This window comes from Methanolobus bombayensis, from assembly GCF_017873415.1.
GTDB classification, from domain to species: domain Archaea; phylum Halobacteriota; class Methanosarcinia; order Methanosarcinales; family Methanosarcinaceae; genus Methanolobus; species Methanolobus bombayensis.
The window spans coordinates 1-115343 of record NZ_JAGGKD010000006.1 but is presented as its reverse complement, the minus strand read 5'-3'; the positions used below and the strand labels follow the sequence as shown (position 1 = coordinate 115343).

At 41.0% G+C, this 115343-nt stretch carries 94 protein-coding genes, 1 tRNA gene and 5 pseudogenes (1 of these 100 running past the window's edge); 37 read left to right on the top strand and 63 right to left on the bottom strand.

The annotated features are described in order from the left end of the window. Nucleotides 1-85, top strand: partial view of a monomethylamine:corrinoid methyltransferase gene (locus J2746_RS08915; protein WP_209619378.1) — the final stretch only. Its footprint begins 1289 nt before the window's first position; only the last 85 of its 1374 coding nucleotides appear in the window; the start codon falls outside the window, past its left edge; it ends in the stop codon at nt 83-85. 250 nt (nt 86-335) lie between these two features. Here J2746_RS08915 and J2746_RS08910 read toward each other — a convergent pair. From J2746_RS08910 to mttB, 9 genes and pseudogenes are all read right to left on the bottom strand, one after another. After that, nucleotides 336-1712, bottom strand: a pseudogene (locus J2746_RS08910) (monomethylamine:corrinoid methyltransferase). Between the two features lie 13 nt (nt 1713-1725). Then, nucleotides 1726-2382 (bottom strand): methyltransferase cognate corrinoid protein, encoded by a 657-nt coding sequence (locus J2746_RS08905; protein ID WP_209619375.1) that lies wholly within the window; start codon nt 2380-2382, stop codon nt 1726-1728. 112 nt (nt 2383-2494) lie between these two features. Further along, nucleotides 2495-3895: pseudogene (gene mtbB / locus J2746_RS08900) on the bottom strand ([dimethylamine--corrinoid protein] Co-methyltransferase). 13 nt (nt 3896-3908) lie between these two features. Continuing rightward, nucleotides 3909-4553 carry a dimethylamine corrinoid protein MtbC gene (gene mtbC, locus J2746_RS08895; RefSeq protein WP_209619372.1) on the bottom strand — a complete coding sequence of 215 codons (645 nt, stop codon included), beginning with the start codon at nt 4551-4553 and terminating at the stop codon, nt 3909-3911. A gap of 327 nt (nt 4554-4880) precedes the next feature. Continuing rightward, entirely contained in the window at nt 4881-5030 is a 150-nt protein-coding gene (locus J2746_RS08890; RefSeq protein WP_209619369.1) for a hypothetical protein, read from the bottom strand. Between the two features lie 12 nt (nt 5031-5042). Continuing rightward, complete coding sequence (locus tag J2746_RS08885) at nt 5043-5333, bottom strand: hypothetical protein (protein WP_209619366.1); 291 nt, start codon at nt 5331-5333, stop codon at nt 5043-5045. Between the two features lies 1 nt (nt 5334). Next, nucleotides 5335-6381: an EamA family transporter gene (locus tag J2746_RS08880; RefSeq protein ID WP_209619364.1), complete on the bottom strand. Its 1047-nt coding sequence runs from the start codon at nt 6379-6381 to the stop codon at nt 5335-5337. A 279-nt stretch (nt 6382-6660) separates the two neighbouring features. Then, nucleotides 6661-7308, bottom strand: a complete 648-nt coding sequence (locus tag J2746_RS08875; protein ID WP_209619361.1) for a cobalamin B12-binding domain-containing protein — start codon at nt 7306-7308, stop codon at nt 6661-6663. 16 nt (nt 7309-7324) lie between these two features. Further along, nucleotides 7325-8815: pseudogene (mttB, locus tag J2746_RS08870) on the bottom strand ([trimethylamine--corrinoid protein] Co-methyltransferase). A 618-nt stretch (nt 8816-9433) separates the two neighbouring features. Here mttB and J2746_RS08865 point away from each other — a divergent pair. After that, the gene (locus tag J2746_RS08865) at nt 9434-11368 is read left to right on the top strand and encodes a hydantoinase/oxoprolinase family protein (RefSeq protein ID WP_209619358.1); all 1935 of its coding nucleotides are present in this window, start codon (nt 9434-9436) and stop codon (nt 11366-11368) included. Here J2746_RS08865 and J2746_RS08860 read toward each other — a convergent pair. Beyond that, the gene (locus tag J2746_RS08860) at nt 11365-13941 is read right to left on the bottom strand and encodes a PAS domain-containing protein (RefSeq protein ID WP_342451827.1); all 2577 of its coding nucleotides are present in this window, start codon (nt 13939-13941) and stop codon (nt 11365-11367) included. The genes J2746_RS08865 and J2746_RS08860 overlap by 4 nt on opposite strands. Nucleotides 13942-14755: 814 nt before the next feature. Between J2746_RS08860 and J2746_RS08855 the strand changes: the two genes are divergently transcribed. Further along, nucleotides 14756-16690, top strand: a complete 1935-nt coding sequence (locus tag J2746_RS08855) for a hydantoinase/oxoprolinase family protein (RefSeq protein WP_342451829.1) — start codon at nt 14756-14758, stop codon at nt 16688-16690. Then, nucleotides 16690-18615: a hydantoinase/oxoprolinase family protein gene (locus J2746_RS08850; protein WP_209619355.1), complete on the top strand. Its 1926-nt coding sequence runs from the start codon at nt 16690-16692 to the stop codon at nt 18613-18615. The genes J2746_RS08855 and J2746_RS08850 overlap by 1 nt, the downstream gene beginning before the upstream one ends. Before the next feature lie 406 nt (nt 18616-19021). Here J2746_RS08850 and J2746_RS08845 read toward each other — a convergent pair whose 3' ends face one another. The 4 genes and pseudogenes from J2746_RS08845 to J2746_RS08830 all read right to left on the bottom strand — a co-directional run bounded on the left by J2746_RS08845 (nt 19022) and on the right by J2746_RS08830 (nt 23127). Further along, a complete protein-coding gene (locus tag J2746_RS08845) occupies nt 19022-19231 on the bottom strand; it encodes a winged helix-turn-helix domain-containing protein (RefSeq protein ID WP_245250073.1) in 210 nt (69 codons plus the stop codon). Between the two features lie 298 nt (nt 19232-19529). After that, the gene (locus J2746_RS08840; RefSeq protein ID WP_209619352.1) at nt 19530-20825 is read right to left on the bottom strand and encodes a M18 family aminopeptidase; all 1296 of its coding nucleotides are present in this window, start codon (nt 20823-20825) and stop codon (nt 19530-19532) included. A gap of 255 nt (nt 20826-21080) precedes the next feature. After that, nucleotides 21081-22457 (bottom strand): annotated as a pseudogene (locus J2746_RS08835) (monomethylamine:corrinoid methyltransferase). Nucleotides 22458-22470: 13 nt separating this feature from the next. Then, a complete protein-coding gene (locus tag J2746_RS08830) occupies nt 22471-23127 on the bottom strand; it encodes a methyltransferase cognate corrinoid protein (protein ID WP_209619349.1) in 657 nt (218 codons plus the stop codon). A 299-nt stretch (nt 23128-23426) separates the two neighbouring features. Here J2746_RS08830 and J2746_RS08825 point away from each other — a divergent pair, with 299 nt between their 5' ends. The 3 genes from J2746_RS08825 (at nt 23427) to J2746_RS08815 (ending at nt 26728) form a co-directional block, all read left to right on the top strand. Next, entirely contained in the window at nt 23427-25469 is a 2043-nt protein-coding gene (locus J2746_RS08825) for a histidine kinase dimerization/phosphoacceptor domain -containing protein (RefSeq protein WP_209619345.1), read from the top strand. Between the two features lie 17 nt (nt 25470-25486). Then, nucleotides 25487-25879, top strand: a complete 393-nt coding sequence (locus J2746_RS08820) for a response regulator (protein WP_209619343.1) — start codon at nt 25487-25489, stop codon at nt 25877-25879. A gap of 69 nt (nt 25880-25948) precedes the next feature. Continuing rightward, a complete protein-coding gene (locus J2746_RS08815) occupies nt 25949-26728 on the top strand; it encodes a helix-turn-helix transcriptional regulator (protein WP_209619339.1) in 780 nt (259 codons plus the stop codon). Nucleotides 26729-26749: 21 nt separating this feature from the next. On the opposite strand, the gene J2746_RS08810 is transcribed toward J2746_RS08815, so the two are convergent. The 4 genes and pseudogenes from J2746_RS08810 to mtbC (J2746_RS08795) all read right to left on the bottom strand — a co-directional run bounded on the left by J2746_RS08810 (nt 26750) and on the right by mtbC (J2746_RS08795) (nt 31472). Further along, a complete protein-coding gene (locus J2746_RS08810) occupies nt 26750-27565 on the bottom strand; it encodes a DUF1638 domain-containing protein (RefSeq protein ID WP_209619334.1) in 816 nt (271 codons plus the stop codon). Nucleotides 27566-27803: 238 nt separating this feature from the next. Then, a complete protein-coding gene (locus J2746_RS08805; protein ID WP_209619331.1) occupies nt 27804-29291 on the bottom strand; it encodes an APC family permease in 1488 nt (495 codons plus the stop codon). A 119-nt stretch (nt 29292-29410) separates the two neighbouring features. Continuing rightward, a pseudogene (mtbB, locus tag J2746_RS08800) lies at nt 29411-30814 on the bottom strand ([dimethylamine--corrinoid protein] Co-methyltransferase). Nucleotides 30815-30827: 13 nt separating this feature from the next. Further along, entirely contained in the window at nt 30828-31472 is a 645-nt protein-coding gene (mtbC, locus tag J2746_RS08795) for a dimethylamine corrinoid protein MtbC (RefSeq protein ID WP_209619780.1), read from the bottom strand. A gap of 790 nt (nt 31473-32262) precedes the next feature. Between mtbC (J2746_RS08795) and pylS the strand changes: the two genes are divergently transcribed. Genes pylS through J2746_RS08770 form a run of 5 tightly spaced genes read left to right on the top strand, consistent with a single transcriptional unit; the run spans nt 32263 to nt 38251 of the window. Beyond that, a complete protein-coding gene (pylS, locus tag J2746_RS08790; RefSeq protein WP_209619327.1) occupies nt 32263-33594 on the top strand; it encodes a pyrrolysine--tRNA(Pyl) ligase in 1332 nt (443 codons plus the stop codon). A 9-nt stretch (nt 33595-33603) separates the two neighbouring features. Beyond that, the gene (gene pylB, locus J2746_RS08785) at nt 33604-34695 is read left to right on the top strand and encodes a methylornithine synthase PylB (RefSeq protein WP_209619324.1); all 1092 of its coding nucleotides are present in this window, start codon (nt 33604-33606) and stop codon (nt 34693-34695) included. Further along, complete coding sequence (pylC, locus tag J2746_RS08780) at nt 34692-35795, top strand: 3-methylornithine--L-lysine ligase PylC (RefSeq protein WP_209619321.1); 1104 nt, start codon at nt 34692-34694, stop codon at nt 35793-35795. Before pylB ends, pylC begins: the two co-directional genes overlap by 4 nt. 2 nt (nt 35796-35797) lie before the next feature. Continuing rightward, the gene (pylD, locus tag J2746_RS08775) at nt 35798-36583 is read left to right on the top strand and encodes a 3-methylornithyl-N6-L-lysine dehydrogenase PylD (RefSeq protein ID WP_209619318.1); all 786 of its coding nucleotides are present in this window, start codon (nt 35798-35800) and stop codon (nt 36581-36583) included. 42 nt (nt 36584-36625) lie between these two features. Then, nucleotides 36626-38251 carry a methylamine methyltransferase corrinoid protein reductive activase gene (locus J2746_RS08770; RefSeq protein WP_209619316.1) on the top strand — a complete coding sequence of 542 codons (1626 nt, stop codon included), beginning with the start codon at nt 36626-36628 and terminating at the stop codon, nt 38249-38251. Nucleotides 38252-38309: 58 nt separating this feature from the next. On the opposite strand, the gene J2746_RS08765 is transcribed toward J2746_RS08770, so the two are convergent. Continuing rightward, nucleotides 38310-39869, bottom strand: a complete 1560-nt coding sequence (locus tag J2746_RS08765) for a DNA-directed DNA polymerase II small subunit (RefSeq protein ID WP_209619312.1) — start codon at nt 39867-39869, stop codon at nt 38310-38312. A gap of 152 nt (nt 39870-40021) precedes the next feature. Between J2746_RS08765 and J2746_RS08760 the strand changes: the two genes are divergently transcribed. Continuing rightward, a complete protein-coding gene (locus J2746_RS08760) occupies nt 40022-40588 on the top strand; it encodes a signal peptidase I (RefSeq protein WP_209619776.1) in 567 nt (188 codons plus the stop codon). Nucleotides 40589-40636: 48 nt separating this feature from the next. Here J2746_RS08760 and J2746_RS08755 read toward each other — a convergent pair whose 3' ends face one another. Further along, nucleotides 40637-41872, bottom strand: coding sequence for an ORC1-type DNA replication protein (locus tag J2746_RS08755; protein WP_209619310.1), 1236 nt, complete (start codon nt 41870-41872; stop codon nt 40637-40639). A 913-nt stretch (nt 41873-42785) separates the two neighbouring features. Between J2746_RS08755 and mfnA the strand changes: the two genes are divergently transcribed. The 3 genes from mfnA (at nt 42786) to J2746_RS08740 (ending at nt 46729) form a co-directional block, all read left to right on the top strand. Further along, entirely contained in the window at nt 42786-43964 is a 1179-nt protein-coding gene (mfnA, locus tag J2746_RS08750; protein ID WP_209619308.1) for a tyrosine decarboxylase MfnA, read from the top strand. Nucleotides 43965-44189: 225 nt separating this feature from the next. Further along, nucleotides 44190-45281: a CBS domain-containing protein gene (locus J2746_RS08745; protein WP_209619306.1), complete on the top strand. Its 1092-nt coding sequence runs from the start codon at nt 44190-44192 to the stop codon at nt 45279-45281. Between the two features lie 29 nt (nt 45282-45310). Further along, entirely contained in the window at nt 45311-46729 is a 1419-nt protein-coding gene (locus J2746_RS08740; RefSeq protein WP_342451826.1) for a TraB/GumN family protein, read from the top strand. Between the two features lie 42 nt (nt 46730-46771). On the opposite strand, the gene J2746_RS08735 is transcribed toward J2746_RS08740, so the two are convergent. From J2746_RS08735 to cooS, 6 genes are all read right to left on the bottom strand, one after another. After that, complete coding sequence (locus J2746_RS08735; RefSeq protein ID WP_209619303.1) at nt 46772-48079, bottom strand: DUF2238 domain-containing protein; 1308 nt, start codon at nt 48077-48079, stop codon at nt 46772-46774. Between the two features lie 306 nt (nt 48080-48385). Continuing rightward, nucleotides 48386-48769, bottom strand: coding sequence for a hypothetical protein (locus J2746_RS08730; RefSeq protein ID WP_209619300.1), 384 nt, complete (start codon nt 48767-48769; stop codon nt 48386-48388). 287 nt (nt 48770-49056) lie between these two features. Continuing rightward, entirely contained in the window at nt 49057-49950 is an 894-nt protein-coding gene (gene fhcD / locus J2746_RS08725; protein ID WP_209619298.1) for a formylmethanofuran--tetrahydromethanopterin N-formyltransferase, read from the bottom strand. A 117-nt stretch (nt 49951-50067) separates the two neighbouring features. Continuing rightward, entirely contained in the window at nt 50068-51744 is a 1677-nt protein-coding gene (locus J2746_RS08720) for a hypothetical protein (protein ID WP_209619295.1), read from the bottom strand. A 45-nt stretch (nt 51745-51789) separates the two neighbouring features. Continuing rightward, nucleotides 51790-53916 (bottom strand): copper-translocating P-type ATPase, encoded by a 2127-nt coding sequence (locus tag J2746_RS08715; RefSeq protein WP_425342644.1) that lies wholly within the window; start codon nt 53914-53916, stop codon nt 51790-51792. A gap of 24 nt (nt 53917-53940) precedes the next feature. Beyond that, complete coding sequence (gene cooS, locus J2746_RS08710; protein WP_209619293.1) at nt 53941-55845, bottom strand: anaerobic carbon-monoxide dehydrogenase catalytic subunit; 1905 nt, start codon at nt 55843-55845, stop codon at nt 53941-53943. A 246-nt stretch (nt 55846-56091) separates the two neighbouring features. On the opposite strand from cooS, the gene J2746_RS08705 reads away from it, so the two are divergent. The 3 genes from J2746_RS08705 to J2746_RS08695 all read left to right on the top strand — a co-directional run bounded on the left by J2746_RS08705 (nt 56092) and on the right by J2746_RS08695 (nt 58803). Continuing rightward, nucleotides 56092-57048 carry a CAP domain-containing protein gene (locus J2746_RS08705; protein WP_209619290.1) on the top strand — a complete coding sequence of 319 codons (957 nt, stop codon included), beginning with the start codon at nt 56092-56094 and terminating at the stop codon, nt 57046-57048. 260 nt (nt 57049-57308) lie between these two features. Next, a complete protein-coding gene (locus J2746_RS08700; protein ID WP_209619287.1) occupies nt 57309-57938 on the top strand; it encodes a 4Fe-4S binding protein in 630 nt (209 codons plus the stop codon). A gap of 70 nt (nt 57939-58008) precedes the next feature. Next, nucleotides 58009-58803, top strand: a complete 795-nt coding sequence (locus tag J2746_RS08695; protein ID WP_209619284.1) for a ribonuclease HI family protein — start codon at nt 58009-58011, stop codon at nt 58801-58803. Between the two features lie 39 nt (nt 58804-58842). Here J2746_RS08695 and J2746_RS08690 read toward each other — a convergent pair whose 3' ends face one another. The 6 genes from J2746_RS08690 to epsC all read right to left on the bottom strand — a co-directional run bounded on the left by J2746_RS08690 (nt 58843) and on the right by epsC (nt 65974). After that, on the bottom strand, nt 58843-60399 hold the full coding sequence (locus J2746_RS08690) for an ATP-binding protein (protein WP_209619282.1): 1557 nt from the start codon (nt 60397-60399) through the stop codon (nt 58843-58845). Between the two features lie 360 nt (nt 60400-60759). Next, a complete protein-coding gene (locus J2746_RS08685) occupies nt 60760-61614 on the bottom strand; it encodes an ion transporter (protein ID WP_209619279.1) in 855 nt (284 codons plus the stop codon). 8 nt (nt 61615-61622) lie between these two features. Beyond that, a complete protein-coding gene (gene dinB / locus J2746_RS08680; RefSeq protein WP_209619275.1) occupies nt 61623-62711 on the bottom strand; it encodes a DNA polymerase IV in 1089 nt (362 codons plus the stop codon). Nucleotides 62712-62787: 76 nt separating this feature from the next. Then, a complete protein-coding gene (locus J2746_RS08675) occupies nt 62788-63846 on the bottom strand; it encodes a GNAT family N-acetyltransferase (RefSeq protein WP_209619262.1) in 1059 nt (352 codons plus the stop codon). 213 nt (nt 63847-64059) lie between these two features. Beyond that, nucleotides 64060-64989 (bottom strand): cysteine synthase A, encoded by a 930-nt coding sequence (gene cysK, locus J2746_RS08670; protein WP_209619767.1) that lies wholly within the window; start codon nt 64987-64989, stop codon nt 64060-64062. Nucleotides 64990-65011: 22 nt separating this feature from the next. After that, complete coding sequence (gene epsC / locus J2746_RS08665; protein ID WP_209619260.1) at nt 65012-65974, bottom strand: serine O-acetyltransferase EpsC; 963 nt, start codon at nt 65972-65974, stop codon at nt 65012-65014. 430 nt (nt 65975-66404) lie between these two features. Between epsC and J2746_RS08660 the strand changes: the two genes are divergently transcribed. Continuing rightward, nucleotides 66405-67562: a baeRF10 domain-containing protein gene (locus tag J2746_RS08660; RefSeq protein ID WP_209619258.1), complete on the top strand. Its 1158-nt coding sequence runs from the start codon at nt 66405-66407 to the stop codon at nt 67560-67562. A 112-nt stretch (nt 67563-67674) separates the two neighbouring features. After that, nucleotides 67675-68130: a phosphate-starvation-inducible PsiE family protein gene (locus tag J2746_RS08655; protein ID WP_245250072.1), complete on the top strand. Its 456-nt coding sequence runs from the start codon at nt 67675-67677 to the stop codon at nt 68128-68130. A gap of 15 nt (nt 68131-68145) precedes the next feature. Here J2746_RS08655 and J2746_RS08650 read toward each other — a convergent pair whose 3' ends face one another. Next, on the bottom strand, nt 68146-68847 hold the full coding sequence (locus tag J2746_RS08650) for a class I SAM-dependent methyltransferase (RefSeq protein ID WP_209619256.1): 702 nt from the start codon (nt 68845-68847) through the stop codon (nt 68146-68148). 120 nt (nt 68848-68967) lie between these two features. Between J2746_RS08650 and J2746_RS08645 the strand changes: the two genes are divergently transcribed. The 3 genes from J2746_RS08645 to J2746_RS08635 all read left to right on the top strand — a co-directional run bounded on the left by J2746_RS08645 (nt 68968) and on the right by J2746_RS08635 (nt 71554). Further along, nucleotides 68968-70173, top strand: a complete 1206-nt coding sequence (locus J2746_RS08645; protein WP_209619254.1) for an aldo/keto reductase — start codon at nt 68968-68970, stop codon at nt 70171-70173. A gap of 379 nt (nt 70174-70552) precedes the next feature. Further along, complete coding sequence (locus tag J2746_RS08640; protein WP_209619252.1) at nt 70553-70717, top strand: hypothetical protein; 165 nt, start codon at nt 70553-70555, stop codon at nt 70715-70717. 129 nt (nt 70718-70846) lie between these two features. After that, a complete protein-coding gene (locus J2746_RS08635; RefSeq protein WP_209619250.1) occupies nt 70847-71554 on the top strand; it encodes a DNA alkylation repair protein in 708 nt (235 codons plus the stop codon). Nucleotides 71555-71647: 93 nt separating this feature from the next. Here J2746_RS08635 and J2746_RS08630 read toward each other — a convergent pair whose 3' ends face one another. The 7 genes from J2746_RS08630 to dusB form a co-directional block, all read right to left on the bottom strand. Further along, nucleotides 71648-71932, bottom strand: a complete 285-nt coding sequence (locus J2746_RS08630; protein WP_209619247.1) for a DUF3303 domain-containing protein — start codon at nt 71930-71932, stop codon at nt 71648-71650. A gap of 158 nt (nt 71933-72090) precedes the next feature. Further along, nucleotides 72091-72744 (bottom strand): endonuclease III, encoded by a 654-nt coding sequence (gene nth / locus J2746_RS08625; RefSeq protein WP_209619245.1) that lies wholly within the window; start codon nt 72742-72744, stop codon nt 72091-72093. A 255-nt stretch (nt 72745-72999) separates the two neighbouring features. Continuing rightward, nucleotides 73000-73872, bottom strand: coding sequence for a pyruvate synthase subunit PorB (porB, locus tag J2746_RS08620; RefSeq protein WP_209619243.1), 873 nt, complete (start codon nt 73870-73872; stop codon nt 73000-73002). After that, on the bottom strand, nt 73869-75083 hold the full coding sequence (porA, locus tag J2746_RS08615; RefSeq protein WP_209619241.1) for a pyruvate synthase subunit PorA: 1215 nt from the start codon (nt 75081-75083) through the stop codon (nt 73869-73871). The genes porB and porA overlap by 4 nt, the downstream gene beginning before the upstream one ends. Further along, entirely contained in the window at nt 75084-75344 is a 261-nt protein-coding gene (gene porD / locus J2746_RS08610; RefSeq protein WP_209619227.1) for a pyruvate synthase subunit PorD, read from the bottom strand. Next, complete coding sequence (locus tag J2746_RS08605; RefSeq protein ID WP_209619224.1) at nt 75341-75889, bottom strand: pyruvate ferredoxin oxidoreductase subunit gamma; 549 nt, start codon at nt 75887-75889, stop codon at nt 75341-75343. Before J2746_RS08605 ends, porD begins: the two co-directional genes overlap by 4 nt. A gap of 264 nt (nt 75890-76153) precedes the next feature. Beyond that, a complete protein-coding gene (dusB, locus tag J2746_RS08600; protein WP_209619222.1) occupies nt 76154-77110 on the bottom strand; it encodes a tRNA dihydrouridine synthase DusB in 957 nt (318 codons plus the stop codon). A 120-nt stretch (nt 77111-77230) separates the two neighbouring features. Here dusB and J2746_RS08595 point away from each other — a divergent pair, with 120 nt between their 5' ends. From J2746_RS08595 to J2746_RS08585, 3 genes are read left to right on the top strand one after another with little or no spacing between them, the layout of a single operon-like run. Continuing rightward, complete coding sequence (locus tag J2746_RS08595) at nt 77231-77767, top strand: AAA family ATPase (protein WP_209619219.1); 537 nt, start codon at nt 77231-77233, stop codon at nt 77765-77767. 51 nt (nt 77768-77818) lie between these two features. Continuing rightward, a complete protein-coding gene (locus tag J2746_RS08590) occupies nt 77819-78262 on the top strand; it encodes an RNA-binding domain-containing protein (RefSeq protein ID WP_209619216.1) in 444 nt (147 codons plus the stop codon). Between the two features lies 1 nt (nt 78263). Further along, nucleotides 78264-79037, top strand: coding sequence for a sugar phosphate isomerase/epimerase family protein (locus J2746_RS08585; protein ID WP_209619213.1), 774 nt, complete (start codon nt 78264-78266; stop codon nt 79035-79037). 54 nt (nt 79038-79091) lie between these two features. On the opposite strand, the gene J2746_RS08580 is transcribed toward J2746_RS08585, so the two are convergent. The 5 genes from J2746_RS08580 to J2746_RS08560 all read right to left on the bottom strand — a co-directional run bounded on the left by J2746_RS08580 (nt 79092) and on the right by J2746_RS08560 (nt 83685). Next, nucleotides 79092-79262 carry a ribbon-helix-helix domain-containing protein gene (locus J2746_RS08580; RefSeq protein WP_209619211.1) on the bottom strand — a complete coding sequence of 57 codons (171 nt, stop codon included), beginning with the start codon at nt 79260-79262 and terminating at the stop codon, nt 79092-79094. 93 nt (nt 79263-79355) lie between these two features. Continuing rightward, nucleotides 79356-79429: transfer RNA gene (locus J2746_RS08575), tRNA-Lys, on the bottom strand. A gap of 96 nt (nt 79430-79525) precedes the next feature. Continuing rightward, on the bottom strand, nt 79526-80401 hold the full coding sequence (locus J2746_RS08570) for a hypothetical protein (RefSeq protein WP_209619208.1): 876 nt from the start codon (nt 80399-80401) through the stop codon (nt 79526-79528). Nucleotides 80402-80582: 181 nt separating this feature from the next. Beyond that, nucleotides 80583-82421, bottom strand: a complete 1839-nt coding sequence (locus J2746_RS08565; protein WP_425342643.1) for an ATP-binding protein — start codon at nt 82419-82421, stop codon at nt 80583-80585. Beyond that, a complete protein-coding gene (locus J2746_RS08560; protein ID WP_209619205.1) occupies nt 82402-83685 on the bottom strand; it encodes a DNA double-strand break repair nuclease NurA in 1284 nt (427 codons plus the stop codon). Before J2746_RS08560 ends, J2746_RS08565 begins: the two co-directional genes overlap by 20 nt. A 298-nt stretch (nt 83686-83983) precedes the next feature. Between J2746_RS08560 and J2746_RS08555 the strand changes: the two genes are divergently transcribed. The 3 genes from J2746_RS08555 to J2746_RS08545 all read left to right on the top strand — a co-directional run bounded on the left by J2746_RS08555 (nt 83984) and on the right by J2746_RS08545 (nt 87616). Beyond that, a complete protein-coding gene (locus J2746_RS08555) occupies nt 83984-85915 on the top strand; it encodes a sodium:solute symporter family protein (protein WP_209619202.1) in 1932 nt (643 codons plus the stop codon). 233 nt (nt 85916-86148) lie between these two features. Continuing rightward, nucleotides 86149-86454, top strand: coding sequence for a hypothetical protein (locus J2746_RS08550; protein WP_209619200.1), 306 nt, complete (start codon nt 86149-86151; stop codon nt 86452-86454). 124 nt (nt 86455-86578) lie between these two features. Continuing rightward, nucleotides 86579-87616, top strand: coding sequence for a methionine synthase (locus J2746_RS08545; RefSeq protein WP_209619197.1), 1038 nt, complete (start codon nt 86579-86581; stop codon nt 87614-87616). Nucleotides 87617-87650: 34 nt separating this feature from the next. On the opposite strand, the gene J2746_RS08540 is transcribed toward J2746_RS08545, so the two are convergent. Then, nucleotides 87651-88685 (bottom strand): stage II sporulation protein M, encoded by a 1035-nt coding sequence (locus tag J2746_RS08540; RefSeq protein WP_209619194.1) that lies wholly within the window; start codon nt 88683-88685, stop codon nt 87651-87653. A 121-nt stretch (nt 88686-88806) separates the two neighbouring features. Between J2746_RS08540 and J2746_RS08535 the strand changes: the two genes are divergently transcribed. Further along, on the top strand, nt 88807-89550 hold the full coding sequence (locus J2746_RS08535) for an RAD55 family ATPase (RefSeq protein ID WP_209619190.1): 744 nt from the start codon (nt 88807-88809) through the stop codon (nt 89548-89550). 10 nt (nt 89551-89560) lie between these two features. Next, nucleotides 89561-90070, top strand: coding sequence for a hypothetical protein (locus tag J2746_RS08530; RefSeq protein ID WP_209619187.1), 510 nt, complete (start codon nt 89561-89563; stop codon nt 90068-90070). Nucleotides 90071-90099: 29 nt separating this feature from the next. On the opposite strand, the gene J2746_RS08525 is transcribed toward J2746_RS08530, so the two are convergent. The 7 genes from J2746_RS08525 to J2746_RS08495 form a co-directional block, all read right to left on the bottom strand. Continuing rightward, nucleotides 90100-91137 carry an EF-Tu/IF-2/RF-3 family GTPase gene (locus J2746_RS08525; RefSeq protein WP_209619185.1) on the bottom strand — a complete coding sequence of 346 codons (1038 nt, stop codon included), beginning with the start codon at nt 91135-91137 and terminating at the stop codon, nt 90100-90102. 51 nt (nt 91138-91188) lie between these two features. Next, complete coding sequence (locus J2746_RS08520) at nt 91189-92355, bottom strand: RNA ligase (protein ID WP_209619183.1); 1167 nt, start codon at nt 92353-92355, stop codon at nt 91189-91191. Nucleotides 92356-92371: 16 nt separating this feature from the next. Then, complete coding sequence (locus J2746_RS08515; RefSeq protein ID WP_209619181.1) at nt 92372-93148, bottom strand: CBS domain-containing protein; 777 nt, start codon at nt 93146-93148, stop codon at nt 92372-92374. Between the two features lie 36 nt (nt 93149-93184). Then, on the bottom strand, nt 93185-94030 hold the full coding sequence (locus tag J2746_RS08510) for a CBS domain-containing protein (RefSeq protein WP_209619179.1): 846 nt from the start codon (nt 94028-94030) through the stop codon (nt 93185-93187). A gap of 519 nt (nt 94031-94549) precedes the next feature. Next, nucleotides 94550-94756, bottom strand: a complete 207-nt coding sequence (locus J2746_RS08505) for a hypothetical protein (protein WP_209619176.1) — start codon at nt 94754-94756, stop codon at nt 94550-94552. Continuing rightward, nucleotides 94749-95357, bottom strand: coding sequence for a CBS domain-containing protein (locus J2746_RS08500; protein ID WP_209619175.1), 609 nt, complete (start codon nt 95355-95357; stop codon nt 94749-94751). Before J2746_RS08500 ends, J2746_RS08505 begins: the two co-directional genes overlap by 8 nt. A gap of 218 nt (nt 95358-95575) precedes the next feature. Continuing rightward, the gene (locus J2746_RS08495; RefSeq protein WP_209619172.1) at nt 95576-96706 is read right to left on the bottom strand and encodes an OB-fold nucleic acid binding domain-containing protein; all 1131 of its coding nucleotides are present in this window, start codon (nt 96704-96706) and stop codon (nt 95576-95578) included. Between the two features lie 269 nt (nt 96707-96975). On the opposite strand from J2746_RS08495, the gene J2746_RS08490 reads away from it, so the two are divergent. Further along, entirely contained in the window at nt 96976-97611 is a 636-nt protein-coding gene (locus J2746_RS08490; RefSeq protein ID WP_209619169.1) for an RNA 2'-phosphotransferase, read from the top strand. A gap of 2 nt (nt 97612-97613) precedes the next feature. Here the strand turns inward: J2746_RS08490 and rtcA are convergent, their stop codons facing one another. Further along, nucleotides 97614-98633, bottom strand: coding sequence for an RNA 3'-terminal phosphate cyclase (gene rtcA, locus J2746_RS08485; RefSeq protein ID WP_209619166.1), 1020 nt, complete (start codon nt 98631-98633; stop codon nt 97614-97616). Then, nucleotides 98630-99997, bottom strand: coding sequence for an NAD(P)/FAD-dependent oxidoreductase (locus tag J2746_RS08480; RefSeq protein WP_209619163.1), 1368 nt, complete (start codon nt 99995-99997; stop codon nt 98630-98632). The genes rtcA and J2746_RS08480 overlap by 4 nt, the downstream gene beginning before the upstream one ends. A gap of 616 nt (nt 99998-100613) precedes the next feature. On the opposite strand from J2746_RS08480, the gene dnaG reads away from it, so the two are divergent. Both dnaG and J2746_RS08470 read left to right on the top strand, forming a co-directional pair. Next, on the top strand, nt 100614-101972 hold the full coding sequence (gene dnaG / locus J2746_RS08475) for a DNA primase DnaG (RefSeq protein WP_209619160.1): 1359 nt from the start codon (nt 100614-100616) through the stop codon (nt 101970-101972). 270 nt (nt 101973-102242) lie between these two features. Beyond that, nucleotides 102243-102527: a UPF0058 family protein gene (locus tag J2746_RS08470; RefSeq protein ID WP_209619157.1), complete on the top strand. Its 285-nt coding sequence runs from the start codon at nt 102243-102245 to the stop codon at nt 102525-102527. Between the two features lie 57 nt (nt 102528-102584). Here J2746_RS08470 and rimI read toward each other — a convergent pair whose 3' ends face one another. Beyond that, complete coding sequence (rimI, locus tag J2746_RS08465) at nt 102585-103043, bottom strand: ribosomal protein S18-alanine N-acetyltransferase (RefSeq protein ID WP_245250070.1); 459 nt, start codon at nt 103041-103043, stop codon at nt 102585-102587. A gap of 9 nt (nt 103044-103052) precedes the next feature. Continuing rightward, a complete protein-coding gene (gene arcS, locus J2746_RS08460) occupies nt 103053-104897 on the bottom strand; it encodes an archaeosine synthase subunit alpha (RefSeq protein ID WP_209619154.1) in 1845 nt (614 codons plus the stop codon). A gap of 85 nt (nt 104898-104982) precedes the next feature. On the opposite strand from arcS, the gene J2746_RS08455 reads away from it, so the two are divergent. Together J2746_RS08455 and J2746_RS08450 are read left to right on the top strand one after the other, a co-directional pair. Beyond that, nucleotides 104983-106365: an FAD-binding oxidoreductase gene (locus tag J2746_RS08455; protein ID WP_209619151.1), complete on the top strand. Its 1383-nt coding sequence runs from the start codon at nt 104983-104985 to the stop codon at nt 106363-106365. Between the two features lie 2 nt (nt 106366-106367). Then, entirely contained in the window at nt 106368-107426 is a 1059-nt protein-coding gene (locus J2746_RS08450; RefSeq protein ID WP_209619148.1) for a (Fe-S)-binding protein, read from the top strand. 66 nt (nt 107427-107492) lie between these two features. Here J2746_RS08450 and J2746_RS08445 read toward each other — a convergent pair whose 3' ends face one another. The 6 genes from J2746_RS08445 to J2746_RS08420 form a co-directional block, all read right to left on the bottom strand. Next, nucleotides 107493-108338, bottom strand: a complete 846-nt coding sequence (locus J2746_RS08445; RefSeq protein WP_209619145.1) for a hypothetical protein — start codon at nt 108336-108338, stop codon at nt 107493-107495. Between the two features lie 104 nt (nt 108339-108442). Then, entirely contained in the window at nt 108443-110245 is a 1803-nt protein-coding gene (locus tag J2746_RS08440) for a YgiQ family radical SAM protein (protein ID WP_209619756.1), read from the bottom strand. 75 nt (nt 110246-110320) lie between these two features. Continuing rightward, the gene (locus J2746_RS08435; protein ID WP_209619142.1) at nt 110321-110959 is read right to left on the bottom strand and encodes an MBL fold metallo-hydrolase; all 639 of its coding nucleotides are present in this window, start codon (nt 110957-110959) and stop codon (nt 110321-110323) included. A gap of 29 nt (nt 110960-110988) precedes the next feature. After that, the gene (locus J2746_RS08430) at nt 110989-111747 is read right to left on the bottom strand and encodes a TatD family hydrolase (RefSeq protein WP_209619139.1); all 759 of its coding nucleotides are present in this window, start codon (nt 111745-111747) and stop codon (nt 110989-110991) included. Between the two features lie 128 nt (nt 111748-111875). Next, nucleotides 111876-113264, bottom strand: a complete 1389-nt coding sequence (locus tag J2746_RS08425; RefSeq protein WP_209619136.1) for a methyl-accepting chemotaxis protein — start codon at nt 113262-113264, stop codon at nt 111876-111878. A gap of 320 nt (nt 113265-113584) precedes the next feature. Beyond that, complete coding sequence (locus J2746_RS08420) at nt 113585-115096, bottom strand: 2-isopropylmalate synthase (RefSeq protein ID WP_209619751.1); 1512 nt, start codon at nt 115094-115096, stop codon at nt 113585-113587. Between the last annotated feature and the right edge of the window lie 247 nt (nt 115097-115343).

Genomic DNA, 115343 nt, shown 5'->3' with positions numbered 1-115343 from the left:
CATGGAACCTACTGAGGAATACCTGTCACTATACAGGAAGATCTCTTATGAGATCATGGGCGATATGCCTGGAGAGCCTGTTTAAAGAAAATATTAGTTATTTCTAAATCTACTCAATTATTTCATGCAAAATCATTCATATGTATTATATATCGTATGAAGAAAAATGTACATTTGCTCTTTTTGAGATTTATTTAAAAATGAGTGATAACTCAGCCTTTAATACTAAAAACAGACTGATTCTATCAAAAAAACAAAGTGAGCCAGCGGTGATAAATCGCTGGCTCGGTTGGTTGGGAAGTGATAAACTACGTTATCACAGGGATTCATTCATCTTAGAAAGTAAGACCGAAGTCTTCGAGCTTCTTGCGTGCACCTTCGTAGACCTTGACATACTCGTCAGTTGGTGTTACGGTTGCGACATCGTAACATTCCTGGAATGTCTTACCTTCTGGTGCATTTGCATAGTCGCCTTCATAAGAGCTGACAAGAGCATCAAGGACCTTGTTTACCTCGGAAATATCCATTCCTGCGGTTGCCCTTGCGACCTCTCCCATCATTCTTGCTTCCATACCTGTTGTCTTGTCCTGTACAACACCCTTTGCAGCTGCAACACCGGAGAGTATCTCACGGCCGGATGCAGTGTCAGTGATTGACTGAGCGGATGCTTCAAGCAGGCACATCTCTGTACATGGTCCTGCACATGGGTAGTACTGGTTACCTGAGAGCATGTCTGTGAACTCTGAGATGGTTGCACATGTCCATCCTGCGATCATGAGGGTCTCACGGGTGTTTGTGGAACCCCAGCGGATGTGGACCGGACCGTCAAGGTGCCAGCTTGCATTGCTCATTACGAATGCATTGATGTGGGTTGCGATATCAACGATAGCAGTCTCTTCTACGCCACCGGCATAGCCACCAAAGATAGGCATCTGCTCATCCATGATGATGTCACTGTTACCCTGATAGTGAGCCATTACTGAAATTGCGTCAAGGTCGATCTTAAGCTCATTGAGCTGGGAGACCTCGTGGCTGTCACTGCAGATCTGGCCACCGGCACAGTCTGAAGCGATATTTCCCTGAGCGGACAGGGAAGTCTCTGGTCCCTATATGCCCATGCCTGGCCTTCCGGCCATTGCTGCTGCATTCTTGATGAGCCTTGTTTCGGTCTTGGCTGCAAGAACTTCATACGGACTCTTTGGAATTGGTGGTTTGCCACGGACTGTCATCATGACACCGTTGACAATTGTATCGACCTCTTTCTCAAGAGCATAGCTCATGTGAACAGGCATGAACATGTTCTCGGAAATCGGGGAACCGGTAGGACCACCCTGAACTATTGGCTTTTTCTTGTCGCCAACGTTTCTCTTCCTGACGTTTACGGCGTCTCTGCCGGTTCCCAGAACGAATTCCTTCTGGACGTTGTTGATAGCGTCCAGGATCTCGTCCTCGGTGTATTTTACCACACGGCCTGTGTCGGTACAGAATATACCGCACTCAAGGAGCATCTCAAAACCTGCCTTGTACAGGTTTTCCATCATGTCCTTGTCGGTTGGTACGAATTCATTCTTAAAGTCAAGGTTGTATTTCTGCTTGAGCTCCATTGCTTTCATAGGGATTGTCATAAGGTCCCAGTCATCCTGGGTCATCTTCTCTCCCTTCTTTGCACGCTCAAAGAACTCAAAACAATCAAGTGATCTTGAAAATGTCATATTTGAACACCTCTTATTTCATGATCTCAAGGGCTACACGGGCTGCATCTGCTGCATTCTCTGCTGTTGCATCTGCTCCGATCTCTGCAATCCATGCATCGGATACTGGTGCTCCACCGAACATGATCTTGACAGAGTCTCTAAGACCTTCTTCTGCAAGCATTTCTACGGTGTCTTTCTGACCGAGCATTGATGTTGTCATAAGTGCTGAACCTACGAGCAATACCTTCTTACCCTTGTGTTTTTCAATTTCTTCAACGATATTGTCATTTGGTACATCTACGCCCATGTCAACGATCCTGAAGCCGTTTGCTTCAAGCATGGTTGTTACGAGTCGGTGGCCGATATCGTGAATATCTCCTTCCTGCACGTAAGTGACAGCAAGACCCACACCTTCGTCGTCTGCTCCTTTTTCTTCTGCAAGTACAGGTACAAGAATTTCCATTGCTGCATTCATTGCCTTGGCAGACATCATGATCTGTGGGAGATAGACCTCTGCTGCCTCGAATTTGTCTCCGATGATCTTCATTCCTGGTGAAAGACCATCGTTGATGATCTCAACTGCACTGAGTCCTGAATCCAGGGCTTCCTGGGTGGCTTCAGCACAGCCATTGATGTTCTGAGTGACAATTGTGTCTCTGAGTTTGTCTAACATTTCCTGATTGGACATATTTAGCCTCCTAAATTTACTACTTTTAGCTAATGTTTTTGTTTTAGCTGAGGTAATCAAAAAGGTATGAGTCTCACTAACAGTGAAACTCAAACCTGATTACCTGATATATTTACTTCAACTGCCCTCTGAATTTCTCACAGCTGTTGATCTTTAAATCGAGAAGCTTCTCGATATTCATCTTTGCTGCAATTCCCTTTGGAGCACCTGCTACTGAAGTGATGACACCTATACCAAGTTCTTCTCTCAGTTCTCTCATTACATATTCATCACTGAGGTCAGCTGTGGTTACGTCAAGTTTCTTTGCAACGTAATCCTTTGCTTCTCCAATTCTCATTCCTTTTGCAAATTCCATTCTTGCAACAAGGTCACCTGCTGCTCTGATTCCGCTCATTCCGGAGGTCATTATGTGGGAGATCGGCATACCCATCGGGTCGCCGACCCCTATCTATATACCGTCCACGCCAGCAATTTCAACCATCGCCTTGCTAGCTCTTGATACAGCATCAATCGTCGGAGTCTCAAGCATTGGGATACCACCTACACCCATTCCCATGTTAACATGGCATGGCAGTGGAGAATCCTTTACAGCCTGCTTAATAAAGGTAACAGCTCTTCCAAGGTTCCAGGCTGAGCTTTTGCTGGTGTTGGTGTTTACTACAGGTCCGAAAACGTTTGCACCGGCCTTTGCAACAAGTGGAGCCTGCTGGTGTGGCCAGAGACCTGCAAGGGTAACACCATCATATTCGAGCTCACCATGCATTCCAAGAAGGAGTTCTCCTGCCATACCTGCTTCAATGTATATGTCAGGGAACTGCTTTCTCAGGGCTTCAATTGCATGAAGTGATGCATACATGTCACCGTCACCGGCAGCACCGATAGTATCGAAGTTGACACCATCGGAACCTGATGCCATCATTCTCTGCATGATCCAGACAATGTCCCTTGTAAGGTGCTCTGCAGAGTGTTCCATGGATTCCCTTGCTTCATCGATCTTGAATGCCTTCATAAGGTCACCTGGGTTCTCGAATGGTCCGTCAGGTGTGTAGTAAAGACCCATGTTAGGCATTGCACCGTAGAGAAGAGGAACTATCATGTTCTGCTGGCAGACTTCCATTGTCTGCATCTCCTGTGCGATTACAGGCTTTGCAGGCTTGTAACTGTAGTCAATGTGACCGAGTTCCATTGTGTCAGCACCAAATGCTCTCTCATGCATCATTGCACCAACAAGTCTGCTGGATGGAATACCTACACCACTGTTACCCTGATCACCATCAATTCTGATAGTACCGATATCGTGGGTTACAGGAACTTCCATACCCTGCTCAACACCTACCATCCTTGAAGGCATGGTGAGAATATCCACGAGCTTGTCTATCTCGTCTTCACTAAGATCTGGAATGTCTCCAAGGTCTGCAGCATCTGCCATACCTTCCTTAAGGTCAGCAATGATCTGCTCCTTTGTCATGGAAATGCGCTTTCCATCTCCCATTCTCAATTTATATTCTGTCATGATGATGCCTCACTTAAAGCAGAAGTTCCTTTGCCTTTACAACGGCTTCACTTGCATTTTCTGCGTAGCAGTCTGCGCCAATTTTCTCAGCCCATGCCTGCGTTGCAGGAGCACCGCCGACCATGACCTTGATACCATCTCTCATGCCTTGTTCTTTGAGCATCTCGATGACATCCTTCTGTCCCTGGAGGGTGGTTGTCATAAGTGCTGAAAGACCAACCATGTCTGCATCTGTTTCTTTTATCTTGTCGATGAAATCCTGCAGTGGAACGTCCCTGCCTATGTCATGGACCTCAAAACCTGCTGACTGGAGCATGGTTGATACAATAGATTTACCGATGTCGTGTACGTCACCTTCAACGGTACCGTTCACGATTACACCGAGTTTCTTGCTTACAGCATCCTTTGGAAGATCTGCTTCAAGAAGCTTGACACCTTCTTCCATTGCGCCTGCTGCCATCATTACGTGAGGAAGGAATAACTTACCTCTCTCAAAAAGGACACCTACTTCGTTCATTCCGGCTGCAAGACCTTTTTCGATGATCTCTGCAGGTGGAATGCCCTCTCCCTTTGCTTTCTCAACCGCTGCTGTAACAACATCTTTTTTGCATGTGACAACAGCATCTGAGAGTTCTTTGAACATTTCTTCATTGCTCATTTGTACACCTCATTGATTTTTGATAATTTTAGATAGTTCTTTTTTTGTTCTGGTTTGAATTGGGGTATAGCCCGAAGGCAAATCTGCATAGCCAGTCGATAGATATATATGTTACCTTTCAAGACACTATTTAAGTGTTACTCCTAAATTCACAGAATGTCTCGTATTTATATTTTTCTACTATATTGACATACAGAACCTTTGGGCAGTAGACTAAAATAAATATGAACAGATACAGATCCACTACAGGCATGACCATGGGATAATACCCTGTAGCTTCACTGCATCCATCTACTCAACTAACTCAAAGATTTTTCAAGTTCCTCCTCAGAACTGTGAAACGAATGTTCTCGCCTGCCAGAGTGCCAGTATTGCTACTATCAGGATGACTACCATCCATAAGATATCAGCAGCCGGCAGAGGAGAATTAGCCCAATATGCATTGTATGCTTCCATTGCAGCTTGTGTTTGTACCATTTACATCACTCCTTATACGTACATCAGACAGGCATCTGAAGCCCTTATCCTTCCAAAGTCAGTAAGCACGTATTTGTGCAGAAGGAATCCTTTTTTGTAGATACCTTCTTCATCGACCTTGGCCTCAACATCTTCGAGCATTCCACCGGATGCAAGTTCTATAATATCGAAGTTGATAGAATCCCTGTGGAAATTTCCTTTGAGGTCAGGGTACTCCTTCTGGATCTGTTCTACGATCTCATAGTTCCATTTACCACTGTTACACAATTCAAGTATCCTGAATTTAACCGGACGATTTGCCATTTTAATCACCTCTCAAAGATTCCATTTCTCCAGTATCCTCAGAGAACATTATCGTACTACCTGCAAGACACAGGAAACCTCCTACAAGAATTGTCCAGGAAGGAACATCTCCGAAGAAGAGGAAAATGAATATTACAGCAAATAGACCGTACAGATTTCCGATACCTTGTCCTCTTCCTACACCGATAAGTGGGAAGGACTTGTACCAGGCAACATAACAGAAACCAAATGTTATACCTGCAAATACCAGTACAAGCATTGTAAGTGGCTCAAATGCGAGAAGTGCGTACTTAATCATTGGGAATCCGATAATAGCAAGTAGCGGGATAGCAATGATCCACCAGATAACACCTTCACCGATGAACCTGAGTGTAAGACCAACGTCAGGCTCTGCGATATCCAGACCTTTACCTGCTATGGCACCTTCGATACCCCAGCCGGTAGCTGCCATAAGTCCGCCAAGATAACCAATCCAGAGAACGTTACCACTGCCGATCTCGGAGAGAACTCCGCCACCGAATATAGTGATACCTCCAAGGATGATAACAATAATACCAATAAAAGCACGCTTTGTTACCTTTTCACCATACCATTTAGAAGCAAGCACTGCACCTACAACAGGATACATAAGAGCTGCTACAGCTGCAAAAGCGCCTCCTACAAAACCCATGGCGATAAAAGAACCCAGAATAGCCATTGGGCCACCGAAAATAGACGCAAGGAAGAACCATTTGGAACAGGGGTGGAATTCTTTTAATGTTCTCTTCATTTCTCCGAACTTACCAAGCACACCGTTCCAGACTCCAAGAGCCAGAATAACCGTTGCCGCATTGAATGCGGTTATCAGCACAGCGACAATAACAAGTGCTACACCATCGCCATTTGATGCAGCTACTTCACCATACATCTGATCAAAAGGGTTAAGTACCCATACTGCAGTACCCGGGAGATACCACAAACCCCAGAGAACTGCACAGAAGAAAGCCCACATGAAACCATATTTGATTCTCCTCTGATGTTCTTGCTTTTTTAAAGATTGCAAATCCATATTTATACCTCCAATTTCAAACCTTCTTAACTATAATATGCCAATAGATGGCATTTTGATGATTCCGGATTTCCCGGAAGTTATACACAAAAAAAGATAGAAAACTGACAGCGCCGATCAGGCAGACAGTTGACATCTTCTTTTGAGGGTGCTATTTAACGGAACAGTCATATTCCTTAAGCACCAATTAGAGGAAGACAATAACTCCAAAAATATTGTCTTCCGGTTGTGAGGATGCCTGAAACATCCTCTCAACTCAAGTTTCTACTCTCTTCTGTCTTAGAAGAGTGCATTTATCTTTGTTACAACGTCAGTTGCGTTTTCTCCATAGATGTCTGCACCGATCTTTGTTGCCCAGTCCTGGGTTACAGGTGCACCGCCGACCATTGTCTTAACGGAATCGCGAACTCCTGCTTCCTTGAGCTGTTCTTCGATCTGTATCTGGCTGACCATTGTTGTGGTCATAAGAGCAGATGAAGCAACTACATCAGCGCTGTTTGCTTTCACAGCCTCGACATACTTGCCGATAGCTACATCCCTTCCAAGGTCTACAACCTTGAAACCAGCGATCTTGAGCATTGTTGCAACAATGTCCTTACCGATTGAGTGAATATCTCCCTCGATGGTGCCAATAACGATTGTTCCCTTGCTTGCTGTTTCTGAGCCCTTTGCTTCAAGAGCTGGTGTAAGTACAGCTACTCCTGCACTCATTGCTTCTGATGCTGCAATGACATGTGGAAGGAATACAGTACCTGCTTCGAATTGGTCACCAACTTCATTCATACCTGCAGTGAAGCCGTCCTGGATAAGATCTACTGGATCTACATCTGCATCAAGACCTTCCTGGGCTGCTTCTGATGCTGCATCTTCATCAAAGTCTAAAATTGCTGCTTTTGCTTTTGCAATAATCTCTTCTTTTGTTGCCATTTTTAAACCTCCTGTTTTACATGCTGTCCCTGAAAGCCTTGTCAGCCTTTTCTACAACTGCCTTCATATCCTTGAGCAGATCAGCATCTATTGGTTCTACTTCGTGGTTCTTCATGATGTCAACGACTTTTTCATGAGCCACTGTAGCGATGTCCTTTGAACCTGCCATTTCCCAGTCTCCGAACATAAGCCTGTCAATGAGCATTGGGCTGGATGGGAGGTCGATGTTCTGTCTTGTTGTCTTGTGTGCAAGGAAGTTGTTTCCAATACCAACCTGGTCAATGGATTCAACTGCCATGGTCTCCTCATTTACAGGGATTCCCTGCATTGCCTTCTTTGTCATGGAGATCATGTCATTATCAAGAACGAGCTGTTCAAGTGAGAATGTCATACCGAGCTCAAGCATACCTGCTCCGTACAGGGTGTTTGCACCTGCAAAGGATGGAAGAATTGTTGTCATTGTCTTCTCATGACCAGCCTGGCCATCAGGTATCTTGGCATCTGCCTACGAACCAGCAACGAATGTTGGCAGACCATAGTACTGACCGAGTTTTGCTACAGCTGCACTGATAAGACCAAGTTCAGGGGAACCTACAGGAGCAGTACCCTTCTTCAGGTCGAATGTTGTGGTAGAACTACCATACCATACTGGTGCACCTGGCTGTACCAGCTGTGCCAGAACGATACCGGAAAGTACCTCAGCGTTGTGTGTTACAAGTGTACCTGCAAGGTGTACTGGTGATGAACCGCCAGCCATTGCCATACTGAGTACGTTAACAGGTGTACCGAATTTTGCACCCTTGATGATAACCTGACATGCGTTCTCACTGAGTTCCAGTGGGCTTGTAGGACAGAGCAATGTTGAGAAGATAGGCTTCTTACGTGCTTCTTCGTCGTCTCCACCGTAGTATGCTACAGCAAGTTCCTGATAGTAGTCTACGTTCTCGCCCACAGGGTCGATGTGGTGGAAGTGCTTTGTTGTGTTCATAAGTGGTGTCAGTGTCTCGTGGACATCCTGTGCACCCTTACCTGCCCAGTCCCTTGCGGAAACTGCAAGTGAATAATAGTTGATGTTCTCTGCCCAGTCACAGATCTTTGCTGTATCTGCTACGTCCTTCTCTGTAGAGTCGACAGTAACATACTTACCTGGTCCTTCATAGTTGCACATCTTGACACCGGTACCGAAACAGGTCCAGTGTACCTTTCCTTTGTGTTCCTGCTTGGTGTTGTGCTTCTTGTCACGTCCCCAGAGGACGAATTTGGAAGGACAGTCACGAAGTGCCCTGTTGACTACAAACTCAGGAATCTTAACGATCTGTGTTTTTTCGTCGACTAAACAGCCACCTTCTTTAAAGATAGCTCTTGCTTCGGCATCAGATACCTGAATACCAGTGTTGATGAAGACATCCATTGTAGCGTAGTGAAGAGCTCTGAGATCATCTTCTGAAAAAAGCTCCAGAGTTACGCCGTCTAATGGGCTTCTACCTGGGAAATATTGTTTTACCATTTCTTAACCTCCAATTTAAATTTTAATCCGGAATACATCTAAAACATTCCGAAGGAGTGAACATGCTTAGAGCATTGTTGTTCCTGTAGAATAGGTATCATATTCATATATATAAAGTTTGCCTAATAATCTAGTATTTATATTTTGCTATTGTTGCAGATTAATAAGTAGTATATAAAGATAATCCACCCAGAGAATATAGAGAATAGTATAACAAGATTATTGATTGCTTTTTTTAACATCCAATAAAAAAATTATTGAAATACCAAATATTAGTGGTGATTGCATCATATATATAGTTTACTATGCAAGGAGCGTTGCGTATCACATATAAACATGACGGGTAAAGCACATATTGCATATAAACAAACAAAAACAACGTAAATTATGACAGATACTTTCAATTCATTGGCCTGAATTTTACAGCAAGAGTAAAGAAGATATTCACACATATAAATGTTACTCATCATCATTTTCATTTGTTATTCCATCATACAAAAAAAAGTCTTTAGATACTGTTTTTGCAATTAACGGCGTGAATGTTTTTTGCAAAAAATATATATACTTTAATTTTTGAACATTCAGCCAACTAACCAGATAATAATGGAGTTCAAGAAAATGAGTTACAGCTTAGGAATTGATGCAGGAGGAACGTATACAGATGCGGTTCTTTTAAAAGATGAAGATAACACAATAACCCAGTCAAACAAAGCCCTGACAAGCTACCCCGACCCACTGGAAGGAATAACAAAAGCTATGGACGGACTGGATCCCGTTTGTCTGAAGGATGTTAAAGTAGTTTCAGTATCCACAACACTTTCGACTAACAGTATACTCGAGGGAACCGGTTCCCCGGTAGCCCTGATACTCATAGGAAATTACGATATAAAGCAGGAACTACCTACACAACATTTCCTGAAAGTGAAAGGAGGACATGACCATAACGGGATAGAAACTGATACCCTTGAAGAAGAAGCTATAAGGAAATTTGCTCTCAGTGTCAAAGATAAAGTTTCAGCCTTTGCAATTTCATCATATTTTAGTGTCAGAAACCATGACCATGAACTCCGCGCAAAAGATATTATAATGGAAAACACCGGCCTTCCAGTTATCTGCAGCTATGAACTTTCCCAGGATCTTGGTGCATTTGAAAGAGCAGTTACAGCTTTTCTGAACGCACAGTTAATACCTGTAACTGAGAGATTCATGACAACAGTAGAAGCCGAAATAAAATCCAGAGGAATTGATGCAAAAGTATTCATGCTCAAATGTGATGGTTCGGTCATTGGCATACAGAGTGCCCTTAAAAAACCAATAGAATCCATATTTTCAGGACCAGCAGGAAGTCTTGTAGGTGCCTCTTTCCTCGCAGATGAAGAGACATGTGCCGTTATAGACGTTGGAGGTACGAGCACCGATATTTCAGTGATCTACAATGGAGTTCCTGAAATGAGTGATTCAGGTGCAGTTGTAGGAGGATGGAAAACAAGGGTTAAAGCCATAAAAATGGAAACCTCTGCAATGGGAGGCGATAGTCATGTATGGGTCAAAGGAGCAAATATCAATATAGGTCCAAGAAGGGTTATTCCTCTATGCAGGGCTGCTGTACTTTATCCTGATTTCCTTGAGCAGCTCAGAGCAAATCCGATGCCATCAAAAATGAAGATTGGGGTCAACTACCAGCCAACTAAATTCTATTTAAGGACAGACTATGAAGCATTTGAAGCAAGCCCGGAGGAACAAGAAGTTCTTGAAGCTGTTAAAAAGGAACCAACATCCACAACAGAGATATTTAATCGCATTAAAAAATTTCCTGCAAGCAAGATATTTGACAGTCTCATACAAAAAAGATTACTGCAACCAATTGGTTTCACACTGACGGATGCCCTTCATGTACTTGGAGAATACACTGAAAGGAATGTTGAAGCTGCAAATGTCGGTGCAAACATGCTTGGGTCACTGGTTGGAATGGAAAAGTATGAATTTGCCCGGCATATCAAGAGAGAATTTGCAAAGAACATGGCATGTGACCTCGTATCATTCTTCTTTGATGGGGTTGAAAAATCGGAGATCAGGAAAATGTTCGATATCCAGTCACCTGCAAAGTTTAAGATAGAAGTACCTGTAGTGCTGATAGGCGGTCCTGTTTCTGCGTTTGTTGAAGAAATGCAGGAAATACTGGATGCCAGAATAATCCTGCCTGAATATTCAAGTGTTGGAAATGCTGCCGGTGCATTGGCTGCTAAGGGAATTCGCAGATTCGAGGTTCTCATCAGACCTGCATCCATGGCTGCTCCTGACTGGGAATTCCTTGTGTTCTCTGAACATGGAAAGAACAATTTCTATGAATACCAGGAAGCTCTGGACTATGCTGTGAACCTTGGCGAAAGTACTGTGCTTAGTTATATGAAAGAAGCAGGACTTGACCCGAGCCATATAAAGATCGATATCAAAAAAGAAGAGGTCATCCCAATGGGATGGAAAACACCTATGGAAACAAAACTTGTAGTCCTTGGTGTTGGTAACAGGGATGACAGCCTGGATTGCTGTTAATTCCCGGGCTCTTTTACAGGGGTGGATATGGAAATAAGGACATCCTGTCCTCCCCAGTCACCAATAGTGAATTTAGATTTTACAGGTACAACAATATCTTCTTTGCTTATCAGTGGAATGTCACATGTAGATAACTTTCCTGCCATAATCTCATCCAACGTAGACAGGACTTCATTTTCCCAGTCTTGCGGATAAAGCATAAGGAAATCTTTCATTTCAAGGTCCCGTGGGGAATATTTCAGGATATCAATTAATGTTTCATTAATATGGAGAATCCGCCCTTCCAGATCCATAATAAAAACGATCTCATCAAGAGCATCCAGCAGGGAATTCATATTGTTCTTGCTTTTTTGGGCACCTGAATCCTTTTTCATCCTGGAGATAATGATACCAACCTGATTGGCTATGGTTTCAACAAGATTTCGTGAATTTGCAGGGATCTCAAGCTCAGAATGGGATCCCAGTACAATAGCTGCAACCAGTCTCTCATTGAACTTGACTGGTATGAATGCCATCGCCTGCAGACCTTCAAAATCAAGGTTTACAGAGGGCATCATCATATTGATCTCTGAAAAATACTTGTACACAGGAAAACCTGTGGTAAAAAGGCGTGCCATAAGTGTATTCGGACCAAAATGTGCCAGAGAATCTACAAAATCTTCCGAGAGGCCTCTGTAAGAGATAGCTTCAAAATCCCCTGTCACTTCGTCCACAACATACATTATACCAGAATCAATAGCCTTGGCCTCAAGAGTGAAATCAAGTAACTTCTCAAAAGTCTCCTCGAGTCCTCCTGTATCACCAAGTACGTTATCCAGATCACATTCTATGCGTATGAAATTATTGGCCTGTTTACGTTCCGTTATATCAACAATTATACCCTGAAGATAATCCACAATCCCTCTTTCATCATAATGAAGCATTGTCCTTTCATCCACCCACCTCACATCTCCTGATTTGGTAAGTATCCTGTACTCCTGGCTGAAATCTGAAAAACCTTCTGTTGATGCCCTTTCTACTTCATTCCTTACCCTCTGTAGATCTGATGGATGGATTATGTCACCATAGATTATTTTTCCTGAGATAAAATCATTAACAGTATAGCCAAACTGTTCAATATTCTCGGATACGAATTCAACAGGCCAGTCCTGTTCAGGCTTCCACAGGAAAACAATAGCAGGACTTGAACTCATAATAGATTCAAGCACCCTGCGCATCCTTAATGCTTCATACAGAACCTCATTTGTGTTCTTGTACTGCACAAGTTTCCACATTCCTTCCATAAGAAGTGTCAGCTGACGGACATCGGACTCATCATAGTCCTTTGACTTGTTGGCAACACTGGCAACTGCCACTATCTGCTCATTCTCGAACACAGGAACCGTGATATGCCTGACCATACGCTCTTTTCTGCCAGGATAGATCTCATCAACATTGTCAGAATTATACTGGGTATTTACTATTACAGGTCTCCTTTCACGTATAGCTTCGCCCCAGAAACCTGTTGACTTTACAGGATGAACAAAAGGTTCTTCATTCCCTGACAAACCTGTCTCAATATAACTGGGCCAGTGGTAAGTTTCCAGTACATTCTCATCCTCGTTCAGGAATTCAAGATAACCTGTAGTGCTGTTGGTAAGCTCGGCAGCTTTCTGAATTGCATATTCTGCAATTTCATTCATGGGATAATCCTGCATCTGATATAGTTTCAACAAGGCCTCAAGTCGCATCTCATTAAGAGCCAGCAGTTCTTTTGCCTCCTTATTGGTGGCCATATCTTCAAGTATACCTATACCACCAAGCAAAGAACCATCATCATCCATCACAGGAGCGAAACTTGCCTTTAAAGTCATCTCCTTCCCGCTTATACTGGAAACATATGTACCTTCATAAAAACCGGGGTTACCAAGGAAAACAACATCAACAGCACTTTTAAGCCTGTCATCATTGAGAGATGAAAGTACGCTGAAACCGACTATTTTCTTCACAGGGGCACCGATAATGTTGGAAAAGCTTTTGTTACAATGAGTGATTATCCCGTTCTCATCAAAGTAAATAATCCCTACCGGGGACCTTTCAAATATTATCTGGTATTTTTTACCGGTTTCCAGAAGAGCACGTTCCGTTTTTTCAAGTTCAGTATTATCAATTATGATACCCTGGAAATGGGTTATATTCCCTTCTTCATCCCTTTTAATAAAGGATCTTTCAGTAACCCAGCGTATTTCATCTGAACTTGTCAGAAGACGGTAGTTAAGAGAAAAATAAGATGTGTTCTTTTTTTCAGAATGCTTTTTTACCTCAAGATGTATCCTGTCAAGATCATCAGGGTGAACAATGTCACCATATACCATTTTTCCTGAAAGGAATTCATCAGGTGAATATCCAAGCTGGGTAATATTCCCGGAAACATACTCTACAGGCCAGTAACCTTCTGCTTTCCAGATAAAAGAAATGACAGGACTGCTGTTGTAAACTGCTTCAAGCCTTTTGTCTGTTAAAACAGTATCGTGAACACTTATATTCTGAACTTTACTATCCCCGGATTCTTTTTTGTCTGATATATGTATCACGCCCAAACTTGCATTTATTCACTTTCATGCTGCTTCGATGGAGAGGAGCTCAAAATTAAAGTGTATTTATGAGTCAAATATGATCCAAATTAGCTCTGACATTGGAAGTAGCTTGTAGTATATAATGTTACCGATAGAAGAGTACGGGCCATGATATATAAACTTTGTGTAAAGATATAAAGGCATAGCAATAGATAACAGTCAACAGGCAACATATTAACAAAAAAGAAAACACCTACACACAAAATATATATAGTCCATCCCAGGCAGTTGATTTTTTTCTCAAAAGCAGAAAACAGCCAAAAACGAAAGTAAGATTTTAATAATACCTCATTTCCCTCAAATTTACAAAAAACGAAATATCAAGTACATATATCTTTCCCTCACTAATTACAAAAGCATTATTATTTATGAATATAAAAAAACGAGTTCAATAGGCCCATTATAAAATAAATTCTAAAGAATAAATCGATAAAAGATGGAGAAAAATATAAGTAATAGGAAATTCATAATTATATATTGGGATTACACAAGTCGCCTTGATTTGTGATGGGTCTACACCACAGTATTAATCCCTGTGGAAATTCTACCTCCTTCAATTGCTCCTTGGTTTTAACTCCACTAAAACTATAAGGAGCAGGAATTTCCTATAAATTTTAGTTGATTTTTGAGGTAGACATATGCTAAAAAGAATGATTAGTGATAGACTTTGTTTCCCTGTCCTTCCTTTCCAGAGCCTGAATATTCTTTTTGAAAAGAAGATATTTTATTATAACATCACCTGGGAGATATTCTGATGTAGTATAGCCTTGGAATAGATGCCGGAGGCACCTATACTGATGCTGTTATGATAAGGGACTCTGATGGCAGCATAATAGATTCGAATAAATCCCTGACCACATATCCTGATCTCATGAAAGGTATAAGAAATACCCTTGACGGACTGGACCAGCATCTGCTTGAAAAAGTCTGTTATGTATCTGTTTCTACAACCCTTGCGACTAACAGCGTACTTGAAAAAACAGGCTACCCTGTGGCTCTGATCCTTGCAAATAACACGGACATACCCAACAGATCAAAAATTGAGCATTTCATACTTGTAAAAGGAGGGCATAACAGTGCCGGAAACGAAGTCTGTCCTCTTGACTTAGATTCTGTACGGGATTTTGTACTCAGGGTCAAAGAAAAAGTTTCAGCTTTTGCAATATCATCATACTTCAGCGTCCGGAATCCTGAACATGAACTGAGAATCAAGGAACTTATAGCAGAACTCAGCGGACTTCCAGTTGTTTGTAGTCACGAACTTTCACAGGATCTTGGGGCATACGAAAGAGGAGTCACTGCATACCTGAATGCAAGACTCATACCTATATCAAGTCATTTTATGGAAGCAGTCAGTTCCGAGATAAAAAGAAGGAATATTGATGCAAAACTCATGATGCTCAAATGTGATGGCTCTGTGGTAGGAATAAGTGAAGCCCTGAAAAAACCCATTGAATCCGTATTCTCAGGACCTGCTGCAAGTTTAGTGGGAGCAGCATATCTCTCAGGAACTGAGAATTGCGTTGTCATAGATGTTGGGGGGACCAGTACCGATGTATCACTAATACACAGAGGAGTCCCTGAACTAACTGAAACCGGTGCCGTAGTGGGTGGATGGCAGACAAAGGTCAAAGCCATACGTATGGAAACATCTGCAATGGGAGGAGATAGTCATGTATGGGTCAGAAATCATGTAGTCCATATCGGTCCTCGCAGGGTAATTCCACTCTGTCTTGCAGCTGTCGAGCATCCGGAGATAATCGAAAAACTGCAACAGAATCAGGTTATTCTCCGTAACCAGATAGGAGAGAATCTACAGCCTACAAAGTTCTTTGTAAGATCAGGACTGGAATTATCGGATATCAGCGCTGCGGAAGAGGAATTACTCTTAAGGATAGGAGACAGACCCCTTACTGTTAGTGAGATTTACTGGAACGAGAACAGACTTCCGAGTCCAGGTACATTAGACCTGCTCATACAGAAAAGACTTATCAAGGCAATTGGATTCACACCCACAGATGCTCTTCATGTTCTTGGAGAATACACCCAATGGAACAGAAAAGCCTCAGTTCTTGGAGCTGGCATACTGGCAGCACTTTCAGGGACAGATGAAGATGAATTTTGCCTGCAGATTAAAAAGGATGTGGCTAGGAACATGGCACTGAACCTTGTCTCATTTTTGCTTGAAGATGTCAGCACGGAAGAGATAGAAAAAATCCTCAGAGGAAAATTCTTTGCAGGATTCAAGATTGAGCTTCCGGTTGTCCTGCTGGGAGGTCCTGTTAAAGCCTATGAAAAGGAACTTGCAGAATTCATAGACGCAGAAATAATAGTACCAGATTATTGTAGCGTTGGAAATGCCGTTGGGGCAGTTGCAGGAAAAGGTGCAAAGAAACTTGAGGTTCTGATCAAAGCCAACTATACAGAATCGAAATACAATCTGAAAACATCATCTTTTGTTACTTTCTTCCCGGGAGGCAGGGAAGAATTCACATCATATAACGAAGCCCTTGAATTCGGAGAAGAGATAGGCAGCAAGCTCATAATGAATTATATGAGCGATGCGGGTCTGGATACAACGGAGGTTAGCATCGATATGCATCGCAATGATATCATTACGCACGAAGGGGGGCTTCCTGTGGAAACACGGCTCACGTTCTCCGGAATAGGTGAGGCAGGAAAGAACAGGAAAATGGAGGTAGAATAATGCAGTACAGTCTTGGAATAGATGCCGGTGGGACATACACCGATGCAGTCATTGTCAGAGATTCAGACAGGAAGGTTGTTGATTCAAACAAAGCACTCACAACCTATCCAGACCTACTGACAGGCATAGAGAATGCAATTGACGGACTTGACAGCAAGTACATGCCTGATGTCAAACTTGTTTCAGTATCAACAACATTGGCAACCAATACAATACTTGAGAAAACAGGTTATCCGGTTGCTCTCATTCTGATAGGTAAACATACACTTCCCGCAAATATACCAATTGATACTTTCACCGTGGTAAAAGGTGGACACAACGTAGCCGGGCTGGAAGATGATATCCTGGATATTGAAGCTGTCAGGGAATATGCCCTGAAAATCAAGGACAAAGTCTCAGCTTTTGCAGTTTCCTCATATTTCAGTATACGTAATCCTGAACATGAAACAAAAGTGAGAGATATGCTAACAGAGTTGACCGGACTCCCTATAGTCTGCGGACACGAACTTTCACAGGACCTAGGTGCATACGAAAGAGGTGTCACCGCATACCTGAACGCACAACTGCTTCCGATAGCAGACCAGTTCATACATGCAATACTGACTGATATCAAAAAGCGTGGCATTAATGCAAAACTCATGATGCTCAAATGTGATGGTTCTGTAATAGGTATCCATGAAGCCATGGAAAGACCTATAGAATCAATTTTTTCAGGGCCTGCTGCAAGTCTTATGGGTGCTTCCTTCCTTTCAGGCAATGATACATGTGCAGTCATCGATGTTGGAGGAACAAGTACTGATGTTTCACTAAATTACAATGGTTTTCCTGAACTTGTGGATACAGGAGCAGTTGTAGGCGGATGGCAGACAAAGGTAAAAGCCATACGTATGGAAACATCTGCAATGGGTGGCGATAGCCACGTCTGGATCAAGAACCGTAATGCCAACATAGGGCCTCGAAGGGTAGTTCCGCTCTGCCTTGCTGCTCTCAAGTACCCAGGGTTCATTGACCAGTTGAAATCAGGTAGAACACCTTCGAGGGTGCAGCTTGCAGAAAATGTCCAGCCAACCAAGTTCTTTGTAAAGACCGGGAAAGAAAACCCAAATCTGAGTTCATTTGAGAAAGAATTAATGAAAATAATAGGTGAGGAACCTGTTTCCCTGAACGATATATTCTGGAAGATAGGAAAACCAATATCCCCGGATAGTGTAGATTCACTGATACAGAAAAGGCTTGTGCAGGCTATTGGATTCACTCCTACTGATGTTCTTCATGTTCTGGGAGAATATACAAAGTGGGACCGTGAAGCATCACTTATTGGTGCAAAGATACTTGCAAGGCTTACGCCAATGGATGAAACTGAACTTTGCAGGCATATCAAGAAAGAAGTTGCTATCAATATGGCACTGGATCTTATGAGCTTTATGTACAGAGGAGTGTCAAAACCTGAGATTGAGAAGATGATACGCGGAGATTTCCTATCCCAGTTCAAGGTGAATGTTCCTGTGATACTACTCGGAGGGCCTGTGCATTCCTATGTTGAAGAACTCAACAAGATCCTTGCTGCCGATATCATAGTGCCTGAGCATGCAGAGGTTGGAAATGCTGTGGGAGCTCTTGTAGGAAAAGGTGTCAAAAGCATAGAGATACTTATAAAAGCATTTTACAAGAAGACAGAAAGAAGCATTCTGATGTTTTCTCCAGTGGAAAGAAGGGAGTTTATGAGCCATTCAGAAGCTCTTGAATACGCAGAGGAACATGGGAAAGAACTGATACTTGAGTACATGGAAAACGCAGGCATGAAGGCAGAAAACGTGAATATTGATATTAAAAAAGAGGAAGTAACAATGGCTGAAGAAGGAGGAGCACCCATAGAAACTAAACTCATTTTCCTGGGTACCGGGAGACCAGATACAGAAAAATGAAGACACATGTGTCTTCTTTTTATTTCCAATATAAGTATATTGTGCATTGCAAAAACAATATTATTTTTGAAAGCCATATCAATCGACCTAATTAATATTATACACAACAACACCAGCATTAAATATAAATAGGATAAAACCTAACTAAAAGTTAGGTTCAACCAATAATTGTGGAAATCAGATCAGGTTGATCGAATGGACTCTAAATCCGTTCAGTCGGGTTAAATTCCCGAGGTTTCCGCCATATGTGTTTCATTGTGTGAGAAATCACATAATGACAAACTCATTTTTCATTTTGTTTTAGTTTTAACATATGTATGAATACGGTTTATTTTACTGATCAATTTCGCATTCCAAAAAAAAGAGAGATATTGGGCTCTGTCAAAAGACTCTATTTGAACATAGATCAAGTTAATAGTCCACTGGCAGTTTTCTCATACATTCGCCCTTTATCAGTTGTTGTGAAAATATTTTCTTTACGCTCGATGAGCTTTTTCTCTTCCAGCGTAGAAAGATACTTGTTTGCTATTGTAGAATTCAGATTCGCTTTATAGACAATCTGAGTCTTCTTTGCACCATGCATGGCTATCTTTAAGATAGCTATAGAAATATCCAACCTACTGCGCCTTATAATAATGCACCCCCTGCATTTTACAAATTGTACCACTAATTCAATGATGTTATTCTAACCAATGAACATCATTTTTTCCTACTTCTATTTATGTAACTATCTATTTAACATTATCTATTTTACCATTATGCAATAAACATATTATTAATTGCGCAAATATGAAAAGTAGATAAATACGCACTACACTGATAACAGACAGACTTGTAATTCTTCTGTAATTGTAGTTCTATAGAAAAACTATCAAACCAATACCAACAGTTTTTCTACAGAGCCAAATTTTGTATTATCCCTCTAACTGGAAGAATGTCCTGAATATCGTAATAGAATCCAGAAAATCCTGTTTGCCCATCAATTCTCTGGTTGAATGCATTGCAAGCATAGGCACTCCTACATCCACAACATGAACAGGCATGTACTTACTAAGCAAAGGACCCAATGTTGTTCCACCCGGCTGGTCTGAATGATTCACAAATTTTTGATAGTTCACACCGGCTTTATCACATAATTGCTGAAAAGCTGCAATAGTCTCAACTTCTGATGCATAAGAACGGCTGCCACTGATCTTAATGGTCACGCCTTTGTTCATCACAGGCTTGTTAGTTATATCATTCTTTTCAGCATAATTCGGATGCAAGGCATGAGCACCATCTGCCGAAATAACAAAATAGTCTTTTATCTGACCTTCGGACTGTTGCTCTGTTCCTGCATGGACCTTTTCTAAGATCCTGCTCAACAATACAGAATCAGCACCCTGTTTTGTCATGGAACCGATCTCTTCATTGTCCATGAATGCAGCTATGTTTATCCCATCCTTATGCTCTAAGGCTACCAGAGCTTCCGCAGCAGCATACACCATGGACAGGTCATCAATTCTCGGGCAGGAGATGAACTCTTCTTTTGAGCCAACCAGCATGCCTTCTTCACAGCAATAAACATTCAGATCCATGTCTAGTATATCCTCACTATTAACACCAACTTCTGCTGCAACAAGATCCAGAAGATAGTTTTCCCTGACCTCATCTTCAATAAGCTGAGTCAAAAGAGGCTGCATTTCTTTCTGAACCTTGATTTCAGCATCTTTATTAGCATCACGGTTCATATGGATGGCCAGGTTCGGAATTGTAAGTATCGGCCTCTGGAAATCCAGGTGAATCACTTTAGGTTGCAGCACCTCATCAGACTTCACAGCTATTCTTCCTGCTACGGATAAAGGACGATCGAACCATGTATTGAAAATAGGACCACCGTAACGTTCCACATTAAGTGTCAGCATCCCTTCACTGCTCACTTCCGGATTTGGTTTTATTCTGAACGCAGGATTATCCGTGTGAGCAGCAATGATCCTCATTCCTTTTTTGAGTGATTCATTGCTTCCCACGGTAAAAACTACCAACATGGAAGGATAGGGTGAAAGATAGTATTTCCCTGCTGCTGAAAAGTTCCACGGCTCATTCAGATCCAGTTTTGAAAAGCCTTCAGAATTAAGACGTTCTATTAGAGTATCTACAGTCTGAACAGGTGTTGTTGCCTTTTTTATAAACTTAAAAAAATCACTGATATAATCCTTTAAATTGTCCATACTTACCACATTATAACAAGATATTTTATTTCTATAGTTATACAATAGTAAATAATAGATTTTCAGGATACTTAATGATGTAACCTTAGAAAAAAGTCTTCGGGAAATGAGGTTCAATTTATCAGATGGATGAGGACGATGAGTGCTCTTATAAATTTTTAGCAGCAGCACTTAAATAAAAAAAAGTGCCAGCGAGAAAAGATCGCTGGCTTTTTGGGAAGTGATAAACTACGTTATCACAGTGATTCATTCATCTTAAAATGTAAGTCCGAACTCTTCGAGCTTCTTGCGCGCACCGTCGTAGACCTTGACATACTCGTCAGTTGGTGTTACGGTTGTAATGTTATAACATTCCTGGAAGGTCTTGCCCTGTGGTGCATCTGCATAGTTGCCCTCGTAGGAACTTACAAGAGTATCAAGAACCTTGTTGACATCCTCGATGTCCATTCCTGCTGTTGCCCTTGCTGCTTCTCCCATCATCCTCGCTTCCATACCGGTTGTCTTATCCTGTACAACACCCTTTGCGGATGCTACACCGGAGAGGATCTCGCGTCCGGATGCTGTATCAGTGATGGACTGCGCAGCTGCTTCAAGAAGACACATCTCGGTACATGGACCTGCACATGGGTAATACTGGTTACCGGAAAGCATGTCAGTGAATTCTGAGATGGTTGCACATGCCCAGCCGGCTATCATGAGAGTTTCTCTTGTATTGGTTGATCCCCAGCGGATGTGAACCGGACCGTCAAGGTGCCAGCTTGCATTGCTCATTACAAAAGCGTTGATGTGGGTTGCGATGTTGACTATTGTGGTTTCTTCTATGCCACCGGCATATCCACCAAAAATAGGCATCTGTTCATCCATAATGATGTCACTGTTTGCGTTGTAGTGTGCAATCACACTCAGTGCATCAAGGTCGATCTTAAGCTCATTCAGTTGTGAAACTTCATGGCTGTCACTGCAGACCATGCCACCGGCACAGTCAGCAGAGATATTTCCCTGAGCAGACAGGGAAGTCTCTGGTCCCTATATGCCCATTCCAGGCCTGCCAGCCATGGCACATGCATTCTTGATGAGCCTTGTTTCGGTCTTTGCTGCAAGGACCTCGTACGGACTCTTTGGAATTGGTGGCTTACCACGGACTGTCATCATGACACCGTTGACAATTGTGTCGACTTCCTTCTCAAGAGCATAGCTCATATGAACAGGCATAAATACATCTTCGGAAATTGGTGAACCTGTTGGGCCACCCTGAACTATTGGCTTTCTCTTGTCGCCAACACTTCTCTTCTGGACCCTTACAGAATCCCTGCCTGTTCCCAGAACAAATTCTTTCTGGACGTTATTGATAGCGTCCCAGATCTCATCTTCAGTATATTTTACCACACGACTTGTATCGGTACAGAAAATACCGCAGTCAAGGAGCATCTCAAAACCTGCATTGAAAAGTTTCTGCATCATATCCTTGTCTGTTGGGACGAATTCACCCTTGAAATCAAGGCCGTACTTCTGTTTGAGTTCCATTGCCTTCATTGGAATGGTCATGAGATCCCAGTCATCCTGAGTTGTCTTCTCTCCCTTCTTTGCTCTCTCATAGAACTCGTAAACATCTAATGATCTTGAAAATGTCATTTTGTATGCCTCCTTATTGCATAAGACTGAGTGCAACTCTTGCTGCATCTGCTGCATTCTCTGCTGTTGCATCTGCTCCGATCTCTGCAATCCATGCATCGGATACTGGTGCTCCACCGAACATGATCTTGACAGAGTCTCTAAGACCTTCTTCTGCAAGCATTTCTACGGTGTCTTTCTGACCGAGCATTGATGTTGTCATAAGTGCTGAACCTACGAGCAATACCTTCTTACCCTTGTGTTTTTCAATTTCTTCAACGATATTGTCATTTGGTACATCTACGCCCATGTCAACGATCCTGAAGCCGTTTGCTTCAAGCATGGTTGTTACGAGTCGGTGGCCGATATCGTGAATATCTCCTTCCTGCACGTAAGTGACAGCAAGACCCACACCTTCGTCGTCTGCTCCTTTTTCTTCTGCAAGTACAGGTACAAGAATTTCCATTGCTGCATTCATTGCCTTGGCAGACATCATGATCTGTGGGAGATAGACCTCTGCTGCCTCGAATTTGTCTCCGATGATCTTCATTCCTGGTGAAAGACCATCGTTGATGATCTCAACTGCACTGAGTCCTGAATCCAGGGCTTCCTGGGTGGCTTCAGCACAGCCATTGATGTTCTGAGTGACAATTGTGTCTCTGAGTTTGTCTAACATTTCCTGATTGGACATATTTAGCCTCCTGATTAATCTTTACTCACTTTTTTTAAAAATCGAGAGAATAAAGAATATATGTACCTGATAGGAAAAATGATATAAATCATAAACTCAGTAAAACATGTCTATTGATAGTGAATTTGATAAATACAGAGAAAGATTGACTGCAAATTTAATGATTGCAATGGTATTATAGTATTTTAACAGCGTTGTAATTTTAACTTGCGTGTATTATAAACTGGAATGATTTTATCTATTATTATAACTGAAAAAATGTCGGACAAATTTAACGTAGAAATATTCCAGGTTCTAAAATGAAATTGGGAGAAACGTCACTCAAATTTAAACTTATTCTGTACATAGTTGCAGGAACTTTACTTGTGCTTGCAGTAAGTACTGCAATGACCATTTCCACTGTAACTACACAGGAAGAGGAACTTGCCTACAAACAGTCCATAGAAATGGCAAGAAATTATGCCAATGACTTCAATGGTGATATGGAAGCAAATCGTGCTATCGCCGAAACCATAGCTGTGAGCATGGGTAGCTACGATTCTATGAGCAGGGATGAAGCAAACAAAATGCTTTACAACCTGCTGGTAGAACATCCTCATTTACTAGGAACCTATGTAGCTTATGAACCAAATGCCTTTGACGGAAATGATGAGTTATATGTTAATTCCCAGGGACATGATGCCACTGGAAGGTTCATTCCCTACTGGAACAAGATCGACGGACCTATCATGCTACACCCTCTTTTGAATTATGATATACTGGATTACTACCAGTTGCCCAAAAAAACAGAAAAAGAAGTAATAACTGAGCCTTATTACTACGAAGGAGTATTCATTGTGAGCTATGTTACTCCTATCATGAAGGATGGGGAATTTATCGGTATTGGAGGAGTGGATGTTTCCCTTAATTACCTTGATGAGGAGATAAGTGAAGTAAAGGCATTCGATACAGGTTATGCATTTATGACCGGCAATACCGGTATCTTTGTTTCGCATCCAACCAACAAGGACTGGATAGGGGAAAATACACTTTATGATCTTGAAATTGAAGAAGTATCAAAAGCAGCTGATGAGATAAAAGAAGGGAAAAGTGGTCATGTGGAAATCATTGACCCGGACACTGGCGAAGAAGCAGTAATGTTCTATGAACCTATAAGGACAGGTAATTATTCTTTCGTTCTGGTAATTCCAAAGGATGAGATGCTTGCAGGTGTTTATACCCTTAGTAACAAACTTCTGCAGATATCCTTTGTAGCCATATTTTTTATGGCCGGTATCTCATATCTGATAGCACTGTCCTTTACAAGACCTATTAAGGAAATAGTTAGTGATTTTAAGAGTATATCAAAGGATGCGGTCAGAGGAAAACTTGATTCAAGAGCTGAAACAGATGTTGAGATCGATTTTAAGGAAATACCAATGGGTCTCAATGAGATCCTGGATGCCGTTATAACACCAATACGTGATACCATAAGGCTTACAAATGCACTTGCTATGGGTAAACTCAGTGAAAGATCCCATCTGAATGTTAAGGGAGAGTTCAAACAACTTGCAAACACATTAGATAGCTTTGCTGAGATGCTTGAAACTATAATCAAGGACTTGAGCCAGGTGCTTACTGCGGTACAAAAGAATGATTTCTCAAGAAAAGTACAGGTTTATGGAGAAGGTGATTTCCTTATACTTACCGAAGGGATTGAAAAAACAAGAGAAACACTGTCCAGGATGATAGATGAGCGTGAAAAGATAGAAGAGATACGTAAAAAGGAGATACACCATCGTATAAAAAATAATCTCCAGGTAATTTCAAGCCTGCTGGATCTTGAATCTGATAAATTTGAGAGTGAAGAAGTTGTTGAAGCTTTCAAGGAAAGCCAGAATCGTGTGATATCCATGGCCCTTGTCCATGAGGAACTCTACAGGTCAAAGGACATGGAAAGTATCGATTTTTCTGATTATCTTATGAAGCTTGTCAACGAGCTGTTATATTCATATGCGATAAACAAAGATCAAATTAAAATTAAAATGAATGTTGATCAAATTTTCCTTGATATGGATACGGCTATTCCTCTTGGAATGATAGTAAATGAAATTGTTTCTAATTCATTCAAACATGCATTTGAACCAGGTGAAGAAGGGGAAATATATGTGAACCTAAGTCTTGAAGACAGAAAGTTGAAATTGCTTGTCGGAGACAATGGTGCCGGTTTCCCTGAAAACATCAATTTCCGGGAAACAGAATCTCTGGGACTACAGTTAGTCACCACCCTTACAGACCAGATAGATGGTACTATTGAACTTGATAGAAGTAAAGGAACCAAATTCAAGATAATTTTACAATGAAATTTTCAGGTGAACTCATGGACGATACAAAAATATTAGTTGTTGAAGACGAAAGTATTATTGGTCTCAATATAAAAAAGAAATTAAAGAGTTTTGGATATACTGTACCTGCTATAGTTGCAACCGGGAAAGAAGCTATTAAAATGGCAGATATTACCTTCCCGGACCTCGTATTAATGGATGTAAGGCTTAAAGGGGACATGGATGGGGTTGATACCGCTGAGAAGATCAGAGAGAATTATGACATTCCTATTATTTATCTTACAGCATATTCCGATGACGAAGTCCTTGAAAAAGCAAAGAAAACAAAACCTTACGGATATATTGTTAAGCCTTTCAAAGCAGATGACCTTCACAGCAATATAGAAATGGCACTTTACAGACATAAAATGGAGAAAGATCTGCAATAGAAGCCCATAATCGGATAATAGATGTAGTAAAGTCATAATATTAATAATAAAATCAAACAGTTGATATGAATGAAAGCTTCTTTAGTAGATATAATTCTCAACTCTGAAAAAAGAAAAAATGTTCTACTACTTCTGATGGAAGGGGAAAAAAGTCGTGATGAGATAAAAACCAGTCTCAACGTTACTTCCACTGCCCTTATACCCCAGATCAAGAAACTAAAGGAACATGGTCTTGTTATCCAGAATGGAGATTACTATATCCTGACCAATATGGGGAAAGTATTGGTGGCTAACATGATACCTCTTCTGAATGCTGTAGAGGTCTTTGAAGAGAATAGAAAGTACTGGTTGAATCGTGACCTCAACGGTATTCCTGAATTCATAATGAAGAGATTCGGTGAACTGGGAAACTGTGTTATTATTGAACCCGATCTCAATTACCTGTTTGAATTCCCCAAGGAGTTCACAGAAAACATACACAAATCAAATTACGTTATGGCTTTTAATGCTTATTTCCATCCTGAATATCCTGCTATTTATTCCAACCTTGCAGAAAAGGGAATTCATGTATCTCTTGTTACAACCAATCCGGTCCATGAAAGAATGCAGGCAGATTATGCTGAAGAGATGAAAAAGTTCATTGATTATGAAAATACAGAACTGTTCGTTTCAGATGAAATGACAGGTCTTGCAACATTGGTTACTACAGATAGGTTCCTTTTCCTTTGTTTCTTTAATAACCAGGAACAATATGACCATACCATCCTTATGAGCTTTGACAGCAAAGCACTCCAATGGAGTGAAGAACTGTTCGCCCATTTTAAGGAAAGAGCAGAGAAAATTGAATGAATGTATTTGAAATAAACATCATTAAATGTTATCCTGACCATTTTGAATGATTTTTTTCTTAATAGAAGCATACGAGCTATCCGTTACTTTTGTAGAACCTGCAAATGACAGTTTTTCAAAACCAAAAAGAGAGGCAAATTCATCTACAGTTCTATCAAAATCTTTTTCATAACATAGTCCTGTATTCACTTTTGCCACATTTTTATAGCCTGAGTATTCAAAAACAAGTTTTATCATTTCGTTATCATTGGGATCCGGGGTTAATTTAGCAAGCACAAGCATCTCCCTCCAGTTCGCTGCCTGCATTGGTGTAAGGAAATATGTACCTTCACCTCTTTTTTCACCTTTTACAGCCTCAACATAAGCACCCCTGTTCTCAAAGGCCGCACAGATACAATCGTCTACTATCTCGCCATTTGCATCCTTTAGTATGTTCACCGGAATTTCCAGATAGGCAAAATCCTTTTCCAGTGAACCTAAAACATTTCCACAGAGACCATAAAAGACGAGTATGCCATCAAATAATTCACCATTCTTTTCGATGGATTTATAGACTTTCTCTTTAAGAAGTTGAGGTTCTCCATCCAGCGCAAACTCAAGAAGATGAAGAATAACTACAAAGTTCCCGGAATTTTCAACATTACGGACAACAGTTGAAGGCAGATCCTCAATAGATGTTTTTTCATATTCAATGGATACTTCATTCAGTTTCTTTTCAATCCCTTCGGTATTCTCATTCTCGATTAATACAAAGCGGGTATTTTCATCTTCTTCCTCGAATATATGAACGAGTTCATCTTCGAACATGCGACAGGATATCAAATACAAAAATGGCATTTTTCAACTCCATTCCAATTTTAAAGCAATAAATTCTATTTAAACTTACAACTCTTCATATGAGTTATACTGCAATATAGAATGATCGTCACAACCAAAAAAGTCTCCGGTAGCTGGCAGTATTTTCTTACAAACTACCGGATAAAAGGTTTCCTGCATAATTGGAGGTTATGCGGTAAAGAAAAATAATTGTTACAATGAGCATTGTCTTTCAATACTCATTGCAGCATTTTTTATTTCAGGTTATTTGCGGTTCGGCTCTTTTTGCAACATGGTTCTCATGCTGTGAGTAATACCACATTGGTATATACAGACCCAATACAAGTATTCCGACACCTGTGGAGAACCAGCTGCCTTCGATACTGTTGAGGTAGATTATACCTATCAGACAGAGAGGAATGTTAAAAAGACCAAACATGAGTGCAACATTCTTCCAGCCGGTTGGTGCCTTAAAAGGCCTGTCAAGACCTGCAAGATGTGGATCAGCTTTTGCCTTTACATATGCAAAGAGACTGATACCGTTTGCACAGACATATCCTATAGCTGATGCTGCAAGGATAGCTGTCGGGGTACCCATTGAGATGAGTGCCAGGTTGAAAATACCTATAACTACCATTGCAAGTACTGGTGTTCCATGTGAATTTACCTTACCGAAGGCCCTTGGAAGATTTCCTTCAACAGCCATTGAATGCATTGCCCTTGCAGAACCAAGGTAAGCTGTCTGAATGATAAGGACCATTGCAGCAATGAGCATAACAATAGCAATTGTGGAACCGATGTCACCAAGAGATGCCTGTGCAACAGGAAGCATAGGATCTATCGGTGCATTGGCAATGCCATCAATACCAAGTACACCTGTAACTGTTGTTTGTACAATCACATATGCCAGAAGACAGATAGCACCACATGTGAAAAGTGCCTTTGGAACATCACTTCCGGGGTTCTTGTATTCAGGTCCATAGATAGCTGCAGTTTCCCATGCACAGGCACTCCATTGTGCCATTGCGAAAATACCCAGCAATATGAGAATACTGTTCAGATCCCATACCCATTCTGTCGGTAGCCAGCTGCTTGTGATATTTGCAAGCACGAAATCACCTGTTACATATGGTGCAAGTGCAATTATGATCAACGGTACAAATGCAAGTGCTGCAAGTATGTAACCTACAAGCGCACCACTTGATACACCGCGGTAGTTAATAAGTATAAGACCTCCGAATATAACAATACCTGCAGCCAGTGAAAGCTGATATTCACTGAAAGTAGCTGCAAGCGAAGGGAACAGGCTATGCAGATAAAAACCTACAAGAATTGCAAAGATAGCAAGTACCGGATTCCAGGCAAACCAGTAACTCCATGCACTGAATCCACCTATAAGCTTACTTTTGTCATATTTTCCCTTATAATCACGCGTTTTGAAAACATTCTGTGCGAATCCAGGTAGCCCGGATGCCTTCGGGAAAGTTGTTGCTAGTTCACCATATGCCAGATTCTGCATGAATCCCTGGAATACGGAAAGACCCCATACAATTATAGCAGCCGACCACAGCCAGCCTGCAAAGTATCCAATTGACGGCAGGATCAACAAAGGTACACCCACAGCAATCGCAAGACCCTGTTTCCAGTCGATGGAACGCTCAAGTCCACTCTCCTCACCGGTCTCACATACAACTTTGGAACATTGTTCTGCATGATGCCAGTCTATTCCTTCTCCTTTTTCTTCCATTTCTTAATCACCCCTAATTTAAATATTACCTGACATCTCTGATTTCCCAAAAAGGAAACAGAGATGTCATTGTCACTTCAGGAACCCACCAATGGTCAGGTCACTATGAAAGTGATTTTTTACTCAACCTGATCCCTGAATTTCTCACAGCAGTTGATCTTAATGTCCAGAAGTTTTTCGATATTCATCTTAGCTGCAATTCCTTTTGGAGCACCTGCAACTGAAGTTATAACACCGATACCGAGTTCTTCTCTCAGTTCCCTCATCACATATTCATCGCTGAGGTCAGGGGTTGAAACTCCCAGTTTCTTTGCAACATAGTCCTTTGCATCAGCAATGCGCATGTTCTTTGAAAGCTGCATCCTGGCAACAAGGTCACCGGCAGCTCTTATTCCGCTCATTCCGGAGGTCATTATGTGGGAGATCGGCATACCCATCGGGTCGCCGACCCCTATCTATATACCATCCACGCCAGCAATCTCAACCATCGCCTTACTGGCCCTTGAAACGGCATCAATAGTTGGGGTCTCGAACATCGGGATACCGCCTACACCCATTCCCATATTAACGTGACAGGGAATTGGTGAATCCTTAACAGCTGCTTTTACGAAGGTTACAGCTCTTCCCAGATTCCATGGTGATGTCTTGCTGGTGTTTGTGTTAACAACAGGTCCGAAAACGTTTGCACCGGCCTTTGCTGCAAGTGGAGCCTGCTGGTGTGGCCACAGACCTGCAAGTACCGTGCCGTCATATTCCATTTCACCATGAAGTCCAAGCAAAAGCTCTCCTGCCATACCTGCCTCGATATAGATATCAGGGAACTGCTTTCTCAGAGCTTCTATGGCATGTAGTGATGCAAACATATCACCATCACCGGCAGCACCGATAGTATCAAAGTTGACACCGTCAGCTCCTGATGCCATCAGTCTCTGCATGATCCATACAGTATCCCTGGTAAGATGGTCAGCTGCGTGTTCCATGGATTCCTGAGCTTCCTTGATCTTGAAAGCTTTCATGAGGTCACCCGGATTCTCAAAAGGACCATCAGGTGTGTAGTAAAGACCCATATTTGGCATTGCACCGTAAAGAAGTGGAACTATCATATTCTGCTGGCAGACCTCCATTGTCTGCATTTCCTGTGCAATGACAGGTTTCACGGGCTTGAAACTGTAGTCTATATGACCAAGTTCCATTGTATCCGCACCGAATGCTCTTTCGTGCATCATTGAGCCTATCAGCCTGCTGGATGGTATACCAACACCACTGTTACCCTGGTCACCATCTATTCTGATGGTTCCGATATCATGGGTTACAGGGACTTCCTTACCTGGTTCCACTCCCACCATTCTGGAAGGTGTCATTAATATCTCTGCCAGTTTGTCAATTTCATCTCCGCTAAGCGCAGGGATTCCTCCAAGATCAGCTGCATCTGCACTACCTTCCTCAAGATCAGCCATAATCTGTTCTTTTGTCAGGAAAACTCTCTTTCCGTCTCCCATTCTCAATGCATATTCTGTTGTCATAATGATACCTCACTTAAAGCAGGAGTTCCTTTGCTTTTGACACTGCTTCACTTGCGTTCTCTGCATAGCAGTCAGCACCGATCTTCTCGGCCCATGCCTGTGTTGCAGGAGCACCGCCTACCATGACCTTTATGCCATCCCTCATGCCCTGTTCCTTGAGCATCTCAATGACCTCTTTCTGACCAGGTAATGTGGTTGTCATTAAAGCTGACATTCCAACCATGTTTGCATTTGTTTCCTTGATCTTGTCAATGAAATCCTGAAGTGGAACATCTCTTCCAATATCGTGAACTTCAAAACCGGAAGATTGCAGCATTGTTGAAACTATGGATTTACCGATATCATGGACATCTCCTTCAACTGTACCGTTGACTATGACACCGAGTTTCTTGCTTGCAGCGTCTTTTGGAAGGTCTGCTTCAAGAAGTGCCACACCAGCTTCCATTGCACCGGCCGCCATCATTACATGTGGCAAGAAGAGTTTACCTCTTTCAAAAAGAATACCAACCTCATTCATACCTGCAGCAAGACCTTTTTCGATGATCTCTGCAGGTGCTATGCCCCCGTCTCTTGCTTTTTCTACAGCTGCCTCAACAACGTCTTTTTTGCATGAGACAATGGCATCTGAAAGTTCCTTGAACGTTTCTTCGTTGCTAATAAAAATACCTCCTCAACCTTTTGCCTCAAGTTAATCATTGATAGTTTGAAACTTGAAGAGCAATCAGTTATAATTAAGCATAAGAAGAAAATGTATATATCATAAACTCAATAGAATGAGCCTATTGCTTCTGAATTTATTAGTGTTGAATGAATGTTTAAGTGCGATTTTATTATTACAACGGCGTTGTAATGTTAATTCATGAATGAGATTGTTAATTATGAAAAATTGATGTTATAGAAAAAATATAGCCAATGTTAACAGTTTTTGACAGTTTTGTTAGGACCCTTTTTTTATTTTTATACCAAACAAGGATATCCTAAAGATTCAGTTTTTTGAAGATTCAACAGGATATTAAACATTACCATGCCCTTTGACAATTCATGTATCATTGTAAAAATAGCCCGGAATCATGCTATATATCATTCTATCCTAGTGATTTTTAACCCTGGTTTCAGGGGGTCTATATCTATATGACAGGGATGCTGAACACATCCCTTTCACTTCCCAAAGTTCAGATTAGTTATTAATAGAAAAGTATATATATCATCTCTAATTCGTTCAATACGAAAAATACATATACCAGCAAATATGGACAATATATATATATGTCGACATCAAAAATATGCTTGTTACTCTATCTGATACAAGACCAGCAGAGATATTCCAAAAACAGAAACAATGGAAGCAAAAATATGACACACAACAACAAGGACCACAACTGGATACTGACATTTCTGGGATTCTAGGAATTGATCGGAAAAAAGGTTAGACTCCAGGAGCTGTTAGCATGGAAAGAAAACCACTTGATACACTTATTAGCAAAAATGGATTATGGGTGTCGCGCAACGGACGCCTTCACGGAGTGAAGAAGTGCGAGACATCACAGAAATACATCAGAATAGAAATGGATTGCGGGGATATTGTTACTGTACGCAATTCCAAAAACAGCAGGTCTGCAAGGGCCCTGAGGAACCATAAGTTCCAGAAACCCTGTAAACGCTGTCGTCTGTCAGATGACAGGATAAACGAATTTTCAAGGAAGATCTCAAGAAAAGATGAAACTGAGATCAAAATTGTTCGCTCTTTCAGGTTGGAGCCTGAAAAACCACCTGAATCTGTTACAGCAAAAATCACACAGGGAATTGAAAATATTAATTCCCCAACTCAAATTAACAATGAACCACGGGCTGGAATTACTGCCAACAGTGCTACCAACCACAGATCAACTCCAAAAACCGCTAAAAGCAGTTCCAGTCCTTCTAAACCTAATAAAAAGAAAACTTTCCAGCCTCAGAAGACAAAATCAATGAAAACGGAATTTACTTCCCTGCAAAAGAACAGGATACTCTCTCTTTTAGGACCTGGGGAGATGATCTCATTCTCAAAAGAAAAGAGGTCTTTTGCCGAGCTGGAATCCACCCTGACCTTGCAAAGAAAGAAAGATATCAGGGAAATGTATGAGAACAGCCGTGAAAACAATCTTGGGAAACTAGAAAGAACGATTACCGAATTCTTCGTTGACATGGGATTCCTCGAGGTTAAGTCACCAATTCTGATACCATTCGAATACATGGAAAGAATGGGAGTAGGTGAGGATAAGAAATTATCCGAGCAAATTTTCAGGGTCGGTGACAGCATGTGCCTGCGTCCCATGCTTGCCCCGGGACTTTACAACCACCTGAGAAAGTTTGATAATGTGCTCCCGGATCCTGTCAGGATATTTGAGATCGGACCATGCTATCGTAAAGAATCCGATGGTAACAGCCATCTTGAAGAGTTCACCATGCTCAATTTCTGCCAGATGGGATCAAACTGCAACAGGGAAGAACTGGAATACCTTATCAGCGAACTTCTGGATTTCCTTGAGATCGAATACAAAATTGAGGCAGACAGCTGCATGGTCTATGGTGACACCATTGATGTGATGCACAAGAAGATGGAACTCTCATCTGCAGTAGTAGGTCCTGTACCCATGGATATGGACTGGGGAGTGAACAAACCCTGGATTGGTGCCGGTTTTGGTCTTGAGAGACTTCTCAAGGCAAAACACGATCTGAAAAACATAAAGCGTGCCGGCAGATCTGAATCCTACTACAACGGAATAAGTATCAATCTGTGAGGTGTAATTATGATAAAGAATGCTGATTACCAGGCACTTGATACAGTTGCTGAAAAGATAATAAATGGTCTTGAACTCACAGATGATAACCTTAGAGAATTTCTTTCCCTGAATGAAGAAGAGGATATCCAGAAATTGCACTATGTTGCAAGAAAAGTGAGGGACCACTTCTTTGGAAACAGAGTTTTCCTCTACAGTTTTGTGTATTTTTCTACCTACTGCAAGAATAACTGCGCCTTCTGTTACTACAACAGATGCAATAAGATCCAGCGTTATCGTCTGGACCTGGATGAGATCCGTAGACTTGCACAGGCAATTAAAAAAGAAAGCATCCACATGGTTGACCTTACCATGGGAGAGGATCCGTACTTCCACAATTATCCTGAAAGATTCATTGATGTTGTAAAAACAGTAAAGGAAGAAACGGGACTTCCAATAATGATATCCCCTGGAGTCATGGATGACAATACTCTCAACAGACTCCATGAGAGCGGAGCAAATTTCCTTGCTCTCTATCAGGAAACACACGATAAGGAACTTTATCGGAAACTGAGGGTAGGACAATCATTTGAAGAAAGAAAGCATGCCAGGGAATTTGCCAGGAACAACGGTTATTGTGTTGAAGATGGTATTCTTACCGGTGTTGGAAATGACATTGATTCAACCATAATCTCACTTCGCGGAATGCAAAAAGGAAATCCTGACATGGTGCGTGTGATGACCTTTGTTCCACAGGAGGGAACACCTCTTGAACTGGTGTCACAGGAATCCAGCCTTTCGGAACTGAAGATAATCTCAGTGCTCAGGCTGATGTTCCCTGACAAACTCATACCTGCATCCCTTGACCTTGAAGGGATAGATGGTATGGTCCACCGCCTGAATGCAGGTGCAAATGTGGTCACATCTATTATTTCCTCAGATTCCTCACTTGAAGGTGTTGTCAACTATGACAGGGAACTTGAAGAAAGGGACAGGGACTCAAGGAGCGTTATCAAACGCCTTAGAAGCATGGGTATGGAACCTGCAAGCCAGGATGATTTTAACAGGATCATTGAAAAGCAGCAGGTAACTCCAATACTAGTCCCGGTGGCCGCACTATGACAACAATATGCATGGTCGGTGGCAAACTACAGGGTTTTGAAGTCAATTATTTAGCACACAAAGCCGGAATGAATGTCGTGCTTGTTGACCGCAGGGAAAAACCTCTGATACGTAATGCAGTTGACAGTTTTCACTGCTTTGATGTGGTCAAAGAACCTGGAAAGCTCATCAAACTCTCAGAAAATGTGGATGCCATCATCCCTGTGAACGAGAACCTTGAGACAATAGAGTTCCTCAGGAGCATAAAAGACGAGCTTGCATGCCCCTTACTCTTTGATTTCGATGCCTATCATATCAGCATGGACAAGAAACGTTCCAAGGACTACTTCAAGTCAATTGATATTCCGACTCCTACGAACAAGCCAACAAGCCCTCCATATTTTGTGAAGCCACCATGTGATAGCAGCAGCATCGGGACATCTATAATATATGATGACGAGGGTCTGGAAGGACTTGACCCCTCAATGCTCATCGAGGAATATGTTGAGGGCGATGTGATTTCCCTTGAAGTGATAGGTGATGGAACTCATTTTTCAGTTGTAAAGGAAACGAAGATACACATCGATGATACCCACGACTGCCACATGGTCACACCCATCGATAACTATCCTGAGTTCAGGAAGATCACTTATGAGCTTGCTAAGAACCTCAACCTCCGGGGAATAATGGATGTCGAGGCAATAGACAGTTCCAGAGGACTCAAAGTACTGGAAATAGATGCGAGATTCCCGAGCCAGACACCTACAGCCGTGTATCATTCGACCGGGATTAACCTTGTGGAGATGCTCATGCAGGCATTTTCGGGAGAGATTCAGGAAACGGATATTGTTCCTGAAACTAATTATTGTATTTACGAGCACCTTTTACTTGAAAATGGAAAACTGAGACCTGTTGGTGAGCATGTGCTGTCACAGGGAGATGAATACGTACAGTTCCAGGTTTCAGAAGGACTTGAGATATACGAATCCAGAGGAATGAACATGAGCAGTATTTTTACTCTCATAAGCTATGGAACTGACAGAGAAAAAACTGAAAAAATAAGAAGAAGCGGAATGGAAATGATTCTCGGTCATTTCATTAGAAGAGAACAGGAGGAATGAAAATGGCACTTTTAACACCTGAAGACCTTGAAAACCTTTCAATGCAACTTGAAGAGAATGATGAGATTGCAAAAAGGGTTACAGGTCTTGATATCAGAGGAATATGCGAAGCACTTTACGGAACACAGCCGGGTTCTGAGAAGGTGGGTATTATCCCTATCACATCCGGCAATGGTATCATCAGCAATTTTACCTCATCGCTCCTGTTCATAGTCCAGTATTTCGGATTTGAAGGATTCATAACAGAACACCCTGATGTTACTGGTTATTACGAAGCTGTTTCAAGTGGTGCTGATATCATAATGATGGCTGATGACCATATTTTTACAGCCCACAATCTCAGGAATGAGAAGATAGTGAGCAACCACGTTGCTACCGGTGTTATCTATGCGGATATCGCTTCCAGGTACAAGGAAGCAAAATCAAAGGACATACTGGTCATCGGACTTGGAAGAGTAGGTTATGCCGGAGCCTGCCATTTAGTGGAAAAAGGATTTAACGTCTATGCATGTGATCCTAACAGGGAATTCCTGCAAAGGGCTGTGGATGAACTCGGAATCAAATCCTACTGCAGTGATGACAGGAAGAAATTCTCAATGGTCTTTGAGGCAACACCAAATGCAAATACCATATCCGAAGGTATGATCGAAGAAAGATGCCTTGTTTCTACCCCTGGTATTCCCTGCGGATTGCCTCCTGAGATAGGGCAGAAATATCATGTTGATCTTGTGATGGAGCCTCTTGTGATTGGAGTGGCTTCAATGCTTTATTCTGTTATTCAGAATTAAAGCAGGAAATATAAATATAAATGGAAAAGGAGTGCTGAGAAAATGTATGTGATTTCCCTTGATCTTGGAACAAGTGGTTTCAGGTCGCAACTCATTGACCTTGAGAAGAACGAGACCGTTAAGACGGTAATAACAATGGGACATCCGCTTCCTGGTGGAAATGTAATGGACCACCTTGATTTTGCGATTAGTACCGGAACGGATGTAGCCCACGGGCTTATCATTGAAACTGTGAAAGAGATACTGGACAAATTCGATGTTGAACCTGAAAAGATCCAGAGGATAGCTGTCTGTGGAAATCCAATACAACTCTCACTTTTCCAGAACATGGAGATAAGGGATCTTGCATATGCAGGGGAAAATAAACAGGCATCCCTTGGTGTTAAGGATGTAAAAAGGGATGCAACGATATTCCCTGCAAACGAACTTTTCGGGGATATCTATCCAATGGACAACTGCGAAATAGTAATCCCGCCTGCCATCAAGCATGAGATTGGTGCCGATGCACTTGCCATGATGCTGGAAACCGATTTTATTCACCAGACAGAGCCCTGTCTTGTGACCGATTACGGTACCAATGCTGAGATGGCGCTGAAGATCGGTGAAAAAATAATAACCGCAAGTGCAGCCGCAGGTCCTGCAATCGAAGGACAGGGAATTGCATGCGGAATGCTTGCAGGTCCGGGAGCTATCAGCGATGTGAATGTTGAGAACGGTCACTGGAGACTTACTGTACTTGACAGCACAATGAATCCCGGGAAAGGGCCTCTTGTTGAACCAGTAAGCGGGAAGACTATTGAAGAAGGCGAAATTGTTCCGAAAGGAATCACAGGTACTGGCGTTATTTCCACAATGGCGCTTGCGATCAAAGAGGGAATCATCGAAAAACTTCCACAACTACCCAATGGAAAAATTATACTCTGGGATGGTATTGTCATTACCGATAATGATGTCGAGGAAGTTGGTAAGGCAATCGGAGCTATCCGTGCGGCTCACATGACACTCATGGTCGAGTCGGGGCTGGAATATAAGGACCTGAGATACTCTTACATGTCCGGAGCAACCGGCACCTATGTTGATGCTGATAAGGCAAGGCACATAGGTTCAGTTCCTGGTTTTTCAAAGGGTATTATCCAGTTCGGTAATACTTCCATCGGACTTGCAAGAAAACTAGCTGTCGATGTTTCAAAGCTTGAAGATGTCATTGCAGTTGCAAAAAGAATACATGCAGACCACCTTATGATGGCAACCAGCGAAACTTTCAAGGACATCTATGTCTGCGAACTCTCAACATGGCAACAGGGAATGCCATCTGAGATGTATGCTGAAATGCTGGAAATGTATGGCATTCCTGCGTTCCCTGAGGACCTTGAAAAAGTCGAAATTGAAAGGAGAGTTTCAAGGGATATTGATGATGTTGGATACATGGGACTTGATATTGTAAAAGATATTGGCATTACACTTGAAGCCCCGGTGGAAAAATGTACGCTTTGCCATCAGTGCGAGGAAGAGTGTCCTGAAGATGCATTGGAAATAATTGAGGAAAACGGAGCAAGGTTTGTCAATATTGACAGTCAGCACTGTCTCGGTACCAGTTGCAGGCGTTGTGTAACTATCTGTCCTGAGCAGACAATGAACCATACGCTGCTAAAAATAAAAGAAGAATGATCAAAACAAAGTTATTCGAATTAATTTGAAGTTCCACTGGAAATAAAGGGATTCTGAATCATTCATTGAACTTCAGAATTGTTGTTTTCAGGGTTTCCAGATCAACCACCGGCACCTGTGCAGGTGTCGGAACCACATTTACCCTTTTCTGGAATTCTGTCTGGTCCTGCCAGGTACCTGAATTTATCAGCAGGACGTTCTTGTACCATTCCACGCCAATTGTATGCACGTGACCACAATGCAATATGTCAGGTACATTTCCAATAACGAAATAATCCTTTTTCTCAGGGGCAATGGAAACACGACTTCCGTAGATTGGTGAAAGGTGTCTGAACTTCATCATCTCCACCATTGCCTTTGTGGGGTCAGTATATGATACCCCGGGAACCGCAGCCACCAGGTCATCGATGGAACGCCCATGATACAGCATTACTTTAACACCATCAAGATCTACAATTGATGGATTTCCCACAAATGTAACATTTTCAGGGAAATATTCTCTGATGCATTCAGGAAGTTTGGGCTGGGGTTCGGCCTGGCGCACTGCATCGTGATTTCCAGGAGAAATGATTATCTTGATATGTTTTGGAATCATTTGGAAATACTCACCGGCTTTTTTGTACTGGTCGTAAACATCCATGATGGAAAGTTCGTTTTCCTGTCCCGGATAGATTCCAACACCATCTACCAGGTCTCCTGCAACCAGAAGGTAACGTATTTCCTTTGAAATGGCTAAAAGAGCTTCATTATCGGTGTCACCATTGAGAAAATCAAGGAATCTGTTCCAAGGTTCATCAAGAAAAGTGTTACTTCCTATGTGGACATCCGAAGTGAGAACTGCTTTTCCAAAACTTCCGGTCTTTTTGGGGTTTACAGCCGGAAGGTCAGGAAGCGTAATTTTTTGAGCTATCATGAGGTTCCCGTCATTTGTGAGAGTTCCCGTGAATCCCACAACTTCATCAAGTACGAAATGGCTGGCTTGTTCAAAAAGGTCTTTGTCAGCCGAGCGTATGAGAACAGAGAATGAACCTGTCGGATCTTCCACTTCAACGATCTTGTGCCCATTGCTGGTACTTTTCATATCAGAGATCATTCCGATAATGGAAACTTCTCCTGCTTCACGGCTGCCTCTGAAATTGGTACCTTTTCCTTTTTTCAGACTCTCAATAGGACGTGATGTGATTCTTCCCCGTATTATGTCACTGAGCCTTGTGTAACGATTTCTGAAGAACTGCACAAATTCCATATATTCTCCAACGCAGGTTGAATTGTCGGTGATATCGGAAAGTATGGAAATTGGAGTTTCAACATTGCAGTAATTACTCTGAAAACCCAAAGGCATTGATGCTACATTATAAGAAGATGTATCTGAGTTTTCAGAGTTGTCTGCAAGTTCTTCTGAAAGCCTGAAACTTTCTTCCTTCACATGATTTAAGTCACTGAAATTTTCCAGGTCGATATGCTCTACATCAATCACAAGAACCGACAAATCGATATTTTCAAGTATGTAAGTCACCAGTTCCCTGGGGGAACAATGAGAACATATAAGGTCCACTGCTTCTGGACTTATCTGGTAACCCTCTTCTATGAAGGCTGTTAGAACATCAGTCTCGTTCATGTTAATAGTTAAATTTAGTTTATATATATTATTTCACAATAAAATAACTTGCAAAATGTTTTTAAAACGGAAACACTTTATTTTTTGTAATTATATTCCATAACTCATTAATAGATTCTTTCATTGATTTGGACGGAAGACAGGTAAAAACAATGGACATAAAAGAAACTTATCGTGCTTTCAAAGAAAGTGACAATTTCTTTGTTTCACTTGCCCGGGACATTCTAACTGTCCTGATAGCCGTATTGCTATTTGCAACTTTCTCCCAGATCGTGTTCGGTATGTGGACACCCATGGTTGCAGTTGAATCCGGCAGCATGGAACCTCATATGAATATCGGTGACATCATATTTATCCAGAGTATTGACAGAACTGAAATTGTTACTTATGAAGAAGGCATGAGTAATAGCAATTACACTACTTTTGAAAATTACGGCAATGTGATACTTTACAAACCTTACGGACAGGAAGGAGTTACTCCTATAATCCACAGGGCAATGTATTATGTTGAAAAAGGAGAGCCAATGTGGGATGGAGGACCTGCTGCTCCATATGCAGGTTATATTACAAAGGGTGACAACCAGATAACCAACAAATACTATGATCAACAGGGACAGGTCAGTTATCTTATGCCTGTAAAGGAAGAATGGGTAATAGGAGTCGCACGTTACAGAATACCATACATTGGATACGCAAGACTATTGATACCCAGTTTCTAATCAGAGAGTTTAAAAAAAAAAGGTTTGAAAATTCAAACCTGAATCTTTTTAAAGATGTAATTGAGTAGTAAGAACAGGTTTGAAGAATTCCAGAGGTTTAAGCCTGTAATCCTCGAACAATACTTTTTTCGTACTATTTATCGGGACGCTTAATACTATTTCTTTAGTCCTGCCATATCGTCCTTTGCTGACAACAACAGCATTTACAATGCCAAGCATATCCAGTTCTGACATTAGATCCGTTACCCTGCGCTGTGTGAGAATATCCATATCAACCTGAAGACAGAGTTGGCGGTATACATTGTACACCTCACCGGTAGTGACATTCTTGTACCCGTTATTCCTTAAGAGCATTACACTGTACAATGCAAGTTTTGATTGAGTAGGAAGAGTACGCACAACTTCAATAACACGATCGATCTCAATCTTTTCCTGAGCACCTTTGACATGTTGTTCCTCAACATGGGATTGGTTCTCTCTTTCCGCTATTTCTCCTGCAACCCTTAATAAATCAAGTGCACGTCTTGCATCACCATGTTCCTGAGCTGCAAAAGCAGCACATAAAGGAATAACCATTTCATCAAGGGCATCAGGCTTGTAAGCGATCTGAGCTCTTTCATGAAGAATATCACTTATCTGGTCAGCATCATATGGTGGGAAAATTATTTCTTCTTCTCCAAGGGAACTTTTTACTCTTGGATCAAGGAATTCTGTGAACTTAAGATCATTTGAAACTCCAATCATGCTTACTTTTGCTTTTTCAAGATCAGTGTTAATCCTTGAAAGGTTGTAAAGTACATCATCGCCTTTCTTGATCAGCTTGTCAATTTCATCAAGAATTATTATTACTACCTGTCTTTCGTTGTCAATCGTTTCCTTAAATTTAAAAAAGACCTGATCTGTAGGCCATCCGGTCATAGGAACATCCTCACCGAATTGGCGGGTGAGATTGGCAAGAAGTCTGTATTGTGTGTCAATTACTTCACAATTAAGATAGACAACTTTACAGGAAATACCCAATGATTCTCCTTTTCTTTCAAGTTCTATTCCAACATGTCTTGTAACAGCTGTTTTACCGGTACCCGTCTTTCCATATATTAGTATGTTAGAAGGTGTATCACCCCTAAGTGCTGAAACAAGAATTGACGCAAGACTGTTGATCTGATCGTCACGGTGGACAAGTGAGTCAGGAGTGTATGAATGTCTTAAAACCTCTTTGTTTTTGAAAATAGGTTCACTTTCCAGAAGTTCCTGGAACAAGCCATCTAATGATTTATTTTGCATTTACTTATTTCACCCTATCCTTAAAATTACAAACCATTTTTCGTCCTTTGTTTGTCAGGGATAAGAATTACCAATCAAAAACAATCAAATCTAGCAGTATCTGATTTTTTTTAAATAGGCATATTTTGATTGTATGTAAAGGATTGGATTTAACCTCTCTATTCCATTGGTTACAATGGAAGTGGGGGTTATTAATGTTTATGGTTTAGACCCCACTGTTTCAACTGGAGATTTTTATAAAAATATGATAATGGACCTAAAAAAGCATCGGTTTAACTATTAAATCAATATAGCCAAGATTTGAATATAAATGATTATGTTTCCTATGGAGTTAGACCCCATTATTTCAACTGGAAGGTATATAAAAAACAGAGACCCTATGATTTCGTTTGGAACCAGAAAAAAAGATTTAACTATCTTTTTTTTAAAAATCTAAAAAAAGATGGCAGTGTATGTATAAGTATATTACTATATAAGTTTTTCTTTTGTTTAAGTTGAATTATGCTAGGATAAAATAATTTAATTTTAGTAATTAGTTTAAAAATCAATATAGTTGAGTGGTTTTTTTCAGATTTAACACAATTTAACATTTCCAGTTGAAATAATGGGGTAGCAGATATCTATAAATTTTTTAAATAAAAAGTAAAACAAAACATAATAGTTTATTTTAAAACTAGAAATAACTGAAAATATGTTTTCTTCAAAACTTCCAGTTGAAACAATGGGGTTAGTCTAATACAATTAATCATCTCATTCAAATAAACTAAAATCAAATTTACCACAAATCTTAAATTTAGACAATCATTCAAATTTTATCCATCTTATGATTTTTCAGGGGACTAAAAAATAAATCTTTCTATAATCTAAATCACAACACAATTGTTTTAAGCATCTTCTTTTATTCATATAGCAAATGAACGAAACTGGCCTATCTGAAGAGGAAATACGTAGCATCTTAAATGATTCAAAGGCACAGGACCTGACATATGAGCGTGTACTTAGTTCTATGTGCACTTATCCGCACAAAATAGCTGTTGAAGCGCATATGCAGTTCATAGAATCAAATATGGGTGATTTTGGCCTTTTCAGAGGGACGTATGATCTTGAAAAAAAGGTTCTTTCCGCTCTTGGCGAGCTTCTTCATGAAACAAATATTGTTGGCTATATGACAACAGGCGGCACAGAGTCTAATATTCAAGCCATTCGTTCTATGAGAAATATTTTTTTACAGCAACATAAGTCTCAGGATTCTTTATTGGAAGATCAAAATTTTGAAAGACCAAATCTGGTAGTTCCGGATTCGGCTCATTTTTCCTTTGACAAAGTTTCAGACATACTCGATGTTGAGCTGAGAAAAGCAAGTCTGGATAAAGATCTTAAAGTTTCGGTGGAATCTGTAGGCTCTCTAATTGATCAAAACACAATTGGTCTTGTTGCAATTGCGGGTTCTACGGAATTCGGTCAGGTTGATCCGATAAAAGAACTCTCGGATATTGCTCTTGAAAATAACATTTTCCTGCATGTTGACGCGGCATTCGGAGGCTTTGTTCTTCCTTTCATGGAAAAAAGCTATGATTTTGACTTTAAATTACCTGGAGTAACATCAATCGCTATTGATCCACATAAAATGGGCTTGAGCACAATTCCTTCAGGAGCTCTGCTTTTCCGCGATTCTCATCAGTTTGAGAGTCTCCGAGCTGACACTCCCTATCTTACTGTTTCCACGCAGTATACATTGACTGGAACAAGAAGCGGTGCTGCGGTGGCAGCAACATATGCGGTTATGAACTTCCTTGGAAAAGAAGGGTACCGGGAAACAGTATCCAGATGCATGGAGCTCACTGACTATCTTCTGGACAAACTTGCAGAGATGGATGTATATCCGCTTATCGAGCCGGTCATGAATGTAATTGCTCTTGAAGTCCCGGAATGTGACCTTGTAAGAAGTAGGCTTGCAAAAGAATTCAACTGGCAGGTTTCAATAACCCAGAACCCACACGGACTTCGTCTTGTTATTATGCCTCATGTTAGTTTTGAAATGATAGATTCTTTTGTTGTCGATCTGAAAAAAGTCCTTGATTCCCTTGAATAGTCTCTAAAAAATAAAAGTTGAGGGGATGAGGCTTGATGACACCTAGCCTTGAAACGTGTAAGGCGTGTGTTCATCTTGCCTGTTATAATTACCATTATGTGTTAGGTACATATACTCCTGAGCCAAGCGGGGTGAAAGTATTCAGAAATGAATTTCAGTATGAGAATTTATCCCTGTTTACAGAAATAAGATAAAGATAAATAATACCCCATCTAAAATACTGTCATGAATTCTTCATACAAGATCGGGAGCATCATGGGAATACCCATTAAAGTGCATATTACTTTTCTGTTGATCCTTCCTATTTTTGCGCTTGTGTTCGCAACGAATCCACAACCTTATGGTTTTGCGGATATTGGTTCTCCTGTAATGACATATGGTCTGTCGCTTTTAACAACAATATTGCTGTTTGTCTGTGTATTGCTCCATGAACTTGGTCATTCTTACATAGCTAAAGGTTACGGTGTTGAAATAAAAGATATAACACTGATGCTGCTGGGTGGAGTTTCATCCATGGAAGAAATTCCAAGGGAGCCGTCACATGAATTCAAAATGGCATTTGCAGGACCACTTGTGAGTCTTATAATTGGTTTTGTCCTTCTGGGAATAAACATAGCAATTGCTTCTTCAGTGCCTTCCTATAATACTACATGGGTATATCTGATGGTAAACATTCTGGCAACCATCAACATAGTACTGGCGATTTTCAATTTAATTCCAGCTTTCCCTATGGATGGAGGAAGAATTCTAAGATCTATTTTTGCAAGAAAAATGAGTTACATAAAGGCAACTCACTATGCTGCATCTGTTGGGAAGATGTTTGCTTTCCTTATGGCTCTTGTAGGTGTTGTTTCAAATTTATGGTTACTCTTGATAGCCTTTTTTGTTTATATGGGTGCTTCTGAAGAAGACAAGTCAACCACTGTTACAGTCAGTCTTGAAAAATACATGGTTTCAGATATCATGTCAGAAGATGTGATATCAGTCCAACCGGAAATGACAGTAGAGGAACTTTCTCATTTTATGTTCGAGAACAAACATCTGGGATATCCTGTAATAAAAGGCAATTCTTTAAAAGGGATTGTAACCTTTACAGACATACGAAATGTGTTGCCACATGAGCGCTATGCAGTTCTTGTATCCGATGTTATGACCACGGATGTTGTAACACTTCCATCAAGCGCCAGTGCGGCAGAAGCATTCAGAATAATGACAATCAATAATATAGGGCGTATTCTTGTAATGGATAACGATAATGTAAAAGGCATCCTTTCGAGGACTGATCTTATGAGATCGCTGATGTTATTGAACGAGTAGTAGTTCTACAGTCTTAAAGAGGATCTACATTGAAAGATGATAATTTAAGTGATTCCCAGGAAAACACTTCGGATTACAGTTACACATCAACAAATGATGATATGTATTCTGAAGAATATTCAGGGAGTTCATCGTTTTCCAGCTCAGGGCCTTCTGAGATCCAGATAATTAAAGAGGTCATCAAAGATGAGAGACCTGAAAAACATGTATCTGAAGGTGAACCTGAAAATGCTGACAGACCAAGCGAGATTATTCTTGTGGGAACAGCCCACGTTTCTGAAAAAAGTGTCAGGGAAGTTAATGCCGCTATTGAACGGGAACAGCCGGATATAGTTGCAGTTGAACTCTGCCGCTCCAGATATGAAGCTATCAAGGGCAATGTTCAGAATGCTGACATTCCGGTAAAGGAGCTTCTCAAGGAAGGTAAGGTCTATTTCTATCTTGTTCACATGCTGCTGGCACATATCCAGAAGAGGTTTGCTGATGAGATGGGTGTACAGCCTGGTGCCGAGATGATCAGTGCAATCGAGGCTGCAGAGGCCAGTGGTGCACAGATCCTTCTCATCGACAGGGACGTTCAGGTGACATTGCAGCGTTTCTGGAGTAAGATGGGTTTCATCGAGAAATTAAAGATGCTTGGAGGTCTTGTTGCTGCTGTTTTAGGTATTGGTGGAACTCAGGACATCGACATGGATAATATTACAAATCAGGATATGGTTTCTATGCTGGTGGAAGAGTTCAGAGACACATCACCTAATGCTGTCAAGGTGCTTATCGATGAACGAGATGCATACATGTCTAACAATCTTGTAAAAGCTGCCATGGGTGGCAACAAGAAGATCGTAGCCGTTGTAGGAGCAGGCCACAGGGCAGGTATCCAGCGTTATCTTGAGAATCCAAAGACAATTCCCAGAATTAACTATGGGGTTGAAGCTCCAAAGAAAAAGTTCAGTATAATGAAACTTTTCGGTGCTCTTGTAGTTGCACTTGCTCTGGGTACTTTTGCATTGCTCATTCTTTCCGGGGTTCCACTGGAAACACTTGGACTTGCATTTGCATGGTGGTTCATCATTAATGGAGTACTGAGCGCTATTGGAGCAATAATCGCAAAAGGTCATCCCTATTCAGTTCTGACCGCTTTCTCTGTTGCATGGCTTACATCACTCAACCCGATGATGGCAGCAGGATGGTTCGCAGGCTTGACTGAAGCGAAATATCGCCCCCCAACAACTGATAATTTCAAAGAGCTTGTTGAGATCGAAACAACCGAGGACATGATGAAGAATAATCTCTTCCGTGTTGTAATGGTTGCAGCCCTGGCAAATCTTGGAAGTATGATTGGTACCTTCCTTGGTGTTTATGTAATGCTTCAGGTTACAGGGATTGATCCTCAGGAACTTATCCGCAATGGAATAAGTGCCGGACTTACAGCTCTTGGACTGGGTTAAAAAAACTAAGCAACAAATTAACCCCATCTTTTTCTTCTTTTTTCACATTTGTTTTTTGAGTTTTCCCAACTCATCAAATTTAGCTGCCAGTTTATAGGATATATTGGAAAGATAGGTAGTTCCCCAGGTTGCTGCAAGCACAGCTCCGAAAAGGTCGAACATGAGATCCAGCATTGTATCTCCAATTCCATGCTGTGCAAGTATGGCATCAAAACCGAGTGTCGATGTAATTTCATCACTCAAAAACTCGATAATTTCCCATACAACTCCCATTGCAAGTACAAAAATGAGAATGAAAATGAAAAGCACTCTGGGAGGTATGTAGATTTCATCAACATAGATGTCAATCGCTCTTATCAGAGTATATCCTGCAGCAGCAACCACACTGGCTGAAAGTGCATGGGTTACGTGATCCCAATTATCTATGTAGTCATAGAATTCAAAAGTTCCAATTGTATGCAGAAAGATAGCCAATGTGAGCCAGAGTACCACTCCGGTATCCTGTTTGATATTATATTTGCGTGTGATTATATTAGGTACAAAAGTGAGGATAAGGCCTGTTGTTGCATTCACTGTGGTGGACAGATCTTTTCTGAAAATCCCAAACAACAGCAGTAGTACAAGTCCACCCTGCAGCATTCTGGCTGCAATTATCTGTTTTTCAGTGGAAATGCCAAGAAGTTTACGTATGGGAGCAGGTGGTCTGTGTGTGACATAATCCTCAGTTTCCACTGAAAAATGAGTTGGAACATCAACAAGATCAGAATTTTCAGCTGATCTGAAATACCATCCAAACAAAGCGCCTGCTGCAACTCCGGCTATTGTGGCATAGATGAACTGATGCATTACAGCATCATTGATGGCATCAGGTGAAAGACCATAAAGTAGATAGTTAGTTCCAAAATAAATGTCCAGCAGCCATTCAACAAGGTGCCATAATCCTGATATTGCAAGAGTCGTGACGATAACAAGAAGTATTGCAAATTTGTAGTTCATTTTAACCGAGGTAAACCAGTTGATCTCAGCAGCCACAAGCAGTGCAATGGTTGCCACCGAAACGTAAAACGGTATACTGGTGGAAAAGAAGTACCATGCGGTGGAACTCCCAACTATTGGCACGATAGCCAGGAAAATAAAATACCACGATGGCATAACTGAGAGTTTGCGCATCCTGATGGCAGGTGTTATTATTATCCCTGTGACAAAAGCGATCAGTATGGTCCACATGAACCTGCCGTAAATGAAGTTACCCACTCCTAGCAGTGCCAGAAACAGGACCATTGTCCAGCCGGCAAATGCATTAAGAGGAGTATTTTTCAGGAGCTTGCGGAGTTTGTCTATCTGGACCATGGTTGTTTCTGATGGTACCTATGAGAGCTAGTTGTATTTATTTCTCAGGTATCGGAAGTCCATGTTGTCTCAAAAATGACAACTTATCCCAGTATCCAGTAGTCTGGCATCTATTTCTTTTGAATACATGTGGTTGTAAGCACCCTATGTAAAGAAGGCTACAAAGATCAGGAAAAATACAACAATTAACAATCCAAGTGTTTTTGCTATCGAAACATATGGATTATGCTTGTTTTCATTGATTTTTTTTCTCAATTGGCATTAATATCATTTCTGTTTTTCAAGAAGTTCTCAATTTGCATAATGTTAAGTTGGGGTACCAACCTTCCTATCTCTCATTAATAGTATCCCGCCAAGTACAAGTAAAAACCCTGCTGGAATCCATAAAAACCCCATGAACAGGAATCCAGCCACGCCCGATGCAATTATGATGAGTGCAGAATTACGTATATTTTCTGACAGTCTGTAAGCTGCTATGATTCCAATAACTGCAAGAGCTGTTGATGAAAATGTATAGATTGCCACCACTGTGTTTGGGTCAGATATTCCCAGTAAGGGTTTCACAGCATAAGCAAAGGCCATTCCATTGGTGGGTATTATCCCTTTAATTAAGCCATACAGTCCTAAACTCACAAAGATACCTAAAACTCCACCAATTATTGCCAGGTATCTTCCTCGGTTTTCTGTCATTTAATTACTCCATATTTTTGCCACAATACTACTACACTGTTAAATCAGTTCATGAATTAATTAAAATTTACAGTTAATTTATTTAGTATTTATGGCCATATTATCAAACTCAAATATGTTTATCAGTAGTTAATTTGACAATTAGAATAAGTCAAGTGTTCAATAGTAAAGCTAAAAATCCTATTATTAAGAGAAAATACAGTCTAAATGGAAATCTAAAAAGAAATCAAAACTCAAAATATGATTAAAAAAGTAATTCAAAAAATATGAAAAATGAAAGAGCCTTTTTAGCAAAGGTCTTTCAGGTGGAACTGGTACTTACCGAGTTTACCGCCGTAGTTTCCTGCGGTGATCTTTGATACACCAGGAACTGCGATAGCTGCTTCGATACCTGCCTTCATTGCCTTCTGGATTGAATCCTCATCGACACCGTTGATGACAAGCTCGTAAACTGCCTTTACACCTTCTGGAATTTCGGTACCTTCGACCTTGTCCCTGATGGATGGGCAGAACTTCTCGTTTGCAGTTGCCTTCATGAACTTGTAGTTGTTGAAACCAGCCTTGGAACCACTTGCAACAATTCCGCCTGGGAATGGAGTGATTGTACCCTCAAGGTCTTTGATAGCGTCTACTGCAACCTCTGCTGCTGTGAGTGCTGTCATCTGGCTGTCACCGAAGATAAAGAAGTTACCGCCTGCAATACCTGCTACAGCACCGATGTTCTCTTCTACAAGGAAGTCACCCTCCATGATCGGGATGCTGAACATCTTGCGGCCGTCGATCTCTGTCTCGGATTCCATTCCGTCACCGAAGAACTTGAGTTTGAAACCTACGTTGAACTGCTTCTCAGCTTCTGGCATACCGTTGAAAACAGCTGTTGTTGGTGCTGTAAGCACACACTGGCCGAGGCGCTCAAGTAACTGGTGTTCAAGTGATTCGTATCCGAAGGTGCAGAACTGGACATATACACCAGGTCTTCCGTCGGGAGTCCCATCAGGACCTACGAACTTTTCAATACCTGCTTCTGCAGGGCACATAATAACAGAGGTACCAAATCCTGTTGCTTCAAGTGCAGCTATCTCTGCCCAGCGTTTTGTTGCTGCGGTGATAAGTACTCTTGAGATCTTGATCGGGAACGCTTCTGCAAAAGTATCTTCGATTTCTACTCCATTGATTTCCATAATAATCCCTTGTTTTAAGTTGAATTAAGCAGGCAACATTAGATGTTACACTAACTATAGCAGTAATACAAGACAATTACAATACATATACTCTTCGAAATGCAGGCTAAAAGAAGACTACCTTCCGCCTGACTTGCGGTAGGTCTTATCAAAAAGAGCGAACATCTCTTTATCAATTTCCTGATACTTGCCAATTTCAAAAATAGCTTCACTGACAATGACTGAAATGGATTCGATGTTCGAAAGGTTTGCAAGGCTCTTTGATGAACTGGCAGTAGATTCGACCATCTGTTCTTTAATAGATATCTCACACACTTCTACAATGGCATTGACAGCAAGTGAGACATTATCCGCATGATTATCTGATGCCGCAACCGTGCAGAAATTTTCCATCACAGGAATGATCCTTGAGACCTTTTCATCAGAATGTTTCCTTGCGGCAACCATTCCGATATCTTTCAATGCGGTTGTAACATCAGGAAGAGAATCTTTTCCGAAAATCCGTCCAACTTCTTCAAGCGCTTCGACCACTTTATCAAGACAATCGTGCCTTTTTCTATCAGGAGACTCCTGCACAGCCTTGATTCCAATGTCCCTCAGTGAGTAGATCAGGAGCTTCTTCAGGTGTTTCTGGTCTTTACTATCAACTGTTCTTGCCAGTACAAGCAGGACATTGCGGATGTTTGCAAGAGTTGGAATATCTCTGTTAACTGCTGCATCAAGGGCGATCTTCTTGAGCAGAATAACTGATTTTTCAGTACTGTCAATCATGTCTTTTTTAGCAGATGCAACTCCGATATCACCGGTAGCAATTGCAAGCTTCTGAAGCGGGCTCACAACGACCTTATTTCTAAAAATGGCAGCCAGATCCTTAATGCCCTTTGAACGCTTGATAAGTGTAAGTTTGTCTAACTGAGGGAAATGCTCAATTTCGCGGTTCAGTTCGAAGAAACCTGCCATTTTGTCCAGAGCCTGTAAAGTAAAACGTTCCATACCTGCTTCTGAAGCTTCTTTTCCAATTGAACCGAATGCATCGATCACTTCCATTAATACAAACCTGTTCTTTTCTTCCCTTGAAAGAATAGCAAGCTGATACAGGTGTATATTAATATACTTAATAATGAGATTCTTTTTTCCACTGGAACTGAGAACTTTTGAGCATAGCTCTGGGATTGTTCTTACTCCCACACTTGCACTGAAATCATCATTATTCCTGACAGCTCCCCTTATGATGTCGACCACAGGTTGGAGAGGATCAATATTCTCTTTCCCTGCTTCCAGTTTTCTGTAACTTTCATTCATATCATATATCTTCAGGTCTCTGGTTATTTCCTCATAGGTTTTCTTCACTGATTCCGTTCTGAGATAATCAGCCAGAAGGAAAGCCAGTACCGAGAGAATGAGTGAATACACAAATAACATCATCATTCCAATGGGTTTGAAAGTTCCCAGAAAATGCATAATGGATGCTGCCAGGGCAAATGTTCCGATGGTGTAAGAGAACATATCTGTAAGTGCATCTCTCTTACTTGCAAGCCAGAGACAGGCTGCCCAGAAAAGTCCGAAACAGATGGCAAGGAGAACGTTCCTCCAGAAAATATCCATTTGCTGGTTCACAAGTATAAGAGTAATGTAACCAAACTGGATAACCACTGAACCGATAGCAAGATCAGCTCCGACATCCCTGAGGTTGATTTTCAAATAATTTTTGATAAGGATATCTGCAATAAGGAAAAGTGATATTACGCCGCTTATGAGAGCTGTATCAACGATATCAGGTATGAGGATGTCCATGGCTTTTATATTGTTGATTTGTATTTATATAAATATTTATTGAAATTATTCAGACTTATGTTCCCCGTCTATGGACAGAAGTCTTGCATTTACAGCAACAATAATTGTGCTCATTGACATCAGTACCGCTCCTGCTGCTGGTGACAGTAGAATTCCCTGCTGATATAAGACCCCTGCTGCAAGTGGAATCGCCAGGGCATTGTAACCTGTTGCCCAGAAAAGGTTCTGTTTCATTTTACTGTATGTTGCTTTTGAGAGTTTCATGATCGCCAGTACATCAAGAGGGTTACTTTTTACAAGTACAATGTCCGCAGTTTCCACTGCAACATCAGTACCGGCTCCGATGGCTATACCCACATCAGCCTGTGCAAGGGCAGGCGCATCATTGATACCATCTCCCACCATCGCAACAGTTAGTCCTCTTTCCTGAACTTCCTTTATTCTGGAAGCTTTTTCATCAGGCAGAACTCCTGCAAAGTATTCATCAAGGCCGATCTGGTCCGCAACTCTTTCAGCCACCTGCTTCTGGTCACCTGTAAGCATGAAACATTTGATACCCATTTCTTTCAGTTTGCCTACAGATTCCTTTGATTCGGGCCTGACCACGTCTTCCAGTGCAATAGCTCCCACTGAATTTTCATCAATAAGAACAAAAACCGTGGTCTTTCCCTGACTGTTTATCTCCTCCAGTTTTTCCTCTGGATAACTGATTCCTTCTTCTCTCAGATATGCAGGACTCACAACCTTCACATCCTTACCATTAACAGTACCTTGTGCTCCTTTTCCGGAAATAGCACTGAAATTCTCCACTTTATATTCAGGTTCGGCAGAGTTAAGGATTCCCTGTGCTATCGGGTGCTCGGAATCAGATTCAATGGATGCTGCATAACTGAGTATTTCCTCTTTTTGCATGTTCTCATCAAAAACAACAACGTCACTGACTCCGAATTCTCCTTTAGTGAGAGTTCCTGTCTTGTCAAAAACAATCGCATCAATATTTCTGGCTCTCTCAAATGGTCCTCTGTTCCTGATAAGCAGGCCGTTACGTGCACCAATTGCAGAGGAAACGGCAACTACAAGAGGAATTGCAAGTCCAAGGGCATGAGGACACGTAATTACCATAACTGTTACAGCTCTTTCAAGTGAAAATGCAAGATCGGTGCTTGCCAGTCTGAGCCACGCAAAAAAAGTGAGTGTACCTGCTGTCAGAGCAATTATCGTAAGGTACAGAGCAGCTCTGTCAGCAAGGTTCTGGGTTTTTGATTTGCTTTGCTGTGCCTGAGAAACGAGATCAAGCATTTGTGACAGGAATGAATCTTTCCCGGTTTTGCGGACTTCAATGGTCAGCGAACCTTCTCCGTTAATAGCACCGGCAATAACCTCGTCCCCTTTTTCCATTGGAACCGGATTTGATTCACCTGTAAGCATTGCCTCATTTACAGAACTCTGTCCGTCAACCACAACACCGTCAACAGGTATCTTTTCTCCGGGTTTGACGAGAACCTTATCTTCCATTTTAAGTTCATCAACTGGAACATCATCTGTTTTCCCGTCGGATTTAATGAGATGAGCATCAGATGGCATGAGCTTAACCAGTTCCTGAAGGGCCATGGAAGCTCCCATGACAGATTTCATTTCCATCCAGTGACCAAGGAGCATGATATCGATCAGGGTTGCAAGTTCCCAGAAAAAGAGCTTTCCTTCAAGTCCGAAAACAACAAGACTGCTGTATCCGTATGCAACGGTGATGGCAACCGCAATAAGTGTCATCATCCCGGGATTTTTGGATGTAAGTTCATCCTTTATACCTTTAAGGAAAGGCCAGCCTCCATAGAAAAAGACCACAGTTGAGAACGCAAACAACAGGTATGTATCACCGGAAAAAGATGGAATGATAATTCCAAGATTTGAGTCAAAGAAATCCTGTATGATAGGAGACAGGAGAAGTATTGGTATCGTCAGGACAATTGATATCCAGAACCTTTTCCTGAAATCCTGCACCATCATTGCATGGTGGTTAGAGTGTTCTCCATGACCCTGGTGACCTTCATGTCCCTGATGGGATTCGTGTTCTCCATGTCCTGAATGCTTGCCATGTTTGTTATGTGAAGCATGACTTTCATGTTCATGCGCTCCCTTTTCCTTTTTCATGACAGAATCATCATGGTCCATTTTCTTTCACCGGTAACTTCTTTTTTAGATTCCAAGCTTCTTACGGTTGTTCTCAATGTGTTCAAGCATGAGTTCCACTGCTTTTACAGCATCTGTTTCCACATTCATCACACCGCCTGTGACATCTTTACAGTCCTCGGTGAGGAGCTTTACAAGATTCGGTGCTCCTGTTACTGTTGGAACAGGATTTACGTGTGTATAAAGTCCGAATGCCAGTGCAAATACTGCATCTATCGTTGCTTTCTGTTCCATATACTCAGGTGCAGTGGCAACAACTGGCAGATCGGGTACCGCGACATCACCCAGAGCTGCAGACACAGCAGCTATCAGATCAGCGATCCTGCCCGTATCGGTACAGGTTCCGTAACTGAGTACCGGAGGAATTCCAAGTGCTTCACAGATTGCCTTAAGTCCGGGTCCTGCAAGTTCTTTTGCTTCGGGACTGCAGAGTCCTCCAACCTGCATGGCTGCGTTTCCACATCCCATGGAAAGCACCAGTATATCATTTTTAATAAGTTCTTTTGCAACGGCAATACTGTGACTATCCTGACCTGTATCTCTTAAGGTTGTACAGGAAACAAGTCCCGCTACTCCACGCAGGGTTCCGTCTTTGATGGCATCCAGAAGCGGATCAAGTTTTCCTCCAAGAGCCTCCAGTATACTCTCAGTTGAGAACCCCACAACAGCCTCATTCACCGGCAGCCCGGTAACTGGTTTAACACTTGAACTACGCTCTTTGAAATTATCAATACCCATCTGGAGTAGTTTTGCCGCCTGTTCACTGGCTTTTTCAGGAATATATTCAAGACGTTCGCTGACTCCTTCAAATGAAACAAGATCGCTTACAGGGATAAGTTTGAATTTATATTTTTCAGCGTACATCGGGTCTATCGGCATAGAACAATTCATGTCCGCAACAAAAACATCAACACAACCGCTTGCAAGAACAGCCTCCTGCATGATCCAGTTACCGGTGAAGCCATAGAAAGCATCATCCATCTCCCAGCGCTGGATCATTTCCTGTCCGGTCTCAATATTGGCAATAATTCTGAGACCTTTGGCTCCAACTTTCTTGGCCTTATCCTGCCACTCCGCTTTTCTTGCAAGCTGGACCATAGCAAATCCCAGGAAAGGCTCATGTCCGTTTGGCAGAATATTCACGTAATCAGGGTCAAGGACTCCAAGGTCCACTCTCATGTTGTGAGGTTTGGGTAATCCGAATATGATGTCTTGGCAGTACTCATTGACTATCTGGCTCTGGTAAGCCATTGCCACTCCGAGTTTCATGGCTTTCAGTGCGAGACTGACGTAATCTCCATCTACGTTTGTAAGGGATGAACTTGTTGACCTGAGGATCTCTGTCTGGATTCCTCCTGGAAAGATTCCTGTCTCCTTCCATAAAACCTGTCTTTCCTCTGGAGCAAGCATTTCCACGATCTTACTTGGCTGTCCGTATTCCCTTGTAAAATCTTCTTCTACAAAGTCACAGAGTTTCAGGGCAACATCTCCTATATTTCCACTGGAATCTATCCCCAGTCTTCCGGCGAAATTTCTAAGTTTTTCCTCTTCGGTTATCTTAAAAGGAGTCTCGCCTTTTGCTGTTGCTCGAAGTGTCTTTATTGTCTGGTTGGTGTGATACTGGTAGGTCGAAGCGCCCATGACGTTGCGTAAAAGCATCATTCTCATGGCCATTCCATCGGCAGTTATGCCGCAAACTCCCCTTTTATCCTTTGATGCGTCTCCACGGCAGGGACCATTGGAACAAAGGTCGCAACGCATGCCTCCCTGGCAGAAGGTACATCTCCTGTCCGGACTACTACCCATTCCCTGAGCTTCATAGCGGTCCCATATGTTGGTCATACCGTCTTCTTTTATCCTTTTATATACTGTACGCACTGAATCATGATACGATATTCTGTCATCTTCCACATTAATTCCCCATTATTAAGTTCGGATCTAAAGATCCATACTATATATGGTGAGGACAGCAGATAAAAAGTCTTTGGAAGATATCTTTTCGGCTAACATTTTCAGATCAGTATGTATTTTTTTATATTTTAAAATCCGGAAGACATAATTATCTTTTATAACTTATTATATAAGAATGTATATAATATAGAAAATGCCTTCCCTCTTTGGGAACAATTCCCTAAAAGTTCCTACGAGGGATATAGAATGAATAAAACGTATTATTTTTCAGGATATTTCTTTGTATTTATCCTAATTCTGTCCTGTTTTACATCTATCGTATCCGCAGCAGATACGTATGCAGAACAGGAACAGCAGATGCTTGATCTTATAAATGAAGAAAGGAACGACCTTGGTCTTGAACCATTAAATATCAATCCTATACTTACTCAGGTTGCAAGGGAACACAGTAGAGATATGATCGAAAACGACTATTTTTCACATGATTCTTTTGATGGCACACTTTTTTCGGAAAGGATAAGGGATTCAGGTTATGTCATCTACCGCATTGGAGAGAACATTGCCATGAACTATCCTCCTGATGTTGTGAAGGCTCACGAGAATCTCATGAATTCACCCGGTCACAGGGCAAACATACTGAGCTCCAGCTACAATGAGATAGGCATCGGTATATGGGTAGGTGAATATTCTTCATACTCAAATACTGCTATGTACACACAGGATTTTGGCTGGAATCCTGATGCAGTGGTTCCGGAAATTACACTTTCAATAAGCTCATTTGAACCTGCATCAAGAAATATCGTTTCTGATAGTGCTGATATGTTTTTCACCATACGAACAAATGATGTATGTGATGCCACCTGGTCAGTTGATGGAAGTATTGTCAAAACAGAAGAAGATGTGACCAGATCCTACTATAGTATGAAATCAGCTTCAGCAGGTGAGCACGATATTGAAGTAACTGTCACCGGTTCCAGTGAAAATGATTCTGTAAGCTGGTCGCTGGAAGTGGAAGCTTCCGAAAACATGAAAGGTGATTTTGACGGCGATATGGATGTTGATTTTGATGATTTTGTAGAATTTGCCGAAGTATATGAATCAACATCAAGTGATTGGAACTATTCTCCAATATTCGATTTTGATGATGACGGCAATGTTGATTTTGATGATTTCGTGGAGTTTGCAGGAGTGTATGAAGACTGATTAGTAATTCGGCAATTCCTAGCTGTACAATGCAGTAAAACATATTAAAATAATAATAGTGCAGTGAAATCTGCACTTTCGCTTTTATAGGGTTCATTAATTAAAGGAACCTGGAACCCGGATCAAATATCAGAATTACTTCATATAATTTCCAGAAAAGTAGGACTTCTACTAAATATAGTCAATACTCTGTTTTCACTTATTTGAAGTCAACAATGATTAATAAAACATGAATCTAAAAATAGAATAAAGGTGAAATCATGTTAAAGATAACTCCCTATATGGGACCACTTGTTATCATCGTTTCAATAGCAGGATTATGGTTCCCTCTGCTTGGTTACTTCATGCTGCTGGTTTTTGGTGCCATATTTTTAATAGCTCCATTCCGAGGCCGCTGGTTCTGTGGGAATCTCTGTCCCAGGGGAAGCTTCATGGATTTCTGGGTAGGCAAAGTCTCAGAAAAAAGAAAGATACCCAAGTTTCTCAAAAGCTATTGGATAAGAGTTCCTCTTTTCATATTCATGATAGTCTTTATGGGCTACAGATTCATGAATACCCATGGACTTGTGAATCAGATAGGCATGGTGCTTGTAATAATGTGTCTGACCACATCTTCAATTGCAGTTATTCTGGGAATTACAATTGCTCCAAGAACATGGTGTACTTTCTGCCCGATGGGTACACTGCAAAGCATAGTGGGAGTAAACAAATATCCACTCCAGGTTGATATTGATAAGTGCATAAAGTGTCATAAATGTGAAAAGGTATGTCCAATGCACCTGAATATCGTGGAAATAACACACAATCCTGATTGTATAAAATGCGGAAGATGCATTGATGTCTGCCCGAAGGATGCACTGAGTTTTAAAAAATCCGCAAAAGGTGCATGATTCTTTTTCTTTTTCTCTTTTATTATATCCCGGCAGATACAAAAGCAATGACCAACCTTGGAAACTAAATATGGATACACTGAACTTTGACGGCTCATGCGACCCGAATCCCGGAGGAATAATGGGATTTGGATGGATAATCAACTGGAGCAGTGGAAAAAAACCAACTGAAGGAAGCAAAGAAAAGAAACCTTCAAAATCCAATACTAATAACGTTGCCGAGTATACAGCCCTTAAGGAAGGTATAAAGAATTACCTCAAACTCGGAGGAAAAGGTCCTCTCCAGGTCTGCGGTGACAGCAAACTTGTAATTAGCCAGATGTCAGGAAAATGGAAAGTAAATAACCAGAACCTTGCAAAGATAAAAGAAGAAACTGATTCCATAATCAAAAAACATAATCTGAAGGTCAAATTCACATGGGTTCCCAGGGAGCAGAACAGTATTGCTGACAGACTTGCGTTGCCTGAATCCAGACGCAGCAAACTATCAAAATCTGATTCAAAGACTTCAAAAGGAAGTTCTGTAAAACCTGAGAATAGAAAGTTCGTTGCGGATGTGAACTCATCTTCTGTTTCTTCAAAACTAAGACTTAAGATAAATGAACTTAATACTTCTCCATCACCTGGTTTTAAGTCCTTTGCACAACTTAAGGTTGGAGGATTTGACTCATTTTCAAGAAAAAAACTTGAGACTTTACAGAAGGAAGCAGGTCCAAAAGCTTCGTCTGTTGTTAGAAAGGAATTCCCCAAAAATTCAAGTCAGCAAGCTTCAGCACTAAGGTGGATGCTGAGAGGGCTTGCTACAGACCTTGCTATCAGGAAGGTCAAAGTTGATATTGAACTCAGTAAAAAGAGAAAAAAATAATCAAAAATTAATATTTATCGGAGCTTCAGATTTACCTGATCATAAGCATGAAGCTTTTCTGATTGTGAACCAGAAAACACTTCCATGGCCAATTGAATTGTTTTCTACTCCAATTTCTCCGCCGTGAAGTTCCACTATTCTTTTTGCGATTGCAAGTCCAAGTCCGCTTCCTTTTATGCTTCCTTTTTCTGCCCGTCTGAAACGTTCGAATATCATTTCCTTGTCACTATTATTGATACCCGGTCCGTTGTCAGTGACCTGTACTTTCCATTTGTCCATGGCATCTGATATGACTATTGATATTCTTCCTTTCGGAGGTGTGAATTTGATAGCATTGGAAAGCATGTTAAGGAACACTTCTTCTATGATAGGGTTGATGAATGAGGGATAAGGTCCTGTTGCCTTCATGTCAAAATGGATATCCTTTTTATTCATTTCAGAACTGAGATTCCTGACAACTTTTTCCAGTACAGGTAAAAAGTCCTGCTCTTCAAACTTGATATCATCGACAGATTCCAGTTTTATGAACTTTGAAGCTGATTCGATCATATAGATCATTCTTTCATTGTTCTTATGTATCTTGTCGAGCAGATTCTGCTTGCTGTCCTCATCTTCGATAATTATCAGCTCTTCGGTAAAGCCACGTATTATGTTCGCAGGATTTAGAAGATCGTGTGTAAGTATATCTGTGAAAAGTACTTTAAGGTGATTTGCATCCTCAAGCTGGTTTGCATATCTTTTGAGATTTTCTTCAGCTTCTTTCCTGCTCAGAGCCTCTGCAAGTACATTAGCCACAGATTGCATGAAGTGCATGTCATCTTTAGTAAATACTCTTTTTTGAGTAGTGTGTACGTTCATAACACCGTAAGGATCTTCTCTGCTGCCGATAGTAACATCCATTCCGCTGACGATACCATGCTCTTTTAGCAGTGACAATCCGTTGAATTTATCCTGTGATCTGTTTTCCCGTATAAGTGAGTCTTCTTCGGTATCTGAATACAAAGTATAGCAAACAATGTCATTCTTGCTGTTTTCGCTCTCTTTTTTGCTGTTGTCATCTTTTTCCCATCCAACGCCTGCAACCATAACAGCACTATCTTTTTCTTTTTTCATGATACGGCAGTATTCAACACCAAGGGTATCTGTCACAAGTCTCACAGATTCCTGCATGAGCTCATCAAGATCTGCTCCTGCAAGTCCTTCCTGTCCGAGTTTTGCAACTACTGCCTGTTGTTTTTCTCTCATTTTCAGGGTATTCTCAATGGTTTTACAATCACTGATGTCTTTTGCGTGTCTTACTACCATGGAGACGCTACCATCATCATCAAAAAGCGGAGAAAGCTCAATGAGTTTTGTTTTGTTGTCAAGAGGATCTTCAATCTCGAATTTACAGCATTCACCGGTAGCAAAAACTTCAAGTAAACGGCATGATTCACAGGGTTTTACCTGTTTCATGAGGCAACTATAGCATAAAGGATGTCCCATTTTTACATTTGCAGGTACAGAATCACAATTCTTCCAGTTACTGGTTACAATCCTCATATCCCGGTCTATTACGACTATGAGGTCCTGTACCGATGACAGGGTTTTTTTCAAGATACTGAGCTTAATATTGTTCAGCTCATCGTTTTTTGTGTCACAGATTGAAATGTGAATCCTCCGGATGACTTTCAATTATTGTGATTCGGGCACGGTTAGCTTGTTATTGGAACATTATATTACTAGTATAATGTTATAAGACCAAATCACGATGAAAACTGTCTAGAATTCTGCTATTTATATGTATCCGGGATGTGCGTATATGATGATGAGCATGAGTGTGATATATCACCTCATTATTCATATACTTCTAAAAAATTATGCACAAAATCTATGTGCAGAGACTCAATAATATTATAAAGTCGTAATATATCCAATCTCATATATTTACTATAAAGTCAATATCTGATATTTATCTTATAATTTTGTTCCACAATGCTTACAAAATAGGGCGTCGCTATCGTTTCTATCATTTCCACAATTATTGCATACATTCCTTGGTCTTTTCTTTTCCCTGTCTTCAATTGAAGCAAAACTTATCTCGGCTGTTACAATACCTGTTGGAACAGCAATTATGCTGTAACCAATTATCATGACAACTGAAGAAAGCGCAATCCCAAGCGGTGTTTTCGGTACAATGTCACCATAACCAACTGTTGTAAGTGTAACAATAGCCCAGTGAATGCTCATGGGTATGCTGGTAAAACCGTTCTCTTCTCCCTCTATAAGATACATCAGGGAACCAAGGATCACAACAAGTGTGAGTACCGTAAACAGGAAAACAGTAATTTTCCTGCTGCTTGCTTTTAATGCGGTTATCAGCAGCTCAGCTTCGTTCAGGTATTTCACAAGTTTGAGTATACGGAATATTCTCAGCACTCTGAGTATCCTGATAACCAGAAGGAACTGGCTTCCCGGAAGGAAGAGGCTCAGGTATGTAGGCATGATGGCCAGCAGGTCAATTATCCCTAAAATGCTGGTTGCATATCTGGTCTTGCTTTTGACGCAAATCATTCGAAGAACATATTCAATTGTAAAAAGTATGGTGAAGAACCATTCTATATCATGGAGCAGGTCACCGTGTGCAAGTCTTAATGATTTTACGCTGTCTATCATGACAACAAGTACACTCAGGAGGATGCTCACTATCAGGACTATATCGAAATTCTTCCCGGCAGGAGTGTCAGCCTCAAATATAATTTCGTAGAGATGGCTTTTCCAGTTATTTTCATCCGGCTTGTTCTCTGAATATTTTTCCTCATATACAGCCATTGTAATCCTCAGAAATCAAAAAGGCTCTTTTGTCCTGTGCTTTCCTGCAGGTTTCCAACCCTCACGCCGATGCGTCTGAAGTTAATAGTGCTTTCTTCAAGGAACTGTTTCATCAGTTCCACAGCATTTTCATCAAGGATTTCCCTGTCGTTCACAGCATGGTTGAAGGTTTTGCTTTTTGTTGAAGTTTTAAAATTTGAGAATATAACGGTTACTGTTACAGAACGGAATGATACTTTCCTTTTTTTGACTTTGCCGATTACATCCTCCATAAGCTCATCAAGCAACGAAAATATCATATTCTCGTTCCTGCTGTCATTTTTTAGTGATGCCATCCTGCCTATCTGGTCACTTGCAGTTCTCTCCTTCACTGGACTGTCATCCTGACCTGATGCAGCTTTTTTCAGCCACATACCTTTCTTTTTTCCAAAAACAGAAATAAGTTCCATAACATCAAAAGCTGCCAGTTCTTCAACAGTTGTGATTTCCATTTCAGCCAGCTTATCCTCAGTTACCTTGCCGATTCCCCATAATTTCTTCACAGGCATCGATTTAAGAAAATCCTCAGTTTCTTCCTGTCTTATTACAGTTATTCCATCGGGCTTGCGGAAAGAAGATGCCATTTTGGCAATTAGTTTGTTGGGACCGATGCCAACTGAGCAGGTTATTCTTTCCTTGAGTTTCACTTCTTCTTTTATCCTCAGACCGATCTCCTTTGCAATATCATAATCACCGTTGCAGGATTCGGTGATCTCCAGAAAAGCCTCATCAATGCTTATCTTTTCAAAAGCTTCCTCGCTGTCTGCATTAGATCTGAGGATCTCCATCACATTTTCAGAAACCTCTTCATAAAAGGCTTTGCGTACTGGAAGAAAAACAGCATCAGGCTTTTTGGATATTGCAAGTTTACATGGCATTGCAGAACGTATTCCGGCATCCCTTGCAATGTAATTAGATGTGCTTACAGCTCCACCTGATTCGCCACGGTTGGAATACATGCAGACAACAACAGCCTTCCCTTTGAGTGCCGGGTCTTCTCTCTCTTCTATTGCAGCATAGAAGTAGTCCATGTCCACATGAATTATCACACGTTCCATTACTGAGTAAGAATGTTCAGGAGCCTTTTATGGTTAACTGAAAAATTGATTGAAAAATGAATTAGAGGATTCATATTTATAGTATAGTATCTCTGCAATCTACGTATGTCCGGCTAAGATCAGGCACTTTTCCTGAGATTGGTTTTGCGTAGAGGTATAGATTCTCATACATGGGCTTGAACTTCTTCATTATTCCATGGATCGGATCATCAGGATCGATGTATGCTCCGAAGAACTTGCAGTTTGTATCGAACATCAGGTTATTGAAGTAGTCAATTATCTCTTCCATTGCAAGACTGTGGTCCTGTTCAAATGCGAAATCAACAATCGAATGCAATTTGCACACCTCGCCTTCCGATGGAATATCCGGCATCCTGGCCAAGTGTCTGAGTATTCCATATGCATTTGCCATGATCTTCCACATCATCGGTTCTTTTGTGTATGTGACTTCCATAAGGACCGAGCAGTCCCAGAAACCTGCGCATGCGACAATATATCCTTTCCATTTTGCCACAATGAAATTCTCAAGACCGTATCCAAGTATTCTTTCAGTATAGTCCCTGAATTTCTCTGTGGTAAATGGGTAGAATTGAGCATTTCCATGGTAATAGCTATTGATCAGCTTGATGGTTTCATGGATATCATCAGGATTTATTCTCTCAATTTCATATCCGCTTTCTATCTTTTCCTTTTTATAAGCTGAAATTGAAATGGCCTGTATGGTTTTCTCCTTCATGTAGCCCAGTTTTTCAAAAAGATCGATGAACTCTTCATTTGGTTCATAAGCATAACAATAGATATAAGAAGCCTTTATTTCAGATGCAGCTTTTTCTGCTTCCCCTATAAGTTCGACTTCAATTCCCAGATCTTTGTGGCCAGGATGAACCATAACTTCTACAATGTAAAGATATGGTTCATCCAATCCTTGTTTTATTGTCCACCCTATCCACCCCACAGCGGCGGCATTCTTCTCTGCGACACGGATCTCCCAGTTGTCATAAATCTCATATCTTGCTGTTATATCCGGTCCCTTGTCAATGATTATTGCACATTCTTCATTTCCCTGAGGACATAGCCTTTCAATGTCCAACAGGGTATCGTTGTCCTCTTCCCTAAAAGGTCTTATATTGACCATGCAATCACTCCGGTATCTTTTATCAGATATTCCAATAACAAGGAAACCCGGAAAAACAGAGTCATAACTCCGTGTCACAGGTTTTGAATTCTACTACTCCCAAATAAAAATTGAATTTGATTGGATATATAGGTTTTGGATTAAAATAAAAAAATGATGATAAAAGATTCAAGAACAGCTACAAATCTCTTAAGTGAAAAGTTGTTTCTGATTTTATTCATCAAATTCAGCAAGTGCTGTACTAAGATATCTCTCACCGGTATCCGGCAATATCACAACTATCATTTTTCCGATATTCTCTTCCCTCCTGGCAAGTTCCAGGGCTGCGTGAAGAGCTGCACCACATGAGATTCCAACAAGTATTCCTTCCTTTTTTGCCATCTGTCTTGCAGTTTCAAAAGCATCCTCATTGCTGATTTTTACAACCTCGTCAATAATTTCAGTATTCAGGACATCAGGGATAAAACCGGCACCAATCCCCTGTATCTTATGAGGTCCGGGATTTCCACCCGATATTACAGGTGAATCTTCCGGTTCAACAGCTATTGCTTTAAAAGAAGGCTTCCGGTCTTTGATAACTTCAGAGATTCCGGTAATCGTTCCTCCTGTACCGACACCTGCCACAAGATAATCTATTTTACCATCCGTATCCTTCCATATCTCTTCGGCGGTGGTACGGCGATGGATATCTGGATTTGCAGGGTTCATAAATTGGTGAGGAACAAAAGAGTTCTCAGTTTTCTTTGCCATCTCTTCAGCTTCACTGATGGCTCCGTTCATACCTTTGCTACCAGGGGTGAGAACGATTTCAGCGCCCAGCATCCTGAGTATCTTCCTTCTTTCAATGCTCATGGTTTCAGGCATTGTGAGGATGAGGCGATATCCTTTAGCAGCACAGACAAACGCAAGTCCTATTCCTGTGTTTCCTGATGTTGGTTCTATTATTACAGAATCCTTTTTGAGGATCCCATCATTTTCAGCCGTTTCTATCATATTAAGAGCAATACGGTCCTTGACTGAACTTAAAGGATTAAAGGATTCAACCTTGCCGACTACAGTTGCATGGCAGCCTTCAGTTATCTTGTTCAGCCTTACAAGTGGCGTGTTTCCAACAGTTTTTGTTATATCCTCATAAATGCGAATTTTACCAACTCCCTTATTATGTTCATTTTTTCTCCTTGAAAATGAGTCTTGGTTCTTCGATAATGACCTTTGTATCAGGTGGAACAGATTTTGTTATCCATACATTACCACCTATCACTGATCTTGTTCCAATTATGGTATCTCCACCAAGAATGGTTGCATTAGAATAGATTATAACATCATCCTCAATTGTAGGATGTCTTTTCTGATCCCTGATTATTTTACCTAATTCATCTTTTGGAAAACTCAGGGAACCAAGGGTAACTCCCTGATAGATGCGGACATTGTCCCCTATCTCACAGGTTTCCCCGATAACAACACCAGTACCATGGTCAATAAAAAATCCTTTTCCGATCTTTGCACCTGGATGTATGTCTATTCCCACAACACTATGAGCATACTCTGTCATTATTCTGGGAATTATTGATATTCCCTGTTTGTGCAGTTCATGTGCTGACCTGTAAACGGTCATGGCAAATATTCCCGGATAGCTGAAGATAATCTCATCATAGTTCTTGGCTGCAGGATCACCTTCATATGTGGCAATGATATCTGAAGCCAGCATGGATCTTATATCAGGTATCTTTCTCAGGAATCGCAATGTCTCTTCGTGTCCCTGGTCGATACAATCAGTGCATTCCTCATCGCAGCGCTTGCACTCATGTATAATACTGTTAGTGATCTGCTCTGACAGCTTTCTGAACAATTCGGTTATTTCGTTTCCCAGATGATAGGGCAAAGTATTTCTGTCAACTGTCTGGTCTCCGAAATAACCGGGAAAGAGAATGTCTTTTATCAGGTCGATAATTTCTATAAGTGCTTCCCGGGATGGTATTACAGCAGCTTCCAGGTGGTCAAAACATCCTCTGTCCGAGCAACTGTTGACGACAAGGTCTACTATTTCCGGAATTTCCGGGCTATATATGTTATCGACCATGGAGTTCAGTATCGTGCATCTTCTCTGTTCAGTTGATGTTTTTTCCATATTTGTCACATCTTATCAATATTCTCTTGTTTTCAATGTTAACAGCGTTAACACACCTTCTCTGTTAAAGTTCTATTTTTATGCGTAAAGTTTCATCCCAAAAGTATAACTGCATATAGCAGTACCCACTTTTAACAAGCCCATAATATGATTAAATATAATTGCATTTAAAATCTTTGAAGCTACTAGCAGAGAATTGCTTTCATGTCATCATAAATACTAATATCTGTGAGCATAATACTTCTATTAGGACGTAGAGCAATCTAAGACCCCTTTATTTCCAGTAGAGAGTCATAAATGGTTATTTTCATCTTAATTCCACAGTTTGATGTACTAAATCTAAAATAATATCTATATCCTCTTTTTGATTCTATTTCTATCAATGAAATCTACTAAATAAATTTAAATAGAACTCGATATTAGATATTTTATGCAATCGTTTGAAGGTCATAATAAGATGATAAGTGAAGAGTTGTCTCCTGTTACGGATATTGATATCAGGGCACTGGCTGAGATATATGATGAGCAGGATGTCTATCTTTCCGTTTACCTGCCTGTATCCGGAAGGGAAAATGAGCATCTTAACCGCATCTTTGTAGATTCAAGGTTCAGTGCCATCAAAAAGGCTTTAGATCCTGACCTTAGGTCTGAATTTGAAAAGACCTTTGAAATGGCAGAATCCTCTGTTTTTGATGAGCCAATCTCAGGTGAAAAGGGCAGAATCATTTTTGCAAGCTCAAAAGAATCATTCCTGCATGTTTACAGGCTTGCAGTGGAACCAGAGCAGTCCTTTGTCCTTGACACGTCACCGTATCTGCTTCCACTGGCAAAACTCAGGGCAGATTATGAAGACTACGGTGTGCTTCTGGTGGATTCCCGTGAAGCCAGGTTCACATGTATACGTTCCGATATTGCAGAGGAGAAAAAACACCTCTCAACCGACCTGATGAATAAGCACAAAAAAGGAGGTTGGAGTCAGATGCGTTTCAATCATCTGAGAAAAGGAGCTATCAAATCCTTCCTTTCTGAAGTTGCCGATAATGTTCAGGGAACCTGTGACCAGTTACAAACAAGAGGCTTTGTTCTTGCAGGACCTGGAGAAGCAAAACAGCACCTTATGGAAATTCTTCCACAGGAAGTTCAGCAAAAGGTTCTGGGTGTTGTTGATGTTCCTATTGATATTCCTGAGGATGAACTGGTTGAAGCTGGAGATGCCGTGCTGCAGGAAAATGAAAAATCTAAATCAAGAAGTGCTGCTGAAGAACTGAAAAGTGAGATCCTCAAAGGTGGGCTGGCAGTCTATGGAATTGAAGATGTAAAAGCGTCACTTGAACAGGCAAGAGTTAACACTCTGCTGATAATTAAGGACTCATCGGTTCCGGGTTGGCTATGTGAAAGATGCCAGAACCTGCAGTCAAATTCTAAACCTCCGAAAGAATGTGAAAGGTGTGGAGGTCCAACATCAACTGTGGATGTGGTTGAAGAACTCTATGAACTGGCACAGCGCACAGGTGCAAATGTTGAGTTTGTGGAAAAAGAAGATTTTCTGGATTCCGATGATGTTGTGGGTGCGCTGCTGAGATACTAAATTGGAATTTTTCTGCATATAGTCTTTTAAGACAATCATCAATGGCAGAAAAGAAATACATGATATGCATATAATGAACTAACTCTATTTTATAATGAAATTGGCTGGGTTTATGGCATATAATATGTTTACACACGATAGGATATTCAGAAAAGTTATCAATATTGTGACAATTGTTATCCTGTACATACTTCTGCTAGCGATAATAGTAGGAATGTTCAATGTTTTCCAGAATATCGGACTGGTATGGCTTAAAAAAGGTGGTTTCAGTCAGGTAGTATACAGTGTACTGACAATCTTTGTGCTTATTGATTTTTTTAAGGCTTTTGCAGATTACCAGGTCCATGAAAGAATCAGGCTCACATATGTGACCGATGCGACCATTCTGATAGTCATGCGTGAGATAACCGTACTCATATATGGACAGGAATTTGACACAGAAACTTTGCTTGTATTTGCAGCATTACTTTTAGTTCTGGGTATAGTACGTGGAATTGCTGTTAAGTTTCATCCATTTGAACATCAGGATTCCATGTTTACATCAGAGGAAAAAAGTGAAGCAAAATAATGTTTCACTTTTTGACTACTTAATGCAGTAGAAACCAGCCTGCATGTAAGAATACCAGAACAGCTCAACGGTTCTGAATCCGGTTTCCCTTAGCAGCTTGAGATGTTCCTCAACTGTGATGGGGAAATATTCAGTTCCAAATCGTTCAAGGTGAATCTCTATTTCATCCTCAGTTCTTGCATGAACTCTCTGGAAATCGCCCCAGTATCGCTTTCCAACGCTGATACCCTCTTCAGTAAGAGGGTTGATATTCTCGAAAGTGATAAAAAATCCTCCTTTTTTCAGCAGTTCATAGCATTTCTTTACTGCTTTTTTCCTGTTTTCCATGTCAAGATAGTGATGGCACTGGATAGCAGTGATGACATCCGGTTTTTCATTGAGTTCCTGAGTGAAGTCCTGAGTTGTGGATGCTTCAAGTATTTTCACTTTACCACTGGAAAATGATGAGAGTTTTTTCTTTGTGTGCTTCAGCATTCCCTCGGAAGGATCAATCATCAGGAACTTTGTATCAGGAAAATGTTCGATGGCTTTTGAGACAAACGTTCCTGTACCGCATCCGGTGTCCATCCAGACAGTAGGTGCTTGAGGAAGTGATTTTATAAGATTAATCGTTTCCTGATGAAAGGTCCTGTAATATGGAAGAACAGCAGATATCTTAGTATCATAATCCTCTGGAAGATGAGGTGTCTTATTTTTTGAGGTTTCTGCAGGAGGCATGCAGGAAATTGGACTATTTTTCTTATTTATATTTCCTTTGCAGAAACTATGTGTAGTATTGGATAAGGAATAGTTTAAATCATAAACAATCAGAAATTAGAGATTAAGAGGAGAAATTTAATGTTATACAGGAAAATGCCAAAGAACGGCGATGAACTTTCAATACTGGGTTTCGGGGCCATGCGTCTTCCAACAAAAGAGGACGGAAGCATCGATGAGAAGACTGCAACTGATATGGTTCGCTATTCCATCGATAATGGAGTTAATTATGTTGATACAGCCTGGCCTTATCACATGGGAGAAAGTGAGCCTTTCCTTGCCAGGGCACTTGCACATGGATACAGGGAGAAAGTGAAGCTTGCTACAAAGCAACCTCAGTGGATAGTTAAAAAACCAGAGGATATGGATAAGTTCCTGAATGCACAGCTTGAGAAACTCAACACCGATCATATCGATTATTATCTTATACACAGTCTTGTGTCCAGCAGCTGGGAAAACATCAGGGATCTTGGAGTACTTGAGTTCCTTGACAGGGCCAAAGCCGATGGGCGTATAATAAATGCAGGTTTTTCATATCATGGTACACCTGAAGATTTTGCACCGATAGTTGACGCTTATAATTGGGATTTCTGTCAGATACAGTACAATTTCCTTGATACTAATGTTCAGGCAGGAAAAGCAGGCCTTGAATATGCTGCTTCCAAAGGTCTTGGTGTTATTATAATGGAGCCTTTGCGTGGTGGGAATCTTGCAGATCCTGTCCCACAGGAAGTTATGGATATCTGGAATGCTGCCGAAAAAAAACGCAGTCCGGTTGAATGGGCTTTGAGATGGGTATGGAACCACCCTGAAGTTACTGTTGTTCTTTCAGGTATGAGTGCACCTGCACATGTTGAAGAGAATCTGAGGATCGCAGACGAAGGTCTTCCTGAATCATTAAGTGAAAAAGAGCTGCAACTTGTGGAAAGAGTGGCTGAGAAGTATGGAAAAATGATGCCGATTAACTGTACCGGATGCAGATATTGTATGCCATGTCCGGAAGATGTTGATATCCCTGCATGTTTCGATACATACAACAACCTTCACATGTTCGGTGATGAGGACAGACTTAAGATGATGTACGCAGCAAAACTGGGTGGAATTCTCAGGGGAGCCGGGACAAACTTCGCTTCACAGTGTGTGCAGTGCGGTCAGTGCCTGGATGCCTGTCCTCAGAATATTCCAATACCTGCCATGCTTGAAAAGGTCGCAGAGGAATTTGAAGGTCCGGATCTTCAAGAGAGAATGGCCTTTGCAAAGAAGCTATTTTCTGATGACAGTTGCTGAGATGCTTTAATTTTGAGAGCATCTTCTTCTTCCTTTATTTGCATGTAACAACTTGTCTATGTAGAAGTTCTGGTGAAATCAATATAGATGAATTTAGCAAATATCTGATCGTGCACCAATGTAGATAATTGTAGTTACGTTACATTTGTATTTCAAAGATCTCTACAGAGCCATGATTTATTCTTTTTAACATTTAGTGCGGCAGAGTGTGGGTACGTGATGATGGTGGAATTGTGATTGAATAAACCTGAAATTCTATTTGAGGATAATTTGCTAATTCTTTTATACAATAAATGCTATTTGTACATATTCACTAGTTCTGATATAAATAGAATAGTTAAAAAAAGAGGCTTATTGTCTGTTCTCATCAGGTGTAAAAATGGAAATCGAAGATCTTGTTCTTTCATGTCTTGCCATTGGTTTTATGGGAGGTTTAATCCTTTATGCAATGACCAATCCCCTTCATACCGGTATTCCCGTGGTTGAAACTGTGGCAATAGGTGGCTTGTGGCTGTATCTGTTCAGCAATCCCAATTTCTTTTAGATTTTTTCTAGTCTTTGTTTAAGTGTATATTATGCAGCTTTCTGTAGATACGGAACATAGCTATTGATCATTTATATGTTCTGTACTTAGCCACTAACGTTATCTTCTAATTCTCATAATAAACTTTTAATGAATTCTATCATCTCCCTGCTAAGAAATGACCTTGAACAAAATTCAGACGAAGAAGCCAAAGCTAGCTCAAACCGTTTCTTCAAAGAACCAATAAAGTGCTACGGCATGAAAACTCCCGTTGCCAGAAAAATAGCAAAGACCTATTACAAGCAAGTATCCGGCAAAAACAAGCAGGAGATATTTGCTCTTTGCGAAGAACTCCTCAGTTCAGATTACATGGAGGAAGCGTTCATTGCATTCGAATGGTCGTACAACCTGCGAAAGCAATACGAACCTGAGGATTTTCCCATGTTTGAGAGATGGGTCGGGGATTATGTCAACAACTGGGCGAAATGCGATACTCTCTGCAACCATACTATAGGCATGTTCATCGACATGTATCCTCAGTATATTGATTCCCTCAAAAAGTGGACTGCATCTGAGAATAGCTGGTACAGGCGTGCTGCTGCAGTAACTCTCATTTTAGCAGCCCGCAGAGGAGATTTCCTTGATGATATTTTTGAGATTGCTGATTTATTGCTGACCGATGAGGATGATCTGGTTCAGAAAGGATATGGATGGATGCTCAAGGAAGCGAGCAAGCAGCACCAGAAGGAAGTGTTTGACTACGTGGTGGTGAACAAGGAAGTTATGCCACGGACAGCTCTCAGGTATGCTATTGAGAAAATGCCGAAGGAATTGAGAGTTAAGGCTATGGAAAAATAGTAACTAAAATAAGTTCAAACCTCAGTTATTCCGTTTTCTCTATCATAAAAAAGAATCCTGACAGGAATGTCAGGTAATTCATTTCTTTAACAATTAAGCTAGTGCCATTTCTGCTATCATCTTTTCACCGAGCTCAACAGCTTTTTTTGTTTCCATTATAGGAATGGTCTCAAGCTTTGAGATATCTCTCCATGGGAATGTAGCTCTGGCATATGCTTCTTCATTGTCTAGGTCATAAACGATAAAGACCCTGCATGATGATACGTCAGACCACTCTGCTATTACATTGTAGCCTTTTGGGTATTCCCATGAAAGATATCGCTTTTCTATTTCCTCGTTATCTTTTGGATCCCACGTCATAATATCCATGAATCGCATTTTCCACCCTCCTTTAATTTTGCTCTTTTTGATAATTTATTATATGCATGCCACATATTTATTAGTTGAAGAAACAAAAGAATTTAAATATAATTTAAGTAAATATTTTCTGATTTTGAAAAACAGGAACCTCTACTAAGAATGATAAAAATAGAATTTCAAACTTCACTCGAAGGACACAATTCGCTCACAACACAATTCCCACACTTCGGTCTTCTTGCGATACACACATTTCGACCGTGAAGGATTAACGTCATGGAAAGGTTCTCAAGGTCTTTTCTTTCAGCAAGAGCCATGAGGTCTATCTCTATCTTTTTCGGGTCGCTGTTCTTCGTAAACCCAAGCTTCTGAGATAATCTTGTTACATGGGTGTCCACTGCAATTCCCACAATAATATTGTACCCTCTGGCCAGGACAATATTAGCGGTTTTTCTGCCAACACCAGGAAGTTTAAGCAGGTCTTCCATATTATCGGGAACTCTGCCATCAAAATCTGTAAGGATGAGCTGTGCACTACCAATAATGTGCTTTGCTTTCTGACGATAGAATCCAGTGGTGTAGATGTCTTTTCCAAGCTCAGTGAGATCTGCGTTGGCAAAATCTTCTACGTTTTGATACTTTTTGAATAAAACCTGTGTGACCTTATTTACCTGTTTGTCTGTACACTGGGCGGAGAGAATTGTTGCAACCAGTAGTTCCAGTGGATTCTTGAAATGAAGCATAGGTTCTGCATTGGGATATTCTTCTTGCAGAAGTTCGAATATATTATCAAAATTATCTCGATTGTCCGGAACAGGAGATTGCATGGTCATGAGAATGAATTATGGCATGATACTTTTTAGCTTTATTGAGAACCCCAGTGTTTCCACTAGAACTAAAAATAATAACGGGGAAAATATTTCTCAAAGAATAGATCTTTTTCGATATATTGCTATTAATACAACTTAGTGTATAATTATTTACCATAATATATCTGGATCAGACATAATGGGAACCCACAAAGAGTGAGTATTGAGTTATAAAGATTACGAATAAAATGAGAAATAAAAATAAGAAAAGATACGGGTTTAGAGCCCGAAATCTTCAATGTTCTTATCAGCGATGGCCTGGATCTTTGCAATCTCTTCCTCGCCACCTTCCATGGTGAATAGGTGCTTGAAACGGCGCTGCATTTTGAGGTAATCCTCAACAGGCTTAACGTTCTTGCCAATCTTCCTGACCTTTGTGACCTCGCCATCCTCCATTTCATAAAGTGGCCAGAGACCGGTCTGGACTGCCATCTTTGCAACTTCAACTGTTTTTGATGTGTCAAAACCCCATCCGGTTGTACATGGAGCATGTGCATGGACGTAGGTTGGACCTTCGATCTCAGTAGCTTTTGCGACCTTTTTGATCATGTCCTTTGGGAAACCAATGGAAGTTGTAGCTACGTATGGAGCACCGTGTGCAGCCATGATAGCCGGCATGTTCTTCTTTGGTCTTGGGTTTCCGAATGAGACCTTTCCTGAAGGACTTGTAGTGGTTGAAGCATTGTATGGTGTTGCACCACTTCTCTGAACACCGGTGTTCATGTAAGCTTCGTTGTCAATACAAACATAAGTGAGGTCATGCCCTCTCTCAAATGTTCCGGAGATGGAACGCATTCCGATATCCAGCGTTGCACCGTCTCCACCCATTACAACCACCTTGGTATTCTCTTTTCCAAGTGACTTAAGGGCAGCTTCAACACCTGCTCCTACTGCAGCTGCATTTTCAAAAAGTGAGTGAATCCAGGGTACATTCCATGAAGTCTCCGGGAAAGGTGTTGTCATAACTTCAAGGCATCCGGTAGGATTAATGACTATACTATCCTCTCCGGCACCCATAAGTGTGAACTTTGCAGCCATTGCGTCACAGCAACCTGCACATCCTCTGTGACCGGAATCAAATAGATTTTTCATAGTAGTTCCTCCTTCAGGTCGGCAAACTGGCTTTCGATTCTGATACCAGTCTTTATAACTTCTTCTGCATCATCGACAATCTTCTCTATTGTGTCGACCTTGATGTCACGTCCTCCATGTCCTATCATGTAACCAATAACAGGTACTCTTATGTCAGAATTGTAAAGTACGGACTTTGTTTCGGTACAGAGTGCACCTTCGTTCAGACCAAGTGATATATTCTTGTCAAGTGTTACAATGACCTTTGAATCCTTTATAACTTCCTTGATAGCTTCTGCAGGGAATGGTCTGAATGCCCTGACCTTCAGAAGACCGACTTTTACATTCCTGTCCCTGAGTTTATCAATGAGGTCCTTAATGGTTCCGACAATGGATCCCATTGCCATGATGATGATGTCTGCGTCATCTGTCCGATACTCGTCAATAAGTCCTCCGTAGTATCTTCCGTATATGTCGTAGAATTCATTTGCTACATCCTCTATTTTCTTAAGGGCTTTCTGCATTGCCTGTTCCTGCAGGTACCTGAACTCTGCATAGTAATTAGGGTCTGCAAATGCACCAAAGCTCAATGGGTTTTTAGGATCAAGTATTCTCTCCGGTTCGTATGCTGGCAGGAATTCATCTGTGAGATCCTGTTCCAGAAGCACTACAGGTTCATATACGTGTGAAAGTATAAAACCGTCCATACAGGTCATTGCAGGCATGAGTATATCTTTGTCCTCTGATATCTTGTATGCTTGTGCGGTCATATCGGAGATTTCCTGGATGTTCTCTGCATAGAGCTGTATCCATCCCGTATCTCTCTGGGATATGGAATCCTGCTGATCGTTCCATATGCTGATAGGTGCGCTGACGGCTCTGTTCACAATGGTCATAACAACTGGTAATCTCATTCCGGATACATTGAAAAGTACCTCGTGCATTAGTTCAAGACCCTGTGAGGTTGTTGCTGAGTAACATCTTGCTCCTGCAGCTGAAGAACCGACAAGTGCAGAGAGAGCTGAGAACTCAGATTCCACATTGATGTATTCACAGTTTGGTATCTCACCATCTGCCATGAATTGTGAGAGATCCTCAACAATGTGAGTCTGTGGTGTTATTGGGTATGCTGAAATTACATTTGGTCTGCAGGTCTTCACAGCGTGTGCAACAGCGTATGAACCTTCGACAACGACCATCTTGCTTTTGTCAAGTTTGTTTTCCGGTGCCATTTACTTTTCCTCCAGAACCATTTCAATTGCGCTCTTTGGACATTCATTTGCACAGATTCCGCAACCTTTGCAGTAATCATAATCAAATTCAAAGTATCCGTCATCCCTTGGGTTTACTGCCATGTCCGGGCACAAGAGTTCGCACAACTTGCATTTAATACATTTGTCGTAATCGTAAACCGGCTTAAAAGTTCTCCATCCACCAGTCTTGTTTACTCTGGTTGTGCCTGCCTCGCAGGCTCCACCTGGAAGAATCTTCATTTCTTAGCCTCCTTCATCATAGTGTATGCTTCCTTGATAGCTTCAGCATTCCTGTCTCCTACTTTACCAGGGAACCTTTCCTTAACGGCTTCCATAATGGATTCTGGCTGGATCTCGCCTGTTGCACCTGCAAAAGCTCCCAGGAGTACTGTGTTAACGATAGGTCTGCCTATAATGTCCAGTGCGATCTTTGTTGCATTGACTGTCATTATCTTTGCCTTTGTATCAAGGTCAAACTTGTCAGCGTCAAAGTCACTGTTGATGATAAGTATACCATCGTCCTTGAGACCACTGGCAACATCTACAACCTCTAGAAGTGTTGGGTCCTGTACGATAACATAGTCAGGCTCATAGATCTGGCTTCTGAGTCTGATGGGTTCATCGTTGATCCTTGTGAATGCCTGGACCGGTGCTCCCCTTCTTTCTACTCCAAATGCGGGGAAGGCCTGGCTGAATTTACCGTCTGCAAAAGCAGCAACGGCCAGAAGTTCAGCAGCTGTGACAGAGCCCTGACCGCCTCGACCGTGTATTCGTATTTCTTTCATCTAGAATTCTCCATAAACCATGTGTAATAATAGCTATAACAATTTGATCCGGTTTCATATGTTTTATCTTTAACATTGCGCGTAAGGTGTCGAAAATTGATACTAAAAAGCATCAGATTTTTCGTCAACTGACGTTAAATGCAATGTTTAATTGTGTAGAATCGGTTAATTACTATTTAGTCTTTCGGTAATTTACACCGTTAAATCATTACAATTCAATTAAATCCAGATAAATATAAAATAAACATTTTGGTATAATTGGTGTCAGTAGGCACGTCTGCACATTTCATCAAGACTTTCAAAAATATATTTTAAACTTTTGGAAGCTGCAATATTTCTCCTTATATGCCTGCCATTTCTCATTCCACGGGTGAACCATTGTGCTTGTGCCTTAACGTTGATTGTATGCATCAGGTTATATTCTTCCATAAGTCCAAAGTACTCTTTGAGGTCTGCAATCCTCTGATTGCATGGTTTATAATCAAGCATTTCCCCGGTTCCAAGAAAGTGGAATATCCTTTTGAAAAGGAAAGGATTACCCATTGCAGCTCTGCCTATCATTATTCCGTCACATTCAGTATAGTCCAGAACCTCCCGGGCAGATTTCTCATCAACGATGTCACCATTGGCAATAACAGGAATACAGAGTTCCTGTTTTATCTTTTTCACATATGAATGATCGGCTTTTCCTGAATACTGCTGTTGTCTTGTTCTTCCATGAACTGTTAACGCATCTGCTCCTGCCTCTTCTATCAGGTGAGCTACTTTCAGGGTTTTTTGCATATCTTCAAGAATGCGAATCTTTGCTGTCACAGGAGTAGACAGGTTATCTGAAAGGCCTTTAATGATTTCATGAATAAGTTCAGGTGACCTAAGTAGTGCAGATCCGCAGCCGTCTTTTGTCAGGAGTCTTGCAGGACATCCAAAATTGACATCGATTATCTCTGGCTGGTATATCTCTTCTATCTTAAGAGCCGCCTTTACCATAATTTCAGGAGAATTACCAAATATCTGGATTCCAAGTGGTCGCTCTTCTTCGCAACTCATTCCACGGTTAATGGTCTTCTCGTTCTCATATATGACAGCATCTGAACTTATCATTTCTGAGTATGTAAGTGATGCACCGTATTTTTTGCACATGAGACGAAATGGCAGGTTCGTCACATTTGACATAGGTGCAAGCAGGATATTTCCGGGAATCTTGATGTTAGCAATTTTCATGGGAATTGTCCTATCGAAGGGTATACTAATATATAAGTAGAATGTATGGAAAAATCTATTAAACCATTCATTAACATTTTGAAACTCATCTTTACTTAATAAAAGAAGACAGGTTCATTTATGACTAAGATTTTAGCTTTTGTTGGAATGCCGGCCTCGGGCAAATCAGAGGCAGCATCTGTTATGCGCCAGGAAGGTATCACTGTTATCAATATGGGCGATGTTATCAGGGAAGAGGTTGTCCGCAGGGGACTTGAGCCGACCGATGCAAATACAGGCGGTGTAGGCAGCGACCTCCGTGAAAAGGAAGGCAGGGATGCTGTTGCAAAGAGATGTATCCCGAAGATACAGGCTACAAATGAGGATTTCATCGGAATTGATGGTGTTCGCAGCGTTCCTGAAGTTGAGAGATTCAAAGAGGCGTTTGGCTCGGATTTCACTCTTGTGTCCGTGGATTCTCCACTGGAAATAAGATTCGAGCGTGTGCTTGCACGCAAAAGAAGCGATGACATGAAGGATATAAGTGAACTTAAGGTCAGGGATGAGCGTGAACTTGGCTGGGGAATGGGTGAAGCAATGGAAGTTGCAGATGTTGTTGTTGAGAACAATGGCACTCTTGATGAGTTCAGGGACAGGATTCTGGCACTTGTACAGTAAGGAACAGATATAAAGGAAGAGTTATCCAAAATTATCAGAAGGAAAATTATCATGATAAAAGTTAAAGTTTCAGCAGTCGTGAACCCTACAGAGAGTAAGGACAAAGTATTCTCTGCTCTGGACCAGCTTTTCCCTGAGATTGATTTTGATTACCAGGGCACTTCAGAGTATACCGGAGTGTTCACTGGTGAGAGTGACATCTATGCGCTGAAGAATGTCCACTTCCAGATTAGAGAGGAAGAGATCATTGATACATCGCATACAAGGCTTAATGTTGGTCTGTCAGAAGATGGCCTGTCAACTTCTTTTATCATCAGTAAGCAGGTAGCAACTGTTGGCCGCCTGAATTATCCTGCACAGGAAGAACCTCTTGGTTCTATTAATATTACCGTCACAGCCGACAATGAAACGGAAATGCAAAGGTTCTTCGACTGGCTGACGCCGCCAACACAGGATGGAGTTCCTGATTTTGAGATGGATATAAGAGATGTTTAATATGGATGTAAGGAATCTGAGTTTTTCATCACGTGCAGTTGTGGAGGACCCTTTCAAGTGGGCTTACAATCTTGAAGATGTCGGATACACAGGCTGGGAGATGGTCCAGGAGGGCTCACAGTGCCTTACAGAAGAGAATCTGCCAAAGGTCAGGGACATCAAAGAGACCACGAACCTGAAACTGAGTATGCATCTACCCTTCTCAGATATGAACCTTGCAGGCCTGAATTCAGGAATTCACGGTGAGGTCATAATGCAGATGAAGCATTACCTCAGCATGGCATCAGGTCTTGTTGAAGTGGCCGTGCTGCACCCGGGTTATCTTTCACCTTACGGTTCCAAACTGCCTGAGAAGGCATGGGATAGATGCATAGAATCTATTCAGATCCTGTGTGACCACTCAGCAGACATGGGCATTACAATAGCTGTTGAGAACATGCCTAATTTCCCCAAGATATTCGGTCGCTATCCCGATGAGATGCTGGATATACTTGAACAGGTGGACAGGGATAACGTGGGTATGACCCTTGATGTGGGACACGCGAACACCATGGGACTCCTGGATGAGTTCGTGCAAAAGTGTAAGAGCAAGCTCTCACACATGCATATACATGATAACAACGGAGCACATGACGAGCATCTCCCGCTGGGACAGGGAAATATAAACTGGAAAAAACTCATGGAAAGCCTGTCCGATTACAAGGGACTCATGGTCACGGAGATGGGCAGTGTCGATGAGGGAAGGCAGTGTATTGAGTATTTGAAGAATCTCTGAATCTTAAAATAATTACCAAGCACAAAAACAGGATTTGATTTCTGTTTTTTATTTTTACTCTTCCAGCCTGCCGTGCCTGCGGTCGATATCGTCGAGCTGGTCAAGCATCTTACGCACGGCTGTTCTTATAGCATCAGCCTGTGTGACGAACTTCTTGTTATCTCCGACATGTTTGTTGAGGTCTTCAAGAAGCTCCTGGGGAATGTCAAGACTCACTTTTGGCATTGTTTCACCTTTTGAGAACGAAGATAGATTAATCTGATAGGATTTAATCTTTTAGAAGTATCAAAGAATTAGTCAAAAAGAGATTGTAAAATGCGAGCCGGAAGGGAGTTGAACCCCTGGCCTACGGATTAAGAGTCCGTCGCTCTGCCTGGCTAAGCTACCGGCCCGCGTTGTTCTGCTCAGTTGAGCGAGACACCCATACGTACTGGCTTCATATATACGTTTCGGTTAGAAGGGCCGGAATGTAATATTCTCGGGATTTTTCACCTAACTATGTACAGAGTACTGCCTAAAGGTGTCAACAGTATTTTCTGTAAATATTCTGCTGATTGCAGATAACCACCTAATGTCCTCTTTTTAGAGCATCTGTCAAAAACTCCTTCTCTACTAAGATTAGGATTGTAGGTGTAATCTGAAGAAACTGCTGTGACGACAAAGATATTGCGTCCTTCTAGCGATTTTAAAGGGATATACCCTCTTAGAATATTGCTATTTTCTTCCATTTCTCTGCGGGAAATTGATGTGTCAGGGGAACTATAACGCGTTGTATAGATAAAAAAATCATATTCTGCAGCTTTTTTTTCAGACACGTTTCCGGCAAGCTCCATTTCCAGAACTACCGAATCACCTACGATTTTTGATTCCAACCGAGTAATATCTATATGGTCATATCCTCTAAGTTCGTATTCTGACCCATTCAGCTCGCGGTAACTCATATCACCTTTCGGGTCATTTACTTTGAATTCAAGTTCTTTTTCCTGATTTAAACCATACACAACTATTGAAATTAGCACTAAAATTGCAATGATCAAAAGAGAAAGATTTCTTCTATTAAAAACTTTTAATGTACCCTTTACATTCGATTTTATGGTGGATATTTCCCAATTTTTAAATTTGTAAAGTATAAATCCTATTAATATGCTGGAAAGGAGTCCTGCAAACAGTGCATCGAAAAAAATCGGTAGATTAATAATGAACCATATTAAAATGGATAGGGGTAGTGAAATAATTCCTCCTAAAAATGATATTTTCGTATTTCTAAAAAAGATGTAGGAAAAAACAAACCCCACCACAAAAGGAAGGAAGGTCAACAAGGCTATGAAAGCCAAAATTGCTTCTACAGTTGGTACGTTGGTCATATTTTCCCCCTTCCCAAATTCAGACTTGCAATTTGAGAATTTTTTATACATTAATCTGAGTAAACACTAATTGCCATCTGCTTAAATTAAATTGGGCACCAAACAATATATTTGCTTTTCTAAATAAAATTCAAAAAGCAAATATATATCTTAAGGAATGGAATTCAATTTACAAATCCGGTCATACATGCTTCACAACACACCGTGAAAGTCCCATAATCTCAACCATATCACTGTTATCAGGACTCTGCACGATCATCTGTCCTTTTTTCAGGTAAGGAATTCTCTTCTCAAATTCCTTTTTCACCTTCATTGTACTGATTGCCGCATCATTACTGAGATTAAGAATCACACGCGTGTTGATCTGCTTGAAAATGGTATCATCAATATCCTGTGGGTCCTGTGTGATAAGGAAAAGACCAAGTCCTTCTTTTCTTCCCTGACGTGCAGCATCGGCAAACTTGGAGATGAGTCTTCTTGAGTGTTCTCCTCCTGCTTTTGCGAGATAGCGGTGGGCTTCATCAAGTCCCAGGATAATCGGAGTTTCCTTTACAGCAGCTTCTCCTGAAGTGTTCAGTTTGTTATCGACTATTGTGCTCATCAAAGTGAGAGTAATAATGTCACGTATTCGTGAGTTTGTGATGTATTCGGTTGGGAACACACTAACCTGTCCGGGTTTGAAAATCTGTCCCAGAATCTCACTTATCGGTCTTGCAGGCTGGTCAAACACTCTTGCAAGAGCACGATTCTTTACTCTGCGCACGATACCATCGTAGGATGATTCGTGTATCTTGCCGCTTTCAACATACAGGTCTCTGGTAACATCATTATCGATAAAGTCCATGAAACCGCTATAAGTATGCTGTCCGGGTTTCTTGAAGTAATCCTCCAGCAGCAGGTCAACTCCTACGTATTGCAATTCTGTCATACCAACAGGTGCAATGAGCCATGAATTATTCTTTACCATTTCAAAAGGAATTGTGAACTCTATCTGTTCTGCCCTTGACCTGCCGGTGTAAGCTTCACCATTGACCTTTGAAACAAAGGTTTTAGTGTTCCTGCAGGCTCCAAAATTGACATCCTCAACTTCAAATGTGAACTCATCACTTTCTGTTATCTCAGGATTGTCCTCAAAAAGCTGAGAATACTCGTCCTGAGGGTCCATTATCACAAGACATGGATTTTTCCTTTCCTCTGACCCACGGAGCTTGTAACGGTTATTTTCACTTATGAATTGTCGCAGGATGTTCTTTGTCAGGAATGTTTTTCCGGTTCCAGTACTTCCACACACCAGCATGTGCCTGAAGATCAGTGGGTCACCCATTGAGTAATCATTTCTCAGGTAATACGGAACTGTGGGGGGCACAGCATGTGTCTTGACAAGTTCACCGCCAACGCTCAGGTGTCCCATGAAGATTCCTTCTTCAGGAATATTAAGACCTGTCTGTATCTTCTTTTTATCAGTTACAGGGAGGATCGGAGTATTTGGACGTGGTATTCTGTCGCTCATTCTTCTGGAAAGAACACCTTCTTTGTCATTTGATTCGTAAAGGATGCAGATTGGGTCAAGGTAAGCCAGGAATTTGTAATCAACCTCTTCAGTTGTATTGGATTGAAGCATCCTGCGGGAATGAATCTCGGTTGCATCATCAACTGCAAACTCCTGAAGGTACTGGAGTTTCCATATTCTTGCAAAAAGGTCTTCGTCACCGTATGGTACTATTGCATATTTACCAAGTCTCACTTTCCGGCGCTGGGATGTAGTAATATATCCTGTGATCCTTGCTCCGGCTTCTGTTATCTCAAGTGGGTCAATTCCAGTGGTAATTATTCCGAAGGCATCATCTGAAACTCCGTTCTCTTTAGGTGAAGCCGATATTTCGGGTTCGAATTCCTCAAATAGATCATCTTTTTCTGAATTATCCAGGCCAGTGGATTCAGCAGAATAACTCTCACTTTTTGTTTTCTCTTCACCCTTGCTGGCAAAAGAAAGTATATCCTCATCTCTCATCCTTTTCATCCCATCTGATTTCGTTATAATTAATATCTATCTTTGAATTCCTGAACCTGTCTATGATGTGACGCCTTTCAGATACAGGTATTTTTGCAATTGAATCTGCTTTTGACAATGTTTTTGGTATGCTGTTCATTGCCAGGTCATAGAGCACTTTTCTTGTGATCCTGATTCTCATTTCATCGCTTTTTATCAATCCATATGGAGATTCAATTTTAAAAATGGTATTAAGCTTCGGAACATACGCCATGAAGAAACTAAGGGCATAATCCTCCGGTTCAAATTTACCACTTGCCATTTCAGCAACCAGAGGAGAGGTGGATTTAAGCATTTTCTCATAGAACTGGTTTGGCTGGATGAACCAGTTGGTATAGGTTATGTATTTCTCTGCTTTTCTTCTATCCATGCCGGTTTTTTCAAGCGAGAGTGCATTTTTGAAAAACTGTGCATCAACAAGCCATGGCAGATCAATTTCTGCATCCTGTTTTTTCAGGGCAAGCATGATTTGCATGTCCTCTGGATTTTTAACAAAACCAACAAGAGGTCTCATATTCTCAATATGATAGTCCATTATATCGATATAATTCTGGATTATTTTGTTGCTGCTTGGATCAATACGGATGTTTACATCCTCGGAATTAACAACCATCCAGTACATCACTCTTTTAGGATAGATGGGACCATCCATTATGAAGAAACCCTCACTTTTTATCTTATCCAGCATCCAGAGTATGTGCTCAGATTCACTCAGGTAAAGGGCTACATCGTGAAGTATATCTGTTACTTTTTTGTTCAGCAGACCGGGCTGGATACGTATTATTTTCTTTCTCCCTGAGCCCTCATCAAACAATTCCCAGTTTCTGCTGGTATTTATGTACACCTTGTCACTGGCAGTGTAAGCTGCTGCCACGATAGTCCTTTTGCTATGTATCTCAAGGTCAGAAGGTGTGCTTGCCATGGCACAATGACAGAAATCAACATAAAGACCGTTATCGAATGTTTTTGCAGTTGTGCTGCCGCTGTCACAGGAATAAGAAAGAGGGAACGGGTCTTCAGACTGAAGCATCCTTTCGATACTTGCTTTCCCACGTCTGACAGGTCCGATGGATCTAAGTACAACTTTTCCGTTGTATTCCAGTTTTCTGAGCCGCTTCAGGATATTCGATATATTTTCAATATCCTCGCAGTCATCATCGTCTTTTTTAAAACAGGTATCAATTCGGTCGACTATTTCATGTATCTCTTTAATGTGAACCGGCTCAAGGGTCATGAATCATAATAGTATCTGAATGATAATATTATTTTGGATAGGAAGTGGAATTACAAACTATGAAATTGGGTGATTTTGATAATTTTATTAAATCAATTTAATTTCCTATTTCTGAATATTTTTTCATAAATCGCTATCATGAGATAAATCTTCATTATAAAAGGTAAATAAAATTGTCTAAACATAAACTCTATTTTTTGAAAACCCTTATATACTTACTATAATAAGAGTTAATACACATATATAAATGACTTCGGCAGTATCTGTCGGTGTCTTTCAATCACAAGAGGTAGTTATTATGGAAAGTTATCAGATATTCCTTATATTAATGGCAGTCTATTTGCTTGGGCTGGTAGGTATAGGATTCTATTTCACAAAAAAACAGAAATCCATAACTGATTTCTGGCTCGCAGGCCGTAAGATCAGTTTTGTAGGCGTTGGTTTTTCAGCAGCATCTTCGTGGATGACTGCTGGTGGAATTCTATCAGTTATTGCACTTTACATGCTGCTTGGAATGGGCTCCATCTGGAGTTTTGTAGCCCCGAACATTCTTGCATTGTTGTTGATCGCCCTGCTTGTAGGTAAAATCAAGCATCTGCCTGCAATTACACAACCTGAACTTCTTGAACAGAGATTCAGCAGTTCAATTCGTGCGCCGGTAGCCATTGTTATTGCAATAGTAATGGCTCTTTTCGCTGTTGCCGACATCAAAGGTTTCTCACTTGTACTCAGCGTATTTTTCGGTCTTGAACCAATATACGCAGCAGCAATTGTGGCTCTTGCCATCTCAATTTATGTAACACTCGGAGGTTTCTCCGCGGTTATCTGGACTGATATGATACAGTTCATCATGCTTGCAACATTCTCACTTATCATTGCATTTGTACTTGTAAGTGCAGCAACATCCGGGGCCGCTGATGCACCTGCAATGACAACTTCAGACCTTTTCGGTGACGTACCTTCAGGATGGTGGAATCCCTTTGTAATTGGTGTTCCGGCAGTGCTTATAGCCATTTTTGCCATAATTCCCGGCTGGATCACAGAACAGGATCCGTGGCAGAGAATATGGGCGGCAAAGGATGAGAAATCTGCAAGGAACGGTATGATTCTTGGTTCATTCCTTATCTTCCTCATTTTCGGAGTTGCCTGTACAGCAATTGCAATAAGTCTTAACCATATTTATCCTGAGATACCGGCTTCATTCTCAGAGATCGGAATGGGTGCAATGGCAGCAGCAGAACCTGCTCTACTTGTCTACATTGTGAGCACTCTTTCACCAATAGCAATTGGTCTTTGTGCTGTTGGTCTTGCAGCGGCAGCAATGTCCTCTGCAGATACATTTGCAACATCAGGTGGTTCCTGTATCTCTCGTGACATTTACCAGAGATACATAAACCCTGAAGCTACAATGAAGCAGATGATGACGATAAACAGGATCAGTGTTCTTATTATTGTGGCTCTTGCAACCGTACTTTCATTCTATATTCAGAGTATAATCGATGTTATCCACATTGCAACCTTCATTGCCAGTGCATCCTACTTCTTCCCTCTCATGGGAGGTCTTTTCTGGAAGCGTGCAACAAAGGAAGGTGCTCTTGCCGGACTTATCGTTGGTGCAGTGGCACAGATATCATTAACAGCAGTTGACCTGGCAAACACTCCGCCACTCTCACCTGCTTATCTTGATACTATCCACCCGGTGCTTTCAAACCACGGTGTGATAGTTGGTATGCTTCTTAGTGGAATAGCTTTCTTTGGTGTGTCACTGGCAACCAAACCATCCAGTGCAGTAAACCTTGCTCCGTTCTTTGCGGATGAAGCAGAGAAGCTTGAGAAAGAAGCTATGATCGTTGATGAGTCAGATCCTGAATACAAGAAGCTTGTCAAGATAATTGAGAAGGAAGTTACAGGAGACCGTGCAATTGTCAAACTGAATCTTGAAGCATCTGCAACGATCAACTGGGACAGGTTTGTAAACGAACTCAAAAATATACACCCATCCTGGGTAACTCCAACTGGAAGAGATTCTGTTTACAGGCTTACCAAGGCTGACATGCTTGCCTGTGTTTCACTTACCCGTGGTGACACTGAAAAGGAAATATGGTTTGCAGCAGAACCATTGGCTTCTGACCTTGATCTGAGTGAAAAGGAATTCCTTATCGCTTTCAAGCAGGCAGCAGAGGCATTTGCAAACATCGGATTACTGTTGACATTGCCAGCAGAGAATTAAACTGAGAAATAGTTCTAAAAACTTTAAGCTTCGGTATTTTATCCGAAGCAATTATTTTTTTGTGTATTATTGATTTCTTCTTTTATTACAAATCCTGTATTATTTTTCTCTCACTCATTGCATTCATTTCAAAAATTAGTATGCCATGTAAATATTCACTTCATATATATTAAATAAATATAATTACCAAAAGTATATCTAATGTAACTCAAATATATTCTTTTGTGGTACCTATGGAACTAAAAAATCCTATATTAGATATTGAAATGACCGAAGAGAACAGGGAACAACTCACTTCTTTAAAAAAGGGTTTTGATGAGCTGAGCTCAGAAGAAAAACTGGATGTTATTGATTTTCAGAATGTAATGCTTGAAAAAGTTTCAAATCATCGTGAAAAGTATGGGATGCCAGATAGCAGCCAGACTCCAAAAAGAGGTGCAGATGAGATTATCTCCCACATGTCACCTAAATCTCTGGACTATTCCCAGATGTGTGTCAATTATTACGTATCAAAGATATCTGCTACTCTCAAAAAATAACTGGCTTTTTGTCAGTCTCTTTCTCTTTTCTATCTTTTCGTTTTTTAACAATATTTATGCCAGACTCTGACTTTAGGATCTACACTCAAAAATTATAAGTGAAATACAGGCAAATAAGAATGGCATGGCAGAGATAATCTATGATGACATTGGCAGTTTTCCTCTTCCGAAAGGTATATCCAAAGAATGGATGAATGGAAAGTTCTCAGAAAATAGAAATGATACAGACCTTTTCAAGGTCATAAATGATGCTTTCATGATGAAAGTTGAATCAGGAGTCGAAGTATCGACTTATCCTCAATATCAGGACATGAACGAGCAGTTTCTTTCTATAATCAGGGATCCTGAATGTACAGAAGAACCTTTTAAGGTTAAAACTGACTCTGCCCGCATCATTGAACTCGAAGCCATTGAAACAGTTGCGAGAACATACAGGGAAGAACACGGTGAGAAACTTGATGTCCGTGTCTGTGTTACTGGTCCACTTGAACTTTATCTCAAGGAATTCGGTGGAACCGAATATGTGGATATACTTAACCTTCTGGGTGAGAGCGTTGACCGTTTTGTTAAGAACTCACTTTCTGGTGCAAAGAACTTCAACATAAGAACTGTTTCAATTGATGAACCCAGTATAGGTATCAATCCTCAGGTAATGTTCTCTGACAATGATCTTATTAAAGCCATGGATATTGCCTGTGAATCTGCCAGAAAAGCCGGCTGTGATGTTGAGATACACCTGCATTCCCCACTCCACTATAAGCTTGCAGCTCAGGCCGAGAATATCAGTGTCATAGGTGTTGAATCCGCAGCAACACCTTCTTATCTTGATCTTATCGACAAAAAAGAACTTGAGGACAGTGGTTCCTACTTGAGAGTGGGAATTGCAAGGACAGATGTATTCAACCTGGTTGCAGTCCTCAATGACAAATACAATACCAATGTCTGGAAAGAAACCCAGTATTTCCCTGAGATCATAACTGACATGGAAACACCAGAAATTATCTCAAAGAGACTTTCAAAGGCATATTCCATGTTCGGTGAGAGTATAAAATACGCAGGTCCGGATTGCGGTCTGGGTTCATGGCCATCACAGGAGATCGCTGCTCAGTTATTGAATAATGTTGCAGAAGGTATGGCTGATTTTAGGCAATCTTCTAAATAATTTTTCTGCTCTCTTTTAGTTCATATTTTGTTTTTTATGCGATGTATGGTTCAATAATAGAATCCATCACCGTCATAATTCTGTCCACTATTCCAAGTGTAACATAGGTCTCTATATACGCTGCAACAAGAAGTGTCAGGGTGATGAAAACAACCATCTTCCATGCGTATGCTGAAAAAAGGTATTCTTTTATGCTCTTCTCAACGTACCCGTAATCCTCAAGCAGACTTTCAATTTTGTCTCCGTTAAAAAGTTCCTTTTTGACTACATCATGTGACTGGATGTATGCGAAATGGTATCCAACAGTGGCTGCCAACAATATTACTGGAATTTCTATAATTCCATGTGGTAGTATTGAAATAAAGAAATAGACAACATTGTAGAGTAGTCCGATTATTGCTCCCTTCTCTCCAAACAGTTCAAATCCGGTCAGTGCTCCGTTGAAAGTAAAGAATGCCAGGAGTATTCCCATAATTACTCCGTTGACAAGTAATATCAGGAGAGGAACTGTGAATGGAAGGATGTATGAGAACATGCGGTACTCATATTTTCCGTAACCACAATACTGCCAGATCGTACCTTCGTTATTGTTTTTCTCATTTTTTATCAGTAACAAATCTCTGTCAAGCCTTGATGCGATTGTAATGAGTGCCCGGTATAAGGGCATCATGGCTTTCTCCATAAGAATAGAAAGGCCGGCATAATACCGGTTCTTCGGCCTCATTGCTATATCGCCAAGTAACAGCTTATGGACCATAATGAAAAGTCCTGTACCAATAACTGCACAGCCTGCTGCAAGACTATTAAAGAAAAAGATTGCCCACATGGGATTGATGTAGGTGGAAGTTACTGTCACTTTGGATGTTGCGGCTGAAGCTGTGCCCATGATAACATCACTTATTACTTCACTTGCAGGTTCAGGTTCTGCAGTCATGAATGTAAGGATGTAAGCGATCATTGCAAGGATAAATGCAGAAAGAACGGACAACAGGAACACTTTTATTGTCCACTTGATATCCTTTGCACCGATCTTGAATCTGTTAATATTTTTATTTTCCTCATTTATCATGTGCGGCACTTTTAATTATTTCTATTCATCGATGCATTGAAATACTTTATACATTATATAATTGTATTACTATATTACTACACTAGTATATTACTATTCATCAAGTTTGGGAAGTATATCAATGCGAATACCTACAGGAATAGAGGGTTTTGATGACCTGGTACAGGGCGGCTTGCTTACGGAAAGGGTTTACGTACTCAGCGGTCCTCCCGGAAGCGGAAAAACAACTTTTGGAGTTCAGTTCCTCGCACAGGGCGCAAGTGAAGGAGAGGTAGGGTTATATGTTACCCTTCTGGAATGTCCTCAGAACATCATTAACGATATGTCAAATTATGAAATGAATGTTCCAGGGCTGATCAAGATGAAGAAACTTTTGTTTGCTGATCTTGGTCCACGTATGGAATACGGATATATGGATGAAGTCAATGAGTTCATAACTACGGATTATGATGTAGGCACAACATCAATTGAAAGTGATGCACCTTCTCCTTCAATTGTTTTCAATGAGATAGCCGCATATGTTTCAGAATACGATGTTAAGCGGCTTGTAATTGATTCCGTATCTGCAATTCGTTTTACAACAAGGGATCTTTCTCTCCAAGAGAAAGAAATGAACAGATTCATGCGTAATCTCAAGAAACTGGGATGCACCACACTTATACTATCTGAGATGACCGACCCAACTGCCTATTCTACTGAGCAGTTCGCCGCACATGGTGTGATTTTCATGCATAATTTCCTTTATGATAAGACCATGACCCGTGCTTTACAGGTTATCAAGATGCGTGGTACAAAACATGACTGTAATATGAGAAGCGTTGCTTTCTCGGAAAAAGGACTGAAAGTAGAAGGCTATCTTGAATGATGGTTGTACTATGGTAAGAATATTCAAAAAACCGGATGAGAAGAAAGAACTTCCTCATGATTACAAAATGCAGTTAGCGGAGGCTTCACGTAGGCTGGGGTATGAAGTAGGTTATCATCGCCATTCTGAGATCGGATGGGTTCGGGATAAGCTGATGTATCTGTACAACTATGCTGAAGAATATGATCTCAAGGATTTTGTACAAGAACATTATAATATCGGAAAAGATGAAGGTTCAAAGGCAAAGGATCGCGATACTAAATCAGGTCTCTCTAAGGTTGTCTCTACTGAAGAACCGGAAGTTTCTCCAAATTTCACAATTGAAAGGAACAAAAAAGAGTATGCGATATCAAATATTAATTCCGGATTCAACAGGGCAGATTATACTTTTTCCAGTTCATCAGATATGATAAAACAACCGGATCTCGTGGAACTGCCGGATAATATAGAAAGAGCCAAAGTTGTGGACAGACCTTCATTTCTCAATGGTGCCAAACACCTGACACCCAGGAAAAAGTGAATTATCCGATGTAAGCTCAAAAAAGATATTTATTGTTCATGCCCGTAGGCAATGAACCTTTGTTTTTCATCCAGGTTTGAAAGAATGAACCTGTCGGTTTTAATGTAAGATACTTCTTTGGAACCTTCAAGTTTTAATGTATATTGTTTTCCAGGACTTGCTGTCTCAACTGGGCTGTCTTCTTCCAGTATTTCTGTAACTCTCACAGGTGAGGACTGGAGCCCTACGTAGAGATGCAACATATCATTTACGTTGAAAGGCTTTGCAAGAGGAGAAACTCCGCATTTGAGTATAAAATCTGTTGCAACGGTCTCTTCATTTGACACAACATATCCTCTGTCAATGTCCTTGGACTGAATACCTTTCAGTGCAAGTCCTACCCTTGCACCTGCAGGAGCGGACTTGACATCGACATCATGCATTTGTATTGACCTGATCTCAAGTTCTTTCTTAGTGGGATAAGCAAGCATTTTGTCTTTAATGTTGATAGTTCCCTGTTCTACAACACCCAGTACCACACATCCGATACCTGTCACGTTGAATGACTGGTCTATCATAATTCTGGGACTGAGTCCGTCAAGTTCTCTTTGCTCAGTTTCTACTTTAGCACCGATGTCAAAAATGAGCTCTTTGATCTCTTCCATTCCCTCAAAAGAAGTTGTGGATATTGAGATGTAATCCCAGTTCTCAAGAGCTGTTCCCCTGGTGACATTCTGAAGCTTGGCTTTCAGTTCATCAACAGCATAGGGATATGTAGTATCAGCCTTTGTGAGGACCACAATACCATGTTTGTATTGCATAAGGTCAAGAGCAATGATACATTCCGCTGCCAGAGGGTCAAGTCCTTCCGGAGGGATGCATAAAAGTGCGATATCAGAAAGGTTTAGTGCTGTGATAAGTGACTTTACAGATGTCGGATAACCTGTGGCATCAATGGTTGTGAGTATCCTGTCATTCTTGGCATAATCATACATTGTTATGTCAGTGACGTTTCCTTTCTTTCCGAGCTTTCCGGCAAGAGTTGTCTTACCGCTTTTCTCACTTCCGATGATAGCAATCTTTGTCATATAGGCACCTTGTGTGGTTTACGAATTAATCTATTCGGATATATGTCTTTTTCATGACCACAACTGTCCTTCTAGCATTGCAAGTGTCTTATCATTTGTGCTTTTGTTCACTTTTCTGATCTCAGCCACATATTCGTCTCCGATTCTCTCTATTTTTTCAAGGGCAACATAGAGTCCGAATCTGTCGAGATAATCTCTGAATTTGAAAATAATTTCCCGGTCTTTCACACGTATGCGGAAATCATCGGATATCCTATCTCCACTTTCTACCTCTTCAATAGTTTTTTTCATGGGGCGGAGTATACTTTCTCCGAGCCTCAGACATCTCTGTGTGAATTCATCTTCGTTTTCATTCCACTCATGGGACTGGAATCCTTCACGAATAACCCGTGAATAGAGATAATCCCTTCCTGCTTCATTGTAGAATTTAAATGCCTGCCTTAGATCAGAACAATTACTTTCGGAACATGTGTATTTCACTGGTTGCAATACCATTGCCTGATCTTTGATAACAACTCCTTCCCGTCCTTCTTTTCCAAGATCACGTATAATTTCTGTTATTTTTGAAGAAGCGCTCTTGATGCTGAAATCTCCAAAGAGCCTTACTTGGTTGAAACCATAATTCTCTGCAATTTCTCTTCTCTGGTTGACTGGCAGAGCTTCTCCTGTATCCTTGTGACGTATGTCAAAAACAAAGAAATCAAGAGATTCTATTCCATAAGCATCTTTTTGAACGTATGGGTTCTCCGGTCCTGCCATTTCTCCATAGACCACAAGGTCTGGATGTTCCCTGAAAAAATCCGGTTCTAAAAAGTTCTGTACCCTTTCTGTAGAATAAGGGCACACATGACCGCTGCGTGTAAATGCAATTAGTTTTCCTCTGAATTCTATTACTCGGACATTATAGCCGTTCATTTTCTCTTCAACGACAACAGAGGGTATTTCTTTGAAGTTTTTAAGAATAGCAGGTTCAAGAAGCATTGCCCTTTTGATCTTTGGAAAACCGCGGACCAGCTCAAAACTTCCATGGTGGTCGATGAGAACTGTCCCATCTTCCATTTGAGGTGCATGTCCCTGAAACCTGTAAATGTCGTAATATTCGTCCCAGTTACGTTTCAGATTCCCTTTTTCTATGAGTTCGGAAATTTTAGAAGGTGGGAGTTCAAGGAACTCCGCCACCTTTTCAACATCCAGTTCTGATATTTTGCTGTTTTTCATCACCAAACTCCTGGTTTTACTCTGCCATTCCCCGGATGATGCTCCTCCTTGTTATAAGTCCTACAAGATGTCCTTCAAGGTTCACAACCGGAAGTCCGCCAAGATTTTCTTCGAGCATCTTCTTAGCTACATCACTTGTAGTGTCATTGGTGTAAACAGTTTTTACTCCCATCTTCATGATGTCCTCTACAATGAGATTCTTTATGCGGGCTTCCTGCTTGCTTCCTTCAACAAGGTCGCGGAAAGAGCGCATTGCCTTTGCAATATCCTTTTCAGTAACCATTCCCACAAGTCTGTCCCCTTCTATAATAGGAAGTCTTCCGATATTGTTGTCAAGCATTATTCTCCTGACATGACTGACACGGTCTGCAGGCCCTGCAACAATCGGATTCTTCTGCATGATCTCTCCTGCAAATCCGCTGAAGTTGTTATTCATGAGTATTTCGTTAGGAGTGACCCATCCAACTATCTGCTCATTTTCTACGACAACTATCACACCACCGTTCTTGATCATAAGTGTGATAGCATCAGTTACCTTTGTGTCTGGCAGTACCTTTATGAAATTATCAGAGACTGCTGTGGCAACATGCAGGGAGGAAGCAGGCTTACTTCCCTTCTTTCGTGTTCCGAGCTCCTTTGTAAGGTTTCTCATAGTAAGCACTCCAAGCAGCTTCCCATCGTGTTTTACCAGAAGACGTCTGGTTCCCTTCTTGTCCATAATGTCAAGTGCATGGGAAATAGTGTCTGACTTATCTACGGTCAGCGGTTCTGACATAATTTCCTTTACTTCCATTTTAATTCCTCTTCTTTGTTTGTTTCTATGGTCTGCTTATGCTTGCTGTACTGCCCTGATTATATCACGCCTGCTGATCAGGCCTATGATGTTATCGCCGTTAGCAACAGGAAGGGCAATAGTATATTCTGAAAGCATTATTCTTGCTGCATTTGTTGCCTTGTTATTTATGTCAATTATATGTGGTAGCTCTGACATGATATCTTCCGCAACAAGAGGTACTTCCTTTACATAACGATATTCTTTTACCCCTGCAGGTGTTGAACGTCTTGTCATCTTGATGTTCTTTGAAGGGAGTTTTCCTTCATTATCTGACATGAGATTGAATGCAACACTGCCTGTTGTTATGATTCCCACTGCTTCATCAGCATCGTCATTGACTATTACATGTCTGGTCTGGTTTTCCTCCATTTCATGCATCACATGGTTTATGGTATGGTGCCTGTGAACGAACACAATGTCATCTGACATTACTTCAGAAACCTTTGTTTTAATATCCTGCCCGGAGTAATACTTCATAATGTCCGTTCCTGTTACTATTCCAAGCACTCCTCTGTTTACAACAGCAAGTGAGTTTATTCCATTCTCTATCATCAGTTCACTGGCCTGAGCTGGTGTTGCCCCTGGGTATATCGTAATAGGATTTTCATTCATTACCATTCTCACCGGTATCTTGTCAATTGGCCTCCTTCTCCACATTGGTTCGGCCTGTGCGAGTCTCCTTCCGAGGTCTGTCTTTGTGACAATACCAACCATCTCTTCCTTTTCAGCTACCACAAGGGTACTGATCTTATGCTTGAGCATAAGTTTTCTTGCATGTGCTACGGTTTCTTCCGGTGCTATGGTAAAGACCGGTGAACTCATAATGTCCTTCACATTCATGTTGTTCCTCCTTTTTTGAAGCCTGAACTTAAAAACGTCCAGACCTGCAGGATATTTTTAAATTATTGTTCTGCAAAGAGCTTCTGCCTCTTTCCTCTGGCTTTTTGCCTGCTCTTTGATCTCAACTCTGCCTTTTCGGACAATTCCCAAATGATTATGCCCGTTGTTTTTCACCACCACTTATTGTGGTATTCCCGCTTAATACCGGGTTTTCTTCTTCACCTCCTGATTAACAATTAGCGTGAACTGATACAGCAGCGTCTTTCTGTCTGCTGATTATAATTCCAAAAGGCATAGCTATGGCTATGGAGTTTTGTGTTTTTTGGTCTTTTGTCCGGGGTCGAATGTTTATCTTTTCCAGTTCTTTGACCTGTTTTCTGATTTTCAACTAAACCACTGCGCTCCATAACATCACAAAATAACTGGAATTTTTATTATATAATGTCCAGATGTTTTGTGAAAGACATTCAAACCTCTTGGTTAACAATTATCTTACCTGATATGCAATTAGATATTGCTTTAGTATTCAGGTACTATACTGTGTCTGCCTGCAATAACAGTAAATCCAGCTAACACTGAATGCCAGAATATCATAATTTTTCCCGGCCGAAACACAGGTGTTGCTTTGAAGATCGATACATTTATTTTTTTAGTATATATCGGGACAGACATTTGTTTCACCAGCTTGAAGTGTCCTTTATCAGTTGACCAGTCAGAACTAGTCATAGTAACCTTCTTCCTCTTTACAGTCTTCGCACAACATCAATCCGTTTACATCCGTCAGGCTGTCTACCAGAGTTCCGCAACGCTGGCAAATGCCACGTTCAAGTTCCGGTTGATGCTGGATGTTGTTTTCATGATGCAGTTCGATAAGTCCTTCCAGAATAGTGTTCAGACCCGGAGCTATGGCTAGTATGTCCCTGTCCGTTATCATTCCCACTATTGCATCTCCTTCCATCACAGCAAGTCTTCTGATTTCAGACTTGACCATCATTTCAGCAGCCTCGATTATATTTGTCACAGGCTTTGTTGCTATGATAGGGGATGACATAATCTCACCGGCTGTCATCTCAGAGGGCAATACGTTCCTGGATACGGTCTTTATTAAAATATCATGCTCAGTAATGATGCCGATGCTGTCATCATTCTCTTTTACGATAATGCATCCAGTTCCACTTCCTGCCATTTTGTTCGCAACATCTAGAACACTGGCATTGACATCAATGTCAAAAGTATCCTTGGACATTATTTCCCTGACCGACATCTCATTTTGAATCTCCATTATGGAGACATCGGTTTCCATATCATCATGAACATTCAAGACCATAAGACGTACCCCAGAATCCTGGATTAAAGGAATCAATTACCTATAGTCCACTAAATAAAATTGGACTTTTATTGTATATATAGGTGTTCGTGGATTACAAGGTCTAAATACACTGTGCAGCAGGTACTGCTAAGTAAGTCAAAAGATGGCGTTTTTTAAAAAAATTTGCCTTTCCGGATAAGCTTTGCCAGCCTTCCGGAAACAGGTGGTATAAATTATTAAAGAATGTTTATTCTTGTACGGTTTCCTGCACTGAGTTCGATCTCATCATTGAATCCTGATTTGGAATATGCATCTATTATCTCAATGTCAGTATCGATGTCAACTTCCTCTACAAGTGTTGCATGATCCCCCCACAGTGCGATACGTATCCTGCCGGTATCATCTGATACATAGATGTTGGAAACCATATTTTCTGTTCCATCATCACGTGTGAATTCCCTGAGCTCTCCAAGACCTGAAACCTGTCCTGTGATTGAATATGATTCTCCAGGAATTATGTCAGAGATCGGAGTGAAGCTTTCTTTGAACTCAACCTCTTGTTCTGTTCTTTTAATAGTTCCGCGGTTTCCAACCTGCATTTCCACCTGCTGGTTGAAATTATTCTCTCTTGCATAGGCATTAAGGATCTCCACAGAATCATCGACTTCTATCTGTTGTGTGAAATCAGTGAGTTCATCCCAGAGGGTCACTCTGATTTTACCGGTCTCATCACCAATGAGCAGATTTGCAACTCTGCCTGTGCCCCCATCTCTCTTATTAAAGGTTCTGATATCTGAGATATCAAGTACCCTAGCACGAAGATTGATGTCTCCCATTCCGTTAGTTATATCTTTGATCTGTTTTGACTCGATGCGGGCTTCGACCTTTTCATCAGTTTCACAGAATACACCGTTGTTACCAATATTAACCTCTACACCAGAGTAGCCTTCCTTTACGTATCCTGCGATCTGATAGTTCTGGCCAATCTCTATCTGTCCGTTCTTTACAAGATCTGCTCTTTCGTCCCATAAGGTAAGACGTATTGATCCTGTGTCATCTGCAACTATAAGGTTTGCAACCCTGCCTATTGTACCATCGTTCCTGTTGAATTCCTTTGCAGGGAATACAGTCATTATTTTGGCTATGAGCTTTACATTACCGCTGTTTGGGGTTATATCTGAAACTTTATTTATTTGCTGTTCCCCGCCTGTGTCACTGACACCAAGGTCGTGTGCAACCAACATAGCTGCAGTTTTGGTGTCACAGAGGCCGCTCATCTGTTCTACTTTTTCTTCCACCTTGCTTGTAAAATCATCTTTGCTGATGACGCCACCCAGTTTTTCATATATTTCGTTGATCTCGTCCATAATAATACCCTGAAAATGAGTAAAGTGATTTAAAGTCCTAATGTAATTAATTACTTTTATCTTAAGTATTCATCCTTCTTTACTAAACTAGACATAGTATCGTTCCAGATAAATTAATGTAACGAAAACTTTCCCGTTTCTCTAATATTTACTCCATTTTCTTTTGTATCTCTTGAATGTATATCTTTCTTATCTTTTTAAGATAGTTCAGTGTTTCTTGCGTTATTTTAATAACTTATATTAATTATGAGATGTATTTGCAAGATATCATGATCCGTAAATGTAAAGAGCATGGCTATTTCAGGGGAGAAAGTTGCCCTGACTGTGGAGAAGAAGGACGTTATGTGCTGGATGATGATCGGGAAGAGAGACTTGGAAGGTTTGTTTCCGGTGCACTAAGACACTTCCCTGAAGATGTGGGCATAGACATGGACCCCCAGGGATGGGTCGAACTGGACCAGCTCTCCAGAGTTATGAAAAAGCGCTATAAGTGGGGAACCATGGAACGTCTTATTTCTCTTGTTGAGTCTGACAGGAAAGGACGTTACGAAATAGAGGACGGTTTTATCAGGGCAAGATATGGACACTCTGTAGAAGTTGACCTTATGTCCGATTATCCTGAGAACGATCTTTCTTATCTGTATTATGGCGTAAGCCAGGAAGAAGTAGACATGCTTCTTGATAATGGTATTTATCCTATCAGGCAATGTTATGTGCACCTGAGCACATCATTTTCTAAAGCAAAAGAAGCAGCTTCAGTTCACACAGATAATCCTGTAATTCTTGAAGTTGATGCAGAAGGGGCCCAGCAGGACGGAGTTGACATCGTTGCTGTAAACGATGATATTGTTCTTGCAAGGGGAATTCCGCCTGAGTATATCAGCGTAGTAGAATCCGGGGAATGATCTCATTCCACGGTAATCTTTATTGGTCTTTTTTTGTTTTTGTTATTGTAGTCTATGCTGAATTTAACATCAAGCATTTTTTCAGTGATATGCATATTTGTAAGACAGTGTTTTGAAACTTCTCTTACTGTGAAAGAACCTTTTCCCGCAAGTCCCATATATGGTATGAGCTGGTCTGCAAGATGACTGTCTACTGCTGCCCCGCACAATAGTTCATCAAGCATTTCATTTGCAGCACATTCTCCTACTTTTTCAGCAGGCAAACCTCTTTTACCGATGCTGACTGCGCCTGAAAGGCCGGACCATAAAGTGATACCACTTCCTGTAGACCTGAAATTATCTGTAAATACGGAAATATCAGTTTCCTTCCTCATTTCTTCCAGTATCTTTTTTGCAGATTCTGCCTGTCTTTCTGCAACATGTTCAGGTAAACCTGAGCAGTGTGACATTCCACAGATTATTTTCTTTTCATTCTGATTTTCAGTTGCATAATGATATCCAATAAGTTTAGACGGCTCGATTTCAATTTCTGCTACTCCCCCGCCTTTAGGATAGTATCCTCGTTCAATGAGCTTTATGTCTGCCTGATATCCCATTATGCGAAGCGCTTTTAATGTTACTTCTTTCAGGTAATCTATGGAAGGGGACCATGCAACATCAGTTCCACCGTTTATGGTGAGTTTTGTCTTTTTCTTTGCAAAGGCTGCCATGGGCATGATGGCCTGCATCAAAAGAGGAATGCTCCCTGCGGTCCCAATAGATATTTTTCTGTCAATCCCCCTTATTTCCGATGGAGAAAAGTATATATCAGTTGAGCCGGAGGCTACTCCTTTGATTTCCGCATTGCATAACATTGCAGCAGTTTTGATTGACATTAGATGCTGTGGTTTCAGTCCTTCTTTTGGACGGTTGCGACGTATGTTTGTTATATGTATTTCTTCTCCGATAATTGCAGAGAGGGCTATGGCAGTTCTGAGAATCTGGCCACCACCTTCTCCGTATGAGCCGTCTATTTCAATCATATCTTTCTTCTCATCTTTTTCAATGCACCTTTTGCAGCAAAAACAGTGGGATCCTGCAGTGTGGATACAGGAGGTGCATAACAGGTTTCCATCTTTACAAGTTCCTGTGCAGTTGTTTTCTTTTTGATAGCAAGTGTAAGGGCATCGATACGTTCTTTGATCCCCTCCCTCCCAACTACTTGTGCACCTACAAGATATCTTTCACTGAATATGAGTTTGATGAAAAGTTTGCTTCCTCCGGGATAATAATCAGCCCTTGTTGATCCGGTTGCAAGTCCTGTTACTATTTTTATATTGTTTTCTTCCGCCTTTTTTGAGGTGATTCCTGTTGTTCCTACCTGGATGTTTCCTATTACTGCTACCCATGGATTGAGTATGGGATCGAATTCAGCCGGTCCGGATGTGAGATTATTTGTTATTATTCCTGCCATTCTCCTCGCAGTGCTTGCCAGCTGGCTCAACATTGCTTTTCCGGTTATGAGATCCGTAACTTCTATACATTCACCGCCGCAGTAGATGTCGGGGTGGAATGTGCCTGATATCGAAGGATGCAGGTAATCATCAACTATGATCCCGCCGGTATCTCCAATATCTATGCCTGCATTTGAAGCCAGTTCGTTGTCCGGTTCAACTCCTGTGGCAAAAATCACAAGATCAGAAGGAAACTCGGTTGAACCCACTGTAACTGAGCTGATATCTTTTTCTCCGTTCATTGCAGAGGGAACGTATCCTGTAATTACTTTAACTCCCAGGGATTCGAGATGTTCCTGCACAACTTCAGCCATATCAGAATCTATATTGTGTGAAAGTATTGATGGGCTTCTGTTCAAAAGTACTGTATTTATATTTCTACTTGAGATTGCTGCTGCCATCTCAGCACCAATGGATCCACCACCAACTATGACAACTGAAGATGCTTTTTGGAGTGCTTCTTCAATTGTCATTGCGTCTGATAGTGTTCTGAGTGTGAATATGTTTCCAAGGGATGTTCCGGGAATTGCTGCAGGAATTTTTGCTTTGCTTCCTGTTGCAATGACCAGCCTGTCAAAATGATAGTCATTTCCACCTGATGATATGCTGTTATCTTCTATATTTATTGAATCAACTGTTGTTCCCAAATGAAGGTCTATGCCAATCTCCTCAAAGTATTTGTTACTTCTGAGAACCAATGATTCGAAATCTTCAATTTCTCCTCCGATCACAAAGGGCATTCCACACTGACTGTATGCTGTGTGGGTATCAGCAGAAAAAACGGTTATTGAATAGTCACTGTGGCGTGTGAGGCTTGTGGCAACAGCCATGCCAACAGCACCTCCGCCTATAATTATTACTTTTTTATTATTTTGGTTATTTTTGAAGGGCATGTTGTTTTATAAGCTCGCATGAATATTAACTATGTTCCCTGAAAAATCAATATGGGCGGATTAAAAGAATTTGCGTTTTCTGTTTAAAATATCTTGTGATTGTTCAAAAATGTCAACCCATAAGTTTATAAGACTTTGAATTCTATTACCTAGTGTAGTCATGATTATATGATTACATAATCGATATAATATAGATACTGTGAACGAGGGTATCTTTCAATAATACAAATATAGTTTAGTCATTCGTAATCACTACAGATTCAAAAAGAATCATTTACCGAAGAGGTATTCATAACATCACAAGGTGCTTACAGGTCAAAAGCTGCAGTTATTACAATGAGGGATTTGGAAATACTGCTTATTGACCATGCCATAAAACAGTTTCAGTAGCAAAAATGCATTTGATGCAGGACATCTAGTTACTGTTGTTATTAGCTTGGCGTTGGTTTGGATTAAGTGGAAATCTTCATGTTTATTCATTGAGATTAGAGTTTAACTTAAGTTTCCACAATTTCAGACTTTTGATAAGATGACTTTGGGTGTTCATTACAACTTTTCTATTTTTGTATTCCGAATTGTTCCGGTATCGTCATTACACAAATTTGGAGACTATCATATGCAGAATGCAGATACCACTAAATATATAATTCATTCAAAAATAAGTGCAGATGGAATAATAGAACGCCCTGATATTGTAGGTGCTATCTTTGGTCAGACAGAGGGTCTTCTTGGTTCCGATCTTGATCTTCGTGACCTTCAAAAGACAGGACGTATCGGCAGAATCGAGGTCGTGGTCAATGCAAAAGGTGGTAAGACCAAAGGTACTATCCTTATTCCTTCAAGTCTTGACAAAGTTGAGACCTCGATCCTTGCAGCTTCACTGGAGACCATAGACAGGGTTGGTCCCTGCAGTGCCAAAATAGAGATATCTCATATAGAGGATGTAAGGGCGACAAAACGTCACCAGATCATTGAAAGGGCTAAGTTCATTTTTAAAGGTATGTTCGATGAGAATCTTCCTGAGTCCCAGGAGATCGCTGATGAAGTGCGTCAGTCTGTCAGGGTAGAGGAGATGCAGTACTATGGCAAGAACAAGATTCCATGCGGTCCTACGGTTTTCGATTCAGATGCTATAATCGTTGTTGAAGGGCGTGCTGATGTTCTTAACCTTTTGAAATACGGTATTAAGAATACCATTTGTGTTGGTGGTACAAATGTTCCTCCTGAAGTTGCAGAATTTACAAGGAAAAAAGACACAGTGACTGCTTTTACCGATGGTGACCGTGGAGGAGAACTCATTATCAAGGAACTTGTTCAGGTTGCTAACATCGACTACATTGCACGGGCACCGGATGGCAAGAGTGTTGAGGATCTTGTACAGAAGGAGATTGTCAGGTCACTCAGGCAGAAGGTTCCTGTTGAGCAGGTGATCGATAAGTATGTTAGTAATGACCAACCCTCATCCGCTGACGATGGTCGCAAGCAACGTATTTCAAAACGCAAAGAAAGAAGACCATCTCCTGCTGCAGATGCTAAGCGTATTTCTCCCGCTGCTGTTAAAAGAAATGCAAGGGAACCTCGCAGAAATAAGAGAAAGCAGGATTCGAGAGAGAAACAGCCCAATGGTAATAAACAATCCGATGCACGAAAGACTGAAACTCCGAAGTCAAAAGTGCCGGTGTCTCCTGAGAATAAGAGATTCAAAAATCACGCAAATGATCTGATAGGCACTTTCAGTGCACGTTTTCTCGATGGTGGAGATAATGTTGTAAATGAAACTGCTGTAAGGGATCTTGTGAGCACTCTTAAGGCCTATGAGGATGAAGTCAAGACTGTTGTATTTGATGGTGTGGTCACTCAAAGGATTCTTGATATCGCCGCTGATAAGGGTATAGAACGCCTTATAGGTGCAAAAGTGGGTAGTGTGACCAAAAGACCTGCTTCTGTAAAGGTCCTTACTGCTGCTTCATTATAATGTTGTGTACTGTGCTTGCGCACAGTATATATATTTAATATTTTTTATTGATTTTCTTTTTGCTTGTTCTGATTTAATTTGAAATTATTTCCTCTTTACTTAATGTTTAATCATTAACATTAGAAAGCAAATTTTATATACAATACACAAGGCATCAATTTCCGGGGGAAATGGCTTTATTAGGAAATTAACCAACTAAATGTAGTGCATTATTTTAAAGAGTGCACAAAATAACAGCAAATAATTAATTTTACATACAGGTTGGTTGGTATGCATAAAGATGAATTAATACAATTGCACACATTGATGGCACAGATCAGGAGACATTTTGAACATATGGGTATGGATAATACCTTTAATGAGTATGATTCGTTGGCTATAAGCCCTCTGCATGTTCACAGGAGTAAGGCTGAGCACAAACATGCGATATTTGTTCTTGGTAATGATATTGCAGAAGCTCTGTCACAGGACGATACTTCAGGGATTGGCAGGACTTCCGAAAGGATGCATGAGCTTGCCATAAAGACAGGCAGTCATTTAGCAAACACCAATTAAAGGAATTCAAATCCTTTAATTCCATTTTAGGAGACAAATATCTGGATTGAACTGGATTTAAAATGATACTGAATTAGATGGTATCAACCTTTTTTTCATTATGATTCCATCTTCTCCATCCGAATAATATTCTTTTTGAACCCAGCAGTTTATGAAATTCATACGTTCATAAAAATCCTGGGCCCGGGTATTTGTAATTCTTACCTCAAGGCTTGCATATGGAAGAAGCTTACATACAAATATAGTAAGGATGGAATTCATAAGCCTGGCACCAATTCCCATACTTCTGAAACCTTCCCTGACTGCAAGGGAAAAAATCCGTCCTTCCATTTCTGATAATTTATATCCTACAACAAAACCTACAACATAATTGTTGTATTCTGCAACAAGGAATCCTTCATTGTTCATCTCATAGAAGTTCATGTAAAGGAAAGGATTATGCTCCGAAAAAGCCTGTGATTCGATTTCCAGTACCTCTTCAAAATCGGATGGTTCAAAGTTCCTTATTATTATCATGCAAATCTGTTAGTCAATCTTTTTCACATGGCGCAGATCCACTGCAACTCCACGTTTTGATCTTTTCATCTCATCTCCGCTCATATTTGCTCTACCGACTGCAATTGCTTTATTCCCACTGATAAGAACCTCATCATTTGGTCTGATCTGAGGGTCTGCATCAATTACCCCGGGTGCCAGAAGCGAGCCGCGTGGGACAAAATCGTCAATCTTTACGATGTATCTTCCCTTTTCAAGTAAGGCTCTTGCGCCATCTATAGTAACAGCCAGCGTACCATACTGAGGTATAAGTGTTACAAGTTGCTTCTTTCCGACAAATATCTGATGCTTGGGGAATGGTCCTTTGACAGTTGAATCTTTGGGTACAAGTATATCCCCTGAACCTGTGCCAAACTGATAATCTGCAACAGCTTTCATAAGATCTTTCTGTGTCTTCTCATGACTGCGCTTTCTTCCGGTGCAAAGTCCAGACATTGTAGTGCTGAGGTTTTTCAGTGATTCTCTGGATGTGACATTTCCAAGACTGGTATATGTTATATCTATGTCAAGTTTTTCTGCGACCATTTCGCAAATTACACGATAGGCATCCTCGACATGTGCAACGATACTTGTGTATTTATGTTTTTTCAGGTAATCCTCAAGACAGGATGCCACCCATTCCTTTTCCTCTGCATCCCAGTAACCTGTCACAGTAGTATCATAATGTGCAGCAGGGTATGTGAGTTCCAGTTCCCTAGGGACTATCCCAAGCGGGGATGTTATTATTACTTCATGGACAAATTTTCTGCTTTTTCCAAGCGCTTTGATGAATTTCCAGTGTGAATTGGATGTGGAATATGGTTTCCTGGCAGAACATGGCAAAAGTAGAAGTACATCAGCTGCAGGTGGTGTGTATCTTTCCTGAATCCTTTTAGCGTACCTAACAATTTCTGATCTGTTCTGTGATTCTCCACAGGTGGCAACAAGTGTGTTATTTCTTGCAATAGCATTCTGACTTTCCATAAAGTCATATTCGTCATCTGCAAGTCTCATAAGTGCTGTAAGCCATGGGTGTACTCTGCATTGTCCCTCAATATACTCACGTAATGTTCCTGCACGTATCCTTTCCCTTACAAGTGCAGTTTCTGCTTCCATTGTATTGATATTGTGTTTTTCCAGAATTGCTGCACGACTCTTTTTATCCATCTCCCTGAGACCTTTCAGGTCTGTGGATGAACATGCGCTGCATCTGCATGGTAATTCTGCAAGTGAGTCAAGATAGAACTGTCCGGCAGTTGTAAGGTATATATTGTTATGTCCGGCAATTATTGCTTTAGTATTATCTAAAACATCGATTCCAAGGTAGATCAACATTGCCAGATTTTCGGGAGTGGCTATATTTGGTGCATAAATTGCAGTGTCAGGAGCTATGTCCTTTTTCATTTCAAAAAGCAGGCTGAGAAGATTTCTTGCATTCTTTTCAAAACATCCGGCTCCTTCCATGACATACAGGTCATGTTCTTTTACCTGCTGTCCGGATATGTAAATAGTTCCGGTTGCACCTGTGTCTTCCATCTCTTCTGCTTTTTCAGCCAGTCTTATCGTAATTTTCCGGGGAGCTTCCGGTGTCAGGTCCTGATGTGGAAGTATAATAAGAGAATCTTCTCCGGCCTTTTGTCTTATTTCCCTGAGATGTTCCTGAGCTTCTTCAAAATTTGGATATTTCCAGAGTGATCCGCCGTCTATGATTGCACTATCAGGATTATCCAGGCTTCTGGTATCTATAATATAAGGTGTCCGGATATCTTCCTTCAAAAGGAACTTTCCTATCCTTGCAGCACCGTCCCGTTGCTGTACCTCAAAATATCGTGTCATTGCTGTGTAATAGGTGTAGTCAGATGTAAATGTTTGCCTTCACCAAAAACTATAAATTATCCTATCCCACTTAAAAAACGATTCCATGCAAAAATCCGATTTACTTAATAATCTGCAGAAAATAGTCGGAGAAGAGTATGTTTCCGCGTCATCTGCAGAACTTTATTGTTATTCATGTGACGCCTCACAGATAAGAGGCATGCCTGATTTTGTTGTCAGGCCAGCAAGCACTGAACAGGTTTCAAAGATAGTCAGTCTTGCAAACGATAATGAGATTCCTGTGACTGCAAGAGGCGCAGGTACAGGACTTGCCGGAGGAGCTGTTCCGGTAGAAGGTGGCATTGTACTTGATATGTCATCAATGAACAGGATACTTGAAACTGATCTGGACAACCTTCAGGTAACCATCGAACCTGGTATTGTCCAGGAAAAACTGAATCAAGCGCTTGAACCATCAGGTCTTTTCTTCCCTCCTGATCCGGGAAGTTCCGCAATGTGCACCCTTGGTGGTCTTATTGCAAACAACGGAAGCGGAATGCGCTCTGTAAAATACGGTACTACTCGAAATTATGTACTGGGACTTGAAGTCGTCCTTGCAGACGGAACTGTGATCAATACTGGTTCCAAGGCATCAAAATCAGTTGCTGGTTATTCTCTTACTGATCTTTTTGTAGGTTCAGAGGGTACTCTTGGTATTATCACAAAGGCAACGCTGAGACTCAGAGCACTTCCAAAGGAGCGCTCTGTATTACTTGCTTCTTTTGATGATCCTGAACTTGCAGGACAGGCAGTAGTAAAAGTCCTCTCCTCAGGAATTGTTCCTTCTGCGTGTGAAATTCTTGACAGGAACATAATAGAGGCAATTAACACTTATGATCCACACATCGGATTGCCGGAAGCCGGTGCTATTCTGATGTTCGAGGTGGATGGAACAGAGAACACGGTTCGCGAAGGAATAGAGATGATTAAGGATGCATGCAGCACCCTTGCAACAAGTATCAGGGCAGCTTCGGACAAGAAGGAAAGGGATGAGATATGGGCTGCCAGAAGACTTGTAGGTGCAGCGGTTTCCAGACTGGACCCACTCCGCACCCGTGTTTATGTCGGAGAGGATATTGGAGTTCCGATAAAAGAGCTTCCGGGAATGCTGCACAAGGTACGTGAGATCTCAGATGAGTTCAAGCTTCCGATCATGACCTACGGTCACATCGGTGATGGAAATCTTCACACAGGAATGTGCATTGACGTGCTCAGTGATGAAGAATGGGAAAAGCTGAACAAGGCTGCAGATAAGATACACCGCACAGCCATAGGTATTGGTGGAACTGTTACTGCCGAGCATGGAGTTGGCAGTGCCAGGGCAGATTATCTTGGTCTTGAACTTGGAAAAGCTCTCGATGTAATGGTATTGATCAAAAACGCACTGGACCCAAAGGGTATTCTGAATCCGGGAAAGATGGGGGTCTGAAAATGAACGATGAAGATATGCGTTCAATACTGAAATGTGTACGTTGCGGTACATGTCGTTCAGTATGTCCTGTTTTTGACGTTAAAGGCTGGGAATCATCAAGCTCACGTGGTCGTATGCTTGTAGCTCACGGTATTTCCCAGGGGCTTGAAGTTGATAAGGGTGTTTTCGATAGTATTAACACCTGTACTACATGCGGACTTTGTGAGGAAATATGTCCTTCTGGAGCATCTCCTGTTAAAGTAATAGAAAATATAAGGCACCAACTCGTGCTTCAGGGTAAGATGACAGATGCCCAGAAACTTCTGCGCACAGAAGCTCTTGAAAAAGGGAATCCTCTTGGTGAATCCAGGGACAGGATGGCATGGCTTGGGGATTCCAGAAATGATCTTCCTGAAAGGTCAGAATATGTGTTCTTTGCAGGCTGTCTTGCATCTTACCGGTATCCTGAGATCACAAAGAAAACTTTTGATATCCTGAGAAAGTTCGGAGTTACCGTACTTGAGGATGAGGTTTGCTGTGGCTCCCCACTTCTGAGAACCGGCTCTGACCCATCTGAACTTATTTCAAAGAACCTTGAGCAGATAAAAAAGACAGGTGCTCACACAGTTATCACAGGTTGTGCAGGCTGCTACACAACTCTTAAGAATGATTTCCCTGGAGAACTGAATGTTCTCCATGTAACAGAGTTCCTTGCAGACCGTCTTGCTGAAATGGATCTAAAGAAGCTTGACCTTAAGGTTACCTATCATGACCCATGTCACCTCGGAAGGTGCAATGGTGTATTCGATGCTCCAAGACAACTCATAAAAGCAGTTTGTTATCTTGAGGAAATGAAGAGCAACAGGGAGAAATCCAAATGTTGTGGAGCTGGTGGAGGGGTCCTTAAAGGTTATCCTGAACTCTCACTTGAACTTTCAAAGAACAGACTTGAAGAGATACCAGGGGACGTTGACTATCTGGTAACTGCATGCCCTCTATGCCTCACAAATCTCAAACGTGGGGGCCCGAGAGTTGATGTGCTTGATATCATCGACCTGCTTGAAATGGCTATGGAATAGCCATTTTAGTTTATTCTTTTCTCGGTTTTTTAATTATTGTTTTTAAAAAAGATGTGAGCATGTAGTTCATGCTCTCTTTATTCTCCCAGCCAATGCCAGAGCAAATACTACTCCAATAGCTTTAAATCCTGGAATTGGAAGACTGTTTTCAGCAGCTGTATTTGTATCTTCTGTTTCTTCACTCATGGCTTCCATTTCTGTATTATCATACCCATTCATTTTTCTGAGCTCTGCATAGTCCAGATTGAGTCTTTTGCTCACAAGGTATGCAGGATATTGTCCAGCCTCAGTATTTCCTCCAAGAACTTCGTATACTATGCAGGAACCATCATCAGACCAGTAAACTTCATAAATAACTGACTTCTCCCACTCCATTGGTGTAGCTTTAGTACTTTCTATATAGAAAGGAGTGAGTTCTCTGTGCAGTAGAGTATTATTGTGGACAGAACAGATATCGATAGCATATTGTGCATTTCGACCTTCATCGAAGAAAACTGCCCTTGGTGCTGCGTACATTTTACTGTCCGGTGAAAAAGCAACTCCATAGTAGCTCATTGTAATTATGTTCTTGATATTTGTCTCGGTTCCTGCAACTGTGTCGTTAATGACATAATCTTCAACACCCACTCCCTTTTCTGAATCCAGTGCCTTCTTATACACACTGTAATTGCCATCAGGACTTGTAGTTGTTCTTGGAGTAAGTCTATAGTGCAGGTGTATCTGTGAATGTTCTCCATCCTCGCTATACACGACTATCTGATGTGCCTCTATACTATCAGGATTAGTGTATGATTTAGAATAGAACATATTCTCAGTTACAGTCTCATCAATGCTTATGACCGGGCTCGCCAGAACAGCACATGCCTGGATAATAATCAATAATAATATTGGTGCCAACAACTTATACTTCATAGTATAACTTCCATTTTTATTTGAAAAATATACGTTTGAAGTACAGTAAACTAGTATATGTTAAAAAGATAACGATTTTATTATTGTATTTAATGGTAATTAGCTTACCATCCGCCTTTTCTACCTTTCTTTCTTCTTATCAGGCAATTCCATGAATTTCCAACAAGGTCAAGCCGGTTGGCACGTTTCAATCCTTCATAAACCAGATTATAATTTCTGGGCTCACGGTAATGTAGCATTGCTCTCTGGATGCTTTTCTCTTTCTGAGAAGTTGCCACGTAGGTTTTTTTTCCAGTGAAAGGATCGATCCCTGTGTGGAACATACATGTTGCCGCTGTCATAGGAGTGGGTGTGAAATCCTGCACCTGTTTGGTATAGCGTCCTGTATCCCGGATGTATTCAGCAGTTTCTATCATGTCATTAAGTGTGCAACCCGGATGACCTGACATGAGGAAAGCCACAAGATACTGGTCTTTTCCAAGTTTCTGGTTTATTTCCTTGTATTTCTCCTCGAATCTTTCGAATACTTCCCTGTCAGGTTTCTTCATAGCATCAGTGACTTTATCGCAATAATGTTCCGGAGCAACCTTCAATTGACCGCTGACGTGATGAGCACACAGCTCTTCCATGTATTCCTCATCAAGAAGCGCAAGGTCATAGCGCACTCCATAGCCGACAAAGACCTTTTTGATCCCGGGCAGTTCCCTGAGCCTGCGCATAAGCTCAATGAGTTTCTTATGGCTTGTATTAAGTGAAGGGCAGGCTTTTGGGTAGATGCAGATTTTCTCTTTACATACGCCTTTATCTTCCCAGTTCTTGCAGTCCATTCCGTACATGTTGGCTGATGGGCCGCCAAGTCCGTTAATAGTTCCTTTGAATTCTTTTATTTGTGTGAAACCTTCTGCTTCTCTCAGGATAGATTCCATACTGCGGCTGCGTATCATCCTTCCCTGGTGCAGGGCAATGGCGCAGAACGAACATGCACCGAAACAACCTCTGTGAGTGTTGATAGAGAATCTCACCATGTCAAGAGCAGGGACTGGTTCATCGTATGATGGGTGTGATTCTCTGGTGAATGGAAGTTCATAAACATGGTCCAGCTCTTCTGTTTTGAGCGGACGCATAGGTTTATTTTGTATTATTACTGTTTTTGGATGAACCTGAATAATGGCATGCCCGCTAATGTGGTTCTGTTCATGGTAAACAGTCTTGAATGTGTTTGCATAGAGTTCCTTGTTCTTTGAAACTTCGATATAAGGTGGTATTTCTATACAAGTCTCAAGCAATTCTTCTTTTTTCGCTTTCCAGGTTTTGATGTCCATTTTCCAGACAGTTCCGTCAATATCCGTGATATCTGAAACAGGAATTCCTTTATTGAGTCTGTCTGCTATTTCAACTATCTGGAGTTCTCCCATTCCGTATACTATCATGTCTGCGGGAGCATCTGCAAGTATTGACTGGCGTACCTTGTCGGACCAGTAATCATATTGTGCGAAACGGCGTAAAGATGCTTCAATTCCTCCAATAACTCTTGGAGTATCAGGGTAAGCTTCCTTCAGGCGGTTAGAATAAACAATGGTTGCACGGTTAGGTCGCAGTCCCGCCTTGCTTCCGGGTGAATATGCATCATCGTGTCTGAGTCGTTTTGATGGTGTGTAGTTGCTCACCATCGAATCTGTGTTTCCTGCACTGATGGCAAAGAAAAGACGTGGTTTTCCAAGTTTCTTGAAATTTTCAACATCATCCCATTTTGGCTGTGAAATAACTCCTACTCTGTAACCTGCATCTTCCAGAACTCTGCCAATGATGCTGGTTCCAAATCCCGGATGGTCCACATATGCGTCACCTGTGACAATAATAACATCAAGTTCATCCCAGCCTTTCTTTTTTGCATTCTCAAGGCTCATGGGAAGAAACTTTGAAGGAGCTGCTTTTTTGCCTTTATTGCCACCCTTATTTCTTTTATGTCTCATGTTCTATCCTTAAAGCAACATGCTTTTAGACATGCGCAGGGAGAGTTGTATCTGCTTGTTAACGTCATTTGAGGTTACTTCACCGTGTCCTGGATAAAGTGTTTTGACATCCAGTTCTATAAGCTTATTTATAGAAGCTGTTAATTGATCACGGTTGCCGCCCTGGAAATCAGTACGTCCTATACTTCCGTTGGGAAATACTGTGTCACCTGAAAAAAGGCTCTTTGAATTTGCTTCATAGAGGCAGATTCCTCCCGGTGTGTGTCCTGGTGTGTGTATGACTTCCAGTTCCTCGTCATTTCCTATGGGTATCCTGTCACCCTCTTCCAGAATCATATCGGGTTTTATTGCAGGTGCCTTATATCCGAACATTGCCGCTGCACTTACGGTGTCATTGCTCAGAAGTGGTTCATCGTTTTTGTGAATTGCTATTTTTGCACCAGTCATATCTGCAATTGCCTGTGCAGATGCTGTGTGGTCATAGTGGCAGTGTGTAAGTATTATGAGTTCAAGATCTTCTATGTCTATGTTCTCTTTGATGGCAGAAATAAGGCCTTCAGTGCTCATTCCGGTATCTACCAGTATTTTTCCGTTAATGAGGTATGAGTTAGCGTCATAAAGTCCGATAATAAAATGTTTGACCTGCATGTGTATTCTCCCGTACAGAAAAGTCAATTTTAGAGTTCAAATGCACTGCGGGTATTTTGCATTGTCGCCCTGGCGATCTCGGCCTCATCTGTTTCTTTTAGTTGTGCTATGACAGGGACTGAGTCCCTGACAAAGGCAGGTTCGTTGCGGCCTTTGCGTGGTGAGAGGTACGGGCTGTCAGTTTCAATGAGCATATTTTCAAGAGGGAGATTCTTTGCTATCTCTTTGTGATGGTCTGAAAAGCATACAAGGGTCGGAACTGAAATGTAGTGACCTGCATCAACTATTTCTCTCATAGTTTCGACACTGCCACCATAACAATGGAATATAACCCTGTCAAGATCCCTTGTCATTTCCAGTGCAAGTTCTTCTCCGTCTCTGCCGTGTATTACAAGGGTTTTGTTATATCGGTCTGCAATGTCAATGACCTTCTCAAAAACCTCTTTTTGCTTTTGTTTTCCTGTTTCATCTTTACAGTAATAAAAGTCCAGACCCGCTTCACCGATTCCAACTGCTTTGTCAACATTGCGTTCCATCTGAGCAAGTATCTGGTTAATTTTTTCTTCATTAGCTTCAGGAACCATCTGGGGACTGAGGCCTAAGGTTGCATGGATGAAATCATACTTTTTGGCAAGTTCAAGAGAATTGATATTGGTTTTGTAATCTATGCCGGAGTTGATCATTAAGGCGATTCCACTTTCTTTCGCTCTCATGATTGTCTCATGTCTATCTTTGTTGAATTTAGGGAAATCAAGATGACAATGAGAATCTATAACTTCATAGTTCATGTGTATCTTTTCATGATTATGAGCTCATTATATAGATATTATAGATATGAACCTGTTTTAATGGTTAGAAATAATGAAGTTTAAAATAGAGAGGATTTAATATGCCCGATATTGATGAATGGACATCTTTATATCAAAATCTTTTCTGCATTTTCAAGTTCAAGCTCTAGTTCCTCTTCTGAATATTCTCTCATTTCTATGTTTTCATTTTCCGGTTTTTCTTCTATATTTTCCGGTTTAGTTTCAGGAATTGTCTTCTCTCCTCCATCAATTTTGAACCTTACAATTGTATTCATGAGGTTTTCGGTCATATCTGAAAGTACTTGCGCGGATTGTGCAAGTCCTTCCATTATAGTACTCTGTTGATTGATTGCATAAGTGGTGCTTTCCATGCCTGATGCAGATTGTTGTGTAATAGATGCAACTTCATCGATGGAAGAAGATATCTCCTGTATTGATGCAGATTGTTCCTGCGCAGCAGCAGCAATATCCTGTACCATGATTGCGATATTGTTTCCTGATTCTACTACTTTTTCAATTACATTAGCAGCTTCATTCAGTGCTTCTGAACCATTTGATACTTCTTCGGTTCCATGTTGCATTGAGTCTACAGCATTATTTGTTCCTTCCTGTATCTCATGTATCAGGTCTGCTATCTGATTTGCAGCATTTCCTGAATTTTCTGCAAGTTTTCTGACCTCATCGGCAACAACAGCAAAACCTTTGCCATGTTCTCCGGCACGCGCAGCTTCAATGGCGGCATTCAATGCAAGCAGGTTTGTCTGATCTGCAATACTTGTTATGAGGTTGACTATTTCGCCTATCTGTTTTGATTTACCGTCCAGATCCATGATGGCTTCTGCTGATTCGGATGATGCTGTTTTGATTTTATCCATTTTATATAAAAGATCTTCTGTGATTGTTCTTAGGCTGCCGATGACATCATTGCATTCTTTTGCATCATCTGCGGCTCTTTGGGAGTTATTGGCTACCTCCTGGACAACTTCTGTCAGATCAAACATTGCTTTTGCGACATCTTCGGATTTGGATGACTGGACTGTGATGCCATTTGATATTTCAATTATTGAATTTGATATTTCGCTAGATGATGCAGATATCTCTTCTGATGAAGCTGCTACTCCCTCTACAGTGCTGGAAAGAATTGACGAACCTGAATACATCTCGTCAATAATTTCTTTGAGGTTGCCTTGCATTGATCTTACTGATTCTGCCAGAAGGCCTATCTCGTCCTTTGAGTCATTTTCAATGTCAACTGTAAGGTCTCCGGATGCAATTCTTTCTGTAACATCAACCATGTTCTCAATGGGTTTTGTTATGGTTCGAGCAAAATAGTGTGCAACATATACAACGAGAAATCCTGTAAGGACCAGGCCGATTATATACATATTTCTAAGGGCAGTCAGTTTTTCTAATGATCCTTCTTCAATTGCGTAACTTGCCTGGGTATAGCTGATTGTCGAGACAATTAGTAAAGGAATCAAACTTACTGCTAACATAATACTTATTATTTTTTGTTCCATACTTATGTTTTTTAATATGTACACTAAAGATCCTCTCCCTTTTGTCGCATAAAGCGATGTTAATTTGAGTTGATTATGAATGTAGTTATGTGCAACAAATAATCATATATAAAAGATACAAATATATTTATATATAAATTTAATCTTTTTCTCCATATTTCTTAAGGAATATCTGAATAATTTGTTTTCTTACTAAAATAATAAGATTTCATCTAAGTGACTTCAAAATAACAGTTATTACAGGTTCTATTGAGAAAAAGCAAGAACCGTGAGTACACGGTTCAGGAAAAATAAGTTTATTCCATATTCCAGAGCTTCTTTTTATCAAGAAGCAGATTTATAGCTGTTATGAGTGCGTCTACTGATGCAGTTGCAATGTCTGCGCTGGCAGATTGTGCACTGGCAACTCTCCCTTCTTCATCCTGAACTGAGATCGTTACTTCTGCAAGAGCATCACTTCCTCCGGTAATTGCCTCAAGGCTGAAGTCACGCACTTTTACTTTTGTATATCCTCCTATCATGAGCTCAACTGCCTTAAGCGCGGCATCTATTGGTCCCACACCATAGTTGGATGCAACTGCTTCTTCTTCTCCGATATTGGCCCTGACAACTGCTGTTGGTGTTGTGAGGTTACCTGTCATTACGGAGAACTCTTTCAGGACAATTGTCTCACTTCCGAGATTTCTTCCAAGAACTGCTGAGGCCACTGCTCGAAGATCGGCGTCACATATACGTTTGCCTTTGTTTGCAATGTCCTTGATCTTTGCAAGAATTTCATCAAGCTGTTCTTCGTTTGTTTCAATTCCCATTTCTTCCAGGGATTTTTTGACTGCATGCTTTCCTGCGTGCTTTCCAAGAACTATGCGGCGTCTGTGACCTACCATCTCAGGTGTCATGATGCCGGGTTCAAAGGTGTCGGATTTTTCGAGCACTCCATGGGTGTGTATACCTGATTCATGGGCAAATGCGTTATCTCCTACAATTGGTGTGTTTGCCGGCATGTGTATGCCTGTGTAGTTTTCCACCATCTTTGCGGTCTCAAGGAGGTATTCTGTCCTGATGTTCGTCTTTGCACCATATATGGAATGCAGGCACATTACTACTTCAGCAAGATTTGCATTTCCTGCACGTTCTCCGATACCGTTGACAGTTACCTGTATCTGACTGGCACCTGCTTCTGCAGCCATTAGGCTGTTGCCAACTGCTATTCCAAAGTCATTGTGGCAGTGTACGTCAATTGGTATATTTATATGAGCGTTGATGTTCTTTACAAGCTCGTACATGGATGAAGGTGACATTACACCGACTGTATCTGGTACATTTACTATGTCACAGCCTGCATCTTCCACGGCTTTGTACACTTCTGTAAGATAATCAAGGTCGGTCCTTGTGGCATCCATTGCTGAGAACATGCATTTGGCACCATGGTCCTTGATGTACTCAACAGCGTCTACTGCCATTGTAAGTACTTCTTCCCTGCTTTTCTTGATAGTATGTATCCTCTGTATGTCGGATGTGGATACAAAAGTGTGTACCATGTCAACGTTACAATCTATACATGCATCCAGATCTTTTGTAAGGACACGGGCAAGACCACAGACATCGAGACTGAGTCCTTCGTTGGCTATGGCTCGCACATTTTGCTTTTCGCCTTCCGAAGAGACTGGGAAACCAGCTTCGAGCACATCAACACCAAGTTTATCCAGTTGCCGGGCAATCTTGAGTTTTTGCTCGTTGGTGAGTGATACGCCAGGTGTTTGTTCACCGTCGCGCAGTGTCGTGTCAAAAATAGTCTTGTGTTTATCTATAAGCGGTTTATCGCTGTAAAAAGCGATCCCTCAGTTCTACGGTTGAATTCATGTTAATCACTTCGCCTTGTTATTTATCATATAAATATTCTCCGCAAAGAAGATGAACATTTCTATTTATGTTGTTTCATTGATAGTATGATTATCAGTTTCTCCGCAATGTTTTTATAGTAAGCCTGTTATGTAAGGGTGCTCGCGACGAGCCTTGTGATGCGGTTACTGCATCACGAAAATGAGTTCATCGTGT

Coding starts and splice junctions, on each gene's coding strand:
- J2746_RS08850 (WP_209619355.1), top strand. CDS start 16,690: ATGCAGTACAGTCTTGGAATAGATGCCGGTGGGACATACACCGATGCA.
- J2746_RS08675 (WP_209619262.1), bottom strand. CDS start 63,846: ATGGTCAATATAAGACCTTTTAGGGAAGAGGACAACGATACCCTGTTG.
- J2746_RS08640 (WP_209619252.1), top strand. CDS start 70,553: ATGGAAATCGAAGATCTTGTTCTTTCATGTCTTGCCATTGGTTTTATG.
- pylC (WP_209619321.1), top strand. CDS start 34,692: ATGACAACAATATGCATGGTCGGTGGCAAACTACAGGGTTTTGAAGTC.
- J2746_RS08450 (WP_209619148.1), top strand. CDS start 106,368: ATGAACGATGAAGATATGCGTTCAATACTGAAATGTGTACGTTGCGGT.
- J2746_RS08825 (WP_209619345.1), top strand. CDS start 23,427: ATGAAATTGGGAGAAACGTCACTCAAATTTAAACTTATTCTGTACATA.
- J2746_RS08805 (WP_209619331.1), bottom strand. CDS start 29,291: ATGGAAGAAAAAGGAGAAGGAATAGACTGGCATCATGCAGAACAATGT.
- J2746_RS08765 (WP_209619312.1), bottom strand. CDS start 39,869: ATGAACGAGACTGATGTTCTAACAGCCTTCATAGAAGAGGGTTACCAG.
- J2746_RS08445 (WP_209619145.1), bottom strand. CDS start 108,338: ATGAAGTATAAGTTGTTGGCACCAATATTATTATTGATTATTATCCAG.
- J2746_RS08550 (WP_209619200.1), top strand. CDS start 86,149: ATGGAACTAAAAAATCCTATATTAGATATTGAAATGACCGAAGAGAAC.
- pylB (WP_209619324.1), top strand. CDS start 33,604: ATGATAAAGAATGCTGATTACCAGGCACTTGATACAGTTGCTGAAAAG.
- J2746_RS08820 (WP_209619343.1), top strand. CDS start 25,487: ATGGACGATACAAAAATATTAGTTGTTGAAGACGAAAGTATTATTGGT.
- J2746_RS08760 (WP_209619776.1), top strand. CDS start 40,022: ATGGACATAAAAGAAACTTATCGTGCTTTCAAAGAAAGTGACAATTTC.
- J2746_RS08840 (WP_209619352.1), bottom strand. CDS start 20,825: ATGGACAATTTAAAGGATTATATCAGTGATTTTTTTAAGTTTATAAAA.
- J2746_RS08530 (WP_209619187.1), top strand. CDS start 89,561: ATGGTAAGAATATTCAAAAAACCGGATGAGAAGAAAGAACTTCCTCAT.
- dnaG (WP_209619160.1), top strand. CDS start 100,614: ATGCAGAATGCAGATACCACTAAATATATAATTCATTCAAAAATAAGT.
- J2746_RS08885 (WP_209619366.1), bottom strand. CDS start 5,333: ATGGCAAATCGTCCGGTTAAATTCAGGATACTTGAATTGTGTAACAGT.
- epsC (WP_209619260.1), bottom strand. CDS start 65,974: ATGGAAAAAACATCAACTGAACAGAGAAGATGCACGATACTGAACTCC.
- J2746_RS08570 (WP_209619208.1), bottom strand. CDS start 80,401: ATGACCAACGTACCAACTGTAGAAGCAATTTTGGCTTTCATAGCCTTG.
- J2746_RS08700 (WP_209619287.1), top strand. CDS start 57,309: ATGTTAAAGATAACTCCCTATATGGGACCACTTGTTATCATCGTTTCA.
- J2746_RS08585 (WP_209619213.1), top strand. CDS start 78,264: ATGGATGTAAGGAATCTGAGTTTTTCATCACGTGCAGTTGTGGAGGAC.
- J2746_RS08810 (WP_209619334.1), bottom strand. CDS start 27,565: ATGCCATTTTTGTATTTGATATCCTGTCGCATGTTCGAAGATGAACTC.
- J2746_RS08430 (WP_209619139.1), bottom strand. CDS start 111,747: ATGAACTATGAAGTTATAGATTCTCATTGTCATCTTGATTTCCCTAAA.
- rimI (WP_245250070.1), bottom strand. CDS start 103,043: ATGATAATAATAAGGAACTTTGAACCATCCGATTTTGAAGAGGTACTG.
- J2746_RS08440 (WP_209619756.1), bottom strand. CDS start 110,245: ATGAGCCTTGAGAATGCAAAAAAGAAAGGCTGGGATGAACTTGATGTT.
- J2746_RS08880 (WP_209619364.1), bottom strand. CDS start 6,381: ATGGATTTGCAATCTTTAAAAAAGCAAGAACATCAGAGGAGAATCAAA.
- J2746_RS08755 (WP_209619310.1), bottom strand. CDS start 41,872: ATGCAAAATAAATCATTAGATGGCTTGTTCCAGGAACTTCTGGAAAGT.
- J2746_RS08535 (WP_209619190.1), top strand. CDS start 88,807: ATGCGAATACCTACAGGAATAGAGGGTTTTGATGACCTGGTACAGGGC.
- J2746_RS08490 (WP_209619169.1), top strand. CDS start 96,976: ATGATCCGTAAATGTAAAGAGCATGGCTATTTCAGGGGAGAAAGTTGC.
- J2746_RS08435 (WP_209619142.1), bottom strand. CDS start 110,959: ATGCAGGTCAAACATTTTATTATCGGACTTTATGACGCTAACTCATAC.
- J2746_RS08590 (WP_209619216.1), top strand. CDS start 77,819: ATGATAAAAGTTAAAGTTTCAGCAGTCGTGAACCCTACAGAGAGTAAG.
- dinB (WP_209619275.1), bottom strand. CDS start 62,711: ATGGAACGTGTGATAATTCATGTGGACATGGACTACTTCTATGCTGCA.
- J2746_RS08685 (WP_209619279.1), bottom strand. CDS start 61,614: ATGGCTGTATATGAGGAAAAATATTCAGAGAACAAGCCGGATGAAAAT.
- pylD (WP_209619318.1), top strand. CDS start 35,798: ATGGCACTTTTAACACCTGAAGACCTTGAAAACCTTTCAATGCAACTT.
- J2746_RS08595 (WP_209619219.1), top strand. CDS start 77,231: ATGACTAAGATTTTAGCTTTTGTTGGAATGCCGGCCTCGGGCAAATCA.
- J2746_RS08630 (WP_209619247.1), bottom strand. CDS start 71,932: ATGCGATTCATGGATATTATGACGTGGGATCCAAAAGATAACGAGGAA.
- arcS (WP_209619154.1), bottom strand. CDS start 104,897: ATGACACGATATTTTGAGGTACAGCAACGGGACGGTGCTGCAAGGATA.
- J2746_RS08645 (WP_209619254.1), top strand. CDS start 68,968: ATGTTATACAGGAAAATGCCAAAGAACGGCGATGAACTTTCAATACTG.
- J2746_RS08425 (WP_209619136.1), bottom strand. CDS start 113,264: ATGTTAGCAGTAAGTTTGATTCCTTTACTAATTGTCTCGACAATCAGC.
- J2746_RS08830 (WP_209619349.1), bottom strand. CDS start 23,127: ATGTCCAATCAGGAAATGTTAGACAAACTCAGAGACACAATTGTCACT.
- J2746_RS08495 (WP_209619172.1), bottom strand. CDS start 96,706: ATGGACGAGATCAACGAAATATATGAAAAACTGGGTGGCGTCATCAGC.
- J2746_RS08555 (WP_209619202.1), top strand. CDS start 83,984: ATGGAAAGTTATCAGATATTCCTTATATTAATGGCAGTCTATTTGCTT.
- mtbC (WP_209619372.1), bottom strand. CDS start 4,553: ATGAGCAATGAAGAAATGTTCAAAGAACTCTCAGATGCTGTTGTCACA.
- J2746_RS08635 (WP_209619250.1), top strand. CDS start 70,847: ATGAATTCTATCATCTCCCTGCTAAGAAATGACCTTGAACAAAATTCA.
- porA (WP_209619241.1), bottom strand. CDS start 75,083: ATGGCACCGGAAAACAAACTTGACAAAAGCAAGATGGTCGTTGTCGAA.
- J2746_RS08520 (WP_209619183.1), bottom strand. CDS start 92,355: ATGAAAAACAGCAAAATATCAGAACTGGATGTTGAAAAGGTGGCGGAG.
- J2746_RS08770 (WP_209619316.1), top strand. CDS start 36,626: ATGTATGTGATTTCCCTTGATCTTGGAACAAGTGGTTTCAGGTCGCAA.
- J2746_RS08865 (WP_209619358.1), top strand. CDS start 9,434: ATGAGTTACAGCTTAGGAATTGATGCAGGAGGAACGTATACAGATGCG.
- J2746_RS08735 (WP_209619303.1), bottom strand. CDS start 48,079: ATGGTCCAGATAGACAAACTCCGCAAGCTCCTGAAAAATACTCCTCTT.
- J2746_RS08580 (WP_209619211.1), bottom strand. CDS start 79,262: ATGCCAAAAGTGAGTCTTGACATTCCCCAGGAGCTTCTTGAAGACCTC.
- J2746_RS08505 (WP_209619176.1), bottom strand. CDS start 94,756: ATGACTAGTTCTGACTGGTCAACTGATAAAGGACACTTCAAGCTGGTG.
- J2746_RS08545 (WP_209619197.1), top strand. CDS start 86,579: ATGGCAGAGATAATCTATGATGACATTGGCAGTTTTCCTCTTCCGAAA.
- J2746_RS08720 (WP_209619295.1), bottom strand. CDS start 51,744: ATGGACATCCTCATACCTGATATCGTTGATACAGCTCTCATAAGCGGC.
- J2746_RS08605 (WP_209619224.1), bottom strand. CDS start 75,889: ATGAAAGAAATACGAATACACGGTCGAGGCGGTCAGGGCTCTGTCACA.
- fhcD (WP_209619298.1), bottom strand. CDS start 49,950: ATGGAAATCAATGGAGTAGAAATCGAAGATACTTTTGCAGAAGCGTTC.
- J2746_RS08650 (WP_209619256.1), bottom strand. CDS start 68,847: ATGCCTCCTGCAGAAACCTCAAAAAATAAGACACCTCATCTTCCAGAG.
- J2746_RS08515 (WP_209619181.1), bottom strand. CDS start 93,148: ATGGAAGTAAAGGAAATTATGTCAGAACCGCTGACCGTAGATAAGTCA.
- rtcA (WP_209619166.1), bottom strand. CDS start 98,633: ATGATTGAAATAGACGGCTCATACGGAGAAGGTGGTGGCCAGATTCTC.
- J2746_RS08815 (WP_209619339.1), top strand. CDS start 25,949: ATGAAAGCTTCTTTAGTAGATATAATTCTCAACTCTGAAAAAAGAAAA.
- nth (WP_209619245.1), bottom strand. CDS start 72,744: ATGACCATGCAATCTCCTGTTCCGGACAATCGAGATAATTTTGATAAT.
- pylS (WP_209619327.1), top strand. CDS start 32,263: ATGGAAAGAAAACCACTTGATACACTTATTAGCAAAAATGGATTATGG.
- J2746_RS08525 (WP_209619185.1), bottom strand. CDS start 91,137: ATGACAAAGATTGCTATCATCGGAAGTGAGAAAAGCGGTAAGACAACT.
- J2746_RS08745 (WP_209619306.1), top strand. CDS start 44,190: ATGAATTCTTCATACAAGATCGGGAGCATCATGGGAATACCCATTAAA.
- J2746_RS08905 (WP_209619375.1), bottom strand. CDS start 2,382: ATGTCCAATCAGGAAATGTTAGACAAACTCAGAGACACAATTGTCACT.
- J2746_RS08695 (WP_209619284.1), top strand. CDS start 58,009: ATGGATACACTGAACTTTGACGGCTCATGCGACCCGAATCCCGGAGGA.
- dusB (WP_209619222.1), bottom strand. CDS start 77,110: ATGAAAATTGCTAACATCAAGATTCCCGGAAATATCCTGCTTGCACCT.
- J2746_RS08470 (WP_209619157.1), top strand. CDS start 102,243: ATGCATAAAGATGAATTAATACAATTGCACACATTGATGGCACAGATC.
- J2746_RS08540 (WP_209619194.1), bottom strand. CDS start 88,685: ATGATAAATGAGGAAAATAAAAATATTAACAGATTCAAGATCGGTGCA.
- mfnA (WP_209619308.1), top strand. CDS start 42,786: ATGAACGAAACTGGCCTATCTGAAGAGGAAATACGTAGCATCTTAAAT.
- J2746_RS08705 (WP_209619290.1), top strand. CDS start 56,092: ATGAATAAAACGTATTATTTTTCAGGATATTTCTTTGTATTTATCCTA.
- J2746_RS08890 (WP_209619369.1), bottom strand. CDS start 5,030: ATGGTACAAACACAAGCTGCAATGGAAGCATACAATGCATATTGGGCT.
- J2746_RS08480 (WP_209619163.1), bottom strand. CDS start 99,997: ATGCCCTTCAAAAATAACCAAAATAATAAAAAAGTAATAATTATAGGC.
- J2746_RS08655 (WP_245250072.1), top strand. CDS start 67,675: ATGGCATATAATATGTTTACACACGATAGGATATTCAGAAAAGTTATC.
- J2746_RS08660 (WP_209619258.1), top strand. CDS start 66,405: ATGCAATCGTTTGAAGGTCATAATAAGATGATAAGTGAAGAGTTGTCT.
- porB (WP_209619243.1), bottom strand. CDS start 73,872: ATGAAAAATCTATTTGATTCCGGTCACAGAGGATGTGCAGGTTGCTGT.
- J2746_RS08500 (WP_209619175.1), bottom strand. CDS start 95,357: ATGGTCTTGAATGTTCATGATGATATGGAAACCGATGTCTCCATAATG.
- J2746_RS08715 (WP_425342644.1), bottom strand. CDS start 53,916: ATGGACCATGATGATTCTGTCATGAAAAAGGAAAAGGGAGCGCATGAA.
- J2746_RS08875 (WP_209619361.1), bottom strand. CDS start 7,308: ATGGCAACAAAAGAAGAGATTATTGCAAAAGCAAAAGCAGCAATTTTA.
- porD (WP_209619227.1), bottom strand. CDS start 75,344: ATGAAGATTCTTCCAGGTGGAGCCTGCGAGGCAGGCACAACCAGAGTA.
- J2746_RS08510 (WP_209619179.1), bottom strand. CDS start 94,030: ATGAATGTGAAGGACATTATGAGTTCACCGGTCTTTACCATAGCACCG.
- J2746_RS08455 (WP_209619151.1), top strand. CDS start 104,983: ATGCAAAAATCCGATTTACTTAATAATCTGCAGAAAATAGTCGGAGAA.
- J2746_RS08730 (WP_209619300.1), bottom strand. CDS start 48,769: ATGACAGAAAACCGAGGAAGATACCTGGCAATAATTGGTGGAGTTTTA.
- J2746_RS08560 (WP_209619205.1), bottom strand. CDS start 83,685: ATGACCCTTGAGCCGGTTCACATTAAAGAGATACATGAAATAGTCGAC.
- J2746_RS08565 (WP_425342643.1), bottom strand. CDS start 82,421: ATGAAAAGGATGAGAGATGAGGATATACTTTCTTTTGCCAGCAAGGGT.